At 70.1% G+C, this 109,909-nt stretch carries 119 protein-coding genes, 2 tRNA genes and 2 pseudogenes (2 of these 123 cut by a window edge); 51 read left to right on the plus strand and 72 right to left on the minus strand.

Annotated features, from left to right (window positions below; genetic code table 11):
* Positions 1–1,735, minus strand: the 5' portion of a protein-coding gene (gene helR / locus Mco01_RS26365) for an RNA polymerase recycling motor ATPase HelR (protein ID WP_204059556.1). Its footprint begins 413 nt before the window's first position; 1,735 of the gene's 2,148 nt are visible here — the first part of the coding sequence; the start codon lies at positions 1,733–1,735; its stop codon lies beyond the left edge, outside the window.
* Between the two features lie 486 nt (positions 1,736–2,221).
* Here helR and Mco01_RS26370 point away from each other — a divergent pair, with 486 nt between their 5' ends.
* Positions 2,222–2,710, plus strand: a complete 489-nt coding sequence (locus Mco01_RS26370) for a hypothetical protein (RefSeq protein WP_204059557.1) — start codon at positions 2,222–2,224, stop codon at positions 2,708–2,710.
* A 97-nt stretch (positions 2,711–2,807) separates the two neighbouring features.
* On the opposite strand, the gene Mco01_RS26375 is transcribed toward Mco01_RS26370, so the two are convergent.
* Positions 2,808–3,473, minus strand: coding sequence for a class I SAM-dependent DNA methyltransferase (locus Mco01_RS26375; RefSeq protein WP_204059558.1), 666 nt, complete (start codon positions 3,471–3,473; stop codon positions 2,808–2,810).
* Between the two features lie 176 nt (positions 3,474–3,649).
* Between Mco01_RS26375 and Mco01_RS26380 the strand changes: the two genes are divergently transcribed.
* The 4 genes from Mco01_RS26380 to Mco01_RS26395 all read left to right on the plus strand — a co-directional run bounded on the left by Mco01_RS26380 (position 3,650) and on the right by Mco01_RS26395 (position 9,498).
* Positions 3,650–6,931 (plus strand): ATP-binding protein, encoded by a 3,282-nt coding sequence (locus Mco01_RS26380; RefSeq protein WP_204059559.1) that lies wholly within the window; start codon positions 3,650–3,652, stop codon positions 6,929–6,931.
* 45 nt (positions 6,932–6,976) lie between these two features.
* Positions 6,977–7,621, plus strand: a complete 645-nt coding sequence (locus Mco01_RS26385; protein WP_204059560.1) for a hemerythrin domain-containing protein — start codon at positions 6,977–6,979, stop codon at positions 7,619–7,621.
* On the plus strand, positions 7,621–8,622 hold the full coding sequence (locus Mco01_RS26390; protein ID WP_204059561.1) for a pyridoxamine 5'-phosphate oxidase family protein: 1,002 nt from the start codon (positions 7,621–7,623) through the stop codon (positions 8,620–8,622). Before Mco01_RS26385 ends, Mco01_RS26390 begins: the two co-directional genes overlap by 1 nt.
* Positions 8,623–8,802: 180 nt before the next feature.
* Entirely contained in the window at positions 8,803–9,498 is a 696-nt protein-coding gene (locus Mco01_RS26395; protein WP_204059562.1) for a 4a-hydroxytetrahydrobiopterin dehydratase, read from the plus strand.
* Between the two features lie 136 nt (positions 9,499–9,634).
* On the opposite strand, the gene Mco01_RS26400 is transcribed toward Mco01_RS26395, so the two are convergent.
* Entirely contained in the window at positions 9,635–9,910 is a 276-nt protein-coding gene (locus Mco01_RS26400) for a hypothetical protein (RefSeq protein ID WP_204059563.1), read from the minus strand.
* A 304-nt stretch (positions 9,911–10,214) separates the two neighbouring features.
* On the opposite strand from Mco01_RS26400, the gene Mco01_RS26405 reads away from it, so the two are divergent.
* Positions 10,215–10,664: a hypothetical protein gene (locus tag Mco01_RS26405; RefSeq protein WP_204059564.1), complete on the plus strand. Its 450-nt coding sequence runs from the start codon at positions 10,215–10,217 to the stop codon at positions 10,662–10,664.
* Positions 10,665–10,779: 115 nt separating this feature from the next.
* Here Mco01_RS26405 and Mco01_RS26410 read toward each other — a convergent pair whose 3' ends face one another.
* Positions 10,780–11,028 carry a hypothetical protein gene (locus Mco01_RS26410; protein ID WP_204059565.1) on the minus strand — a complete coding sequence of 83 codons (249 nt, stop codon included), beginning with the start codon at positions 11,026–11,028 and terminating at the stop codon, positions 10,780–10,782.
* Between the two features lie 837 nt (positions 11,029–11,865).
* Between Mco01_RS26410 and Mco01_RS26415 the strand changes: the two genes are divergently transcribed.
* The gene (locus Mco01_RS26415; protein ID WP_204059566.1) at positions 11,866–12,138 is read left to right on the plus strand and encodes an alpha/beta hydrolase; all 273 of its coding nucleotides are present in this window, start codon (positions 11,866–11,868) and stop codon (positions 12,136–12,138) included.
* 30 nt (positions 12,139–12,168) lie between these two features.
* Here the strand turns inward: Mco01_RS26415 and Mco01_RS26420 are convergent, their stop codons facing one another.
* The 4 genes from Mco01_RS26420 to Mco01_RS26435 all read right to left on the minus strand — a co-directional run bounded on the left by Mco01_RS26420 (position 12,169) and on the right by Mco01_RS26435 (position 15,492).
* Positions 12,169–13,446 carry a serine hydrolase domain-containing protein gene (locus tag Mco01_RS26420; RefSeq protein WP_204059567.1) on the minus strand — a complete coding sequence of 426 codons (1,278 nt, stop codon included), beginning with the start codon at positions 13,444–13,446 and terminating at the stop codon, positions 12,169–12,171.
* A gap of 579 nt (positions 13,447–14,025) precedes the next feature.
* Entirely contained in the window at positions 14,026–14,337 is a 312-nt protein-coding gene (locus tag Mco01_RS26425) for a hypothetical protein (RefSeq protein WP_204059568.1), read from the minus strand.
* A 491-nt stretch (positions 14,338–14,828) separates the two neighbouring features.
* On the minus strand, positions 14,829–14,948 hold the full coding sequence (locus Mco01_RS40260; RefSeq protein ID WP_204059569.1) for a DUF2283 domain-containing protein: 120 nt from the start codon (positions 14,946–14,948) through the stop codon (positions 14,829–14,831).
* Positions 14,949–15,126: 178 nt separating this feature from the next.
* On the minus strand, positions 15,127–15,492 hold the full coding sequence (locus Mco01_RS26435; protein ID WP_204059570.1) for a winged helix-turn-helix transcriptional regulator: 366 nt from the start codon (positions 15,490–15,492) through the stop codon (positions 15,127–15,129).
* Between the two features lie 93 nt (positions 15,493–15,585).
* Between Mco01_RS26435 and Mco01_RS26440 the strand changes: the two genes are divergently transcribed.
* Both Mco01_RS26440 and Mco01_RS26445 read left to right on the plus strand, forming a co-directional pair.
* Positions 15,586–16,251 (plus strand): NADPH-dependent F420 reductase, encoded by a 666-nt coding sequence (locus tag Mco01_RS26440; protein WP_204059571.1) that lies wholly within the window; start codon positions 15,586–15,588, stop codon positions 16,249–16,251.
* 204 nt (positions 16,252–16,455) lie between these two features.
* Positions 16,456–16,719 carry a hypothetical protein gene (locus tag Mco01_RS26445; protein WP_204059572.1) on the plus strand — a complete coding sequence of 88 codons (264 nt, stop codon included), beginning with the start codon at positions 16,456–16,458 and terminating at the stop codon, positions 16,717–16,719.
* Between the two features lie 59 nt (positions 16,720–16,778).
* On the opposite strand, the gene Mco01_RS26450 is transcribed toward Mco01_RS26445, so the two are convergent.
* From Mco01_RS26450 to Mco01_RS26465, 4 genes are all read right to left on the minus strand, one after another.
* Positions 16,779–16,851, minus strand: a tRNA-Thr gene (locus tag Mco01_RS26450).
* A 49-nt stretch (positions 16,852–16,900) separates the two neighbouring features.
* Positions 16,901–17,854, minus strand: coding sequence for a 23S rRNA (guanosine(2251)-2'-O)-methyltransferase RlmB (rlmB, locus tag Mco01_RS26455; RefSeq protein WP_036328684.1), 954 nt, complete (start codon positions 17,852–17,854; stop codon positions 16,901–16,903).
* A gap of 22 nt (positions 17,855–17,876) precedes the next feature.
* Positions 17,877–19,271, minus strand: a complete 1,395-nt coding sequence (gene cysS / locus Mco01_RS26460) for a cysteine--tRNA ligase (RefSeq protein WP_204059573.1) — start codon at positions 19,269–19,271, stop codon at positions 17,877–17,879.
* 129 nt (positions 19,272–19,400) lie between these two features.
* The gene (locus Mco01_RS26465; protein ID WP_036328686.1) at positions 19,401–19,781 is read right to left on the minus strand and encodes a PPOX class F420-dependent oxidoreductase; all 381 of its coding nucleotides are present in this window, start codon (positions 19,779–19,781) and stop codon (positions 19,401–19,403) included.
* A 216-nt stretch (positions 19,782–19,997) separates the two neighbouring features.
* Here Mco01_RS26465 and Mco01_RS26470 point away from each other — a divergent pair, with 216 nt between their 5' ends.
* Positions 19,998–21,569: a DUF2637 domain-containing protein gene (locus tag Mco01_RS26470; protein WP_204059574.1), complete on the plus strand. Its 1,572-nt coding sequence runs from the start codon at positions 19,998–20,000 to the stop codon at positions 21,567–21,569.
* 120 nt (positions 21,570–21,689) lie between these two features.
* On the opposite strand, the gene Mco01_RS26475 is transcribed toward Mco01_RS26470, so the two are convergent.
* The 3 genes from Mco01_RS26475 to Mco01_RS26485 form a co-directional block, all read right to left on the minus strand.
* Positions 21,690–21,959 carry a GlsB/YeaQ/YmgE family stress response membrane protein gene (locus tag Mco01_RS26475; protein ID WP_204059575.1) on the minus strand — a complete coding sequence of 90 codons (270 nt, stop codon included), beginning with the start codon at positions 21,957–21,959 and terminating at the stop codon, positions 21,690–21,692.
* A 203-nt stretch (positions 21,960–22,162) separates the two neighbouring features.
* Entirely contained in the window at positions 22,163–22,672 is a 510-nt protein-coding gene (gene ispF / locus Mco01_RS26480; protein ID WP_204059576.1) for a 2-C-methyl-D-erythritol 2,4-cyclodiphosphate synthase, read from the minus strand.
* Between the two features lie 2 nt (positions 22,673–22,674).
* On the minus strand, positions 22,675–23,157 hold the full coding sequence (locus Mco01_RS26485) for a CarD family transcriptional regulator (RefSeq protein ID WP_030510364.1): 483 nt from the start codon (positions 23,155–23,157) through the stop codon (positions 22,675–22,677).
* Positions 23,158–23,414: 257 nt separating this feature from the next.
* On the opposite strand from Mco01_RS26485, the gene Mco01_RS26490 reads away from it, so the two are divergent.
* Positions 23,415–24,041, plus strand: a complete 627-nt coding sequence (locus tag Mco01_RS26490) for a copper chaperone PCu(A)C domain-containing protein (RefSeq protein WP_239103930.1) — start codon at positions 23,415–23,417, stop codon at positions 24,039–24,041.
* Positions 24,042–24,117: 76 nt separating this feature from the next.
* Here Mco01_RS26490 and Mco01_RS26495 read toward each other — a convergent pair whose 3' ends face one another.
* Both Mco01_RS26495 and Mco01_RS26500 read right to left on the minus strand, forming a co-directional pair.
* Positions 24,118–24,807: a response regulator gene (locus Mco01_RS26495; RefSeq protein ID WP_036328695.1), complete on the minus strand. Its 690-nt coding sequence runs from the start codon at positions 24,805–24,807 to the stop codon at positions 24,118–24,120.
* Positions 24,804–25,946 carry a sensor histidine kinase gene (locus Mco01_RS26500; protein ID WP_036328699.1) on the minus strand — a complete coding sequence of 381 codons (1,143 nt, stop codon included), beginning with the start codon at positions 25,944–25,946 and terminating at the stop codon, positions 24,804–24,806. Before Mco01_RS26500 ends, Mco01_RS26495 begins: the two co-directional genes overlap by 4 nt.
* Positions 25,947–26,101: 155 nt before the next feature.
* On the opposite strand from Mco01_RS26500, the gene phoU reads away from it, so the two are divergent.
* Positions 26,102–26,761: a phosphate signaling complex protein PhoU gene (gene phoU / locus Mco01_RS26505; protein WP_204059577.1), complete on the plus strand. Its 660-nt coding sequence runs from the start codon at positions 26,102–26,104 to the stop codon at positions 26,759–26,761.
* Positions 26,762–26,942: 181 nt separating this feature from the next.
* On the opposite strand, the gene Mco01_RS26510 is transcribed toward phoU, so the two are convergent.
* From Mco01_RS26510 to mshA, 3 genes are read right to left on the minus strand one after another with little or no spacing between them, the layout of a single operon-like run.
* The gene (locus Mco01_RS26510; RefSeq protein WP_204059578.1) at positions 26,943–27,686 is read right to left on the minus strand and encodes a phosphoglyceromutase; all 744 of its coding nucleotides are present in this window, start codon (positions 27,684–27,686) and stop codon (positions 26,943–26,945) included.
* 48 nt (positions 27,687–27,734) lie between these two features.
* Complete coding sequence (locus Mco01_RS26515; protein ID WP_204059579.1) at positions 27,735–28,223, minus strand: type III secretion system chaperone family protein; 489 nt, start codon at positions 28,221–28,223, stop codon at positions 27,735–27,737.
* A 10-nt stretch (positions 28,224–28,233) separates the two neighbouring features.
* Positions 28,234–29,517 (minus strand): D-inositol-3-phosphate glycosyltransferase, encoded by a 1,284-nt coding sequence (gene mshA, locus Mco01_RS26520; protein WP_239103931.1) that lies wholly within the window; start codon positions 29,515–29,517, stop codon positions 28,234–28,236.
* Positions 29,518–29,641: 124 nt separating this feature from the next.
* Here mshA and Mco01_RS26525 point away from each other — a divergent pair, with 124 nt between their 5' ends.
* The 3 genes from Mco01_RS26525 to Mco01_RS26535 are packed head-to-tail and all read left to right on the plus strand — an operon-like array spanning position 29,642 to position 31,905.
* Positions 29,642–30,397, plus strand: coding sequence for an SDR family NAD(P)-dependent oxidoreductase (locus tag Mco01_RS26525; RefSeq protein WP_239103932.1), 756 nt, complete (start codon positions 29,642–29,644; stop codon positions 30,395–30,397).
* Positions 30,398–30,401: 4 nt separating this feature from the next.
* Entirely contained in the window at positions 30,402–31,331 is a 930-nt protein-coding gene (locus tag Mco01_RS26530) for a class I SAM-dependent methyltransferase (protein ID WP_239103933.1), read from the plus strand.
* Positions 31,332–31,362: 31 nt separating this feature from the next.
* Complete coding sequence (locus Mco01_RS26535) at positions 31,363–31,905, plus strand: GNAT family N-acetyltransferase (RefSeq protein WP_204059582.1); 543 nt, start codon at positions 31,363–31,365, stop codon at positions 31,903–31,905.
* Positions 31,906–31,930: 25 nt separating this feature from the next.
* Here Mco01_RS26535 and Mco01_RS26540 read toward each other — a convergent pair whose 3' ends face one another.
* Entirely contained in the window at positions 31,931–32,446 is a 516-nt protein-coding gene (locus Mco01_RS26540; protein ID WP_204059583.1) for an O-acetyl-ADP-ribose deacetylase, read from the minus strand.
* 51 nt (positions 32,447–32,497) lie between these two features.
* Between Mco01_RS26540 and Mco01_RS26545 the strand changes: the two genes are divergently transcribed.
* From Mco01_RS26545 to Mco01_RS26565, 5 genes are all read left to right on the plus strand, one after another.
* Positions 32,498–32,854: a BlaI/MecI/CopY family transcriptional regulator gene (locus tag Mco01_RS26545; protein WP_084369973.1), complete on the plus strand. Its 357-nt coding sequence runs from the start codon at positions 32,498–32,500 to the stop codon at positions 32,852–32,854.
* Positions 32,851–33,765 (plus strand): M56 family metallopeptidase, encoded by a 915-nt coding sequence (locus Mco01_RS26550; RefSeq protein ID WP_204059584.1) that lies wholly within the window; start codon positions 32,851–32,853, stop codon positions 33,763–33,765. Before Mco01_RS26545 ends, Mco01_RS26550 begins: the two co-directional genes overlap by 4 nt.
* A gap of 69 nt (positions 33,766–33,834) precedes the next feature.
* Entirely contained in the window at positions 33,835–34,269 is a 435-nt protein-coding gene (locus Mco01_RS26555; RefSeq protein ID WP_204059585.1) for a helix-turn-helix domain-containing protein, read from the plus strand.
* Positions 34,270–34,271: 2 nt separating this feature from the next.
* Positions 34,272–34,643, plus strand: a complete 372-nt coding sequence (locus Mco01_RS26560) for a hypothetical protein (protein WP_204059586.1) — start codon at positions 34,272–34,274, stop codon at positions 34,641–34,643.
* 283 nt (positions 34,644–34,926) lie between these two features.
* A complete protein-coding gene (locus Mco01_RS26565; protein ID WP_232326628.1) occupies positions 34,927–35,256 on the plus strand; it encodes a DUF2516 family protein in 330 nt (109 codons plus the stop codon).
* A 15-nt stretch (positions 35,257–35,271) separates the two neighbouring features.
* Here Mco01_RS26565 and Mco01_RS26570 read toward each other — a convergent pair whose 3' ends face one another.
* Positions 35,272–36,246: a magnesium transporter CorA family protein gene (locus Mco01_RS26570; RefSeq protein WP_204059587.1), complete on the minus strand. Its 975-nt coding sequence runs from the start codon at positions 36,244–36,246 to the stop codon at positions 35,272–35,274.
* A 60-nt stretch (positions 36,247–36,306) separates the two neighbouring features.
* Between Mco01_RS26570 and Mco01_RS26575 the strand changes: the two genes are divergently transcribed.
* Positions 36,307–37,911, plus strand: coding sequence for a DUF2207 domain-containing protein (locus Mco01_RS26575; RefSeq protein ID WP_204059588.1), 1,605 nt, complete (start codon positions 36,307–36,309; stop codon positions 37,909–37,911).
* Between the two features lie 30 nt (positions 37,912–37,941).
* Here Mco01_RS26575 and Mco01_RS26580 read toward each other — a convergent pair whose 3' ends face one another.
* Positions 37,942–38,883, minus strand: a complete 942-nt coding sequence (locus Mco01_RS26580; protein ID WP_204059589.1) for an asparaginase — start codon at positions 38,881–38,883, stop codon at positions 37,942–37,944.
* 45 nt (positions 38,884–38,928) lie between these two features.
* Between Mco01_RS26580 and dtd the strand changes: the two genes are divergently transcribed.
* The gene (gene dtd / locus Mco01_RS26585; RefSeq protein ID WP_036328730.1) at positions 38,929–39,354 is read left to right on the plus strand and encodes a D-aminoacyl-tRNA deacylase; all 426 of its coding nucleotides are present in this window, start codon (positions 38,929–38,931) and stop codon (positions 39,352–39,354) included.
* 170 nt (positions 39,355–39,524) lie between these two features.
* Here the strand turns inward: dtd and ygfZ are convergent, their stop codons facing one another.
* The 6 genes from ygfZ to Mco01_RS26615 all read right to left on the minus strand — a co-directional run bounded on the left by ygfZ (position 39,525) and on the right by Mco01_RS26615 (position 44,514).
* On the minus strand, positions 39,525–40,595 hold the full coding sequence (gene ygfZ, locus Mco01_RS26590) for a CAF17-like 4Fe-4S cluster assembly/insertion protein YgfZ (protein ID WP_204059590.1): 1,071 nt from the start codon (positions 40,593–40,595) through the stop codon (positions 39,525–39,527).
* 63 nt (positions 40,596–40,658) lie between these two features.
* Entirely contained in the window at positions 40,659–42,224 is a 1,566-nt protein-coding gene (locus Mco01_RS26595) for a fused response regulator/phosphatase (RefSeq protein WP_204059591.1), read from the minus strand.
* Entirely contained in the window at positions 42,217–42,501 is a 285-nt protein-coding gene (locus tag Mco01_RS26600; RefSeq protein ID WP_204059592.1) for a hypothetical protein, read from the minus strand. The genes Mco01_RS26595 and Mco01_RS26600 overlap by 8 nt, the downstream gene beginning before the upstream one ends.
* Positions 42,498–43,064, minus strand: coding sequence for a SpoIIE family protein phosphatase (locus tag Mco01_RS26605; RefSeq protein ID WP_204059593.1), 567 nt, complete (start codon positions 43,062–43,064; stop codon positions 42,498–42,500). Before Mco01_RS26605 ends, Mco01_RS26600 begins: the two co-directional genes overlap by 4 nt.
* Positions 43,065–43,241: 177 nt before the next feature.
* Positions 43,242–43,652 (minus strand): Fur family transcriptional regulator, encoded by a 411-nt coding sequence (locus Mco01_RS26610; RefSeq protein ID WP_204059594.1) that lies wholly within the window; start codon positions 43,650–43,652, stop codon positions 43,242–43,244.
* Positions 43,653–44,019: 367 nt separating this feature from the next.
* Positions 44,020–44,514 (minus strand): heme-binding beta-barrel domain-containing protein, encoded by a 495-nt coding sequence (locus tag Mco01_RS26615; RefSeq protein WP_204059595.1) that lies wholly within the window; start codon positions 44,512–44,514, stop codon positions 44,020–44,022.
* 137 nt (positions 44,515–44,651) lie between these two features.
* On the opposite strand from Mco01_RS26615, the gene Mco01_RS26620 reads away from it, so the two are divergent.
* Positions 44,652–45,014: a DsrE family protein gene (locus Mco01_RS26620; protein WP_204059596.1), complete on the plus strand. Its 363-nt coding sequence runs from the start codon at positions 44,652–44,654 to the stop codon at positions 45,012–45,014.
* Between the two features lie 45 nt (positions 45,015–45,059).
* Here Mco01_RS26620 and Mco01_RS26625 read toward each other — a convergent pair whose 3' ends face one another.
* From Mco01_RS26625 to Mco01_RS26640, 4 genes are all read right to left on the minus strand, one after another.
* Positions 45,060–45,767, minus strand: a complete 708-nt coding sequence (locus tag Mco01_RS26625) for a type 1 glutamine amidotransferase (RefSeq protein ID WP_036328744.1) — start codon at positions 45,765–45,767, stop codon at positions 45,060–45,062.
* The gene (locus Mco01_RS26630; RefSeq protein WP_204059597.1) at positions 45,757–47,031 is read right to left on the minus strand and encodes a DUF1727 domain-containing protein; all 1,275 of its coding nucleotides are present in this window, start codon (positions 47,029–47,031) and stop codon (positions 45,757–45,759) included. The genes Mco01_RS26625 and Mco01_RS26630 overlap by 11 nt, the downstream gene beginning before the upstream one ends.
* 61 nt (positions 47,032–47,092) lie before the next feature.
* Entirely contained in the window at positions 47,093–50,188 is a 3,096-nt protein-coding gene (locus tag Mco01_RS26635; protein WP_204059598.1) for an ATP-binding protein, read from the minus strand.
* A gap of 95 nt (positions 50,189–50,283) precedes the next feature.
* Entirely contained in the window at positions 50,284–52,218 is a 1,935-nt protein-coding gene (locus Mco01_RS26640) for a hypothetical protein (RefSeq protein ID WP_204059599.1), read from the minus strand.
* 145 nt (positions 52,219–52,363) lie between these two features.
* Between Mco01_RS26640 and Mco01_RS26645 the strand changes: the two genes are divergently transcribed.
* The 3 genes from Mco01_RS26645 to Mco01_RS26655 are packed head-to-tail and all read left to right on the plus strand — an operon-like array spanning position 52,364 to position 54,665.
* The gene (locus tag Mco01_RS26645) at positions 52,364–53,020 is read left to right on the plus strand and encodes a hypothetical protein (protein WP_204059600.1); all 657 of its coding nucleotides are present in this window, start codon (positions 52,364–52,366) and stop codon (positions 53,018–53,020) included.
* The gene (locus tag Mco01_RS26650; RefSeq protein WP_204059601.1) at positions 53,020–53,691 is read left to right on the plus strand and encodes a DUF4352 domain-containing protein; all 672 of its coding nucleotides are present in this window, start codon (positions 53,020–53,022) and stop codon (positions 53,689–53,691) included. The genes Mco01_RS26645 and Mco01_RS26650 overlap by 1 nt, the downstream gene beginning before the upstream one ends.
* Positions 53,691–54,665: a hypothetical protein gene (locus Mco01_RS26655; protein WP_204059602.1), complete on the plus strand. Its 975-nt coding sequence runs from the start codon at positions 53,691–53,693 to the stop codon at positions 54,663–54,665. The genes Mco01_RS26650 and Mco01_RS26655 overlap by 1 nt, the downstream gene beginning before the upstream one ends.
* A 7-nt stretch (positions 54,666–54,672) precedes the next feature.
* On the opposite strand, the gene Mco01_RS26660 is transcribed toward Mco01_RS26655, so the two are convergent.
* The 11 genes from Mco01_RS26660 to Mco01_RS26710 form a co-directional block, all read right to left on the minus strand.
* On the minus strand, positions 54,673–55,950 hold the full coding sequence (locus Mco01_RS26660; RefSeq protein ID WP_204059603.1) for a hypothetical protein: 1,278 nt from the start codon (positions 55,948–55,950) through the stop codon (positions 54,673–54,675).
* Positions 55,951–56,010: 60 nt separating this feature from the next.
* Entirely contained in the window at positions 56,011–56,421 is a 411-nt protein-coding gene (locus Mco01_RS26665; protein WP_204059604.1) for a type II toxin-antitoxin system VapC family toxin, read from the minus strand.
* Between the two features lie 10 nt (positions 56,422–56,431).
* Positions 56,432–56,659, minus strand: a complete 228-nt coding sequence (locus Mco01_RS26670; protein ID WP_204059605.1) for an AbrB/MazE/SpoVT family DNA-binding domain-containing protein — start codon at positions 56,657–56,659, stop codon at positions 56,432–56,434.
* A 162-nt stretch (positions 56,660–56,821) separates the two neighbouring features.
* Complete coding sequence (locus Mco01_RS26675) at positions 56,822–57,124, minus strand: DUF1416 domain-containing protein (RefSeq protein ID WP_204059606.1); 303 nt, start codon at positions 57,122–57,124, stop codon at positions 56,822–56,824.
* Entirely contained in the window at positions 57,124–57,963 is an 840-nt protein-coding gene (locus tag Mco01_RS26680) for a sulfurtransferase (protein ID WP_204059607.1), read from the minus strand. Before Mco01_RS26680 ends, Mco01_RS26675 begins: the two co-directional genes overlap by 1 nt.
* Complete coding sequence (locus Mco01_RS26685) at positions 57,960–58,373, minus strand: DUF4395 domain-containing protein (protein WP_425560013.1); 414 nt, start codon at positions 58,371–58,373, stop codon at positions 57,960–57,962. The genes Mco01_RS26680 and Mco01_RS26685 overlap by 4 nt, the downstream gene beginning before the upstream one ends.
* A 168-nt stretch (positions 58,374–58,541) precedes the next feature.
* On the minus strand, positions 58,542–59,006 hold the full coding sequence (locus tag Mco01_RS26690; protein WP_204059676.1) for a TlpA family protein disulfide reductase: 465 nt from the start codon (positions 59,004–59,006) through the stop codon (positions 58,542–58,544).
* Positions 59,007–59,073: 67 nt separating this feature from the next.
* Positions 59,074–59,844: an anti-sigma factor gene (locus Mco01_RS26695; RefSeq protein WP_204059608.1), complete on the minus strand. Its 771-nt coding sequence runs from the start codon at positions 59,842–59,844 to the stop codon at positions 59,074–59,076.
* A complete protein-coding gene (locus tag Mco01_RS26700; RefSeq protein ID WP_036328773.1) occupies positions 59,841–60,353 on the minus strand; it encodes a sigma-70 family RNA polymerase sigma factor in 513 nt (170 codons plus the stop codon). Before Mco01_RS26700 ends, Mco01_RS26695 begins: the two co-directional genes overlap by 4 nt.
* A gap of 46 nt (positions 60,354–60,399) precedes the next feature.
* Entirely contained in the window at positions 60,400–61,080 is a 681-nt protein-coding gene (locus Mco01_RS26705) for an LmeA family phospholipid-binding protein (RefSeq protein WP_204059609.1), read from the minus strand.
* A gap of 43 nt (positions 61,081–61,123) precedes the next feature.
* Entirely contained in the window at positions 61,124–61,372 is a 249-nt protein-coding gene (locus Mco01_RS26710) for a MoaD/ThiS family protein (RefSeq protein ID WP_036328777.1), read from the minus strand.
* A 243-nt stretch (positions 61,373–61,615) separates the two neighbouring features.
* Here Mco01_RS26710 and Mco01_RS26715 point away from each other — a divergent pair, with 243 nt between their 5' ends.
* A complete protein-coding gene (locus Mco01_RS26715; RefSeq protein WP_204059610.1) occupies positions 61,616–62,326 on the plus strand; it encodes a winged helix-turn-helix transcriptional regulator in 711 nt (236 codons plus the stop codon).
* A gap of 62 nt (positions 62,327–62,388) precedes the next feature.
* Here the strand turns inward: Mco01_RS26715 and Mco01_RS26720 are convergent, their stop codons facing one another.
* Entirely contained in the window at positions 62,389–64,101 is a 1,713-nt protein-coding gene (locus Mco01_RS26720; protein WP_204059611.1) for a bifunctional metallophosphatase/5'-nucleotidase, read from the minus strand.
* 131 nt (positions 64,102–64,232) lie between these two features.
* Here Mco01_RS26720 and mshD point away from each other — a divergent pair, with 131 nt between their 5' ends.
* The gene (mshD, locus tag Mco01_RS26725) at positions 64,233–65,138 is read left to right on the plus strand and encodes a mycothiol synthase (RefSeq protein WP_204059612.1); all 906 of its coding nucleotides are present in this window, start codon (positions 64,233–64,235) and stop codon (positions 65,136–65,138) included.
* Positions 65,139–65,221: 83 nt separating this feature from the next.
* Here the strand turns inward: mshD and Mco01_RS26730 are convergent, their stop codons facing one another.
* From Mco01_RS26730 to dcd, 5 genes are all read right to left on the minus strand, one after another.
* Complete coding sequence (locus Mco01_RS26730) at positions 65,222–65,542, minus strand: hypothetical protein (protein ID WP_204059613.1); 321 nt, start codon at positions 65,540–65,542, stop codon at positions 65,222–65,224.
* Between the two features lie 13 nt (positions 65,543–65,555).
* A complete protein-coding gene (locus Mco01_RS26735) occupies positions 65,556–66,560 on the minus strand; it encodes an SPFH domain-containing protein (RefSeq protein ID WP_204059614.1) in 1,005 nt (334 codons plus the stop codon).
* Positions 66,561–66,747: 187 nt separating this feature from the next.
* Positions 66,748–67,746 (minus strand): inorganic phosphate transporter, encoded by a 999-nt coding sequence (locus tag Mco01_RS26740; protein ID WP_204059615.1) that lies wholly within the window; start codon positions 67,744–67,746, stop codon positions 66,748–66,750.
* Complete coding sequence (locus Mco01_RS26745) at positions 67,747–68,364, minus strand: DUF47 domain-containing protein (RefSeq protein ID WP_036328787.1); 618 nt, start codon at positions 68,362–68,364, stop codon at positions 67,747–67,749. It lies immediately after the preceding gene.
* Between the two features lie 140 nt (positions 68,365–68,504).
* Entirely contained in the window at positions 68,505–69,080 is a 576-nt protein-coding gene (gene dcd, locus Mco01_RS26750) for a dCTP deaminase (protein WP_036328790.1), read from the minus strand.
* Positions 69,081–69,208: 128 nt separating this feature from the next.
* Between dcd and Mco01_RS26755 the strand changes: the two genes are divergently transcribed.
* The 8 genes and pseudogenes from Mco01_RS26755 to Mco01_RS26790 all read left to right on the plus strand — a co-directional run bounded on the left by Mco01_RS26755 (position 69,209) and on the right by Mco01_RS26790 (position 75,678).
* Positions 69,209–69,282 (plus strand) — tRNA-Gly (locus tag Mco01_RS26755).
* Between the two features lie 238 nt (positions 69,283–69,520).
* Positions 69,521–70,173 (plus strand): annotated as a pseudogene (locus Mco01_RS40520) (NsdA family TPR-like regulatory protein); the annotation flags it as partial.
* 32 nt (positions 70,174–70,205) lie between these two features.
* Positions 70,206–70,898, plus strand: coding sequence for a RibD family protein (locus Mco01_RS26765; protein WP_204059617.1), 693 nt, complete (start codon positions 70,206–70,208; stop codon positions 70,896–70,898).
* The gene (locus Mco01_RS26770) at positions 70,895–71,359 is read left to right on the plus strand and encodes a deaminase (protein ID WP_204059618.1); all 465 of its coding nucleotides are present in this window, start codon (positions 70,895–70,897) and stop codon (positions 71,357–71,359) included. The genes Mco01_RS26765 and Mco01_RS26770 overlap by 4 nt, the downstream gene beginning before the upstream one ends.
* 33 nt (positions 71,360–71,392) lie before the next feature.
* Positions 71,393–71,923, plus strand: a complete 531-nt coding sequence (locus tag Mco01_RS26775; protein WP_204059619.1) for a hypothetical protein — start codon at positions 71,393–71,395, stop codon at positions 71,921–71,923.
* A gap of 18 nt (positions 71,924–71,941) precedes the next feature.
* Complete coding sequence (locus Mco01_RS26780; RefSeq protein WP_204059620.1) at positions 71,942–72,631, plus strand: hypothetical protein; 690 nt, start codon at positions 71,942–71,944, stop codon at positions 72,629–72,631.
* 160 nt (positions 72,632–72,791) lie between these two features.
* Entirely contained in the window at positions 72,792–74,030 is a 1,239-nt protein-coding gene (locus tag Mco01_RS26785) for an IS256 family transposase (protein WP_204059621.1), read from the plus strand.
* Between the two features lie 832 nt (positions 74,031–74,862).
* The gene (locus Mco01_RS26790; protein ID WP_204059622.1) at positions 74,863–75,678 is read left to right on the plus strand and encodes a helix-turn-helix transcriptional regulator; all 816 of its coding nucleotides are present in this window, start codon (positions 74,863–74,865) and stop codon (positions 75,676–75,678) included.
* 471 nt (positions 75,679–76,149) lie between these two features.
* Here the strand turns inward: Mco01_RS26790 and Mco01_RS26795 are convergent, their stop codons facing one another.
* Positions 76,150–76,293, minus strand: coding sequence for a site-specific integrase (locus tag Mco01_RS26795; protein WP_239103934.1), 144 nt, complete (start codon positions 76,291–76,293; stop codon positions 76,150–76,152).
* A gap of 220 nt (positions 76,294–76,513) precedes the next feature.
* Entirely contained in the window at positions 76,514–77,080 is a 567-nt protein-coding gene (locus tag Mco01_RS26800) for a TetR/AcrR family transcriptional regulator (protein WP_204059624.1), read from the minus strand.
* A gap of 196 nt (positions 77,081–77,276) precedes the next feature.
* Here Mco01_RS26800 and Mco01_RS26805 point away from each other — a divergent pair, with 196 nt between their 5' ends.
* Positions 77,277–78,704: an MFS transporter gene (locus Mco01_RS26805; protein WP_204059625.1), complete on the plus strand. Its 1,428-nt coding sequence runs from the start codon at positions 77,277–77,279 to the stop codon at positions 78,702–78,704.
* Between the two features lie 535 nt (positions 78,705–79,239).
* Positions 79,240–80,031: an SAM-dependent methyltransferase gene (locus tag Mco01_RS26810; RefSeq protein WP_204059626.1), complete on the plus strand. Its 792-nt coding sequence runs from the start codon at positions 79,240–79,242 to the stop codon at positions 80,029–80,031.
* A gap of 322 nt (positions 80,032–80,353) precedes the next feature.
* Here Mco01_RS26810 and Mco01_RS26815 read toward each other — a convergent pair whose 3' ends face one another.
* The 4 genes from Mco01_RS26815 to Mco01_RS26830 all read right to left on the minus strand — a co-directional run bounded on the left by Mco01_RS26815 (position 80,354) and on the right by Mco01_RS26830 (position 85,097).
* Complete coding sequence (locus tag Mco01_RS26815) at positions 80,354–80,944, minus strand: hypothetical protein (protein WP_204059627.1); 591 nt, start codon at positions 80,942–80,944, stop codon at positions 80,354–80,356.
* A 172-nt stretch (positions 80,945–81,116) separates the two neighbouring features.
* Positions 81,117–84,053 carry a helix-turn-helix transcriptional regulator gene (locus Mco01_RS26820; RefSeq protein WP_307825663.1) on the minus strand — a complete coding sequence of 979 codons (2,937 nt, stop codon included), beginning with the start codon at positions 84,051–84,053 and terminating at the stop codon, positions 81,117–81,119.
* 142 nt (positions 84,054–84,195) lie between these two features.
* Positions 84,196–84,777 carry a hypothetical protein gene (locus Mco01_RS26825; protein WP_204059629.1) on the minus strand — a complete coding sequence of 194 codons (582 nt, stop codon included), beginning with the start codon at positions 84,775–84,777 and terminating at the stop codon, positions 84,196–84,198.
* Positions 84,759–85,097, minus strand: coding sequence for a PadR family transcriptional regulator (locus Mco01_RS26830; protein ID WP_204059630.1), 339 nt, complete (start codon positions 85,095–85,097; stop codon positions 84,759–84,761). Before Mco01_RS26830 ends, Mco01_RS26825 begins: the two co-directional genes overlap by 19 nt.
* 87 nt (positions 85,098–85,184) lie before the next feature.
* Between Mco01_RS26830 and Mco01_RS26835 the strand changes: the two genes are divergently transcribed.
* The gene (locus Mco01_RS26835; RefSeq protein ID WP_204059631.1) at positions 85,185–85,691 is read left to right on the plus strand and encodes a hypothetical protein; all 507 of its coding nucleotides are present in this window, start codon (positions 85,185–85,187) and stop codon (positions 85,689–85,691) included.
* Between the two features lie 223 nt (positions 85,692–85,914).
* On the opposite strand, the gene Mco01_RS26840 is transcribed toward Mco01_RS26835, so the two are convergent.
* A complete protein-coding gene (locus Mco01_RS26840; protein ID WP_204059632.1) occupies positions 85,915–86,853 on the minus strand; it encodes a GlxA family transcriptional regulator in 939 nt (312 codons plus the stop codon).
* A gap of 294 nt (positions 86,854–87,147) precedes the next feature.
* On the opposite strand from Mco01_RS26840, the gene Mco01_RS26845 reads away from it, so the two are divergent.
* Positions 87,148–87,576 carry a DUF6010 family protein gene (locus Mco01_RS26845; protein ID WP_204059633.1) on the plus strand — a complete coding sequence of 143 codons (429 nt, stop codon included), beginning with the start codon at positions 87,148–87,150 and terminating at the stop codon, positions 87,574–87,576.
* 90 nt (positions 87,577–87,666) lie between these two features.
* Here the strand turns inward: Mco01_RS26845 and Mco01_RS26850 are convergent, their stop codons facing one another.
* Complete coding sequence (locus Mco01_RS26850) at positions 87,667–88,671, minus strand: hypothetical protein (protein ID WP_239103935.1); 1,005 nt, start codon at positions 88,669–88,671, stop codon at positions 87,667–87,669.
* Positions 88,672–88,791: 120 nt separating this feature from the next.
* On the minus strand, positions 88,792–90,195 hold the full coding sequence (locus Mco01_RS26855; protein ID WP_239103936.1) for an MFS transporter: 1,404 nt from the start codon (positions 90,193–90,195) through the stop codon (positions 88,792–88,794).
* A 51-nt stretch (positions 90,196–90,246) separates the two neighbouring features.
* On the opposite strand from Mco01_RS26855, the gene Mco01_RS26860 reads away from it, so the two are divergent.
* Positions 90,247–90,699: a cupin domain-containing protein gene (locus Mco01_RS26860; RefSeq protein WP_239103937.1), complete on the plus strand. Its 453-nt coding sequence runs from the start codon at positions 90,247–90,249 to the stop codon at positions 90,697–90,699.
* Between the two features lie 146 nt (positions 90,700–90,845).
* Here Mco01_RS26860 and Mco01_RS26865 read toward each other — a convergent pair whose 3' ends face one another.
* The 6 genes from Mco01_RS26865 to Mco01_RS26890 all read right to left on the minus strand — a co-directional run bounded on the left by Mco01_RS26865 (position 90,846) and on the right by Mco01_RS26890 (position 96,012).
* Positions 90,846–91,331, minus strand: coding sequence for a hypothetical protein (locus tag Mco01_RS26865; protein ID WP_204059635.1), 486 nt, complete (start codon positions 91,329–91,331; stop codon positions 90,846–90,848).
* A gap of 337 nt (positions 91,332–91,668) precedes the next feature.
* Positions 91,669–91,854 carry a hypothetical protein gene (locus Mco01_RS26870; RefSeq protein ID WP_204059636.1) on the minus strand — a complete coding sequence of 62 codons (186 nt, stop codon included), beginning with the start codon at positions 91,852–91,854 and terminating at the stop codon, positions 91,669–91,671.
* A 448-nt stretch (positions 91,855–92,302) separates the two neighbouring features.
* Positions 92,303–93,214: a ferritin family protein gene (locus Mco01_RS26875; protein WP_204059637.1), complete on the minus strand. Its 912-nt coding sequence runs from the start codon at positions 93,212–93,214 to the stop codon at positions 92,303–92,305.
* A gap of 245 nt (positions 93,215–93,459) precedes the next feature.
* Positions 93,460–95,064, minus strand: coding sequence for an SMI1/KNR4 family protein (locus Mco01_RS26880; RefSeq protein ID WP_204059638.1), 1,605 nt, complete (start codon positions 95,062–95,064; stop codon positions 93,460–93,462).
* Between the two features lie 88 nt (positions 95,065–95,152).
* Complete coding sequence (locus Mco01_RS26885; protein ID WP_204059639.1) at positions 95,153–95,563, minus strand: VOC family protein; 411 nt, start codon at positions 95,561–95,563, stop codon at positions 95,153–95,155.
* Between the two features lie 161 nt (positions 95,564–95,724).
* On the minus strand, positions 95,725–96,012 hold the full coding sequence (locus Mco01_RS26890) for an antibiotic biosynthesis monooxygenase family protein (RefSeq protein WP_204059640.1): 288 nt from the start codon (positions 96,010–96,012) through the stop codon (positions 95,725–95,727).
* A gap of 88 nt (positions 96,013–96,100) precedes the next feature.
* Here Mco01_RS26890 and Mco01_RS26895 point away from each other — a divergent pair, with 88 nt between their 5' ends.
* From Mco01_RS26895 to Mco01_RS26920, 6 genes are all read left to right on the plus strand, one after another.
* Positions 96,101–96,712 (plus strand): DUF998 domain-containing protein, encoded by a 612-nt coding sequence (locus Mco01_RS26895; protein WP_204059641.1) that lies wholly within the window; start codon positions 96,101–96,103, stop codon positions 96,710–96,712.
* A gap of 147 nt (positions 96,713–96,859) precedes the next feature.
* Positions 96,860–97,393 carry a YlcI/YnfO family protein gene (locus Mco01_RS26900; RefSeq protein ID WP_204059642.1) on the plus strand — a complete coding sequence of 178 codons (534 nt, stop codon included), beginning with the start codon at positions 96,860–96,862 and terminating at the stop codon, positions 97,391–97,393.
* Positions 97,394–97,468: 75 nt separating this feature from the next.
* Positions 97,469–98,314 carry a DUF4097 family beta strand repeat-containing protein gene (locus Mco01_RS26905; RefSeq protein ID WP_204059643.1) on the plus strand — a complete coding sequence of 282 codons (846 nt, stop codon included), beginning with the start codon at positions 97,469–97,471 and terminating at the stop codon, positions 98,312–98,314.
* Between the two features lie 30 nt (positions 98,315–98,344).
* Positions 98,345–99,307: an ATP-binding cassette domain-containing protein gene (locus Mco01_RS26910; protein WP_204059644.1), complete on the plus strand. Its 963-nt coding sequence runs from the start codon at positions 98,345–98,347 to the stop codon at positions 99,305–99,307.
* Positions 99,304–100,143 (plus strand): ABC transporter permease, encoded by an 840-nt coding sequence (locus Mco01_RS26915; protein WP_204059645.1) that lies wholly within the window; start codon positions 99,304–99,306, stop codon positions 100,141–100,143. The genes Mco01_RS26910 and Mco01_RS26915 overlap by 4 nt, the downstream gene beginning before the upstream one ends.
* A gap of 130 nt (positions 100,144–100,273) precedes the next feature.
* Positions 100,274–103,384, plus strand: a complete 3,111-nt coding sequence (locus tag Mco01_RS26920) for an ATP-binding protein (RefSeq protein ID WP_204059646.1) — start codon at positions 100,274–100,276, stop codon at positions 103,382–103,384.
* A gap of 6 nt (positions 103,385–103,390) precedes the next feature.
* Here the strand turns inward: Mco01_RS26920 and Mco01_RS26925 are convergent, their stop codons facing one another.
* The 5 genes and pseudogenes from Mco01_RS26925 to Mco01_RS26935 all read right to left on the minus strand — a co-directional run bounded on the left by Mco01_RS26925 (position 103,391) and on the right by Mco01_RS26935 (position 106,337).
* A complete protein-coding gene (locus Mco01_RS26925; protein ID WP_204059647.1) occupies positions 103,391–104,239 on the minus strand; it encodes an ABC transporter permease in 849 nt (282 codons plus the stop codon).
* The gene (locus Mco01_RS26930) at positions 104,236–105,204 is read right to left on the minus strand and encodes an ATP-binding cassette domain-containing protein (protein ID WP_204059648.1); all 969 of its coding nucleotides are present in this window, start codon (positions 105,202–105,204) and stop codon (positions 104,236–104,238) included. Before Mco01_RS26930 ends, Mco01_RS26925 begins: the two co-directional genes overlap by 4 nt.
* 139 nt (positions 105,205–105,343) lie before the next feature.
* Positions 105,344–105,469 carry a hypothetical protein gene (locus Mco01_RS39885; protein WP_275410579.1) on the minus strand — a complete coding sequence of 42 codons (126 nt, stop codon included), beginning with the start codon at positions 105,467–105,469 and terminating at the stop codon, positions 105,344–105,346.
* 23 nt (positions 105,470–105,492) lie between these two features.
* Positions 105,493–105,756: pseudogene (locus Mco01_RS40265) on the minus strand (HXXEE domain-containing protein); the annotation flags it as partial.
* On the minus strand, positions 105,735–106,337 hold the full coding sequence (locus Mco01_RS26935) for a class I SAM-dependent methyltransferase (RefSeq protein ID WP_204059649.1): 603 nt from the start codon (positions 106,335–106,337) through the stop codon (positions 105,735–105,737). The gene Mco01_RS26935 and the pseudogene Mco01_RS40265, both read right to left, overlap by 22 nt.
* Before the next feature lie 152 nt (positions 106,338–106,489).
* Here Mco01_RS26935 and Mco01_RS26940 point away from each other — a divergent pair, with 152 nt between their 5' ends.
* The 3 genes from Mco01_RS26940 (at position 106,490) to Mco01_RS26950 (ending at position 108,094) form a co-directional block, all read left to right on the plus strand.
* Positions 106,490–106,924, plus strand: coding sequence for an SRPBCC domain-containing protein (locus Mco01_RS26940; protein WP_204059650.1), 435 nt, complete (start codon positions 106,490–106,492; stop codon positions 106,922–106,924).
* A 9-nt stretch (positions 106,925–106,933) separates the two neighbouring features.
* Positions 106,934–107,284 carry an ArsR/SmtB family transcription factor gene (locus Mco01_RS26945; RefSeq protein WP_239103938.1) on the plus strand — a complete coding sequence of 117 codons (351 nt, stop codon included), beginning with the start codon at positions 106,934–106,936 and terminating at the stop codon, positions 107,282–107,284.
* 192 nt (positions 107,285–107,476) lie between these two features.
* The gene (locus Mco01_RS26950; RefSeq protein WP_204059651.1) at positions 107,477–108,094 is read left to right on the plus strand and encodes a TetR/AcrR family transcriptional regulator; all 618 of its coding nucleotides are present in this window, start codon (positions 107,477–107,479) and stop codon (positions 108,092–108,094) included.
* 45 nt (positions 108,095–108,139) lie between these two features.
* On the opposite strand, the gene Mco01_RS26955 is transcribed toward Mco01_RS26950, so the two are convergent.
* Positions 108,140–108,523 carry a VOC family protein gene (locus Mco01_RS26955; protein WP_239103939.1) on the minus strand — a complete coding sequence of 128 codons (384 nt, stop codon included), beginning with the start codon at positions 108,521–108,523 and terminating at the stop codon, positions 108,140–108,142.
* 32 nt (positions 108,524–108,555) lie between these two features.
* Positions 108,556–109,620, minus strand: a complete 1,065-nt coding sequence (locus tag Mco01_RS26960) for a glycoside hydrolase family 113 protein (RefSeq protein WP_204059652.1) — start codon at positions 109,618–109,620, stop codon at positions 108,556–108,558.
* Positions 109,621–109,745: 125 nt separating this feature from the next.
* On the opposite strand from Mco01_RS26960, the gene Mco01_RS26965 reads away from it, so the two are divergent.
* Positions 109,746–109,909 carry the 5' end (the start) of an aminoglycoside phosphotransferase family protein gene (locus tag Mco01_RS26965; protein WP_239103942.1) on the plus strand. The gene runs 736 nt beyond the window's last position, so 164 of the gene's 900 nt are visible here — the first part of the coding sequence; its start codon is at positions 109,746–109,748; its stop codon lies off the right edge, out of view.

A 109,909-nucleotide genomic window follows, 5' to 3' on the forward strand; every position in this document is an offset into this window, starting at 1 on the left:
CGATCCGTTCGAGCCGTTCCCGCCACGACTCGGTGAACCCGTGCCTGGCCTGGGCGCGATCCCCCACGATGGTGAAGCTCCGGGACGGGCAGCGGAGCAGCAGCATCTGCCACTCGGCGTCGGTCAGCTCCTGGGCCTCGTCCACGACGATGTGCGCGAACGGGCCGGCGAGCCGGTCCGGTTCGGCGGCGGGCAGCCCGGCCTCGTCGACCAGGGTGTCCTGCAGGTCCTGTCCGCGCAGCATCGACATCACGAGCATCTCGGAGTCGTCGGCCTCGATCAGGTCGTCGACCACCCGCGCCATGCCCTCGCGCTGGGCGGCGACGGCGGCGTCATGGCGGCGCCTGCGCCGTGACGCCTCCGGGTCGCCGAGCCGCTGCCGCGCCGCGTCCAGCAGCGGCAGGTCCGACACCGTCCAGGCGTGGGCGTCCCCGCGTTGCAGCCTCCGTACGTCGTCGGGAGCGAGCCAGGGGGCGCACAGGCGCAGATAGGCCGGCACCGTCCACAGGTCTCCGACGAGGTCGGTCGCCTCGATCACGGGCCACGCCCGGTTGAACGCCGTGAGCAGTTCCCTGTCCTGCAGCAGCGACCTGCGGACGAGATGAGCCGGGGCGTCGCCGTCGTGCTTGTCCACCAGGATCGTGAGGAGCTCCTCCAAGATCCGGTCGCGTGCCTCGTTGTGCGGGGTGCCCGGTTCCGGCCCTTCGAACGCCTCGGCCCAGTCGTCCGGGCTCAGCCATATGTCGGACCAGTGGGTCGTGACCGTCATCCCCTTCGTGGGCGGGTTCTCGTAGAACCTGACGGCCGGCTCGATCGCCTTGACCATGTCCGCGGACGACTTCAGGCGGGCCACGTCCGGGTCGGTCTCGACCGCCGCCGCCGCTCCCTCGGCGACCAGGTCCCGCAGGGTGCAGGTCTGCACGCCCTCCTCTCCGAGGCTGGGCAGGACGTCGGCGACGTACGCCAGGTAGGGCTGGTGCGGACCGACGAACAGCACGCCGCCCCGGCGGTGACCGAGGCGAGGGTCGGAGTAGAGAAGGTAGGCGGCGCGGTGCAGGGCGACGACGGTCTTCCCCGTGCCCGGACCGCCGTCGACGACGAGGGCGCCGCGGGATCCCGCGCGGATGATGGCGTCCTGGTCCGCCTGGATGGTCCCGAGCACGTCCCGCATCCGGGCCGACCGGCCCGCGCCCAGGCTGGCGATGAAGGCGGACTGGTCGTCGAGCGCGGCGTGCCCGTCGAAGCCGTCCGAGGTGAACACCTCGTCCCAGTAGTCGCTGATCCGGCCGCGGGTCCAGCGATACCTGCGGCGGCTCGCCAGGCCCATCGGGTTGCCGTGGGTGGCTCCGAAGAACGGCTCGGCCGCCGGGGAACGCCAGTCGAGCAGCAGCCGGCGACCCGCGCGGTCGGTGAGGCCGAGTCGTCCGACGTACACAGGCTCGGGGTCGTCCGCGCCGACCATGTGCCCGAGGCACAGGTCCAGGCCGAAGCGGCGCAGCACGCGCAGACGAGCGGTCAGCCGGTGGATCTCCAGGTCGCGGTCCAACGCCTGCCGCCCCCCGCGGCCCGACGCCATGCGCTCGGCGTCGAGGCGCTCGGAAAGATCGGCGATCGACTGCTCGAGGCTCTCCGCGATGGCCGCGAACTGCTGCTCGTCGCGGGCGATCAGCGCCGGGACCGCCTTGCGGGACAGGCGCTCGGGAAGGTCGAACGCGCTGGTGGTCAGCGGGTTCACGTCATCAGCTCCGATCTTGGGCCGCTTGTACGCGCGGCACGGCGTCCTGGCCTCGGGTGACGAGCGCGAGCACGTTCCGTTGCCGGTGCGGGTTCTCGAGTTCTGGGCCGGTGTGGTCACGCGGAGACGGGCGGTCTCCGCCGTCGGGCCGCGTCGAGCAGCAGCCCCGCGGCCGCCGTCGCCCCGTCGGCGCGGGACCCGTACGTCGACAGCACCACGTGCATGTCGCGCCCCCCATTTCCGCACGTTCCGGCCTCGGCCAGCGATTCTGCGGCATGACCGGGGTCTTGCCGCAAGCCCCCCGGTCCGCTATACGTTGAGAGTGGAGAGGAGCGGACACTCCCCTTTCCCCTCATCGCCCGCCGCGGAGCGCACGCGGCGAATCCCCCGTTCAGGGCTTGTCACCTTAAGGCTGCGTCCCCCTGGGCGGAATGGCCGCTCGCAGAGATCCCGCCCGACCTTGATCGACTTCAGTACTCTGCGACCATGAGAGTCGGCGCCCGGTCCGTAACGATCATCTTCGGCTTGGCCATGGCGGCCCTTGCGGTGAGCGGGCTCGGGTACACCGCGCTGAGGACGTCCACCGGTTCGGAATGCACATCCGCGGAGGAGGCCCTGATCCCGGTGCTGGCGGCTCAGACGATTCTCGCCGCCCGCCCGGACAGTGCCGTCGCACGTGACCGTTACTCCGGATGCTTCCAGGACGACCCGTTCCCCTACGCGGGAACTTTCTACGAGTTTCGCGGACACCGGGAGAGCTACGCGTCCTTCTATGAGGCGAAGGCCAAAGCCGACGGATGGCGGCCGGTTGTCGCCGATGAGCCTTCCGAGGACGTCTGTTACACGAAGAAGGTGGGTGACGCCACCGCCTTCTTGTCCGTAGGGGCGAACAGCGTCGACGCCGTCCAGGGATACAGCATCACCGTGTCCGCTTCTTACCAGGAGGTCCCGGAGGACGGCGGGCTCCTGTGCTGAGTGTGGAAGGCATCGGACCGCGCGGCATCAAACTCCGGTGGGCTCGTGGTGAAGCCCGCACCTGCCGGGCCCATGGGATGGGCCGGCAGGTGCATGCTCATTCCGTGCCGATCGTGTCTGTGGTGGGGCCGGAGCGCATCAGCAGGTGGCCGCGGCGGAATCGCTCACCCTCCAAGGGCTCGCGCAGCATTCGCCCCACCTCGACGAACTCCTCCTTGCGGGCCAGGTCGGCCAACTCGTCGATCGGCCACCGGTAGGCCGGCGTGACCTTGTGGTCGAACTGCGTCACCGGACCGCCCTCGGATTCGAAGAAGCCCAGCAGAAGGTGACCGCCCGGGGCCAGCACCCGGCGGAACTCGGCGAAGTACGGCGGCAGCTCCGATGGTGGGATGTGGATGAGGGAGTACCAGGAGAGCAGGCCGCCCAGCTCGCCGTCGGCCACGTCGAAGGCGCCCATCGAACCGACCTCGAAACGCAGGTCGGGATAGTCCTTGCGGGCGATGTCGATCAGTGCCGGAGACAGGTCGACGCCGAAGGCGTCCAGTCCGAGGTCACGCAGGTGTGCCGTCATGTACCCGGGACCGCAGCCGGCCTCGGCGACGGGCCGGCGTCCGGCCGCCCGTACGAGTTCGGCGAACGCGGCGACTATCGCGCGGTCCAGTGGCAGGCGGTCGAGCGAGTCCCGGACGAAGTCGGCGTAGATGTCGGCGACGGCGTCGTAGGCGTCCGCCGTCGCGGTCAGGTAGGGGGAGGATTCGGCCACGGCGGACGACTGTAGTTCATCGGCCGGCGGAAGTCGTCGGTCATCGACCGGTCCGCGCGGACAGCCGGGGTACGGCGACCGCAGGCGCCGAACGGCTCGCACGGTCCCCGCGGTGTGCGTGGCTCCCCGACATGTGACAACTGGACCGTTCGAAAGCGCCTCCCTACCATTGGCCCGTGCGGCTGAACGTCCTCGGGCCCATGGAACTCGTCGTGGCCGGGCGGGCAGTACCGGCCGGACCGCCGAAGCAGCGAGCCCTCCTGGCCCTCCTCGCCATGCACGCCGACCGCGTGCTCCCCGCGGACCTCCTGGCCGACCGGCTGTGGTCCGGCAACCCGCCGGCCAGCGCCCAGGGGAGCCTGCAGGTCTACGTCTCCAACCTGCGCCGCCGGCTGGAGCCCGACCGGCGGCCGGGCACCACCCCGGCCGTCCTGGTCAGCGCCGCCGACGGGTACGGCCTGATGACCGGCGGGCTCGACCTCGACACGAGGGACTTCGAGACGCTCGTGTCGGCCGGGTCCGGACATCTGGCCGAGGGACGGCACGAGGAGGCGGCGGCCGCCCTCGCCGAGGCTCTCGACCTGTGGCGCGGCGACCCGTACGCGGACGTGCGTTCCGAGGAGTGGGCGCAGCCGGAGATCGGCCGTCTGGTACAGGTGCGGCTGGACGCGGTGGAGGGGCTGGCCGCGGCCCTGCTGGAGCTGGGCCGCCACACGGACGTGGTCGCGCGGCTGGACCCGTTCGTCCGCGAACACCCCCTGCGGGAGCGTGCCTGGGAACTGCTGGTGCTGGCCCACTACCGGGCGGGGCGGCAGGCGGCGGCCCTCGAATGCCTGCGCAGGGTGCGGGAGGTGCTCGCGGGGGAACTGGGCATCGACCCCGGGCCGCGGCTGCGGGAGCTCGAAGGCGCGGTGCTGCGCCAGGACGCCACGCTGCTCCCAACGAAGCGGCCCGCCGCGCAGCGGACCCCGGTACGGACGACGGCGCGCAGGGCTCCCGAGTCCGCGGCGGACCAGCCGGTCTTCGTCGGCCGCGAGAGCGCGCTGGAGTTCCTGAACGAGGCGGCGAAGGCGTCGTCCGCCGCCGGGCAGGTCGTGCTGGTGGACGGCGAGCCGGGAGTCGGCAAGACAAGCCTGCTGAGGCGGTTCCGCGCGACCGCCGACGTGCCGGTGGGCTGGGGGTCGAGTCCCGACCACGAGACGGCGCCCGCCCTGTGGCCCTGGGAACGGATCCTGCGCGACCTCGCCGCCGCGGCCCCGGAGGCCGCCCTGCCCGACGAGGTGGGCACGTTCCTGTCGGGCGGCCTGGAGGTGATCCCGGCGTCCGACGCGCAGGGGGCGCGGCTGCGGTTCTTCGAGGCGGTCGGCGCGTTCCTGGCCGGGGTCGCCCCGGTGGTCGTCGTGCTGGAGGACATCCACGCGGCCGACGACGCGACGCTGCGGCTGCTGGTCCACGTGGCGTCCACCGCCCGGCCGGGCCTGCTGCTGGTGGCGACCTTCCGGCGGCACGAGGCGTCGGCGCTCACCGCCACGCTGTCGGCGCTGTCGCGGGTCGGCGCGCGCAGGCTCGGGCTCGACGGGCTCGCCACCGAGGAGGTACGCGCGCTCGTCCGGGAGTTGTCCGGCCGCGACCCTGGCAGCCGCAAGGCCGAGGAGCTGCGCGGGCGCACCGCCGGGAACCCGTTCTTCCTCGCGGAGCTGGCCCGGGCGGGCGAGGAGCTGCCGCAGGGCGTGCTGGACGTCGTGCTGCACCGGGTGGCGGGCCTGGGAGAGGAGGCGGCCCGCGTTCTGGAGCTCGCCGCCGTGATGGGCGACGAGTTCGAGGCGGGCGTCCTGGCCCAGGTCGCGGGCCGCACAGTCGGCGACCTGCTGCCGCCGCTCGACGCGGCCCTCGACGCGGGGCTGATCGGGGAGTCGACGCACCGGCTGGGCCTGTACCAGTTCGCGCACGCCCTGGTGACCGACGCGTTGCTGTCACGCCGGTCGCGGCTGTGGCGGGCGCGCGTGCACGAGCAGGTCGCCGGCGTCCTCACCCGCGTCCACGGGGACCGGGACGACCGTGCGGCGGTGATCGCGCGGCACTGGCTGGCGGCGGCGGACCTGGGCGCGGAGCCCGCCCGCATGGCGATGGACTACTCCGCCCGCGCAGCGCGGGCGGCCATGCGGCGGCACGCGCCCGACGACGCGGCCACCTCGTGGCAGGAGGCGCTGGCGGCGGCCGAGCCGGCCGGGGCAGGCGAGGCCGAGCGGTTCGAACTCGCCGTCGGGCTGGCGGAGAGCCGCTACGCCGCCGGGCGGTTCGACGAGGGCTACGAGGCGATCGAGCAGGCGCTCGCCATGGCCGGCGCCGACCTGGACAAGGCCGCCAGGGCCGCCGACATCGCGATGGGACACGGCGTCTGGGTGCCCTTCCGGCCCGGCCTTGACGTGGCCGCCCTGCGGGACTCGATGGACCGGGCCGTGCGAGAGCTGCCGCCGTCCACGCCGGCCTGGGCGACCGCACAGGCCGTACGGGCCGTCGTGCTCGCCCAGACCGGTCGCGAGGACGAGGTCGCCCCGGTCTCGTCGCAGGCCGTGGCGGCGGCCGAGCGCCTGGGCGACCCCGCCCTGCTGCGGCGCGTGCTCCACCTGCGGCTGCTCGCCATGCAGGGTCAGGACTTCATCGAGCAGCGCGCCGAGACCGCGCGGCGCCTGCTGGCCGAGCCTGACCTGTCGCCCCAGCTCACGGTCATCGCACAGCTCCACCTCGTCGCTCATCTCGTGGAGCACGGCAGGGTGCCGCAGGCCCGCGCGCTGCTGGCCGAGATCGACACGCTGCTGCGCGACCTGCACAATCCCGCGCTGGCCCGGCAGGCGGCGGTGGCGCACGTGGGGCTCGACCTGTTCCAGGGCGTGCCGGAACCGGCCCGCCACTTCGAGTCCGCCACGGCGACGCTGTCGTTCGCCGATCTCGCGTACTTCGAGGTGAGCATGCTCGCCGTACGGGCCGAGACGCTCATCCACGAGGACCGCCTCGGCGAGGAGGCGGCAGCGATCGAGGACCTGTTCCGGCGCACCGGCCTGGCGGGGGCCGCCTACATCCTGGCGTCCGCGCTGGCGAACCTGGGCGAGCACGAGCGCGCCCGGCGGCTCCTGCGTGAGACCCCTCTGCCGCCGCGCGACTACAACTGGGCCATGGCCACCATGTGCCGGCTGCACGCGGCGATCCAGCTCGGCGAACTGGACGTCGTGCGGGAGGTCTACGACGCGTTCCGTCCCTTCGCCGGGCTGGTGCACGTGAACGGCACGTGCACCACCGTCGACGGGGCGTACGACGGCCACTTGGGGGAGGCGCTGCTGGCGCTCGGGGACCGCGAGGGGGCACGGGCCCATCTACTGGAGGCGGTGCGCCTGCTGGAGCAGGCGGGCGCGGGCTACTGGCTGGCAAGGGCCCGCCAAGCTCTCGACAAGTGCGCGTAGAGGCGGGTCGCGCACGCTGTTTCCGAGACGTGAGGAAACAGACTGATGATCACACCCGAGCACCTGACCGGCTTCCTGATGATGCACGCCGGTTTCCGCGCCGAGTTCGGCCGCCTGGCCGAGGCGTGCGCGCACCCGCGTGACGACGCGCACGAGGAGCTCCTGGAGGAGCAGCTCGCACTCGTGCTGGACATGCTGCACGCCCACCACTCGCACGAGGACGCCACCCTGTGGCCGACGCTCGCCGGCCGCGCCCCGGAGGCGGCGGACGTGCTGGCCGAGCTGGAGTCCGAGCATTCCGTGCTCGACCCGCTCGTCGCGGCCGCCTCCGACCGCGGGGTGCCCCTGGCCGAGCGCGCGCCCACCCTGCGGCGGCTGCACGAGGTCGTCAACGAGCACCTCGACCACGAGGAGCGAGCCGCCGTGCCGCTCATGCTCCGCCATCTCACCCCCGACGACGTCGAGGCCGACAAGCGCAAGGCGCTGGACGACTTCGGCCGCCGCCGGATCCCCGTCGTCTTCGGCTGGCTCGCCTCGAGCGCGGACGCCGACCTGCTCGCGGCGTCGTACGCCGACCTGCCCGTCGTGGCCCGGCTCATGTTCCGCCTGTTCTGGTGGCCGGCCTACCGGCGGCGCTTCACCCGCCTGTACGGCGCCACCGCCCCCGCGAACACTCTCCTGGAGTCGTGATGACCGCATCCACATCGACCACGTGGCCGCGCGAGGTGACCGAGATCCTCGGCCGCGCCCTGGTCTGCGAGTACGCCTCGCTCACCCGCGACGGCCGGCCCGTCACCTGGCCCGTCACGCCGTACGTCGGCGCGGGCGGCACGCTCGACGTGAGCACCGGGCTCACCTACCCGGACAAGGCCGAGCGCGCCCGCCGCGACCCGCGCGTCGCGCTGCTCTACTCCGAGAGCACGGACCTGGATCGGGCGCCCGTCGTCCTCGTGCAGGGGCGGGCGACGGTACGCGACGCGGATCTGCAGGCCAACACCGACCGGTACGTCCGCGAGTCGCTCGCCAAGACCGGCGCCGGGTTCGCCGGGATGCCGTGGTTCCTGGTGAAGCGGCTGGGGTGGTATTTCGCCCGCATCTGGGTGGAGGTCACCCCTGAGAGGATCGTCTGGTGGCCCGAGGGCGACCTGTCCAGGACGCCCGAGGTCTGGACGTGCGCGGGGGACGTCGCCGTCCCCGCCTCCGATCCCGCCCCCGCCGGCCCCCGGCTGCCGAGCCGGTCGGCCCCTCCGGCAGACTGGCGGCCCTTCGCCGACCGCGCGGCACGCCTGGGCGAGCCCGTCGTCACCCTGGTCGCCGACGGCATGCCTCTGGCCGTGCGCACCCGCTCCGCCGTACGGACCGAGGCCGGATTCGACCTGCGACTGCCCGCGGGCGTCGAGGCGGCCGAGGGGCCGGTGTGCCTGACCTTCCACCGGCACGGCCCGGCCCTGGAGTGGCAGGAGAACGTGGTGCTCGTCGGCACCGCGGCCGGAGAGGGCGATCGGCTGAGCGTGCGGGTCGAGCGGGCCCTCAACGACTGGAGCCTCGCCGGGACCCGCCGCGAGCGGAACCGCTCGTTCCTCGGCCAGGGCAGAATGCTCAGGAAGCGCCTGAAGGCCGAGGCCGCCCGCCGCGGCCAGCCCGTCCCCCGCGTCCGCCGCCCCACGCCTCGCCAATCCGCCGGTGCATGACGGCCTGCGACGGGTGCGGGAAGCCTTCGGCGCGCAGCCCGACAGGTGGCGTCCGGTTTTCCGCACTATCGAGTCAGTGAAGTTGTCCGGTCTGGCGCAGGTGATCGGGATGTAGTAGGCGTCTTTGCCTCGCTCCGGGGTCGTAGGCGTGTAGATCAGGAGCGGGCGTATGCTCACCGGATGACCGATACTGAGTACAAGATTGAGCGCATCAGGCCACAGCAGTTTCACGAGATCGGCGGCCTGGAGGACTGGCGTGTGCTGGGCGAGGGGGCATGCGCCTACTTCCGTACCGGGTCGTTCACGGCCGGCGCTCAGTTCGTGCAGGCGATCAGCGAGTTGCCCGGTGTAGGGAGCGGTCATCCCGACGTCGACCTGCGCGATGAGGGCGTGACCGTACGGCTGATCACGATTGCAGATTTCTACGGGCTGAGCGAGCGGGATGCCGAGCTGGCCCGGCAGATCTCGGCTGTGGCCCGGACGCTGAACATCCCCGCTGATCCCTCGTCCGTACAGACTGTCCAGGTCACCATCGATGCTCTGGTCCTTTCCGACGTGGTGCCGTTCTGGCGTGCCCTGCTCGGCTATGAGGACCGTGCGAACAGCCCCGAAGACCTGATCGATCCCCACCGCCGCGGAGCACCGTTCTACTTCCAGCAAATGGACGCTCCGCGCCCGCAGCGCAACCGGGTCCACGTCGACGTCTGGGTGCCGTACGACCAGGCCCAGGCGCGGATAGCGGCGGCGATCGCCGCCGGTGGCCGCCTGGTCTCCGACGCTTACGCACCGTCGCACTGGGTGCTGGCTGACCCTGAGGGCAATGAAGCTTGTGTGGGCGCGGCAGGCTGGATTGAGGCCGATCCGCGCGGTCAGTAAGAGTCGTTCCCGACTCCTTGGTCCTCTCCACCCGTTTCCTGCAGGCCACGCTGAGCCTGCAGGACGGTTGAGGATCTTGTTTGCACCAGCTTCCCTGTAGTCCATGACGCCGGCGGCTGAGGACGTCGCCGGGTCCTCAGCGCCTGTTCAGTCCGCGCAGCACCGGGAGCCCGGTGCCGGAGTCGAGCACGAGGCGATCGCCCAGCGGCCGGGCGAGCGTGACGGTGGTCGTCGCCGTCGTGAGTATCGCTGGGCAAGGCTCGCCGGAGCCGACGCTTTCCTCGTCCACGTCGACGACCACCAGCCGGCCGGTCTCGTAGGCGCGCGCCCCGTGAACGGTGTCGCATGCGCCGACCCCGTAGCGGAGAAGCAACGCGGCCGGCCTACCGGCGACGAGGTCGAACGCCGTCACCTCTTCGGTGCCTCCCCGTGTCCGTTCGGGACGGACGGTGACGGCAGAGGGGTCGACCGCCACGTGGATTTACTTCTGCTCGACTCCCTTGACGGTGAACACCCAGGCGGGCACCTGGATCGTGCCGCGACTGGTCGGGCCGCGTGTCAGGATCGACCGTAGGCGGCCCAAGTCAGATCGCGTATGCGAACCCTGGGACGAGCGAGTAGACACTCTCGTCGTACCGCGTCCTCTATGCAACCATGCCCCCATGATCCAGTCGGAGACAAAGAGATCGCCGGCAAGTGGGAACCCCCTGAAACGGGTGCTGCTCGCGAGTGTGGTCGGTATCGTCCTCCCACTCGGCCTCCTGGCCTGGACGGTCCTGATGCGGGCGCTCTTCAGCGACTCCTCGATGTGCGGGGAGTACACGGGATGTCTCGGCTATCTCGTTGTCGCGTGGCAGATCGGGCGGTGGATCGCCGTCGTTCTCGCCTGGCCGCTGCTGTACCTGCTGCGAGTACGGCCGGCCTGGCCCGTCGCCGTCCTGGCCGCCTTCCTCCTGGTCGCGATCTGGCGACTCGCCGAGGCCCTGTCGGGGTTCGGTGACCTCTTCACTTCCATCCTGATCAGCGGCATTCTCATCCTGTCCAGCGGCGTGATCGCGTATCCCCTCACCGCACTGGTCACCTCACCAATCCTCCGCTGGCCGTGGCGCGCCCTGCATATCGCCCTGTCCGCCGGGCTTTACGTCGTGGCCATGCTCGCCAATTGACCATGGAAGCCCCTGCGTGCCTGCAAATCCCCACGCGGCACCACTCATCCCGTGAGCAAAGATGCCTGTGCGGCCGGCCGTTTGCTCGGATATCTCTCCGGTATCGCCGTCGCCATTACGAGCGGTCGCGAGATCGGTTCTCCTTGAGGTGGCGCCAGAAGATCTTGAAGTGATGCCACCAGATATAGGCGGCGGCGATTCCGCCGATTGCTCCGCTCGACAGGTCAACGAAGTCGTCGCCAGCAAGGAGATCGTGAAGGCAGACGGACAAGACAACGGGGCCACCGATGAGAATGAACCATCCCGTCCATGCGTCATCACAGCGGCCCTGCTTGTGCCCGGATTCGTCGGAGGGATCGGCCACTACAGCACGGTAGCTGGCGCTGATCGATCGCGCACTGCACCAGAGAGCGCTCATCGCCCCTGCCTGAACGTCCCTGAAACCGCATGCTGGGCGAGATTCCGCAACTCCGGCGCCTCGATCATGCTCCCCCAGGGCTGGGGATGGACCTCCTCGCGCGGCATGGGCCCACGGCTGCGGCCGAGGCAGGGTCATGTTGGTCGGCGAGGTACGTCGGAAGCCCCGCGATCGTCGCCACCCCGGCGATATCTGAAGAGCAGTCCACGGCCTTCAAAAAAGAGAAACATGCCAGCGACCATAGGGTTCAGCAATAGGCGCCGTACCCACCAGTCACAATGCTTGCAGTACGCCCGTTGCCTGGAGGCCCATCAATCAGCATCGTGACTTCGAATATCGCAGCACCGACACCAAAAAGAAACAAGGCCCAGTTCAGCCATGCGGGGCTCTGAAGCATGAGATCGTGATCCAACCATCTCTTACTTATCTGATGCCAACGCAGGCGCTTGGAACCGTCGTCTTATCCTCCATGGCATGACTTTCCCACGCCTTGACGCGAGTGTGAAGATCTTCGCTCCTGCATGTATTTCGCCGGTCCTGATCACCTCGTACGCCGCCGACCCACCGCGGAGCGGCAGCGGGCCGGGGACGGAGGGGCAAGACCGGCCTCGCGTCTACGTCAACCTGGTCGCGGGTCCTCGGTCATCGGATGCCATCGGTCACGGCCGGGCTTGAGCCGGATAAGACGCCACCGACCGGCCGTCGGTCGCCCAGGCCGAGCAGCTGGCCCGCGGCCTGGAGAAGCAGAGCCCGGTCTTCGCCTTTCCGGCCATCAGCGCGGGCATGTGCAGCGTCTGGCCGGTGGCCGGAGACGACCGCGCCGGGCACGTCGACGCCGGCGGCTCCAACCCCATCGTCGTGGTCGGCACGGCCAACGACCCGGCCACCCCGTACCAGTGGGCGCCGCGCCCCGCCGCCCAGCTGCGCACCGGGGTGCTGCTCACGCTGAACGGCGAGGGACACGGCGTGTACGGTCAGAACGCCCGCATCGACAACGCGGTCAACGGCTACCTCCTCGACGGGAAGGTGCCGCCCAGCCGCACGCGCTGCGGCTGATCGACGCGGCCGATCGATGCGGCGGCGGGGTCAGAGGCCGTAGGACGGGAACAGGTTCGTCGACGGCCAGGAGCCGGAGGGGACGCTGTCGGCCGCCTGGTGCATCAGGTTGTCGATCTCGGCGTCGTACCCCAGGCCCGAGGGGTCGTCGCGCTGGTCGAACAGCACAACCCAGCTCAGTTCGTCCCACCGCCGGACCATGAGCGTGGTGGTACCGGCGATCGACCCGCTGTGCCAGGTGCTGCGGCTGCCGTTGACGGGGCGGACCGACCAGCCCATGCCGTACCACGAGGGGTCGGTGTGGTTGTAGTTGGAGGGCGGGGCGAACATCGCGTCGAGGCTCGGCTGGGTGAGCAGGCCGGGAGCGTCGAAGATCGTGGTGAACTTCGCCATGTCGACGGCCGTGGAGAGCCATGCGCCGTGCGCGGCCATGTTCTCGAGGTTGAACGCCCCGTACGGCGCCGGCACCCAGGCCCCGGAGCCGTCCAGCACGGTCGTCCCGCCGTACTGCGAGTAGTAGGGAACCTCCGAGGACCGCCGCAGGCTCTGCGCCGTGCGGCCCTGCACCATCCGGGTGATCTTCATCGGGGAGAGCACGGACTGCTGGACATAGGTCGCGTACGGGAGACCGGTGACCTTCTCGATGACCTTGCCGAGCAGCAGGTAGCCGTAGTTGGAGTACCAGAAGGTCGACCCGGGGTCGAAGTCCAGCCTGCGCGTCGTCGAGACGTACTGCATGATGTTCGCCTGCGTCACGGGCAGCGGCACGCCAAGCGTGTCCCTGATGTCGAAGTCCGAGAACATCGGGTCGGGCAGGTAGTTGGGTGCGTCCTGAGTCCGAACTGCCCAGCCGCCCAGGTGCTGGAGCAGGTTGAGCACCGTGACGTTACCGAGCCGGGAGTCGAGGGCCGTGCTGAGCCCCAGCATCGGCGCCACCGTGGCCGACAGGCTGAGCCTGCCGTCCTGGACGAGCTTCATGATCGCGGTGGCGGTGACCGGCTTGCTGAGACTGGCCAGGCGGAACAGCGACGTCGGCTGGGCCTGGAACGTGTCCGTCGTCCAGTTGTATCCCCGCGCCAGCACCAGCTTGCCCTGCCGGAGCACGGCCAGCGATCCGTACGGGATGTTGCGCGCCTGCATGTAGCTCTTCAGCGTGTCGTCGAAGGGCTTCAGCGACGACGAACTCTGGCCGGTGACCGTCCAGACGCGATTCGCGGCGGCCGCCGGCCGTGTGGACAGTGCGGGCAGTGCGGCGACTCCCGCCGCGGCGCCAGCGAGCAGGCGTAGCGAGTCCCTGCGAGTCAGCATTACTCGATCCCCATCTCTGTTGGATGACTATGGATGACTACAAGAGTGAAGATCCCGCTTGGATGTGACATCCCGCGTTTTGATCGGGGGGACGGTGGCGCGGCCGGAATGCCGTGAGGCCGCCCAGAGCGCAGTCCAGCAGGCGGGCCTGCTCGCGGAGCCGCCCGGCGATCGTCACGCGCATCCGAGTGGGATTGTCGGCACGGCTGGCGATGTCCAGTAATGCGCCGACGCATCCTTCGTCACCTTGTCGCGCAGCTCAAGGTGATGTTGAAGAATGCTGCTCCAGATCTTCCTCGTTGCGCGAGTTCTTTCGGCAAGGTCCTCACCTCGCCCAAGGAGTAGACGGCGGGCCCCAGCGGTGATCGTCACGGCCTCAGCCCGCGCGGCCCTCCTCTGTCGGTGCGGCGGACCGGGGGGAACACCTGCGCGGTGAACTCGCGCACGCGATCGTCCGCCGTGTTCACCGCGGCCTATGTGAGCCGGAGTGTCCGGCCCCGCACCTCGAATGGGCGATGGCCGGACGCCAGCGGCGGCGACCTGAAAGGCACCCTCGATAAGCATCGAATCGAATTCATGCTAGTAGTAGATGTACAGCCAGTACAGGTACTGCTCGGTGTACGAAAAATAGGCATAGCGGCACTCGTACGGGAAACCCTCGCGCTCATATTGCTGGCCGGCATCCATACAGGCATATTTGGTGGAATAAAGTTTTCCAGTGAATTTCCATGTGCCCGCGGAGCCTTGAGCGGTCCGGACCTGACGGTTCTGGTGACTCGTCGTCTTCACCGCCGCGACCTCGGTACCGGACTGCGCGGAGCCGGGTGTGGTGGCGATGGACCGACGATCCTGAGCGTGGGCGGGAGCCGTCGTGATGGTCGTGGTGGTCATGATGGTGCCGGAGATGAGAAGCCGCCGCGACTGCGGCAGAGACCTTCTTCAACGTCCCCCCTAAGAGCAGTGAGGTAGCGCACGAGCCGATTGCCGTGCCGCAACTACGACGGTCGTGCGGGCACCGTTTGGACACGATCCCGATGTGACGTGCGTCATACCACGTCCTTCACACACGCGGGATGTCAGCGGCCCACTGGTAGTCCTCGGCGGTCATCAGGCCGAGCCGCCGCGCTCCCTGAGAGGCGGAGCCGGCTCCGGGGTTGAGGAACCGGCGGACAGCCGTTATCGAGGAGAACGATCATGGAGCAGACGGACAAATCCTGCCCTGGGCGCGCCTGCCCACGCTGAGCAAAACGGGCCCAAGAGCGGCCCGAGTCGAGCCACTCGTCACCGATCAAGGGCGCCGTGGGCGTCGCTACGCGATCGGCTACACCGACCATTGACCGCTTCCTCGCTGCCTGAGCCCGACCATTGTCAGAGGCGCTCCCCTACCTGGGAGCGCCTTCTTTGTTGCCCCGTTCGCCTGGCCGCGTGGCGAGGATCTCGATACCGATCACCCTGCCGGTCTCGTCCAGGTCCAGGTTCATCATCGGCCTGTCTACGGTCATCGTGTCAGCTACACCGCCGGCGGAATCGGGCCGTGCAGGTAAACGTAGGCTGCTCCGGCTTCGAGATCATAGGTCCACGTGCCCGGGTGCTCTTCCAAGGTCAATCGGCTTACGTGTTTGCAAGCAGACATCGGGAATCGGATTATCCCGTCATATCCTGTGAACTAGGTGTTTTTGGTCATGGCGTTGCTGGCGGCCCGACGAGGGCGTCTTGGTTGTCGCCGGCCCACTGTGCGAGTTGCGCCAGGGGTCCGTTCGCGAACGATTCGCCCAGCGCGGAGAGCTGGTAGACCGCACCTGCGCGCCCTGACGCTTGGTCGGCGCTGCTGCCTCGTACGACGAGTCCGCGTGCTTGCAGACGTTGTAGCGCCTGAGTCAGCACCTTGTCGCTGACTCCCGCGATGCGCACGAGCAGTTCCTTGCGTCGCGTTGGCCCCAGGCGCAGGGCCGAGAGCACGACTGGATCCCAAGCGTGGCTGATGAGTTCGGCCGCCGCGCGTACCTGGCAGTCGGAGACGAATGTCTGGCAGGACCCCTCGATCACGGAATTCAGTGTCGCATCGGTCGGCCTACCAAACGGTAGGAGCCTCGTTCGTAGCGTTTCCGAGGACACCCCTTCGAGACAGAGGAGATTGCTGTGAACGTGGGAATCTTGGGCACCGGAAACCTCGCCGTGACGCTTGGCCGAGCCTGGGCCGTGGCAGGTCACTCTCTGCTGGTGGCAGGGCGCAACCCGCTGCACGCCAGCGGGGCCGCCGACCAGATCGGCCCTGCAGCGGAGGCTGTCGACCCCTCAGACTTCCCGACTCGGGTCGACGTGCTCGTGATCGCGGTCGCTTGGGAAGGGCTGGAGGCGGCGCTGTCTCTCGTCGGCGGCCCCCGGGGGTCGCTGGCCGGCAAGACCGTGATCGACTGCACCAACCCGGTCGACTACACGACCGGCGAACTGAAGCCAGCGTCCGGCTCAGCAGCAGCCCTCGTGGCGCACACGGCTCCCGGTGCGCGCGTGGTGAAGGCGCTTCACCTGTTCGCAGGGGCCTCGTGGCCGTACGTGGGTCCGCAGGAGTCAGCGCCGGTTGTGGCGATCTGCGGTGACGAGCCACGTGCCCTCGATCGCGCTGCGGTACTAATCCAAGATCTTGGTGGACAGACCGCGGTGGTTGGTGGGCTCGGCAGCGCCCGGCAGCTGGAGGAGGCCGCCGGTTTCGTCATGAGGGTCGTCGCGGCGGGTTACAACCCGAGGCTCGCCGTTCCCGAGGTGGACCCGGCACTTCTTCGAGCAACGCAGACGACGACTGAGTGAGCCGGCAGACTACTGGAGAGGGTCGTGACCTCGACGTCACGGCCCTCTCGTTCACCCCCGAAAAACCACCGATGTTCACCGCAACTCCCTGCTGTCGCTCGAAGGTCGTCGACACCTCATCGAGCGATGCCAGACCCGACCGAGGTCGTAGATGACGTGCGATAAGGGGTGGCGTGCGTGCGGAAGGCGGCCCAAGCTGCCGGCGTGATTAGCGAGGTCAAGACTCCGAAGTCACGCCGGACACTGGCGCTGACCTCCGAACTGGTCGACGCGCTCAAAGCGCACCAGGCCAAGCACAACGCTGCACGGCTCAAGGCCGGTGACGCATGGCGAGAACACGACATCTACGGGCATCTCATGGAGGGCGACCGGCGGGCGGCGACGGAGGCCATTTCCGGCGCTCTGCTGGGGCAACGGAAGCGGGCGGCTCCCAGGGTGGCTCCCGACGATGCCGAAGAGACCGGATGAGCCGCGAAAGCACAAGGCCCCTGACAGCGAAACCGCTGGTCAGGGGCCTTACGTACGAGAGCCGCCTTGGGGAATCGAACCCCAGACCTTCTGTTTACAAGACAGATGCTCTGCCGATTGAGCTAAGGCGGCGTACCCGGAACGAGTTTAGTGGGCCGAGGGCCGTACCGTCACGGCGGAATCACCTACGGCGGCGCGCCACCTCGTACAGGGTGATGCCGGCGGCCACGCCCGCGTTGAGGGACTCGGCGGCGGCGTTCATGGGGATGCGGGCCACCTGGTCGCAGGCCTCGCGCACCAGGCGGGACAGGCCCTTGCCCTCGGAGCCGACGACCACGACCAGCGGCTCGGTCACGAGATCCACGTCGGCGATGTCCACGGAGGCGGTGCCGTCGAGGCCGACGACGAAGAGGCCGTCCTCCCGGTACGCCTGGAGGGTCTGGGTGAGGTTCGCGGCCCGGGCGACCGGGAGGGTGGCCAGCGTGCCGGCCGAGGTCTTCCACGCCCCGGCCGTGACGCCCGCCGAACGCCGGGACGGGACGAGGAGCCCGTGGGCGCCGAAGGCCGTGGCCGAACGCGCGATGGCGCCGAGGTTGCGGGGATCGGTGACGCCGTCCAGCGCGACGATCAGCGGCACCTCGGCGGCGTCGCGCGCGCGCTCGACCAGCTGGTCAGGGTGCGCGTACTCGTACGGCGGGATCTGCAGGCCGACGCCCTGGTGGACGCTGCTCTCGGTGAGCCTGTCGAGCCGGTCGCGGGAGACCTCCAGCAACGCGATGCCCCGGTCGGCCGCCAGCTTGATGGCCTCCCGGACACGGTCGTCGTTGTCGACCCGCTGGGCCACGTACATCGCGTTGGCCGGCACGCCGGCGCGCAGCGCCTCCAGCACCGGGTTGCGCCCGCCGATGACCTCCGGCGCGTCGTCCTTCCGCGTACGGGGGGCGGGACGGCCCTGACGCGGCCCCTGGACCGCCTCACGCTCGATGCGCTCGGCCCGGGCCTTGTCCTTGTACCAGTGCCGCATGTGCGCAGGCGGCGTCGCTCCCCGGCCCTCCAGGGAGCGCTTGACCTTGCCACCCGAGCCTCTGCTGGGCCCCTGCTTCTTCGACGGCTTCCCTGAAGCCCTACCCGCCATGGTCTCTAGCGTACGGCCACGCCTACCGTGCCAGCTCCCAGCGCGGGCCCTGCGGGGTGTCCTCGACCACCACGCCGGCCGCGGCGAGCTGGTCGCGAATCGCGTCGGCGGCCGCGTAGTCCTTGCGGGCGCGGGCGGCCTGCCGCTGCTCCAGGGCCACCGCGACCAGGGCGTCCACGACCTCCCTGAGGCCGGAGTCGCCGGTGACGCGCCACTGATCGGAACGCGGGTCGAGCCCGAGCACGTCGAGCATGTTCTGCGTCTCGGCCAGCAGCCGGGCCACCTGCTCCTTGTTGCCCTGGGCCAGCGCGACGTTGCCCTCGCGGACGACCTCGTGCACGACGGCCAGCGCCTGGGAGACGTTGACGTCGTCGTCCATGGCGTCCGTGAACGCCTGGGGCAGCGGGGCCGCGGCGTCCACGTCGTGGATCACCTCGGCGGCGCGGGTGACGAATCCCTCGATGCGCCGGTAGCCGGCGGCGGCCTCCTGCAGGGCGTCGTCGGAGTAGTCGATGATCGAGCGGTAGTGCGCGGCGACCAGGTAGTAGCGCAGCTCGACCGGGCGCACCTTGCGGAGCATGTCCGGGATCAGCAGCGAGTTGCCGAGCGACTTGCTCATCTTCTCGCCGCCCAGCGTCAGCAGGCCGTTGTGCAGCCAGTAGCGGGCGAACCCGTCCCCCGCGGCCTGCGACTGGGCGATCTCGTTCTCGTGGTGCGGGAAGATCAGGTCGACCCCGCCACCGTGGATGTCGAAGGTGCCGCCCAGGTACTTGGTCGCCATGGCCGAGCACTCCAGGTGCCAGCCGGGACGGCCCCGACCCCAGGGCGTGGGCCATGTGGGCTCGCCGGGCTTGGCGCCCTTCCACAGCGCGAAGTCGCGCGGGTCGCGCTTGAGCGAGTCGCCGTCGGTGTCGCCGGCCGCCCGCATGTTCTCGAGCCGCTGGTTCGACAGCTTGCCGTACCGGTCGGCGTAGGAGACGACGTCGAAGTAGACGTCGCCGCCCACGGCGTACGCGTGGCCCTTGTCGATGAGGCGGCGCATCAGCTCGACCATCTCGGGGACGTGGCCCATCGCGCGCGGCTCGACCGTCGGCGGCAGGCAGCCCAGTTGGTCGTACGCCCAGGTGAAGGCGCGCTGGTTGCGCTCGGCGACGACGAACCAGGGCACGCCCTCGGCGGCGGCGACCCGGATGATCTTGTCGTCGAGGTCCGTGACGTTGCGGCAGAACGTCACGTCGTAGCCCTGCCGCATCAGCCATCGGCGGAGGACGTCGAAGTTGACCCCGGACCGGATGTGGCCGATGTGCGGCGGAGCCTGAACGGTCGCACCACACAGGTACATCGAGACCCGGCCGGGCTCGACCGGTACGAATTCACGGACCGTACGCGTGCTGGTGTCGTAGAGGTGCAGGCTCACGACGCAAGGCTAACGCCTATCGGCACAGCACAGGCCTACTTGCGGCCCGGTGAACCGATCGGCGTGGCTTTGCTTCCTGGACCAACGGAACTTACGACCCAAAAGTCCCGCTATATGCCAGGAAAACAATTAGCGCAGATACACCTTCTCCGGGGTGATGCGGACGATGACCCGCTCGTTGTCGGGGTGCGGCTCGGTCCAGTCCTCGCCCCGGTACTTGATCGACAGCTCCTGGATGAGCTTGCCCTCCGGATCGTCGGTCAGCGACGCGGTGCCGCGGACCTCCACGTAGCGGTACGGGTCGGCCGGGTCGACGACCACGACCGAGACGCGGGGGTCGCGGAGGATGTTGAGGTGCTTGCGCCGGCCCTTGATGGTCGAGAACAGGATGTCGTCCCCGTCCGGGCGCACCCACACCACGGACGCCTGAGGTGCGCCGTCGGGGTTGACGCTCGCGATCGTGGCGAAGTTGGCGGCGTCGAAGAGATCGCGGACGGCGTCCGTCAGCATGGGTCCTCCTGTGTCAGGCTCGTGGCCGCAGATCATGCCATCCGTCTGCGCACGGCCGCACGGCCGGGTCCCCTCGGCGGCGCGACACACGAGTTCGGGCCACGATCAATCGACGGCCCGATTCTGTAGGCTCGAAACGCCATGGACGTGACTCCCCCCGGCGCGGCAGGCACGGCCTCCCGCCCGTCCCCATCTACGCCCCCCGGAATCCCGCTGGTGCTGCGCCGCCTGGCCATCGGCCTGGCCGGGCTCGCCCTCGCGGTGCTCGCCGGGGCCGCCTGCGCGCTGTCCTTCGACGACCTCCGCGCGCTGGCCATCACCGGGCGCGCCGAGCCGCGTCTGGCCTACCTCTACCCCACCGCGTTCGACGTCCTGCTGGTCGTCGCCCTGGTCAGCGTGCCGTTACTGCGCGGCGGCCGGTTCCTCGTCCGGCTGCAGGCGGGGTTCGTCCTGGTCCTGCTGCTGGTGGCCGCCGGGGCCGCGACCGTCGTCACCGCGTCGAACATCACCTTCGACCCCCAGCAATCCGCCGTCGCGGTGGCCCTCCTTCCGTGGGTCATGCTCGTCGTCGGGCTCTGGCTGCTGCTGATCCTGCTCAAGCACACCCGGGCGTCCCGCGCCGACCTGGACGGCGAGGCCGACGGCGACGACCTGGTCCCCTTCACCCGAGACCGGGAGCCCCGGGCCCGGGACGCCCACCGGCCCACCGCTGCGGAGAACCTCCCGGCGCCGGTCGTCCCGGTGCCGGAGGCCGTCGCGCCGCGCGACTACGTTCCCCCGCCGCCGGTGAGCCCGGTCGCCGAGACCGTCGCGCCGCCCGAGTACGCCCCGCCGCTGCCCGTCCACCCGGAGCCCGGCACGTCCCAGACCTCGGCCGGCGCCCCCACCGAGCCCCATCCCGCACGGCGGTCCGCCGCGGAGGCCGCTCCCCGCGCCTCCGGCGAACCCCCATACGAGATCGAGGAGGCGCTGGCGCTGGTGCCGGTCACCGCAGCGCCCGCCACCCCTCCGGTCGACGAGATCCCCGCGCCGCCGGAGGCCGACGAGAGCGCCGGGGAGCCGGTACGGCAGGCCGGGACCGCCGCGTCTGCGCGTCACCCTGAGGCGGAGCTTTCCGCGACGTCCTCCTCGGATCGGGAACCCGAGCCCGCAGGCGAGGCGACGCCACCGGACGCGGCCGTACCGGACGACGCGCCCGCCGGGGAGCCGCAGCCCGCCGCGCCGAAGCGGAACCGGCCGGTGCGCTGGGGCGACCTCGTACGCACACACGCCGGGGACGTGCTCGTCCACCCGAAGCCCACGCCGTCCGCCCCGCCCGAGCAGGCGGCCGAATCCCCGCCCGCGGAACAGGTCCTGGAAGAGACCGCGGATCAGGCCGCGGAGGAGACCGGAGAACAGGCCGCGGATCAGGGTGCGGGACAGGCCGGGGCCGGCGAACCCGGCCGTTCCGACGCGGCCGCGGCCCCCGAGACCGCGCCTCCCGCCGGCTTCGGCGCCGCCGACGACCCCCACGCCGCCGATGACGCCGCCGAGCAGGCCGGGAACGGTGGCTCTGCGGACGAGCCGGACGCCCTCGACGAGACGGACGTCGACACCCAGCCGCTGCGCCAGATCCGGGACGCCCCCGACCCGGCGCACGCCTGGGAGGTGGCCGATCCCGAGGAGCAGAACAGGACACGGCGCATGCCGTACGAGTCCGGGGAGGGCGAGGCCGACGGCGAGGAGGGGCAGGTGCCGCTCGCGCCTCCCTCGGGCCGCATGCGGAGCACCCCCCGCCCGCCCGCCTGAGCGTCCGGGAGAGCCCGCCCGAGCGTCGGAAAAAGGACGAAGGCCCGTCCGGGGAAACCGGACGGGCCTTCGTGGGCCTGTGACACGGGCGGCGGATGACCGCCGGTCCCGGTCGCCGTCTTACACTCGCGAACGTCCCCGGAGCCCGGCGACGAGGCCGACGCCGACGACGGCGAGGACAACCTGCATGACCAGCTCGATCCAGTCGATGCCCGGCGTCGTGTCCACACCCATGACCTGGGCGATGGCGGTCCCGATCAGCGCGGCGACGATGCCAACGACGATGGTCAGGATCCAGCCGATCGGCTGGCGGCCCGGCAGGAACAGACGTCCCAGAGCGCCGATGACCGCACCGATGACGATGGCGCCGAGAATGGACTCGATTGTCATATCGACCTCCCGTTGAGGGTGACCCTTTCACTCTCGAACAGGTGGCTACCCCACGGGACGGGAATATGCGTCCCACGAAAGAAAAAAGTGGGCGGCGGCTCGATTCCGCGCCTTGGTCCGAGTCGCCGCCCATGTGCTAATGAGACGCGCCTCGCCGCATTCTGGTTGGCATGTCCGGTTGGAACGGACCACAACGGGTTCGCTCAGCCGGAGAAGCCCGGCGAACCGGATGAACCGGATGGGCCGGCGAAGACGATGGCGGTGGCGACGGCGGCGACGCCCTCACCGCGGCCGGTGAGACCGAGCCCGTCGGTCGTGGTGGCGCTGACGCTCACGGGTGCGCCCGCGGCGGCCCCCAGGGCCTTCTCCGCCTCCGCGCGCCGGGGGGCGACCTTGGGACGGTTCCCGATGATCTGGACGGCCACGTTGCCGATCTCGAAGCCGGCGGCGCGCACCTGGCGCGCGGCCTCCTCGAGCAGGGTGGCTCCGGAGGCGCCGGCCCAGCGGGGGTCGGCCGTGCCGAACAGGGCGCCGACGTCTCCGAGCCCGGCGGCCGACAGCAGCGCGTCGCAGCAGGCGTGCGCGGCCGCGTCTCCGTCCGAGTGACCGGCGAGGCCGGTCTCCCCCGGCCAGTGCAGGCCGGCGAGGTGAAGCTCCCTATCGAACGCGAAAGGGTGGACATCGACCCCGACGCCCACCCTTGGCGATGTCATGTTCAGGAGTTCAGCACCTCGTCGAGCAAGGCCTCGGCCTTGTCCTCGTTCGTCTTCTCGGCGAGAGCGAGCTCGCTGACGAGAATCTGACGGGCCTTCGCCAGCATCCGCTTCTCACCGGCGGACAGGCCGCGCTCCTTGTCGCGCCGCCAGAGGTCGCGGACGACCTCGGCCACCTTGTTGACGTCGCCGGAAGCCAGCTTCTCAAGGTTGGCCTTGTAGCGGCGGGACCAGTTGGTGGGCTCCTCGGTGTGCGGCATGCGCAGCACGTCGAAGACGCGCTCCAGCCCCTCCTGGCCCACGACGTCGCGCACACCCACGAGCTCGGCGTTCTCCGCTGGCACCTGTACGGTCAGGTCGCCCTTGTCGACCTTCAGCACCAGGTAGGTCTTTTCCTCACCCTTGATGGTTCGGGTCGTGATGGCCTCGATACGAGCAGCCCCATGGTGGGGGTAGACGACAGTGTCGCCGACCTGGAAAGTCATGTGACGAGTACCCCTTCCGCTGTACTCCAGAGTACCACGCGGTATCCGCCTCCCGGAACAGTGAAAGGAACATAACTGCAGGTCAAAGCCTCGTTTTGGGGCTTGACAAGCCGTCGACTCTGTGAATCGGCATATCCGGCATACGGGATGACCTGCACTGCTGTGCCCGGCACGCCGGGAGTCGGCACCGGACCGGAGAGGGTCACGGATAAGGTGATTGCTGCCCATACACGTGCGTACCAAGGAGACCTCGAACCGTGACCAGCAGCAGCCGTCGCAGGGCGATCGCCGTTGCCGCGCTCCTCGCCGCCGCCATCCCTGCACTGGCCGCGTGCGGCGCGGGTTTCAGCGCCAACACCAACACACCGTACGCCCCCAACGAGGCCGGTGTCCTCATCCAGGACTCCGGCTCCGGCAAGAGCTACGGGAAGAACGGCGTCATGATCCCGCAGGCCTTCATCCTCGGACCGGAGTCGGGCGGCCAGATCGCCGCCGGCGGCTCGGCCGCCGTCTACATCACGATGCTGAACAGCACGGGCGCTCCCGACACGCTCACAGGCATCGTCGCCGACCAGCAGCTCGCGACGTCGGTGAAGGTCGCCTCCCCCGTCGAGCTGCAGCCCGGGACGCTCGCCAAGACGCCCGGCGTCACGCTCGACGGCATCAAGAAGCCGCTGCTCGGCGGCGAGAGCGTGAACCTGACGCTGCAGTTCAAGAACGCCGGCGACATCGCGCTCGCGGTGCCGGTGGTCGCGCGCAGCCGTGAGTTCGCGACGCTGTCGCCCGCCCCGTCGCCCACGCCGTCGGCTCCGAGCGCGAGCGACCTGTTCGCGTCGATGTCCCCCAGCACGACGCCGTCGGCCTCCGCGAGCGCCGCTCAGTAGCCCTCACAGGCCCGCAGACGCGAGAACCCCTGCCCGGACACGTACCGGGCAGGGGTTCTCGCGTACGGGAGGTCTGTCACTCCTCCACGGGGTCGAACTTGTAGCCGAGACCGCGGACGGTGAGGATGCAGCGGGGGTTGGACGGGTCGGACTCGACCTTGGCCCGCAGCCGCTTCACGTGGACGTCCAGGGTCTTGGTGTCGCCCACGTAGTCGGCGCCCCAGACCCGGTCGATGAGCTGGCCGCGGGTCAGCACCCGTCCCGCGTTGCGGAGCAGGACCTCCAGCAGCTCGAACTCCTTGAGCGGCAGCTGGACCTGCCGTCCGCGCACCGCCACGATGTGCCGGTCGACGTCCATCCGGACCGGCCCGGCGGCCAGCACGGCCGACTCCAGCTCCTCCACGTCGCCCTGCCGCCGCAGCACGGCGCGGATGCGGGCGACCAGCTCCCGGGAGGAGAACGGCTTGGTCACGTAGTCGTCGGCCCCGAGCTCCAGGCCCACGACCTTGTCGATCTCGCTGTCCTTGGCGGTCAGCATGATCACCGGCACCTTGGACCGCTGCCGGAGGGAACGGCAGACCTCCGTGCCCGGCAGGCCGGGCAGCATCAGATCGAGCAGGACGAGATCGGCGCCGTTGCGGTCGAACGTGTCCAGTGCCTCGGGGCCGGTGGTCGCCACGGCGACCTCGAACCCTTCCTTCCTGAGCATGTACGACAAGGCGTCGGAGAACGACTCCTCGTCCTCCACGACGAGTACCCGAGTCACTGAGCGGCCTCCAGGGGAATGGTTGTGCGTGGTACGGCGACCGCCTGACCCCCGAACGCGGGTAGGCGAAGGGTGAACGTCGAACCGGAGCCTTCCTTGCTCCATACCGTGACCTCGCCGCCGTGGGCGACGGCCACGTGCTTGACGATCGCGAGCCCGAGGCCCGTGCCCCCGGTGGCGCGCGACCGTGCCGCGTCCACCCGGAAGAACCTCTCGAAGATGCGCTCCTGGGCGCTCTCGGGGATGCCGATGCCCTGGTCGCTGACGCTGATCTCGACGGTCGCGCCGGCCGGCCGGGCGCTGACCACGACCCGCGTGTGCTCGGGGCTGTAGGCGACGGCGTTGTCGATGAGGTTGCGCAGCGCGGTGACGAGAAGCTCCTCGTCGCCCCAGATCTTCAGGCCTTCGGTGCCGCCGGCCACCAGGGTGATGTCCTTGGCGGACGCCTTGGTGTTGACCCGGTCGACGGCCTCGTGCATGGCCTCGTCGACCGGCACGGGCCCGGGGGCGGGGATCGGCTCGCCGCCCTGGATGCGCGACAGCGTGATCAGGTCCTGGACGAGATAGGTGAGCCGGGCCGCCTCGTGCTGCATCCGGCCCGCGAACCGCTTCACGGCCTCGGGGTCGTCGGCCGCGTCCTGGACGGTCTCGGCGAGCAGGCTCAGCGCCCCGACCGGCGTCTTGAGCTCGTGGCTCACGTTGGCGACGAAGTCGCGCCGCACGGCCTCGACCCGGCGGCGCTCGGTCTGGTCCTCGGCGAGGACGAGCACCTGCCCGTGGGATCCGAGCGGCGCCACCCGGACGGCGAAGGTCGTCGACTCCTGGCCGAACTTGCGGCCGGCGGTCTCGATCTCGCTCTCGCGGATCTCGCCGTCCCTGCGGACCTTCCTGGCCAGCGCGAGCAGTTCGGCGGCCATCAGCGACTCGCCCCGCACCAGCCCGAAGGCGCGGGCGGCGGAGCTGGCCCGCAGCACCCGGTCCTCCCGGTCGAGGACGACCGCGGACGAGGGCAGGACGGCGAGGACGGAGGCCACGCCCGGCGGGAGGCTGTCGTCGACGGGCTCGGGCTCCTGCCGTCTGCTGTCGCTCTGCCGCCGGATCGCGAGCATGACGAAGGAGCCCAGGACGAAGCCGCCCATGGCCGCGAGACTCGCCAGCAACTCGTTCACGCTAAAAATGCTAGGCGGCGTTTCCGGTCCCACCACCCCCGCCACCTGGCATGACCATGCTCTTTCCAAAAAAGTTCATACGATGGTCGGGATTCGTTCATGATTTCGCGCGTAGCGTGTCGGCCATGCGCGACGCTTATCACGAAGAGTTGGAAGCCCTCACCGAGCGGCTGGTGGAGATGACCCGCCTGGTCCGCTCGGCGATGTCGAGGGGCACCACGGCCCTGCTCGACGCGGACCTGCAGCTCGCGGAGAGCGTGATCTCCCAGGACGCCGAGGTCGACCGGATCTACGCCGAGCTTGAGTCCTCGATCTACGAGTTGATGGCGACGCAGCAGCCGGTGGCCGTCGACCTGCGTACGGTCATCACCGCGCTGCGGATGGCCGCGGACCTCGAGCGGATGGGCGACCTCGCCGAGCACATCGCGAAGATCGCCCGCATGCGGCACCCCGAGTCGGCGATCCCGGCCGAGCTGCGCGACACCATCGTCGAGATGGGCGCCATCGCCGAGAACCTGATCACCAAGACCGGCAGCTGCATCGCGTCGCGCGACACCGAGCTCGCCCGGGAGCTGGAGAAGGACGACGACGACATGGACCGCCTGCACCGGCGGCTGTTCCGCGTCCTGCTCTCCAAGGAGTGGAGCCACGGCATCGAGGCCGCCATCGACGTCACGCTGGCCGGCCGCTACTACGAGCGCTACGCCGACCACGCCGTACGCGTCGCCCGCGACGTGGTCTACCTGGTCACCGGCAACCGGCCCGAGGACGTCCCCGTGGTCTGACCGGCCGCACTGAAGGGGGCGCGAAAGCCCCGGTCCTCGGGGGGCCGGGGCTTTCTGCGTGAGCGGGCCGGGCCTCCCAGAGCCGGGGCTTTCCCCGTGAACGGGCCGGGTCTCCAGGGCAGGGCCCTCTACGTGAACGGCCCCGCCTCGGAGCGAGGCGGGGCCGTAAGGACGTGAGGTGTTACTTCTTGCCCTGGTTCGCGACGGCCTCGATGGCGGCCTCGGCGGCCTCGGGGTCGAGGTACTCGCCCTTGCCGATCGGACGGAAGTCGGCGTCGAGCTCGTAGCGCAGCGGGATGCCGGTGGGGATGTTCAGGCCGGCGATGTCCTGGTCGCCGATGCCCTCGAGGTGCTTGACCAGGGCGCGCAGCGAGTTGCCGTGGGCCACGACGAGCACGGTCCTGCCCGCCGCCAGGTCCGGCACGATCTGGTCGTACCAGTACGGCAGCATGCGCTCGACGACGTCCTTGAGGCACTCGGTGCGCGGGAGCAGCTCGGACGGGAGGAGCTCGTAGCGGCCGTCACCGAGCTGGGAGTACTCGTCGTCGTCCGCGATCGGCGGGGGCGGCACATCGTACGACCGGCGCCACAGCATGAACTGCTCGTCGCCGAACTCCGCGCGGGTCTGGGCCTTGTCCTTGCCCTGCAGGGCGCCGTAGTGGCGCTCGTTGAGCCGCCAGGAACGCTTCACCGGCAGCCACAGCAGGTCGGCCGCCTCGAGCGCGACGTTCGCCGTCTTGATCGCCCGGGTCAGCACGGAGGTGTGCACCACGTCCGGCCGGATGCCCGTCTCGAGGAGCAGCTGACCGCCCCTGCGGGCCTCCTCCTCGCCGGTCGGCGAGAGGGTGACGTCCACCCAGCCCGTGAACAGGCCCTTGACGTTCCATTCGCTCTCGCCATGCCTCAGCAGCACCAAAGTCGCCATGGCGTCAATCCTAACGGCGACCGGCTTGCGCCCACCGTTGACGAGCGGTTACGAGGACTCGACGATCCGGGCGAACGCCTGCAGGTTGGCCAGCGACTCGCCCCGCTTGACGCGCCAGTCCCACTCCCTCCGGATCGAGGAGGCGAAGCCGAGCTCCAGGGCGCGGTCGAACGACTCGTCCGAGTAGGTGAGCACGCAGCCGAGGACCCGGTCGATCTCCTCGGGGGTCACCGCGCTGAGCGGGATCCGGCCCACGAGGTGGACGTCGCCGATCTCGTCGACCGCGAAGTGCACGCCGTACATCGAGCCGTTCTTGTGCAGCAGCCACTTGTAGAACTCGGCGTGGTTCTCGTCCGGCTGCCGGCAGAAGAACGCCTCGACGTTCAGGGCCTGGTCGCCGACGATGAGCCAGGTCAGCGTGGCCAGCTTGTGCTGGCCGGGCAGCCGGACCAGGAACGCCCCCGGCTTGGGCCGCTCGTAGTCCAGCTCGGCGGACGTCAGCGCGGCCTCGACCACGCCCTCCAGGTCGGGTCTCATGGTTCCCACCCTACGAGTTGACGGCGATCGGGGTCCGGTGCAGCTGAGCCATGGCCCCGGCGTACACCTCGACGAGCCGGGAGGCGGTGGCCGACCAGCCGAAGGCGGCCGCGTGCTCCAGGGCGTGGGACGCCAGGGCGGCGAGCCGGCGGGGCTGGCCGACGAGCCCGAGCAGGGCGCGCGCCCAGTCGTCCGGGTCGTGCCCGTTCACCAGGACGCCGGAGACGCCGTCCCTGACCGCGGTGCGCAGGCCCCCGACCGAGGCCGCCACGACCGGCGTCCCGCACGCCTGCGACTCCAGGGCGACGAGCCCGAACGACTCGTTGTACGACGGCACCACCGTGACGTCCGCGGCCCGGTACCAGTCGGCCAGCACGTCCTGCGGGGCCGGCGGCGCGAGCCGTACGACGTCGGCGATGCCGAGCTCGGCGGCGAGCTCGGTCAGCAGCGAGGGACGGGCCAGGCCGTTGCCGCTGGGACCGCCCACGCAGGCGACGACGAGCCGCGAGCGCAGGTCGGGCCGTTCGACGAGCATCCGGGCGGCGGCCTTGAGCAGCACGTCCGGAGCCTTGAGCGGCTGGATGCGGCCCACGAACAGCAGCACGTGGGCGTCCTGGGGCAGCTTGAGGCGGTGCCGGGCCGCGCCCTTCGAGGCGGGCTGGAAGACGGTGAGGTTCACGCCGGGGTTGACGACGGCGACCCGCCCGGGGTCCGCCCCGTAGAGCTGGATCAGCTCGTCGGCCTCCGACGAGGTGTTGGCCACGAGCCGGTCGGCGATCTCCACGACCTGCTCCTCGCCGAGCACCCGCAGGCCCGGCTCGGGCTTGTCGCCCTCGGCCAGCAGCAGGTTCTTGACCTTGGCCATCGTGTGCATAGTGTGCACGAGCGGCACCCCCCACCGCTCCTTGGCCAGCCACCCGACCTGGCCGGAGAGCCAGTAGTGGGAGTGGATGACGTCGTAGCGCCCGGGGTCGTACATCGCCTCGGCGCGCAGCACGCCCGAGATGAAGCCGCACAGCTGGCCGGGGAGCTCGGCCCGGTCCAGCTCCTCGTACGGCCCGGCGGTCACGTGGCGGACCAGGACGCCGGGCGACAGTTCGGCCACCGGAGGCAGGTCCCGCGCCGTGCGCCGGGTGAAGATCTCGACCTCGATGCCGAGGGCCGCGAGCCGCTTGGCGACCTCGAGGATGTAGACGTTCATCCCTCCCGCGTCGCCGGTTCCCGGCTGGTCGAGCGGGGACGTGTGCACGCTGATGGTCGCGACGCGGTTGATCCTGCGCCGTTTGAGCGCCACCCGAACCACCTCCGAGAGGGTTATAACCAAAAGAATCATCACAAGATTCCCCGACCCCCGTGAGCGACGGCGAATCGGGGCTCCTGAGAGGATGTCGCCTGCCCAGGATCGGAAGGACGATGGCGTGACGACGACGAAGACCGCGGTGGTGACCGGTGCGAGCAGCGGCATCGGGGAGGCGACCGCCCGCCGGCTCGCCGGGGAGGGCTATCTGGTCGTGGCCGCGGCGCGGCGGCGCGACCGGCTCGACGCGCTGGCCGCCGAGGTCCCCGGCATTCGCCCGGCCACGCTTGACGTGACGTCCCAGGAGTCCGTGGACGCCCTGGCGGCCTCGCTGGACCGCTGCGACGTGCTGGTGAACAACGCGGGCGGCGCGATCGGGCTGGAGCCGGTGGCCGGCGGTCGGGTGGACGACTGGCAGCGCATGTACGACGTGAACGTGCTCGGCTCGCTCAGGATGACCAGGGCGCTGCTGCCGAAGCTCATCGACTCCGGCGACGGCGTGCTCGTGATGCTGACGTCGGTGGCCGGGCTCGTGTCGTACGAGGGCGGGGGCGGCTACTGCGCGGCCAAGCACGCCCAGACCTCGATGACCGAGACGCTGCGGCTGGAGCTGTGCGGCGAGCCCGTGCGCGTCGTCGAGATCGCACCCGGGATGGTGCAGACCGAGGAGTTCTCGCTCACGCGCTTCCGGGGGGACGCCGAGCGGGCGGCCAAGGTGTACGAGGGCGTGCCCGGCCCGCTGACGGCCGGCGACGTGGCCGACGTGATCGCGTTCGCCGTCACCCGGCCGCCGCACGTGAACATCGACCGCCTGGTGGTGCGGCCGCGCGCCCAGGCCGCGCAGCACAAGGTCCACCGCGTTCCCACGGGCGCCTGAGCGGGTGAGCCGCACGACCGCCGACCCCGGCGACCGGCGGAGCGGGCCAGGCTCCCGGGCCGTCCCGCCGGCCGGGGCCGCCAGGACGCCGGGCGTGCGGCGGGGCGGCCGGCCCATCGGGACCGTCACCCGCGGGACCACCGGGCACAACCGGCTGCGGCGGTCCGACCGGTGGATCGCGGCCGTGTACGGCCCGCTGCTGCGCTCGGCCGCTCCCCCGGTCGCGCACGCCGCCCGGGCCGGCGGTCATGTGGACGTGCCGCTGGTCGCCGACCTCGGGTACGGCGCCTCCCACATCACCACGTACGAGCTCTTCGGGCGGCTGCGCCGGGTGTCCCCCGCCGTCGAGGTCGTGGGCGTCGAGATCGACCCGGCCCGGGTGGCCGCCGCCAGGCCGTACGAGCGGGAGGGGCTCTCGTTCGTCCTCGGCGGCTTCGAGCTGCCCGTCCCCCGGCCTCCGCTGATCGTCCGGGCGTTCAACGTGCTGCGCCAGTACGGCGAGGACGAGGCCTGGGGGCACTGGGAGACGCTGCGCTCCTCGCTCGCCCCGCGCGGCGTCGTGGTCGAGGGCACCTGTTCCGAGATCGGGCACCGCGCCGTCTGGGCCGCGCTCGGGCGCGAGGGGCCGAGGACGCTGACGTTCGCGGCCCGATTCACCGGCATCGAGCGGCCCTCCGATCTGGCGGAGCGGCTGCCGAAGACGCTGATCCACCGCAACGTGCCGGGCCGCGCCGTGCACGCCTTCCTGTCCGACTGGGACCGCGCCTGGGCCGTCTGCGCCCCCTTCGGCGCGTACGGCACCCGGCAGCGGTGGATCAGGACGGCTGAGTTGCTCGCGCGCGACTGGCCGGTGACCACGGCGCCGCCCACCGGCGGGCCGTCCCGCTGGCGGCTCGGCGAGCTCACCCTGCCCTGGGACGCCGTCGCCCCCTGAGCGATCAGGACGGGTTGGTACCGTCGCCATCATGCGTTTCGTCCTCGACCCCCCGATGAACGACGACCTGTTCGAGGAGATCCTCGGCTGCTGGACCGAGGTGACCAACGCGGGCGGCGCCGTGGGGTTCGTCCCTCCCGTGGTCCCGGACGACATCCGGCCGACCGCGCTCAAGGCGCTGGCGCGGACGCGGAGCGGCCTGCCCGGCTCCGACGGCGACCCGGACGCGCCCGACAGCCTGCTGGTGGGGCTCGACGAGGACGGCGGGGTAGGGGCCCTGCTGATCCTGGCCGACAGCGAGTCGGGCCTGCGGGCCCACTGGCGCTGGGTGGTGCGCGTGATGGTGCACCCGAAGCACCAGGGCAGGGGCTATGGGATGGCGCTGCTGCGGGCCGCCGACGAGGCCGCCCGAGCCCAGGGCCTGGAGGCGCTCCAGCTCACCTGCCGGGGCGGCACGGGGGTCGACGCCTTCTACGCCCGGTCGGGCTACCGGGAGGTCGGCCGGGTGCCCCGTTCGATCCGCGTGGCCCCCGGGGACGACCGTGACGAGATCTACATGATCAAGTGGCTCTAGGCCCGCGGCAGACTTGGCCGAATGCTTATCCCAAGGCCCGCAGGGTGTCCTCGAACACCGCGTAGGCTGCGGAGGTGAACAGGACGAACCGTACTTCGGCGACCGCCGACCCGGCCTGCCGAACGGCGGTCAGGGCGATGCGCGCGGCGTCGTCGAGCGGCCACCGGTAGATCCCCGTGGAGACGGCGGGGAACGCCACGAGCCCCGCGCCCAGCGCGTCGGCGACCTTGAGCGACTCCCGATAGCAGGAGGCGAGCAGATGGGATCGGTCCTCGCTGCGCGAGTAAACCGGCCCGACGGTGTGGATCACCCACCGGGCGGGCAGCCGTCCCGCCGTCGTGGCCACGGCCTGCCCGGTCGGGAGCCCCTTGCCGTACCGCGAGGCGCGCAGCGCCCGGCACTCCTCCACGATCTCGGGCCCGCCGCGCCGGTGGATCGCGCCGTCCACGCCGCCGCCGCCCATGAGGGAGGAGTTGGCCGCGTTGACGACGGCGTCCACCCGCTGCTCGGTGATGTCGCCCTGCACCAGAACGATTTTCATGCGTCCCACCTCTCTACAGCACGTAGTACTACCCCGGGTAGGCTGAAAAGCGTGAAGGGACTAGGCGAGCTCGAACGCATCATCATGGACATCCTGTGGGCGCGGAACACCGCGCTGACCGCCCGCGAGGTCGGACGCCTGATCGAAGACCGCGATCTCGCGCCCACAACAGTGATGACCGTGCTCGACCGGCTGTCCCGCAAGGGGTTCCTCGAACGCACCAGGGATGGACGCGCCTGGCGCTACCAGCCCGCGGCGAGCCGCGACGCGTACGTCGCCGAGCTCATGCTCGAAGCCCTGGACCTGACCGGCGACCGCGACGCGGCGCTGACCCGCTTCGCCCGCGCCGTCTCCGGGACCGAGGCCGAGATCCTGCGAAAAGCCCTCACGGAGCTGGAGGAGCAGTGATTGCGGCGGCTGGCTTAGCGGCACTCGCCACGGTCTGCGCCGTGGCCGCCTGGCGGCTGACCCTGGCGCGCTGGACCTGGCGTGCTCCTCGTACGGCCATCCTGCTGTGGCAGTCCCTCGGGGTGACCTGGGGGCTCGCGTCCACGGGAGCCCTGCTGGCGTACGCGCTCGAGCCCTACCGGCAGGGCGTCGCGTACGGCCTGATCGACTTCCTGGCCAGGCTCGAGTACGGCGTGCGGGAGCCGGTCGACCTGCTGCGGCTGGGCGCCCTGGTCGCGGGGCTGGCGCTGCTGGCCGTCCTGGTGACGCTGCCGATGGCGGCGGGGGCGCAGACGCTGCGGGCCCGCCACCGCCACCGCGTGCTGCTGTCGCTCATCGCGCGCGACGAGCCGGCCGTGCCCGGCGTCCGCGTCGTCGACTTCCCGGCCGCGGCCGCCTACTGCCTGCCGGGCCTCAAGTCGCAGGTGGTCATCAGCGACGGCACGCTGAGCCTGCTGTCCAGCGCCGAGCTCGAGGCCGTCCTGGCCCATGAGTCCGCGCACGTGCGCGAGCGCCACGACCTGGTGCTGCTGCCGTTCGCCGCGCTGCGCAGGGCGCTGCCGTGGTCGAAGGTCGTCCGGGACGCGCAGGCGTCGGTCGAGCTGCTGATCGAGATGGCGGCCGACGACCGCGCCCGCCGGCAATGCTGCCCGCGGCGCCTCGCGACGGCGCTGCTGCGGTTCGGCACGGCGGCCGCGCTGCCGACCCCGCAGGGCGCGCTGGGCGCCTCCGCCGCGACCAACGTCATGGCGCGGGTGAACCGGCTCGTGGGGTCCGACCTGACCCTGCCGGCGCACCACCGGTTCCTCATCCTCGCCGGGTCCGTCGTGCTGGCCACCTCGGCCCCGCTCCTGTGGCTGATCCCCGGGTAGACACCCGGCCGCTAGCTTGAGTTAGCCACCCAGCTTGCAATTGCAAGCACGCCGAGGCAGACTAGGGGCATGGAACTGCCCAAGGTCGGCTCGCTCGGCGAGTACATCCGCCAGCAGCGGCAGCAGGCGAAGATCTCGTTGCGCCAGCTCGCCGCCCAGGCGGGGGTGTCCAACCCCTACCTGAGCCAGGTCGAGCGCGGGCTGCGCAAGCCGAGCGCGGAGATACTCAACCAGATCGCCAAGGGCCTGCACATCTCCGCGCAGGCGCTGTACGTCCAGGCGGGCCTGATCGAGGACCGCCAGCCGGACAGCGACGTGCTGACCGCGATCAGAGCCGATGTCACACTCACCGGGCGTCAGCGCCAGGTGCTCATCGATATCTACGAGTCGTTCCGCAGGGAGAACCGGGCCGACACCGCTCAGCCGACGCAACCGGCCGAGCATCTCGGGGACGACCCGGTCCTCCCGTACGACGGCGTGACACCGCAAACGAGGGAAGGATAGCAATGCCCATCACGACCGAGGTCAAGAGGATCACGGAGTCCAAGCCGTTCTACGCGCTGACGGGCGTCGGCGACTACGCCGTGGAGAAGGCCCGCGCCTACGCCTCCACTGTGCAGGTCAAGGCCGAGTCCGTCGCCAAGGAGCTGCCGGAGAAGGCCCGTGAGTACGCCGACGCCGCCGCCTCGCGGCTGAACAAGGTCTACGACGAGCTGGCCGTGCGCGGCCGCAAGGTCGTCAGCCGCGTGAGCGGCGAGGCCGCGCTGGAGCTCACCGAGGTCTCCGAGACCGCCGAGCCCGCCGTCGCCGCCCAGACCACGAGCCGGCGCACCACCGGCGCCCCGCGTGCCAAGACCACCACGTCGGCCCGGTCCTGAGACCGGCCTCGCCGTACGGCCCGCCCTCCCGTCCGGGAGGCGGGCCGTCGCCGTCTCCGCACCCCGGCGGAGGGCCGGCGGGGACGGATGGCGACGGGGACGGGCGGCGGCGGGACGGCTCGGCCGGCCGCGGCCCGGGCGGCTCGGCCGGAGGGCCGGCGGGGAGGAGCGCCACCGGGCGGCCGTCCACCGGAAGGTCTCGGTCGCGACACATGTCGGTTCCGCGCACTAGTCTGGGGACGTCAGCGATCGTGACCGCCTGGGAGAGTCCATGTTCGGGCCCGTGAACAGCGTCCTGAGTCTCGTCTTCTGGCTGCTCTCCATCGGCGCCTTCATCCTGTCGGTGTGGGCGCTCGTCCACGCGGTGCGCATCCCGTCCCGCGCCTTCCCCGCGGCGGGCAAGCAGACCAAGCAGCTGTGGCTGATCATCCTCGGCTTCGCCACCCTGTTCACGTTCGCGGCCGCGGTCAACTACGGCGGCATGGGCACGGGCCTGCCGAGCATCTTCACGATCGCGGCGGTCATCGCCGCCGGCATCTACCTGGCGGACGTGAAGCCCGCCGTGAACGAGTACCGCGGCGGCGGCAACCAGGGCCCCTACGGCCCCTGGTGACCCGCGCCGGGGTCGTCAGAGCCAGTCGCGGGCGCGGAACACGCGGTAGAGCGTGACCGAGGCGACCACGATGAGCACGCTGGAGATCCAGAACCCCATCGGGTGGCCGAATCCGGGGAACGGGATGTTCTGCCCGTAGAAGCCGGTGATCATAGTCGGCACGGCGATGATGGCCGCCCAGCTGGTCACCCGCTTCATGATCAGGTTCATCCGGTTGCTCTGCATGGTCAGGTGCGTCTCGCGGATGTTGCTCACCAGGTCGCGCAGCGAGTCGGTCCACTCGGTCGCCCGCAGCACCTGGTCGTACACGTCCTGGAAGTAGGGCGCCATCTCCTCGACGTCGCCGATCTTGCCGTTCCGCCGGATGAGCGTGTTGACGGCCTCGCGCATCGGCATCACGGTCCGGCGCAGCGTGACCAGGCTCTTGCGCAGCTCGAACGTGCGCCGCTGGTCCTCACGGCTCACCGGGCGGTCCCCGAAGACGCTCTCCTCCAGGTCCTCGACCTGTTCGTCCATGGCCTCGACGGCCTCGAAGTGGCTGTCCACCACGTAGTCGAGCAGGCCGTGGACCAGGAACGCGACGCCGTGCCGGGCCAGGCCCGGCTGCTCGTCCCAGCGCTTGACGACCTCCTCGATCGAGAAGTCCTCCGAGTTGCGCACGGTGACGAGGGCGTTGCCGGTGATGAAGGCGGCCGCGTGGTGGACGTCCAGCCGTCCCGACCCGGTCTCGAAGCGGGCGGAGTAGACGCTGAGGAACATGTGGCTCTCGTAGACGTCGAGCTTGGGCCGCTGCCGGCTCTGCAGCGCGTCCTCGACGGCCAGCCGGTGGAGCCCTAACTCCTCGCTGATCGAGAGCAGGTCCTCCTCGGTCGGGGAGCACATGTCGAACCACACCACGGCCGACGGCTCCTTGATGTGCTCGGACACATCGGCCACCGGGAAGCCTTCCGCCTCGAGCGTCCCGTTCCGGTACAGACGCGTGCGTCCCATGACGGGCAAGCCTATCGAGCGCGAGAACGGGATGAGAGGGGACCGATAAGGTGCTGGCTCATGGTGGATCTCGCTCGCAGGCTGGGACTGGCGGTCGTGCTCGCCGTCCTCGCGGCCTCCCCCGCGCACGCCGAGACCTCGGGGACCATTACCGCGGACGACGTGACCATGAACCTCCGCAAGGACGGGGTGCTGCACGTCAAGGAGGCGATCACGCTCAGCGGCGGGCCGGTCGCCCGCACGCTCCTCACCCGCACCCGGTTCGACGACGGGCACGACCGCGTCTACCGCGTCTCCAATGTCAAGGGCGCCACGCTCGACGGCGACACGCTGACGGTCAGGGGAAGCGGCACGGTCGAGTACGACGTCACCGGGGCCGTGACCCCCCTGGGCCCGGCGGAGGAGCTGCGGTGGTTCGCCGTCAGCGGCCCGGTCCGGCACGCGGTGGTGACGGTGACCGGACCCGGCGCCGTCCAGAACGTCTCGTGCTTCGCCGGGGAGCTCACCTCCGCCATGGCCTGCACGGCCGCGTCCATCGACGAGACGGGCTCGACCGCGACCTTCGAGCAGCAGGGCCTCGGGTCGGGGCAGTCGCTGACCGTCGTCGTCGGCTACCCGAAGGGCGCCACGGGCGCCACGCCCGTCCTGGAGCGCCGCTTCGAGCTGTCCACCGCGTTCACGCTCAACCCCGTGACCGGCGGCGCACTCGCCCTGCTGCTGCTCCTGCTGCTCGGCGGGGTGGGCCTGCTGTACTGGACCCGCGGCCGGGACGCCCGGATCGTGAACGCCGAGTCGGGCGTCGTCAGCGGGCACAGCAACGGCCACTTCACCCCGCCCGACGGGGTGCGGCCGGGCCAGATCGGCACGCTGTTCGACGAGCAGGCCGACGTGATCGACGTGACCGCGACCATCGTCGACCTCGCGGTGCGCGGCTACCTGCGGATCGACGAGCCCCCGCGGCAGGCGTACGACGTGCCCGACTGGCGGCTGGTCCGCCTGTCGCGGGCCCCGCTCGGGAGCCTCCTGCCGTACGAGCGGGCCCTGTACGAGGCGATCTTCGACGGGCGCGACACGGTGCTGCTGTCGGAGCTGCACGGGTCGTTCGCGGCCCACCTCTCCCAGGTGCGCGACGCGCTCTACCGGGACGTGGTGACCCAGGGGTGGTTCGCCCGGCGGCCGGACTCGGTCCGATCCCGCTGGACGACCGTCGGCGTCCTCGTCATCGGCCTCGGCGTCCTCGCGACCGTGCTGCTCGCCTGGTTCACGACGTACGGCCTGCTCGGGCTGGCCGTGGTCATCGCGGGCGCCGCCCTGGCGTACGGCGGGCAGTTCATGCCGGCCAAGACCGTGAAGGGGGCCGAGGCGCTGGCCCACACGCTCGGCTTCCGGCAGTACCTCGCGTCGGCCGACATCGCCGACGTGCCGGCCGCCCAGCGGCTGGAGCTGTTCTCCCGCTACCTCCCGTACGCGGTGATCTTCGACACGGTGGACCGGTGGGCGCGGGTGGTCGGCTCGTTCGACGGCGACGGCCGGCAGACCGACCACCTGCCCTGGTACCAGGGCCCAGCAGAGTGGGACCTGTCGCGGTTCGCCGACTCGATGCGCACGTTCACGGTGACGGCGTCGGGCGCGATCTCGACGGCCCGCCAGTTCCGCTCGCTCTAGAACCCCGCCTCTCGGTCGCCGGGGTCTCGGTCAGGCCGGGCGGACGCGGACCTCGCCGACCGGTTCGCCGCCGCCGAACAGCGGGGCGGTGGCGAGGCCGGCCAGCTCCGGGGCGTCGAAACCGGCCGCGCGCAGGGCGGCCACCGTCACCGGCACCCGGGCGCGGTCGCCGCCGTCAACGATCTTGACGGCGCCGGCCCGGCCGTCGGAGTGCGCGAAGGCGTCGAACGCCTCGGCGCCCGCCTTCACCATCAGTCCGGGGAGCGCCCGCATCAGGACGGCCTCGGCCCGGGTCGTCCCGCTCGTCCACTCGGGGAAGGCGCGCATCGCGTCGGCGATCCGCCGTTCCGGGCTGCCGGGAGGCGCGAGCGGGAAGCGGCGGAACGCGCGCACGATCCCCGCCATCGAGACGAAGAACAGCGGCGCCCCGCAGCCATCCACCCCGGTCGCGGCGACGCGCTCGCCGGTCAGGTCCTCGACCGTGGCCCGGATCGCCCGCTGCAGCGGGTGGGCGGGGTGCAGGTAGCCCTCCACCGGCCAGCCGTTCGCCACGCAGGTGGCCAGCATGGCGGAGTGCTTGCCCGAGCAGTTCATGTAGATCCGGCCGGGGGCGCCGCCCTCGCGGAGGACCTGGAGGCGGGCGTCGCGGTCGAGTGGAAGGTCCTCGGGGCAGCGCAGCGCGCTCTCGTCGAGCCCGGCCCCGGCGAGGATCTTCCGGGCGCCGTCGACGTGGAACGGCTCGCCGCTGTGGCTGGCACAGGCCAGGGCGAGCAGCTCGTCCTCCAGCCCGAGGCCGGCCCGGACCATGGCGAGTGCCTGGAGGGGCTTCATGGAGGAACGGGGAGACGCGAGACTTGCGGTGTCCCCGTGCACCATGACAGGGGAGCCGTCTTCGCCGACCACGTGCACCCGGGCACGATGAACGGACTCGACGAATCCGGAACGGACCACTTCGACGATCATTTCCGACATAACGGGCAGTCTACGAAGGCCGCGGACGTGGCAGAATTCGGGGCCATGCGAGCGGTGGTACAGCGGGTCAGCTCCGCGTCGGTTGTGGTCGAGGGTCAGGTCGTGGGCGCGATCGACGAGCCGGGCCTGCTCGTGCTCGTCGGGGTGACGCACACCGACGGACAGCCGGAGGCGGCCCGCCTCGCGGCCAAGCTCTGGGGCCTGCGCATCCTCCACGGCGAGAAGTCGTGCTCCGACGTGGACGCCCCGCTGCTCGTGATCAGCCAGTTCACCCTGTACGGCGACGCCCGCCGGGGCCGCAGGCCCACGTGGCAGGCGGCGGCGCCCGGCCCGGTGGCCGAGCCGCTCGTCGAGGCCGTGGTGGCCGAGTTGCGGGCGCTCGGGGCCCGGGTGGAGACCGGCGTCTTCGGCGCCGACATGAAGGTGTCCCTCACCAACGACGGCCCGATCACCCTCGTCCTCGACGTGTGACCCCCTGAGCCCGCGCACCCGCCAGGCGTAGCCGTCCCGCACCCGCGGAGCGCCCCCGGCTCTCCGCCGGGCGAAGCCGCCCCAACCGCCCCAACCGCGCCGGTCGCGGCCGGCCGGCGCGGACGCCGCCCGCTGAAGCGGCCGCCCAGCGGGGGCGGGCGGGCGGGCGGTCAGCGGACGCGGCGGCGGAGGGCGGGGTCGATCTTGACGTTGCGCCCGGCGTCCGGCGGCACGATGACCTCCTGGCTCGCGGCGACGCCGCCGGCGAGGAGGTCGATGTCGACCGGGACCGTGCGCTTGACGACGGCCAGCGCGATCGGGCCCAGCTCGTAGTGGCGGGCCGACGAGCCGACGAAGCCGATCTGGCCCGGCTCGGCCGCGCCCTCCACGGCCGCCTCCGGCTCGGCCTCGACCGGCGTGCCGACCCCGAGGGTCACCGGCGCGCCGTGCGGGGGCAGCACGTCGACGCTCCCGTCGAGGTGCAGGAAGACCAGGCGCCGGGGCGGGTGGCCGAGGTTGTGCACCCGGGCGACCGTCTCCTGCCCCCGGTAGCAGCCCTTGCTGAGGTGGACGGCCTCCCCGATCCACCCGATCTCGTGGGGGATCGTCTTGTGGTCGGTCTCGAACCCCAGTCGCGGCAGATGGGCCGCGATCCGCAGCGCCTCGTAGGCCCACAGACCGGCCGGGCGCAGGCCCAGCTCGGCGGGCAGGCCCGCCAGCCGTTCGCGCGGCACGAGCAGGTCGCCGCCCAGGGCGATCGTGCCGTCGGGGGGCGAGAGCCGTACGGACGGGCCGTCGGGGGACGAGCCGGGCGCGGCGACGGAGACGACGGCGTACGCGGAGGTGACGTCGGCCACCTCGACGCGCAGCATGAAGCGCATCTTCTCCAGGAACGCGACCAGCTCGGCGGCGGTGCCGGGCTCCACGTGCGCCCACACCGCCTCGCCGTCGTCCACGAGCGTGAGGTGGTGCTCCACCCGGCCCTGCAGGTCGAGCAGCAGCGTCTGTGCCGGCGTGCCCGGGGTCAGCGTGTCGAGCTTCTGGGAGCTCAGGTCGTTGAGCCATTTCAGCCGGTCGACGCCGGCGACGCGCACGACCTCGCGATTGCTCCGGTCGATCAGCGCCTGCCCGCTCACCAGCGCGCGCTGCTCGGCGTAGGGATCGCCGTAGTGGGCCGCGACCGTCTCGTCCGGCCTCTCGCCGGCGACCGCACCCGGGGTGTCAAGCAAAGGGCTCCGCATGCCCTCAAGGCTATTCGGTCCCCCACGGCTTCCGGCGTCGCGCCCACATGCCTGTGGACAACCCTAGAAGCGGTGCACGGCGACGAGGGCGACGTCGTCCTCCCGCGCCCCGAACCGGGCGATGAGCCGGTCGCAGAAGACCTCCATGTCGTCCCCCGCGTCCTCGGCGAGCTGGCGGGCGATCTCCAGGCTCTCGTCGAGCAGCGTGTCGCGGTCCTCGATCAGGCCGTCCGTGAACAGCAGCAGCGTTCCGCCCTCGGGGAGCGTCATCCGGTCGACGCGGTAGGTCTCGTCGGCGACGCCGAGCAGGAGGTTGCCGAACCGGTGGTAGGCCGCGCCCTTCCCGGCCAGCAACGGCGGGATGTGTCCCGCGTTGACCAGCTCGATCTCCCCCGTGGCCGGGTCGACGAGCAGCAGGCAGACGGTCGCGGTCATGCCGGGGTGGTAGCGCCGCAGCACGGCGTTGAGCAGGGCCATCGACCGGGCGAGGTCCACGCTGTCGATCAGCGACGCCCTCAGGGCGTGCCGCAGCTCGGCCATCACGGTCGCGGCGTACAGCGAGTGGCCCTGGACGTCGCCGAGCGCGACGAGCGCCCGATCGCCGAGTGGCAGGACCTCGTAGAAGTCGCCACCGACCTCGACGTTGTCCACAGCCGGCTGGTACCGCACACAGAACCCCAGGCCGGGGATCTCCGGGATGCGCGCCGGCAGCAGGCTGCGCTGCAGCGTCAGCGCGATGGTGTGCTCCTCGGTGTAGGCCCGCAGCGCGTCGACGGCCAGGGCGAGCTCCTGTCCGAGCAGCCTCAGGATGTTGCGGTCCTCGGCGTCCAGCGACGGGGCGCTCTCCACTCCGAGGTAGACGGGCGGCCTGCCGTGCTTGGTGCGGCACAGCACGCCGTACACCGTCGCCTCGGTGTCGCTGTCCGGGACGATCTCCAACCAGCCTGCCGTGTCCACGCCGAAGCTCTTCACCCCGGCGGAGTCGGCGAGCGACATGTCGCTGAGCCGCCGGAGCATGTCGGCGGACGCGGTCCGGGCCGCTGCCGTGTCTCCGGGCCGTGCGGAGTACCGGCGCGTCCTGCCGTCGGGCGGCAGCGCCAGCACGCCGGCGTACCGCCCCAGCAGCTCCGCCGTGCCCTCCACAGCCACGCACAGGAGCCTGTCGAACGACTCCGCCTCGTTGATCCGCAGGGTGATCTCGGCGAGCCTGGCCAGACGGTCGGCCATGCGCTCGGCCCGCAGCCGGGCCCGGTAGTAGCGCAGGGTCGCCTCGACCGTGGCGGTGAACTCGTCGGGCTTGACCGGCTCCGCCAGGTACGCGTCCGCGCCCCGGTCGTGGCCCTGCGCCCGGTCGGACGGGGCGACGGCGTTGCCCGACACCTGGATCACCGGGATCGACGCGGTGGCCGGGTTGCCCTTGATCCTCTCGCAGACCTCGTATCCGCCCAGGTCGGGCATCCGCACGTCGAGGACGACGAGGTCGGGCCGCAGGTCCTCGATCCGGTCGAGCGCCTCCTGCCCGCCGGACGCCTCGACGACCCGGTGGCCGGCCCGGCGCAGCCAGCTCGACAGGATGTACCGCTTGGTGGGCGTGTCGTCCACCACCAGCACCGTCGCCGGCTCAGGCATCGGCCCCTCCCACGCCGCCGTCGCGATCCGCGGGGGCGCCGCCCATTCCGGCGGCGACGGCGTCGCAGACCGCCTCCAGCAGATGATCCCTGCGCAGGCCCTGTTTGGACAGCACGGACAGGACCTCCCCGCCGATCTCGCTCAGGGCGGCCGCCATCCGGATCTGGCCCTGCGGCTCCAGGCCCACCAGATCGGCGATCTCCCGTCCGAGCCGCCGTAATGCGAAGACGTCCTGATCGACGCGGACCTCGGCGCCGGTGAGCTCCTCGACCGTCATGCCCGCCGCCTCAGGGCCACCACGCAGGCGTCGTCCCTGCGGCCACCGGCGTCGCGCAGGAGGGTCGGGGCGACGACGGCCGGCGAGCGGGCGAACAGGCCGGGGAGCGACCCGGGGTCCCAGCGGTCGCCGATGCCGTCGGAGTGCAGGATCACCGTCGCGTGCGGCGGGAGCGCGTACTCGTACCGCTGCGTCCGCCTGCCCTGGTGCCCGGCGATGCCGGGCAGCGAGACCATCCCCTGCCGCCCCTCGGCGTGCGCGATCCATCCCGACACGTTGCCCAGGCCGGCGAACGACACGCGCTCCCGCTCGATCCTCGCCACCGCGACCGCGCCTCCTCTCATGTGGGAGAGCCCTCGGTGGACCCGTTCCAGGACGGCCTCCGGCGCCAGGCCGGGCCCCTCCTGGAAGATCCGTACGGCCTCCCGGGAGGCCTGCGCGGCGGCGTCGCCGTGACCGAGCCCGTCGCAGACGAGGACGGTTACGGCGTCGGGGGTGTCCACGAAGGCGAACGCATCGCCGCAGACCACCTCATCGCCGATCGGCCGGCGCACGCCGCTCATCCGCGGGGACGGTCACATGCACTCCCGCTTATGGGATCAGGGAAACCTTTCCGCCACGCTACAGGGCGACCGGCCCGGCCGGACATAGCGCGCAGGCGCGCCGAGAGCCCCACCATGTGCGCGTCCGGCCGCGCGCAGGTGTAGTACGCGCGGCCCGAGCGGGCGGAGCCGACAGGGTCAGCGGCAATTCCGGCATACCCCGAAGACCGTGAGGTGACGGACGTCGGTGGCGAATCCGAGCTCGGTGTCGAGGGTCGAGACGAGCCCCTGGACCAGCTCCGGCGACACCTCGGTCACCCCTCCGCAGCCGCGGCAGACGAGGTGCACGTGGTCGGCCCGGGAGGCGAGGTGGTAGGTCGGCGCGCCGTGGCCGAGATGGGTGTGCGTGACCAGGCCGAGCTCCTCCAGGAGCTCCAGCGTCCGGTAGACCGTCGAGATGTTGACGCCGCGGGCCGTCTCCTGGACCCGGCAGCAGATGTCCTCCGGCGTCGCGTGCCCGAGCTCGGTGACCGCCTCCAGCACGAGCTGGCGCTGGGGCGTGATCCGGTAGCCGCGGGACCGCAGCTCCTCGTGCCATGTCTCGGCCATGAGCAAGAGTTTATGAGCCGGACGGCCCACCGTGCCCGGGCCGCCGGGACCCGGCCGTATTCCCGCGTACGCCCCCGGCAAAAACGTTTGCCCCCGCGGCGATCGCTCGCATAGCGTGGAGCCACGCAGAAGGGAGGTGGTCCAAACAATGGTTAGTCATTATTGGGCTAGCGAGGTGGCTGTCCGCTAGGACTCGTCCATCTGGACCTTCCGTCTGGATGTCGAACGACGTCCCGGCGAATCCTCGACAGACACCGGAACCCCGGGCGGCCGGCGGGCGGAGGCGTAACGTCTTCCCCCATGGTCCAGCCGGCCCGTCTCACCTGAGGCGGAGCACGCCCGGGGTTTTTTCATGCCCTTTCGTCGATCACTCGGGGACGAACTCGCCGGCCTTCCTCAGCTCCGCCGAGGCGTGCGACTGGAGCGGCTGGCCCACGGCGGCCATGTCGTAGGCGTACATCAGGTTGCCGTTGACCAGGCCGTACAGGCGGTGGCCCGCGTTGTACTCCTTGGCCGTGGACGTGCGGGCGACCACGTCGGTGTGCAGCTCGATCTTGTGGAAGACGACCTCGCCGACGTAGATCTCCACGATGCCCGTCGGATGCGCCAGGACCACCTCGAGGTGCCGCTCCGGCTGGATCCGCCAGTAGCCCGACTCCGTGGCCAGCGGCCGCACCTTGGTCCCCTCGGCGTCGAGCAGCCAGGTCCGGCTCTGGTAGGTGAGGAACGGCTTGCCGTTGTGCCCGAACACCACCTCCTGGCCGAAGTTCGCGCTCTCCATGGTGGGATAGCCGATCACGCCGGCCCCCTCCCAGCGGCCCAGGAGGAAGGCGATCGGCTCGAGGTCGGGATGTACGTCCATGACGACGAGCTTAGAGGCCGCCCGGCCCCGGTTCTTCCCGCCTCCGTCGAGGCGTCCCGAGGGTGAATGGCCCGTCTTATCCCACTTGTACGGCATGCGACGCCACGGGCGGATCAGCGGCGCACTAGGCTGCCACCATGGCACGATCACTTGTGATCAAGGTGACGGCCGGCGCCGACGCGCCGGAGCGGTGCAACCAGGCGTTCACCGTCGCGGCGGCCGCCCTGGCCAGCGGAGTACCGGTCTCGCTGTGGCTGACGGGCGAGTCCGCGTGGTTCTCGCTGCCCGGCCGCGCCAAGGAGTTCGCACTTGCCGAGGCCCCTCCGCTGGAGGACCTCCTCCAGGCCGTGCTCGCCGGCGGCCGGGTGACGCTCTGCACGCAGTGCGCGGCCCGTCGGGGGATCACCGTCGACGACGTGATCGACGGCGTCCGCATCGCCGGCGCCTCGACGTTCGTCGAGGAGATCCTCGGCGACGACGTCCAGGCGCTCGTCTACTGACCGCCGCGCCCCCGACTCATGGCCGGGGGCGGGGCGGCGGCGGGGTCAGCGCGGCAGGACGGCGGCCAGGCGTTCGTCGCGGAGCCGCTGGTACCAGCTGTCGTCGATCTGCGGCAGCGGCCCGACGACCCAGCTCAGCAGCAGGTCGGCGAGCGCGGGGTTGCGGGCGAGCGCCGGCCCGTGCAGGTAGGTACCGATGACCCGCCCGGCGTAGCAGCCCTCCGTGCCGTCGCCGTTGCCGGTCCCGACGAGCGTGCGCGACAGCGGCCGGACGCCCGGGCCGAGCCGCGTCACGCCCATGTGGTTCTCGAAGCCCGTCAGCATCGGCAGGCCGAGCGCGGGGTCGACCTCGGCGGCCAGCTCGCCCACCGAGCGCCGCTCGCCGCGGCCCGAGCTGATGTCGAGCAGCTCGATGCCGGGCACCGGCTGGCCCTCCTCGCCGCCGAACACCGAGCCCATGATCTGGTAGCCGGCGCAGACCGCCAGCAGCGCCGCGCCGCGGTCGATGGCCTGGTGCAGCCCGCCGTCCTTGCGCAGCCGCTCGGCGCCGAGGATCTGCGGGCGGTCCTCGCCGCCGCCGATCAGGTAGACGTGCCCGTCCCGCGGCACGGGGTCGGAGGAGCGCACGTGGACGGTCCGGGTGGCGATGCCCCGGGCCCTGGCCCGCTGTTCGAGCACCAGGGCGTTGCCCTGGTCGCCGTACGTGCTCAGCAGGTCCGGGTAGATCCAGACGATGGCCAGCTCAGACTGCACGGTTGAACTCCGCTCGGATCTGCTGGAACGCGGTGTAGTTGGCGATGACGTCGATCCGGCCGGGCGGCAGCGCCGTCACGGCGTGGTCGAACGACTCGCAGAGCTGGAACGGCACGTCGGCCACGGCCAGCCGCAGGGCCAGGTCGAGGCGGCGCTCGCCGGTCACGTAGACCGGGCGGCCGCGCAGGATGCGGTAGTCGACGTCCCACAGCCAGGAGGTGTCGCGGCCGTCCGGGCCCTGGGCGTTCACCGACAGGATGATCGGCAGCGTGGGGTCGGCGACGTCGAACGCCTCCAGCCAGCCCGCCGGGTTCTTCGACAGGAGCAGCCGCAGCGAGCGGCCGTCGCGCTCCACGGTGGTGTACCGACCGGCCACCGAGGTGACGGTGCGCAGCCGGCTCAGGGACCTGCCCGGCTCGACGCCGATCGCCTCGGCCGTGGCCATCGCCATGGCCGCGTTGGCCCGGTTGGCCTGGCCGGGAAGCTGGAGGTCGAGCCGCCAGCGCGTGCCGCGCGGGTCGATCACGTCCTCGCCGTCGAGCACCCAGTTGGGCTCGGGACGGTGGAACGTGCACTCGCGGCAGGCCCAGCTGGAGTCGGCCGACGGGGGCGCCCCGGTGCCCTGCCCCAGGCTCGCGGACCCGGCGCGGTCGAGCGGGCCGCCGCACTCGGGGCAGCACCAGGAGTCCTCGCGCCAGCGCTGCCCGGCGGCGACCCAGGTGACCCGGGCGGCCGTCGACGCGCCCCACGTCACGAGGGGGTCGTCGCAGTTGGCGATGACGTGGGCGGGCTTGCCGTCGAGCGCCCGCCGCCACTTCTGCGCGAGCAGCCAGATCTCGGCCGCCCGGTCCATCTGGTCGCGGCTCAGGTTCATCAGGCAGACGAGGCCGGCGTTGGTCGTGTCGAGGACCTCGGGCAGGTACTTCTCGTCGACCTCCAGCACCCCGAACGGCGCGTCCTTGGCCGAGGACAGCGCCGAGACGTGCCCGGCCGGCATGTTCGCGCCGAAGGCGTTGGTCGCCACGCCGCCGAGCTCCTGGAGAGCCGATGCGATCAGGCGGGTCGTCGTGGTCTTGCCGTTCGTGGCGCTGACCAGGACGAGCGTGCGGTCGGCCGCGAGCTTGCGCAGCAGGTCGGGCTCCAGCATCAGCCCGACCCTGCCGCCGATGACCGAACCGTCGCCGCGCCCGGTGGCCCTGGACAGCGTCGCGGCCGTGCGGCCCAGGGCACTGGCGAGCTGGGCCCGCAACGGAAGCTGACTCATGCCCGCGATCCTAGGTCATGTCCCCCGGATCTCCCGCCTCCCATGGTCGCCGGGCGGCGGCTCAGCCGCCCAACGACTCGGGGAACGACAGCTCGGCCGGGGTGTCGCCGTCGAACGGCAGCACGAACCGCCGAGGCCACGAGAGCACGGTCTCCAGCCAGCCCGCGCCCATCGTCTGCGCCACGTACTTGACCCGCTCGCGCGGCTCCACGCCGATCGCCACGGTCGTGACGTCGCGCTGGATGCCCTCGTGCTCGTCGTCGCCGAGGATGACCCGCCAGGCCAGCGCCCGGTTCCGGTCGACCTCCATCGACAGCGGGTGGTGGCGCAGGGCCTTGGCGCGGTGGCCGAGGAGCTCGGTGCGCACGCCGACCGCCACGCCCCCATCGCCCCCGGACGCGGGAGACGACCCGTTCAGCCCCTGATGCGGGTACGGCCGGCCGGCGGGATCGGTGCCGAACAGCGGATACTCCATCGCCGGAGCGGGGCTGCGCAGGTTGGGCGCCGGGTGGCCGTACGGGAACAGCCGGTCCACCTCGTGCAGCCACCGGACCTGCGGGATGACCCACGCCGGGCCGGGGCGCTCCCCCGCCCGCATCGGCGGCTCGCCGTCGCCCGGGCCGAGCAGCCCCGCCGCGACCTCGGCGGCCTTCTCCGTCAGCAGCGCCGGGTCGAACCACGTCCGCAGCGACCAGGCGCGGCGGGAGACGGCCCGCTCGGCGAGCGTGGCCAGCAGGCACTCGCGGCGCTTGACGGGCAGCTCGCCCCAGATGTCGGCCAGCACGCGGGGCACGCCGGGCAGCGCCCGGTTGGTCACGAACGACAGCACGACCGTGTCCGTCCAGATCCGCAGCCACGCCCACTCGGGGGCGACGGCCAGCAGGTCGGCCTCGCGCAGCTCCACCAGCGTGCACGCCTTGCCCGTGCGGCACTCGCGCCCGCAGGCGGCCGAGCGGCGCCCGCAGATCGGGGGGACGGGGCTCAGCATGGGCCGCTCCCGGTCCTCCCCCAGCGGCACCTGGACGCGCAGCGGCCGGTCCATGCCGTCGGCGAAGACCGCCGCGAAGCCGGGCTGCAGGGACACGACCTGCCGCGACTGGTCCTCGCTGAGGTTCATCGCGGCGCCCACGAGGCCCCGGTCGTCCTCGGCCGGCAGGCGATGGACCACCTTCAGCGCCGTGTTCTTCACCACGTCGGAGACGAGCTTGGTGGGGATCTGCTCGGCCACGACGATCCCCTCGCCGTACGCCCTGATCTCGGCGAGCATACCGGCGAGCAGCTCGACGGCGTGGGTGGAGGCCCGCTGCGAGCCGCGGTCGCGCAGCAGCCGGTGGGCCTCCTCGATCACGATGACGTGGCGCAGCCCGCCGGCCCCGTCCTCGACGCGCGGCTCCTGGCGGGCGCGCATGCGCAGGTGCTCGACGATGCGGATGATCAACGTGCCCATGAGGAACGCCTTGTCCTCGTCGTTGGCCACGTCCTCGATCGCGAGCACGACGTTGCGCTGCAGCAGCCCGCCGATGTCGGCGGGATGGCCGCCCTCGAAAAACCGGCCGGCGCTGCCGACCCGCAGGCTGCGCAGGCGCAGGCTGATGAAGCCCTCGACGTCGGCCTGCACCTCGTTGCCGTACCCGATCTCCTGGATGACCTCCAGGGCGTGCTGCTGGAGCTGCTCCAGGGTCGGCACGGCCGGCTGGACGGCGGCCCCCGGGATGCCGCCGCCGGTGACCACATCCCAGCCGTTGGCCTCGTACACCCGCTGGAGGGCGAGCGACATGATCTGCGGGAACGGCTCCTCCGCGTCGAAGGCCGCCATGAACAGCGCGCGGACCATGTCGATGTGCGCCTGCACCGGATAGCCGGGCTCGGGCGCGAGCGGGTTCACGCTGATCGGCACGTTGTCGGGCGCGGACGGGTTGATCACGGTCAGCGGGGCCAGGTGCTCCACCCGGCCGGCCATGGCGGCGTACTCCGACTTGGCCGGCTCGATCGCCAGCCAGGGGATCCCGGCCTTGGTGAGCTGCTCCAGCAGGTGCCGTACGGTCTGCGACTTGCCCGAGCCGGTGGCGCCGGTGACGAAGGCGTGCCGGTTCAGCGTCGCGAGCGGCACCCGGAACGTTCCCACCGCCCGGTCCTGCCCGTCGACGATGTGCCCGAGGTCGATGAGCTCGGCCGTGGCGTCGGTCTCGGCCTCGCTCGTCACGTCGAAGAAGCCGGCGTCGAGCACCCGCACCCCGGGCACCTCCCGGCGGGGCAGCCCGGCCAGCGCGGCGAGCGCCCCGGCCGTGGCAGCGAACGGCGCCGCCGCCCCGTCGGCCGAGTCCTGGAGGTTGACCGCGAGCGCCTCGTCGAAGCCGTAGACCGACTCGCCGCTGTCCGGGCCGGACAGGACGGGCAGCGACATCGCGCTGCGCAGCCGGTACGGGTGGTGGCTCATCTCGACCGAGCCGACCAGCACGGGCGCGATCTGCCGCAGCTCGTCGGGGCCCGCGGCGCCCGCGAGCACCCGGACGTTCCACAGCCCGGCCTCGCGGAACGCGTCGAGCTCCTGCATCCGCCGCTCGGCCCGCTCGGCGTCGAACCGCGACCGCTCGGAGGCGTCGCCGTACTGCCGCAGCACGTTGAGCTGGGTGCGCAGGTGGGCCACCTCCGCGTCGAGCAGGTCGGTCGGCTCGGCCACCACCACCCAGCCGAACGGCCGGGACATGAGCGTGACCAGCGTCGACTCGAACAGCGTCGGCCGCTTCGGCTCGTCGGGCTCGGGCTCCCGCCTGCCGTACAGGGGCGGGGCCTGGCGGCCGGGGCACGGCGTCCAGACGAGGTCGGCGAGGTCGGCGAGCCACTCGTCGCCGATCTCCACGCCCCGCGCGCCGCCGGGGAACAGCAGCGGCTGGGGCCCGGTGACCGGCGTCTCCGCGGCCGCCGCCGCGCGCCGCGGCGGACGGGGCGGTGTGAGCGGCCCGGCGTTGGTGATCAGCTCGAGGGGCGCCCCCGAGCCGCGCGACAGCCACCCGATGACGAACGGCCGGTTGCGCTGCGCCGCGGACAGGACCGCGGGAAGAACCGTGACGAAGTCCCACTCCGCAGACGAACTACGCGATGGGGCCGTGATCGCCTGGATCCGGTACCACGGCCCGCTCAGGGGGAACGGATGCATGAGACCCCTCAGTTGACGTCGAACAGGGAGAGAATCCTTCAACGATCAGCCGCGCACATCCCTGTTGACGATGCCCTTACCGCGCGCGGACGGTGTCATGGCCGCTTGCGCCAGTCGAGCCGGGGAGGCGGCGGCCCCAGGTTGGGGGGCGGCCCCGGCTCTGACGGCCCGTCCTCCTCCTGCCGGGGCGGGTCCGGTTCGTGGACGGCGAGCGCGGCCCGTCGCACCTCCTCGAACTCTCCCAGGGTCGTCTTCGGGAACGTGAGGATCGCGGGGTTGGCGTCCGCGAGGCGGACCTGGCGGCCCTCGGCCGTGGCGTGCGTGACGATGACCGAGGTCGTCGGGAGCTGCTGGAGCTGGTGCGGCTCGACGAGGAACTCGCGCGAGCGCTGCAGCACGCCCTCGGCCACCGCGGGGACGCTGCGCCCCCACTCGGTCGACTCGGTGATGCCCTCCCTCAGGTCGCCCTCGCCCTTCTCCTCGTGCCCGGTCCGGCCGGCCCCGACGGTGGAGGTGTAGAAGCCGCTCTGGCCGGGCGCGGCGGAGCTGAACGTCTCGGTGAGCTGGGCCAGCTCCAGCCGGTGCTCGGTGCCCACGTGCTCGCTGGCCACCCGGGCGTCCTCGGCGTTGCCCAGCCGCATGAACGCGACGGCCGCGTGCCCCCGGCCCAGCCGCTCCCGGACGGTCGGGGTGAGGCTGCGGTAGGTCAGGACGAGCCCGGTGCGGGAGGTCTCGCAGGCGTCCATCAACCGGTCGAGCACGTCCCCGCGCAGCTTGTCGGCCCCCGCGACGATGATCGTGTGGTACCAGGGCCGCTCGCTCGCGGGCGACTGCCGCAGGATGTGCGTGAGCGCCGTGGCGACGTACGTCCCGAGCACCCGGTTGCCGAAGACCCCCGCCTGGCGGTCCATGCTCACCACCCGCAGCCGCGCGGGCGGCAGCCGTACGGCCTCGGTCCCGAGCGTCTCCAGCTTGCGCAGCTGCGACTCCAGAGCCCAGGCGCGTTCGATGACGACGCGGTCGGCCACGCCGCGGCCGAACAGCGTGCCGATCCGTTCGAGCTGGGAGGCGGTCAGCAGGCCGAACCGCATGTCGTCCCGCGGGTCGCCCACCTGCGCGAGGGCCCGGAGGGCGGCGGTGACCTGGCTGATCGTGGCGTTCTCTCCCAGGACCTCCAGGACCCGCTCCAGGATCGCGTTGTCGAACCCGATGTCCCTGCTGGTCTCCTCGCTCACGCTCACGACGTGGGCCAGCACGTCGGCGAACGCCTCGGGCTTGAGCGTCGCGCCCAGGTCGAGCCGCGGCAGGTCCACGGGGAGCACCCACACCAGCGGGTCGTCGCCGCCCCTCCTCGCGAGCTCGATGAGGTCCTTGGCGATGGCGCCCTCGGACAGGTCGAGGACGGTGAGGTGGCCGCCGCTGTACAGCCGGGTGGCGCCGATGAGCGTGATCAGGGCCGACCAGCCGGGGAGGGTCCCGCCGGCCACGTCGACCCGGTCGATCTCGTCGGGGACGGCCACGGCGTACCAGGTCAGCTGCTTGTCGAACCTGCTCTTCTTCTCCGCCCAGTCGCGGTACTTGGCGGCGTGCTCCTCCTGGGCCGTGACGATCTCCCGCTGGCGGCGCTCCTGCTCGCGCCGCGCCTTCTCCCGCCGTTCGCGGATCCGCTCGTTGACGGTCCGGTCGCCCTGCCGGATGGCGTAGCTGCAGATCACCGCCACGCCGCCGGCCGCGACGAGGCCGAGCAGCACGAACGACCAGGCCAGCAGCTCGGTGACCCCCAGGGCCAGCAGCCCGGCGGCGACGACGACCATGAAGGTGCGGAAGATCCGTACCGGCCGATTCAGGAGGTCCTTCTGCATGCGCTCCCGCCGCGCCCACCCGTCGTCGACCGGCTGTGGCGCGGCGACGTCCTCGCGGGCGGGACGCTTGGGCGGCGGCCCGGGGTCCGGGTACAGCAGAGCGTACTGCCAGCCCAGGTAGATCCGATCCGCCTGAAGCTGGGCATGCTCGGGGTGCGGGTCGCCCACAGGCCCTCCATGTCCGCCTCGGTCACAGCGTAGGAGCTGGAAGCCCTGTCAGGGCGTGCTTCTCGCCATTCGGACCTATTTCACCCCGAGAGGTGGGACGAATGCGGCGGATGGTTTAGATGTGGTCGTACTACCATCGCTTGCCATGACGTCATCCCCCCATGGCGCCCGCCGCCGACGCCCGGTCCTCGTCCCGGTCGCCTCCGCGCTGGCCGCCGCGGGCATCGGCGTCACCGCGCTCCTCGGCGGCCTGAAGGACGCCCCCGACAAGCCCCCGCCCAAGGTCGGCCCCGGCGACGTGATCGACCAGGGCGAGTTCCGCACCCAGTTCATCAAGGCGATCGACACCACCGAGAAGGGCGACTTCGGCGACACCAAGCGCTACCTGGAGCTGGTCCTCAAGGTCACCAACATGGGCGACGCCACCACCCATGTCGGCACGCTCCCGAAGCCGGGCGACAAGTTCTCGACGATCACCGGCTTCGCCGGCTCCCTGCTGCGCACCCGGCCCGAGATCAAGACGAAGTACGGCCCCGAGGCCTCGGTGCTGAGCTACGGGATCAAGAGCCAGCAACTCCACCCCGGCATCACGACCACCGTCGTGGTGAAGTACGAGCTGGAACCCACGGCCACCGCCCCCGAGGAGATCGGCGTCGATCTCGGCGGCTACTCCTACGACCCGGTCGGCCTGCGCGACCAGACCCACTATTGGCAGCTCGTGGGCGAGGAGGACGACAAGGGCGTCTTCACCCCCACGGTGGCCGCCCAGATCACCCTCCCTGTACGACGGGAGAGCGAGTGATGGCCGTGACCCACGCCGGGATCCGGACCGAGGACCGGGCCGAGCAGGCGCCCCGGGCCCGCAGGGGCGTGACCCGCCGCCTCGTCGCGGGCATGGCCGGCCTTGCGCTCGCGGCGGCCGCGGTCTACGCGCAGACCTTCACCCTGCCGTACGAGCAGCGCGGCTCCGCACTTACCTACCAGGGCCGGATCGGGGGGATCGTCGAGACCTCGCGCTTCTCGGTGAAGGTCACCTCGGTGACGTCCGCCCGCGCCGTGGACACGACGGACCTGGGCGGCAAGGCGGTCAAGGTCGGCACGAGCAACCTCTTCCTCCTGGTCGACGTGTCGGCCACCACGCCGCGCGAGCCGATGCAGCTGAGCGAGCTCACCCCGCCGGTGCTGCTGACGGCCGACGGCCGGCGCTACAAGCCGACGGACAAGGTGGACAAGACGCTGACGCTGTTCAACAAGTGGATCCAGCCGGGCTTCTGGTCCGCGGGCCTGCTCGTCTTCGAGGTGCCGAAGGACGCGATACCGGGGGCCCGGCTGGTGTTCGTGCCGCCCGACAGCCTCATGGTCTCGGACAGCTTCGCACCCGAGGCGCAGATCGACCTCGGCCTCTCCGGCGCCACCGCGACCCGGCTGGTGTCGCAGCCGGAGGACTTCCACTCCCTGACGGGCAAGAGCTGATGACCGAGACGCCCCTGGGCGGGACCCCGCCCCATGACCACCCCGGCCCCGGGCACCAGCCCGGCTCCCCCCGGCCCGGCTCCCCCCGGCCCGGCTGGAACGAGGCGAACGGGCCCGATCCGCGGGACTGGTTCGCGCCCCCGCCCAGCCAGCCCTCCGACATCACCTACAGCGGGCCGCTGCCGCGCCCGGCGCCCCTCCCCGTCCCCATCCCCGGCAGGCTCACTCCGCCGGCCAAGGACCGGCGGGTCTGGCCGCCGCCTGAGCCCGAGCCGGAGGGCGAGGACGGCTCGACCCAGCCGTTCCCCGCCATCAGGGGCACCAGGCCGTTGCCGCCGTCGGCCATCCGGTCGGGCCCGGCGCAGTCCGAGCCGCGGCCGCCCGTCCCGCCGCCCTCCGCCGCGCCCCGGCGCCGCCGGCGGGCGGTGCTCGTCGGCGCGGGAGCGGTCGTCTCCGCGGCCCTCGCCGTCGGGCTTCCCGCCTGGTTCGCCTACGGCGTCTACGAGTACGGCCGGCCGGCCGACGTGGTCCACCTCGTGAAGCCCGGGCAGCCGGGCGTGTGGCAGCACGTCTCGTGGCAGGTGTCGCTCCAGCGCATCCCGGACCCGAGCGGCCGGTCGGCGACCCCCGACCGCCAGTGGGTGAAGGTGATCGCCACGAGGACCGCCCTGGACGCCGAGGGCGCCATCCGCCACGGCGCTCCCGAGGTCTCGCTGACCGACGCGGCGGGACGCACCTGGCGGACCGAGGAGCTCAGCAACGACACCCCGCCCGACGTGAAGGACAACCGGGTCGGCACGCCGTACCGGATGGAACGGGTGGGCGTGGTCCCGCCCGCGGTGGCCGACCAGGTCGAGGTCCTGCTGAGGCCGAGCGTCTACCGTGACGTCCCGGGGCAGTCGGCGGACGACTTCATGAAGGCCGCCTTCTCCTCCACCGAGAAGGAGGACCAGGTGCTGCGGTTCCTGCGCTGACCCCTCATCAGCGGCCCCGTCGGGCTTTGGTGGCGGCCAGGTCGAAGGTGGCGGCGACCAGGCACATCGTGATCACGGTGACGACCAGGTCCGCGACGAAGTCGACCGGCACGTCGGTGACGAACCACAGATACGGTTTGTCGCTCGCCGTCAGGTAGCGGCCGGCCCGGCCCAGGTAGTCGCCCCCGACGTGCAGGCCGACGTAGCACAGCGCGAACAGCCCGAACAGCGGGGCGCCGCCGCGCACGGTGAGCCGCAGGGAGTTCAGCAGCGGGACCCATCGGTCCGTCCATCCGGCGCTCAGCTTCGTCAGCGCGCGCCGCGTCAGGGCGTGGCTGCGCTCGATCTGGTCGGCCGCCCGCTCCAGACGGGTTCCCCTGATCGTGGTCCGGGTGTCGTCGGCGTACGCGCCGTAGACGAGGATGCCGACCGTCAGCCAGGCGAGGGGCACCGCCAGCGCGTCGATGACGTACGGCCAGACGTCGCTCCAGAACGCGTTCCAGCCGGGGATCGCCTCCCCCGCCCTCGCCGTCAAGTCGTGCCAGCCCGCGACGGCGGCCCGGGAGCCGATCCAGTCGGAGCGGGCGCCGACGACGGCGGCTACGGCGTTGAGCCCGTAGAAGCCGAAGGCGAGCTCCCCGAACGTCGCCATGATCCCGGAGAACCGGCCGCTGCCGGCCTCATGGCGTCTCCCGAAGAACGTCTTGACCAGGTACGCGACGAACATGGTGACGAGGGAGACGCGGGCGTCGAGGTTGATGAGCCCGCCCATCACCCCGCTGTCGATGCCCTGGCCCGCGTCGACCCAGATCTTGTCCGGCTGCCGGAAGAGGTCGAGGTCCATGAAGTCGCGGACGTCCTGTTGGACGAAGCCCCACGTCATGTAGATGCCGGAGAACACCAGCGCGGTCCGGTTGAGCGCGCCGAGCACGCTCTCCTTCGCCTCGTCCGTCTCCCGGCGGGCCCGCGTCTCCATGAGGGCGTCGCGGATCACGTACAGCATGAGGACCGTCGTGGCGAGCGACGTCATCACCACGAGGGTGAACAGGAACACCACGACGACCAGCCGCGCCTGATACCAGGAGCCGTGCGAGAGCGTCGCCGCCAGGAGGAGGAGCCCCCAGCGCACGACTCGTCCCAGGGAGAAGCACAGGATCAGCGGCAGGGCGCACCGGGCGGCGATGCGCAGGGCGTGCAGCGGCAGCGCGTACGGCGATTGCGACCAGGAGGCCCTGCGGGGTGCGGCGTCCTGGCGGGGGGCGGCGAGCGCGGACGTTCCGGACACCTGCCGCATGCTATCGGTTCGGTTCGTCCCTCAGTACGGCATCGGTCCGGCGAGACGGGCTCAGGGCGCGACGAGTTCCACGGTGGGGAAGTACGTCCGGTACCGGGACTCGTCCCGCGTCAGCAGCCGGTACCTCCGCACGGCCGCGTGGGCGCCGATGAAGAAGTCGGGAAGCGGGGACCTCCTCCCGCCTCCACGCCGCCGGTAGGCGAGAAAGGCCTTACCGGCCAGGAACGCGGCGTCGAACGGAATGTCCTCCCGATGGAAGTCCTCAGCTGGGAGCGCCTCCTCGAACTCCTCGACACTGGAGAAGCCGATCGACACCTCGGCGTACACGATCGGGTTGACGACGATGTGCCCCTCGTCCAACGCCGTGGCGAGGGCCTCGGCGGACCAGTCCGCCCACTTCGGGTCGTTCGTCGCGATGTCGAGAAGGACGCAGGAATCTACCAGCGTCGCCCTCTCGGGCACCACGCGAGGGCTACTGGTCACGGAGGAGCCCCATGATCTCGTCGGTCGTCATCCTCGTCGTCGCCGTTCCCCGCAGCCGTTGTGCCGCCCGGCCCCCGCGCGTCGCACTGGATTCACGCCGGACGATCTGCAACGTGTTCCCGACCTCGACCACGTCCACCTCGTCACCGGGATGCAGCCCGTACTTCTCGCGGATCTCCGCGGGGATGGTGACCTGCCCCTTGCTGTTGAGCCGCATCGGATCCACTCCTGTCACGTATTACCGCTACCACGTAATACCAGCTCGTCCCCCTGCGAGTGAAGAAGGAAGTGGGAGCGCCAAGGTAGGGATGGCGAGGACCGTACAACGCGAAGGGCCGGCGCGTTCGGGTGAACGCACCGGCCCTTCGGCGTGAATCGATCAGACGGCGACCGCGAGCTGGGCGACCTCGCCGAGCTTCGCCTCGACGGCGACGTCCTTGGTGACCCCGCCGCCGGCGATGATGCGGACCGTCCACTGGCCCGGGGCCGCGAAAAACCGGAAGATGCCCTCGTCGGAGACGACGACCTCCCCCGTGAACTCGCCGGAGTGGTCGAGCAGGCGGGCGTACGCCGTGCCGGCGCCCGACACGACGCCCTGGATCACGGCCTGGGTCGACAGGTCGATGCCCGCCGGCAGGGCCACGGTCTGCTCAGGTGCGGCGCAACCTTGGATCGTCGTCATCAGCGGGCCTCCCCCAGCTCGATCGGCACGCCCACGAGCGAGCCGTACTCGGTCCACGAACCGTCGTAGTTCTTCACGTTCGCCTGGTCGAGCAGCTCGTGCAGCACGAACCAGGTGTGCGCGGACCGCTCGCCGATGCGGCAGTACGCGATGGTGTCCTTGGCGAAGTCGACGCCGGCGCCGGAGTAGAGGTCCTTGAGCTCGTCGTCCGAGCGGAACGTCCCGTCGTCGTTGGCCGCCTTGGACCAGGGGATGTTGCGGGCGGTCGGCACGTGGCCGGCGCGCTGCGCCTGCTCCTGCGGCAGGTGGGCCGGGGCGAGCAGCTTGCCGGTGAACTCGTCGGGTGAGCGGACGTCCACCAGGTTCTGCTTGCCGATCGCGGCCACCACGTCGTCGCGGAAGGCGCGGATCGAGGTGTCGGGCTCCTGGGCCGTGTACTGCGTGGCGGGGCGCTCGACCGCGTCCTCGACCAGCTCGCGGGAGTCGAGCTCCCACTTCTTGCGGCCGCCGTCGAGCAGCTTCACGTTGTCGTGGCCGTAGAGCTTGAAGTACCAGTAGGCGTAGGCGGCGAACCAGTTGTTGTTGCCACCGTAGAGGACGACGGTGTCGTCGTTGGCGATGCCGCGGGACGAGAGCAGCGCCTCGAACCCGGCCTTGTCGACGAAGTCGCGGCGGACGGGGTCCTGCAGGTCGGTCTTCCAGTCGATCTTGACGGCACCCCGGATGTGGCCCTTGTCGTAGGCGCTCGTGTCCTCGTCGACCTCGACGAGCACGACACCCGGCGTGTCGAGGTTGGCCTCGACCCAGTCGGCGTCCACCAGAACGGCGGAGCGGCTCATTGGATTCTCCCAGGTTGTAGACGGCGGATGATCAGGTACATTTCGCAGCCCAGGCAGAAGCCGAAGGCGGCATTGAGGAAGGCGGCCAGCAGTGCCGCTGCTGTCGCACCCAGAGCCAACGGCGTGATCCCTGCCGCGAATCCGATCAGCCCCGCGATCGCGAACACCAGACCCACGACCTGCGCGAAACGCGGCGGCGCCGCGTCCTCCAACTCCCCCGGGGGGCCCAGCCTCGGGCGCACCAGCCTGCGGTAGACAAGGCCGTACGGTGAGGTGTCGAGAGCCCCTAGCGCGAAAACGAGCCCCTGGAGGGCGAGCAGCCAGGGGCTGCGCGTCACCAGGACGGCCGCGAGGACCAGAGTCGTTATGGCCGCGCCGAAACGGGGGCCGCGAGGGTCGATCTGCATCATCGGATGCTCCTGAAGGATTCTCGGAAAGCGGCACGAGCCGCAGGAATCACCCTCAGGCCATGCGACAGAGCGAGGTGGCGACGCGGCAGAAATCCACCGCGCGCCGCTTCGTGAGCAGCTCTGTCGTGGGAGTCATGACCACGACAGTACCCGTCGTCTCGACATCTGTCACACGTTGTCCGCTTGATGAGACGGGCCGTGAGACGGCCCGTCGACCGCCGCGCCGAGGGCCGCGATCACGTCCGCCTTCCGCGGCTGACCGGAAGCCCTCTTCACGACATTCCCCGAGCCGTCGAGAACGAGGACGGTCGGGGTGCGCAGAACGTCGAAACGCCGGACGAGATCGAGCCGCGACTCGGCGTCGATCTCGACGTGGCGCACGCCCGGCACCATCCCGGCCACCTCGCCGAGAACCCGCCGGGTGGCCCGGCAGGGCTGGCAGAACGCCGTCGAGAACTGGACCAGCGTCGCCCGCTCGCCGAGCTCGGCCCCGAGGTCGGCGCCCGTCACGGCCGCGCGTGGATCCGCCGTCCCGTTCCCCACCGTGCGCACCCTTCCGTCGCGTCGCCGCATGATCAGCCCGATGAGCACGCCCGCGGCGAGCGTGGCGGCGAGAACGGCGATTCCTGTCATCACGGTCAAGAACCCCGTCCGGGACGCGTTTCATTCCCCTCGGGATCACTCCCGGATCTCTCCGTGATCACACCCGGACGGTGACGAGCGTCCGGCCGTCCGGGGTGCCGAGCACGAACCTGCTGATCTCGGTGGCCTGCAGGGCGGTGGACCCCTCGAAGGTCGTCGTCCGTTCCGTGCCGTACGTCGCGGGGCCGACCGACCAGCTCGCGACGGGCGTCACGGCGCCGCCCCGGTCGACGGCCCGCAGCGTGCACACGGTCCCCTCCGGGACCCCGTAGACCTCCGCCGCGACCCGTGTGCCGCCCGCCTCGGGCGTCAGCCGGATCTCCAGGCGCATGTCGCCGTTCCGGCCGACGAGCACCGGTCCCTGCTGCAGCAGCTTGGCCTTCGGCGCGACCGCGGAGGAGTCCGCCGGTGCGTCCATGATCCTGCTGTCCGCCGCCGGCGCGGGCGTGGCCGACGGGACCGACGACGCCACCGAGCCCGAGGCGGTCACGGCCTCCCGGTCCCCCTGCGCCGCCGCGAGCCATGCCGTACCGCCGAGGGCCGCGACCACGACGGACGCGGCCAGCGAGAGCAGGACGCGAGACCGGCGGTTGCGCCGCGCCGAAGCGGCGAGCAGGCGGTCGAGCACGGCGTGCGGCGGCGCGGAGGCGTGCGCGATCTCGTCGGCCGACACCCGCGACAGCAGCGGGGGCAGCCCGGACAGCTCCGCCAGCTCGGCCTGGCAGGCCGGGCACCCGTCGAGATGCGCCTCGACCTCGGCGGCCTCGTCGGCGTCGAGGGCGCCCAGCACGTAGACGCCCAGCGAGATGCGGACCTCGTCGCAGGTCATGGCGCAAGCCCCCGTTCCTCGAGGGCGAGCTTGAGCGCGCGGAGCGCGTAGTAGGTGCGCGACTTGACCGTCCCCGGCGGAATGCCGAGGGCCTCCGACGCCTCCTTCACCGATCTCCCCCGGTAGTACGTCTCCACCAGCACGTCGCGGTGCTCGGGCCGCAGCGAGGCCAGCGCCTCCGCGACCCCCCACGACTCGAGGGCCTTGTCGAGCTCGTCGTCGGCGGGCAGGACGGAGAGGGCCTCGTCACCCGTCTCCTGCGGCCGCGCCATGCGCGCCCGGTGCTGGTCGACGACGAGGTTGCGGGCGACGGTGAACAGCCAGGCGCGGACCGGTCGCCCCTCCAGCACCGAGGGGTGCCGCCAGGCCCGGAGCAGCGTCTCCTGCACCACGTCCTCCGCCCTGCCCGGATCGCCGGTCAGCCGCAGCACGTAGCCGTACAACGGCCCTCCGTGGTCCTCGAAAAGTGCGCGAATGAGTTCCTCGTCGGTCGTTCCGGCTGGACTCACGCCCTCATAACGGACGGAGGGCCCGTCCGGTTCAGCGTCGCGCTCGTCATCGGAGCGGGACATCGGTGGCGGTGCCCTCGACCTCGAGGCCCTGCGGCGTCGTCTTGACCTTGGTGATCTTCAGGTTGAGCGGCAGGTTCTTCACGGGGACGGCGAACGAGATGAAGCGCTCGGGGTTCGGCACGGGGATGGCGCCCGCGAGCTTGACGTTCACCGGCGTCAGCCGCACCTCGCCCTGGGCGACGTCGATCTTCATGTCGGCCGTCACCGGGACCTGGCGCCCGAGGACGGTGATGTTCCCGGCCACGGTGAGCGTGTCACCGCCGTTCCCCGAGACCTTGATGCCGCGCGGGGCGCGGGCCGAGAGCGTCTCCCGGGAGATCACGACGGTGCCGGTGACGCGGTCGGCCGTGATCCTGGCGGTCGACGCGTTCTGCAGCAGGTCCGTGAGGGGCGCGTTCACGCCGTTCAGTGTCGCGTCCACGCTCGACAGCTTGACCCCCTCCCGCGTCAGCCCGCCGATGCCGACGGCGATCTCCTGGTAGTGCCCCGAGACCGCCTGCGTGAGGAACGGGAAGCCCTTGACCTGCACCGACGGCGGGGTGTCCAGATCGTACTTCGCCTCGACCTGGCGGGCGATCTCCCGCTGGACGCCGACCACGGCCACCCGGTCGACGACCACGAGGAGGACGGCCAGGACGATCAGCGACACGACCAACTTGCGCATCCGACCCCTCCGGGGAGCATCGCTCTGCGATCAGCGTAGCCGCTCATCCCCCTGCAAAGGGCGGCAAAACCTCGACCACGGCGCCCTCGGGGAGGTCTATCGAGGCCGGATCCCGCGTGCCGGCGGGCGCGCCGTTTACGAGGAAGGACGAGCGGCGCAGGACGCGCTCCACCCGGGGATCGGCCGAGATCGCGGCGAGCAGGTCGGCGAGCGTGGCCGCCTCGAACGTCTGCTCGGCGACCCCGGCGGCCTCCTTGGCGGCGGCCCAGTAGCGGACCGTTCCCGTGGCCATGGCCTCTCGGCTCCTTTCCGTCACGTCCGTGACAGCCCTGCGTCACCGTCACGTTACGCGGATTAACCGCGTGACGTGTTGTTCACACGGGGGACGCACATTGGACGCAAACATCCTGTGGGCTACCCTACGAATTACTGGACCTGGGCGATGTGGCCCCCGGGTCCTTACGTGTTTGTACGGCTGTCGCGGTTTCCAGTGCTGCAAACAGCGCACGAGCCGACGAGGTGCAAGGAGGCGCACGTGAGCAATCTGCTCCTGCTGACCAACGCCCTGGAGCCCTCAGCGGAGGTGCTGCCGGCGCTCGGGCTCCTCCTCCACTCGGTGCGCGTGGCGCCCGCGGAGGCCTCCGCGCTGATAGACGCGGCTCCCGCCGACGCCATCCTGGTCGACGCCCGCCGCGAGCTCGTGCAGGCCAAGAGCCTGTGCCGGCTCCTGCGGACCACCGGCGTGACCTGCCCGCTCGTCGCCATCGTCACCGAGGGCGGCCTGGCGGCGATGACGGCCGAGTGGGGCATCGACGACGTGGTCCTGGACACCGCCGGCCCCGCCGAGGTCGAGGCCCGGCTGCGCATGGCGTCGGGACGGCTGTCGCTGGCGGCGGCCGAGGAGGTCCCGGACGAGATCCGCAGCGGCGACCTGTCCATCGACGAGGCGACGTACACGGCCCGGCTGCGCGGCCGCGCGCTCGACCTCACGTTCAAGGAGTTCGAGCTGCTCAAGTACCTCGCGCAGCACCCCGGCCGGGTCTTCACCCGCGCCCAGCTGCTGCAGGAGGTCTGGGGGTACGACTACTTCGGCGGCACCCGGACCGTCGACGTCCATGTGCGGCGGCTGCGGGCCAAGCTCGGCGCCGAGTACGAGGCGCTGATCGGCACCGTGCGCAACGTCGGCTACCGCTTCGTCCCCGACCGCGGCGAGCAGCAGAACGAGGCCGAGCCCGCCCGGCGCTGACCGGCCACGGAGAAGGCCCGCACCCCTGACGGGGGCGGGCCTTCCGGCGTGCGCTGCGGGGACTACTTGACGAACGTGATCCGGTTCGCGACCGGCGGGGCGATCGGCGAGTGCGCACCCAGGTAGGCGACGAACGCGTCGATGTCCAGCGGGCCGCTCCACAGGTTGGTGCCCTGGGTGAAGACCGTGAAGCCGTCACCGCCGCCAACCAGGAAGTTGTTGGCCGCGACGCGGATCTGCTGGGCGTCGGTCACCGCGGTGCCGTTGATCTTGACGTCGGAGACCCGGGAGCCGATCGGCTTGGTCAGGTCGGCCGTGTAGGTCAGCGACGCCGACGGCAGCAGGACCTTGGTGCTCGAGGCCGTCCACTGCTGCTCCAGCAGGGCCTTGAGCTGGGCCCCGGTGAGCGTGACCACCTGCATGAGGTTGTTGAACGGCTGGACCGTGAAGGCCTCGCCGTACGTCACGACGCCGTCGCCCTCGGATCCGCTCTGCGCGTAGGTCAGGTCGGCCCGTACGCCGCCGGGGTTCATCAGCGCGATCTCGGCGCTCCCGCCGGTCTTGGTCGCCTCCAGCTGGGCGTCGGCGATCAGGTCGCCCAGCGGGGACTCCGCGACGCCGCTCGAGTCCCGGCCGATGTTGGCCGTGATCGTGCCGATCGGCTTGTTGGCGACCGTCGAGACCCGGTCCTTCCAGGTCTGGACGTAGGCCGCGGTCTCCGGGTCCGGCGTGACGGTGCGGGTCACGACGTGGTTGTCTGCGACCACGCTGGAGCGGATCACGTCGTGGGTCTTCCTGTCGACCTGGAAGTCGATCTGCGTGATCACGCGGCCGAACGACGAGCCCTGCGTGTAGTAGCGGTCCTGCCCGGCCGGGTCCTTGATCTTGCAGATGTACGCCTGGTGCGAGTGGCCGCTGATGACCAGGTCGATCTGCGGGTCGAGGTTCGCGGCGATGCGCGAGCCGGCGCCCGGGACGACCGGGCAGGCGTCGGGGCTCTGGCCGGGGGTGATGTTGTCGCCCTCGTGCACCAGCACGACCTGGGCCTTCACGCCCTCCTTGGCCAGCAGCTTCGACACCTTGTTGGCCGCGGCGACCTCCTCGGTGAACTGGAGGCCCTTGATGCCGGCGGCGGTGACGATGCTCGGGGTCGTCTGGGTCACCAGGCCGATGAAGCCGACCTTCACGCCGTTGATCTTCTTGATGTAGAAGGGCGGCAGGGCGTACTTGCCACTGCCCTCCTCCAGGACGTTCGCGCCGAGGAAGTCGAAGCTCGTGCCCTTCCAGGGGCCGGCCGGGGAGCAGCCGTCGACCGGGTGGCAGCCGCCGTTCATGATGCGCCGCAGTTCGGTGATGCCCTCGTCGAACTCGTGGTTGCCCACGGCCGAGGTCTTCAGGCCGAGCTTGTCGAGCAGGGCGACGGTGGGCTCGTCGTGGTAGGCGGCCGAGAGCAGCGGGGAGGCGCCGATGAGGTCGCCGGCCGCCACGAGAAGCGTGTTCTTGTCGGAGAGCTGCTTGAGGTGCGTCGCCAGGTAGGCGGCGCCGCCGGCGTCGACCGTCTGGCCCGTCTCATCGACGATGCGGCCGCCGGAGCCCGTGGGGGGCTCCAGGTTGCCGTGCAGGTCGTTGATGGTGAGCAGCCGTACGGGGACCGACGTGGCGGGCTTTTGCGGCTTCGCGGCGGGCGCCGCGCTTGCCGTGCCCACGCTGAAGGCGGCGATGCCGAGGGCGGCGACGCCCGCGACAGCCAGCCGCGTGAGGGATGCTGGGGTCATGGTCCCCGACAGTAAAGCCGCGGTCTAAGGACCATATGGCGCGAAGGTAACAATTCGAGGGGAACGTAAATGGCGGGTATTGCCGAAGCCCGCTGTCCACCAACCGTCCCGAGTCACCTAATGTGCGGTACATGAACGCGCGCGTGGAGATCCGCAGCCGCCTGGGTGAGGAAGATGTGGCGGCCGTGCTCGCCCTCGTCGAGGCGGCGGCCGAGGCCGATGGGGTCCGGCCGCTCAACGAGCAGGCGATGCTCCGACTGCGCTACGGCGGCGACCCGGAGGCGCGGTTCGCGCTGCTGTACGACGGCGGCGACCTGGCCGGGTTCGCCCACCTCGACCCGGCGGACGCGGTCGAGGGCCCGAGCGGCGAACTGGTGGTCCATCCCGCACACCGGCGCAGGGGCCTCGGCACCCGCCTGCTGCGGGCCGTCCTGGAGGAGAGCGGCGGGCGACTACGGCTGTGGGCGCACGGCGACCATCCCGGCGCGCTCCGGCTGGCCGGGAAGCTGGGACTCGCCCGCGCCCGGGCCCTGTGGCGGATGCGCCGCCCGCTGTCGGCGCCCCTGCCCGCCGTCTCGCTGCCCGAGGGCGTACGGCTGCGCACGTTCGAGCCGGGCCGCGACGAGGAGGCGTGGCTGGAACTGAACGCCCAGGCCTTCGCCGCCCACCCCGAGCAGGGCTCCTGGACGACGGACGACCTCAAGCGGCGTGAGCAGGAGCCGTGGTTCGACCCTGCGGGGTTCTTCCTGGCGGAGCGGGACGGCCGGCTCGCCGGCTTCCACTGGACGAAGGTCCACGCGGACGGGGGCGGCGACGGCCGGGAGCCGATCGGGGAGGTCTACGTGGTGGGGGTGGCGCCCGGCGAGCGGGGCGGCGGCCTCGGCCGCGCCCTCACGCTCGCCGGGCTCGCGCACCTGCGCTCGCTCGGGCTGGGCCAGGTCATGCTCTACGTGGACGAGGAGAACGCGGCGGCCATCCGCCTGTACGAGGCGCTCGGGTTCACGCGGTGGGACACCGACGTGATGTACCGCAGGTAGTCATGGGCTCGCGACCCGCAGCGACGCCCGCGACGGCTCCAGCGACGGCGGTCACGTGAGCCACCCGCCGGCGTTCTCCGCGATTACCCCGACTCCAGCTCAAGGGTGCTGACCCGGGAGCGCGCCTCGGCCACCGCCTCGCGGTAGCGCTCATCCCAGTTCGGGTCGTCGTCCGGGATCGCCCTGACCGTCTGCTTGGTCAGCTCCACTGGACCGCGGCGCCCCCGCGCGACCTTCCGTACGACGACCAGGGTCCAGCCGTCCTGCATGACCGTGTCCACCTCCCAGCGGGGAGCGGTCTCGCCCGGCGGAGCGGCGCCGCGCGCTCCGCGCAGGAGGGTCACGAGCAGGTACACCAGCACGGCGACCACGATCAGAGTCGCCGGCAGGGCGAACAGTCGCATCGGCTCCGGCTTCCTACTTGGTGGGGAGGGCGACGCCTCCGGTGTTGCCCGGCGCGTAGACGGTTATGCCCTGCGGCAGCGCCTTCAGCTTCTCGATCTCGGCGCACGTCGGGCACTTGTTGTAGCCGTCCTGGCGGGCCTTGTTGGCCTCCGCCTCCGCCCGGGCCTGGGCGACCTTGGCCTGCGCCTCGGTGACCTTCGCGAACGCCGCCTGCGCCTGGTCGACCGCGGCCTGCACCTGGGTGGGCAGCGTGACCCGCGAAAGGTTGAAGTGGATGTTCGTGAGGAAGTCGGCGCCGAGTGTCGACTTGAGGTCTTCGGCCAGGCTGGTGTTCACCGCGTTCTGGATCTTGGCGATGTTGGCGTTGTTGCCCTGCTGCTGCAGCCCGGTCTGCTGAGCGGTGCCGTTCTGCACCAGAGCGCAGGAGGAGACCAGCTCGGCGCAGCGGAAGCTGTTGATCTGGGTGCGCAGGTCGTTCTCGATGACAGGACGGATGATCTGGTCGAGGAAGGCCGACCAGCCCTCGTCGCCTTCCCAGGGGTAGAAGGTCCCGGCGCCCAGACTGCGGAACTTGCGGGTGCCGAACTTGTCGTCGAACGACTTGAGGGTGGCGTGGTCGAGATTCAGGCCGAAGTAGAGGGTGCCCTCGATGCCCATGTTGACGCCGTCGCCGCTGGGCACCGTCACCACGTCGACACCCGACCGTTCGCCGCGGTTCGCGTCGGAGGTGATCGTGTAGAACCGCTGCTGCGCCGGGTAGCGATGAATCTGCGACCACCAGCCGATCCAGGTCACGCTGGAGCCCGGGTCGATCACCTGCCGGACGCGGTTGTCGTCAAGGGGGCCGCCGTCGCGGACCACCGCCACCTCGCCGCCGCTGGTCCGTTCGAATCCGTTCAGTGCCCCCATGACGGTGGGGACCGCGGCGACGATGAGCGCGATCAGCACCAGAATGCCGATCGTGCGGAACGAGCGCGGGCCTGCGGCCGTCGTGCCGGGGGTGGTTCGGGTGGGCATCTCTGTGCTCCTGATGGCGGGTCCCCGCCTACCCGGCGGGGGGCGGAATGCTGGGGGATTCGCGATTCCCGGCAGGAGAACGTAACAGCCGTACCCTCTGGTTCCCTCGCCGGTGGCCGCCCGCGGCCGGACGTGACGATCCGGCCGCGGTTCCCCCACCCGCCCCCATCAGGGGGTCGCCGGTGGGCTACCCGAGAACCAGGTTGAGGAGGAAGTAGGCCGCGGCGGCGACGAGCGCCGCGGCGGGGATCGTGAGGACCCAGGCCGTCACGATGTTGCCGGCGATGCCCCAGCGGACGGCCGACAGGCGCCGGGTCGCGCCCACGCCCATGATGGCGCTGGTGATCGTGTGGGTCGTCGAGATGGGGGCCCCGAACCCGATCGCGGCCGTGTACAGGACCGACGCCGCGGCCGCCTCCGCCGCGAAGCCGTGGGGCGGGTCGAGGTGGATGATGCGCCGGCCGAGCGTCCGCATGATCCGCCAGCCTCCGGCGTACGTGCCGAGGGAGATGGCCAGCGCCGAGGCCGTGATGACCCACTCGGGAATGCCGGCGTCGGGAGAGGCGTAACCGCCGACCACGAGGGCGAGGAAGATCACACCCATGGTCTTCTGGGCGTCCTGCAGGCCGTGGCCGAGCGCCATGGCGGCGGCCGAGACCGTCTGGGCGTACCGGAATCCCTTGCTCGCCCTGTGCGGGTTCGACCGGCGGAAGAGCCACAGTATGATGATCATGATGATCGCGCCCAGCAGGAAGCCGATCACGGGCGACAGCACCATCGGGACGACGACCTTCTCGATCACCCCACTCCAGTGGACGTGCGCGCTGGCCGCGAGGGCCGAGCCGACCAGGCCGCCGATCAGCGCGTGGCTGCTCGACGACGGCAGGCCGAAGTACCAGGTGATGAGGTTCCACACGATCGCGCCGACCAGCGCGCCGCCCACGATGATCATCCCGTGCCGCCCGTCCGGGGCGTCGATGATCCCCTTGCCCACGGTCTGGGCGACCGAGGTGCCGAGGTGGGCGCCGATGAAGTTCATGACGGCCGCCATGAGCAGCGCGACCCTCGGGGTGAGGGCCCGCGTCGAGACCGAGGTCGCGATGGCGTTCGCCGCGTCGTGGAAGCCGTTAGTGTAGTCGAACACCAGCGCGATGACGATCACGCCGATGACCAGCGTCAGCTCCACTTAGCTTTCCTTGACCGCGATCGTCTCGACCGTGTTCGCGACGTGCTCGAACGCGTCGGCCGCAAGCTCCAGCTGCTCGATGACCTCGCGCATCTTCATCACGGTCAGCGCGTCGTACTCCCCGCTGAACAGCTTGGCGAGCAGGCGCCGGTAGATCTGGTCGGCCTGGTTCTCCAGGCGGTTGATCTCGATCCAGTACTCGTTCAGGTGCTGCATCGAGCGCAGGCGCGGCATCGCGTCGGCCGTCAGCTCGGCGGCCCGCTCGAGCACCTCCACCTGGCGCACGACCTCCTTGGGCAGGTGGTCGATCTGGTAGAGCACGATGAGGTCGGCGGCGGCCTCCATGAAGTCCATCACGTCGTCGAGGTTCGAGGCGAGGCGGTAGATGTCCTCGCGGTCGAAGGGCGTGATGAAGCTCTCGTTGAGGCGATTCATGATCGCGTGAGTGCGCTCGTCACCCGCGTGTTCGCAGGCGCGCATCTTCTCGGCCAGAGCATCCCGGTCCGAACCGTCGCTGATGATCTCGACCAGCAGACGTGATGCGGTGACGAGGTTGTTCGCCGAGTCGGCGAACAAGTCGTAGTAGCTGTCCTCACGGGGCGTGAGACGCAGGCGCACGTCGTCTCTCCAGATGTGCGGGGATGGTCCGCAGAGAAGAGTACGGGTTACCAGTGGAAATGCGAAGTTCACACCTCACACGCCCGCTTGTAACCTTCTCTTCCCCTTCTCGTTGCCCAGATCGTCTGGACTGACACTTTTCAGATCTTGGTGCGGTGGAAGTTCAGGAACGACCGGCTCGGCGTCGGCCCCCGCTGCCCCTGGTAGCGGGACCCGTACTTCTCCGAGCCGTACGGGAACTCGGCCGGGGAGCTCAGCCGGAACATGCACAGCTGGCCGATCTTCATGCCCGGCCACAGTTTGATCGGCAGCGTGGCGACATTGGACAGTTCCAGGGTGACATGCCCCTCGAAGCCCGGGTCGATGAACCCCGCCGTGGAGTGCGTGAGCAGGCCCAGCCTCCCCAGGCTCGACTTGCCCTCCAGCCGCGAGGCGATGTCGTCCGGCAGGCTGATCACCTCGTACGTGCTCGCCAGCACGAACTCCCCCGGGTGCAGGATGAACGGCTCGTCCCCGTCCGGCTCCACCTGGCGCGTCAGGTCGGGCTGCTCCATCGCCGGGTCGATGTGCGGGTAACGGTGGTTCTCGAAGACCCGGAAGTAGCGGTCCAGCCGGACGTCGACGCTGGACGGCTGGATCATCACCGGATCGTACGGGTCGAGCTTCACCCGGCCCGACTCGATCTCGGCGCGGAGGTCGCGATCGGAAAGCAGCACGGGTGCAAGGCTAACCGCCCCCGACCGGCGCATGTCCGGGCGGAGTGGGAGGAGGTTGCGCCGGGGACTGCAGGAGTGCGGTGAGAATCCGCTACAGTAGGGACGCGACGAGCTTCCGGGCGCGTCACGCGGGTGTAGTTCAATGGCAGAACATCAGCTTCCCAAGCTGACAGCGCGGGTTCGATTCCCGTCACCCGCTCCACACGCCAAGGCCCAGGTCAGGGACACGATGCCCACCCGGGCCTTGATTGTTTCCAGGGCCTTATCGATCTCCCGTGCCCGCTACGTGCCCGATCCCTCTGGATCTTCCTTGGTCAGGGCTTCCTCAGCGAGCTTCCCCAGGGCGTCGGCGATGGCCCGGTCGCGCTCCATAGCGGTGTTACGCCGAGTTCTGTGGGTGGCTCTATCACGACGCCGGCGACTTCCGTTCCGCGCAGTACTGGATGGACCGCGCGCTCGAATGGTCCTACGCCACTGGCCATCCCGAAACCACGACATACGTCCTGGCAAGAAAGAGCCAGCTTGCCGGGGACATGCGGGATGCAATGCAGGCTGTCGATCTCGCCGAAGTAGCCCTCACACAAGCACGGCCCAACAGCCGCCTTGGCGCGATCGCCGCGACCTATGCCGCCTACGGACATGCGCTTTCCGGTGATGCCACGGCATCACAGCGCACCTTCGACGAGGCGCACGAGAAGCTCACCCACCTCGACGAGGACCCGACATCCCCTTGGGTCGCATGGATGGACCGTCCTACATCGAGGTGCACCGAGCCCGGGGTCTCGCCGCTCTCGGCGACCACGAGGCAGCAGCCACAGGCTTCCGCACCGCGATCACCGCACTTCCGCCCGGATACCACCGAGACCGAGGTGTGTACCTGGCGCGTGAGTCGACTGCCTACGCTGGAGCGAGCGAGCCCGAGCAGGCCGCGACGGTCGGCGCGGAGGCCCTCAGCATCGCGGCGGCCACCGGCTCAGCACGGATCATGACCGAGCTGACGCGCCTGGACACGCAACTTGAGCGCTGGCAGAAGGTGCCGGCAGTGGCCGAGTTCCGCCAGACCTTCGACAGCCTCGTTGCACACCAGGCTTAGACTCGCCCAGGCCGGTACGAGAGAATCACGCTATGCCGCGCCCCTACGTGCTCTTGGGCTGCGCCATGTCCGTCGATGGCTACATCGACGACACCACCCCCGAACGGCTCTTGCTCTCCAACGCCGCCGACTTCGACCGGGTAGACGAAGTTCGAGCCAACACCGACGCGATCCTCATCGGCGCAACCACCATGCGCCGTGACAACCCGCGCCTACTGGTCAACTCGGAGGAACGACGCGCCCAGCGAGTCGCACGAGGGCTTCCGGCCTACCCCCTCAAGGTGACGATCACTGCTAGCGGTGACCTCAGCCGAGACCTCAAGTTCTGGCATCACGGCGGGGAAAAGGTCGTCTACTGCCCCGACACAGTGACGACCAAGGTCCGCGAAACGCTCAACGGTCTCGCGGACGTGGTAAGCACCGGCCCCACGGTTGACCATGGCGCCATGCTCGACGACCTCGGAGGACGAGGTATCCGGCATCTCATGGTCGAGGGTGGCGGGACGATCCACACTCAGTTCCTCACCCAGGGCCTGGCCGACGAGATACACCTAGCCATCGCGCCCATCTTCGTCGGAGACTCGGCAGCTCCAAGGTTCGTCAACGCTGGACAGTTCCCCGGAGGCTCCGCTCATAGGATGAAGGTTGCCGAGGTCCGCTCCATCGGCGACATCGTTCTGATCCGGTACCTGCCGAAGGAAACATCCGGGGACTCCACCTCATGAGCGTCATCACTCCGACCGATCGTCAGTGGCTCATGACTGCCATCGAGCTAGCTCGGAAGTGCCCGCCATCGACAACGGCGTTTTCCGTAGGGGCCGTAATCGTGGACGCCGAGGGTAACGAGATCTCTCGCGGATACTCCCGCGAAACAGACCCTCGCGTACACGCTGAAGAGGCAGCTCTCGCCAAGCTCGGGACGATCGACAAAACCCGCCTCAAGGGTTCGACGATCTACAGCACCTTGGAGCCCTGCTCGGAACGACGATCGCGACCGCGCACATGCACCCAGCTCATCATCGAAGCCGGGATTCCCCGCGTGGTCATCGCTTGGCGTGAGCCCAGCCTGTTTGTTGCTGACTGTCAGGGTGTGGAACTCCTCGCAAACCACGGTATTGAAGTGCTCGAAGTGCCGGATCTTGCCGCTTTGGCCAGCGCAGTGGGCATGCCCACCGGTCACACATGAACTACAGATTCTCGCTGTCACTAAGGTGCAGGCGTGACGGACGCAGAGAAGACGAGACGACCAGTCGGGAAGCCAAACGAGTTGCGCGACGTCTATGAGTTCCTGGAGGAGGTACGGCTCCGGCCGGGCATGTGGGCCCGCGGCAGTTCCCTACAGCATCTGGACTCCATGCTGATCGGCTACAGAGTCGCTTCGGAAATCCACGGTATTGGTGAGCCGTTCGACTTCTTCAACGGTGGCCCGTTCGCCGAGTGGCTCTGGAAACGGCTGGGCATGTCATATGGCAGCACGTTGGGCTGGGCTGTTGAGATCGAGCGAGCGGCGGAGAAGTCCGGTACGCCGCCAATGGAGATGTTCTTCGCCCTCCTCGATGAATTAATTCCGCGCCGAACACAGTTGACCCCGAGCCTCTGTGTCGGACCCCAGTTGATGCTTGACGCTTCGGCTCCGCCTGAAGCCTTACATGATCATGACATGGCTACCGATTCAAACTCTGCGGGGACTGGCCATCGTGTCGCTCGTGGGCACTTTCGCTCAGGCCATGAAGAGCGCGTCGACATGTAGATCGCTACGCTGCTGTGTGTGAGCTACGACCTGTACTTCTGGCCGTCCGGGGCGACGAAGAACCCTCGCCGGCTGGCTGATCGGCTCGCGGACGAGAAGGCTGACGGTCTTGAGCCGGATGAACGGGTCCTGGCTTTCCGTGCCGAACTGCTACGCCGCTGGCCGGACCTCGCCGACAAGATCACTCCTTGGCATCACGATCTGGGTTGGCGGCAGCCATGGGGACGCACTGACCTCGCCGATCGGTTCGTCGAGGTGACCCTGTCTTACGGTTGGGCAGGCACACGCGCGCTCCCTGTACTGGCCGGCGCTTATGGGCTCGACACCTACGATCCGCAGTCGAAACAGCTGGTTCCGCCCAGGTCGCAGCCACACGATGCCGTAGGGCCGTACGGGGACGGTCCTGACGAAGTGTCACGAGTCGACGGATGGGTGGCCGAAGAACATGTCGTGCAGCTGCTTCGGCAGATCAGCGTCTACATCGGCTATAGGTATGACGATCTCGACGAGGCGGCACTGACCGGCGCGCTGGATGACACCAACGACGAGGATGTTGACGGCTGGTTCGAGTATCCGCTGGCAGGCACGCCGGCGCTTGTAATCCGCCTGGCACAGTCACCGGGTAGCGGGGTGGTCAGCGTCCGCGCCGAAGGCGCAATGGATCTGGTCTTGGCCACACGAATTGAAACGCTGCTGGACCTGCTGTAGCGACTCGCCGAGCAGCAAGACGTGCGCATCCGGATGATCTGGGTGGCGTCCCCTCGCGTGGTGTAACTCCAGGCTGCTGAAGCAACTCCCGGACATGGGATGAGCCATCGTGTGACGGTCAGCGAGTTCCCGCCAAGGTTCTCGCGAAGGACACCACACGATGGCTCTGGACCAGTCTGCCCTGCTCGACCTGCTGGAGTCTTTGAAAGCCGCCGACGCCGACGACGTCATCCGCCACGCGCTGCAAGCCGTCCTGCAAGCACTCATCGAGGCGGAGGCGACCGCCCTCATCGGCGCCGCCCCACACCAGCGCACCGAGACCCGCACCACCCAGCGCAACGGCTACCGCGACCGGCTGCCGACCACCGCCGCCGGCGACCTGGAGCTGAAGATCCCCAAGCTGCGGTCCGGGTCGTTCTTCCCCTGCCTGCTGGAACGCCGCCGCCGTATCGACCAGGCCCTGTTCGCCGTGGTCATGGAGGCCTACCTGCACGGGGTGTCCACCCGCAGCATGGATGACCTGGTCAAAGCCCTCGGCGCCGAGTCCGGGATCTCCAAAAGCGAGGTCTCGCGCATCTGCGCCGACCTCGACGGCGAAGTCGCAGCGTTCAGGGACCGGCCGCTGGGCCACACCACGTTCCCCTACGTCTTCCTCGACGCCACCTACTGCAAGGCGCGCGTGAACCACCGGGTCGTCTCCCAGGCCGTCGTCATCGCCACCGGCGTCTCCGCCGACGGCCGCCGGGAGATCCTCGGCTTCGCCGTCGGCGACAGCGAAGACGGCGCGTTCTGGACCGCGTTCCTGCGCTCGCTGAAGGCCCGCGGCCTTCACGGGGTGCAGCTGGCCATCTCCGACGCCCACGCCGGCCTGGTGGCTGCGTTGCGGGCGGTCTTCCTCGGCGCCTCCTGGCAGAGGTGTCGCGTTCACTTCATGCGCAACGTTTTGGCCCGCGTTCCGAAGGGCTCGGCGGAGATGGTCGCCGCCGCGATCCGGACCATCTTCGCTCAGCCCACCGCGCAAACGGTCCGCGCGCAGCTGACCACCATCGCCACCATGCTCGGCCGCCAATTCCCGCCCGTCGAACAGATGCTCCTCGACGCCGCCGACGACATCACCGCCTTCGCCGACTTCCCCCAGCAGCACTGGAAGAAGATCTGGTCGACCAACCCGCTGGAACGGCTCAACCGGGAGATCAAGCGACGATCGGACGTCGTGGGCGTCTTTCCCAACCCGACCGCCCTGACCCGCCTGGCCGGCGCCGTCCTGGCCGAACACCACGACGAATGGCAAGTCAGCGACCGTCGCTACCTGTCAGAGGGCTCCATGGCCCACCTCGCCGCCCCGCCCGCAGACGATCTGGCCGAACCCCTGGCGCACACCGCCCTTGCCGCGTCATAGTCACACCAACCCATAACTCGCCGACCCCACATGATCAGCAGTGAGTTACACCACTCAGCGGGACATCACCCGGATCTGCCGCGAGTAGCACACCCGGCACGACTCCCGGTTGACTACGTCAACAATCAACGAGCTGCGGTGTCAAGCATCAACCGAAGCAGGACAGCCCCTAAAGCCCTTGTCTAGTCCCATGAGATGCCTGACGTTTCTGTCCCAGGACATGAGCGACAGGTGATCTAGGAAACATGGTCGACCTTGCGGGGTCGGTGGGCTTTGTGGTTCCGGATCGGGATCAGCCGCCAGGTACCGGCGGACACATGCCGGACTCCGGCGGGCGCTCTCACAGCTTCGAGGGAAGAACGGCCCTGCCGACTTCGGCCGTAGCTGGCTGAGCTGGAAGGGTGCAAGGTCCCCCCGCCCCCGCTGCCCGAGTATTCGCGGCACCCGGAACCTGTCAACCCGCGCTGTGCAGGTAGGACAACCTGCGCGCGCGGAAGGTCACCGGGAACATGGACACGCGAAGCACCAGTTGACAGAACCCGGGCGGCAGTCGCGAATGTCTGGCAGCTATCGGGGCGGGGGGAGTCCGGCCGGACTTTCCGTCGCCGGCCCACTGCCTCTCCGCGGGTGGGGGCATGAGGGGCTCGTCTGGCATCACCCGGACGGCCGCATGGCCAAGATCGAGGCCCGCGACTTCCCGAGCGAGGCATAGCCGGTGACGCCAGCAGTTGGCGGTGAAATTTCACTCACGAGATGAACCACTCCCGTAAGTTGCTGACCATAGATGACCGCTTTGCCATACCTTGCCATAGAACTTCTTACTGTGTCTGGCGTGGAGAACCTCTTAGGCGACTTCCTCCGTGCCCGACGGCAGGCGACAACCGTCGAACGGGCGGGGCTACTGCGAGGCACGGGCAACCGCCGCACGCCAGGGTTGCGCCGCGACGAGGTCGCAATGCTTGCAGGAGTCAGCGTCGACTACTACATACGACTGGAGCAGGGAAGGGAACGCAGCCCCTCCGATGCTGTGCTAAACGCCCTGGTCGGGGTCTTCGGCCTTGACCACGAGGCCGCAGAACATCTGTATGAGCTTGCCCGTTCTGCGCGAGGAAGTTTCAGACGTACGCATGTGGCTGACCGCGTCTGCCCGTCCGTTCTCCGCCTCGTGAACAACTGGGAGCGTGCCCTGGCGTTTGTGGTAAACCGCCGGTTAGATGTGCTCGCGAAAAACGCCGCGGCCGCAGCCTTTCATGAGGGTTTGTCTGATAGTGACAACCTGCTTCGGCTGACCTTCCTCAACCCGGCGTCACGAGAAGTCTTCCTCGACTGGGAACGCGAGGCACGGTTCATGGTCGCCCATATGCGCGCCGCAGTCGGTGCAGACCTCGACGACCCATCGGTTCTCGCCCTGGTGGAGGAGCTATCGCTCGCAAGCGAAGCCTTTCACCACATATGGGGAAATTATAACATACGGATCAAAGCGCCTGATATGGGGCGCTACCACCATCATCGCGTCGGCGATCTGACTCTCTGGCTTGCGACGTTCGCCATCGACGGTGCCACCGGCCAGCGACTCTTTGTCGCACATGCCGAGCCCGGCACCCCATCCGACGACGCCCTGGCCAGGTTGTCTGCCAGCCGGCGCTGAGTAGGACCCAACTCAGCTAGCACACTCCAGTAACCCGGGCCGCTGGCGCAGCTGGTGAAACCAGACGCGAACAGCTCCTTCGTCCAAGGTCGCGTACCAGATGCGTGCCAGATTGAACGGCGATCCGCGGGGACTCACGGGAAGTCACGGGGACTCGACCAGCGCTGAACTGCACCCTCTGTTTCCCAGCTCAGAGAGGGTAGATCACTGGCCGATTCCAAGCTGACAGCGCGGGTTCGATTCCCGTCACCCGCTCTACGAACGAAGGCCCAGGTCAGGGAACACATCCCCACCCGGGCCTTGATTGTTTCCGAGGCGCTTTGATCTTCGCATGCCATTAGCGTGCCATTGACCCTTGGTCAGCTCACCGAAGCCAGCAACCCGGCCGGCACCCTCATCGTCATCGCCTCGTATGACCTGCGGGTCGATGGCATTGGTGATCGTCTTGTCCGCACCGCGTACAGCGCGCTGCTAGATCATGGCCGCTCGGACGTTGTCGTGACCCATCCGGGCCATGAGGTCCTTGATCCCCACGCCCGACTCGGCGGCGAGCATGTTGCCGGTGTGACGCAGATCATGGAAGTGAAGTCCGGGGAGTCCTATCTCCTTGACCACATCCACCCAGCGCGTACGGGTGTTGAAGCCAAAGCGGCCACAGCGAGGACGGCCACGCCTACGACCCGCACCTGGACGTCGACTTCACCCCGATCCGCGGCGACGGCCCGCTGGCCGACGGATTCAGCCAGGCCGTCTGAGCTGGCCGGGCGCGTGTCGGCGAGCACCTCACGGAGTCCTGGCGCCGCGTCCTAGGACTGATCGCGGGAACGGGTTGAGGTCACAGCAATCGGTCGACCAGCCCGTCAATGTAGTCCGGGGTGAGCGGGACCATGCCGAACAAGACGCGGATATACATCGGGGCCAGGATGTGGTCCAGCACGTCGAACGCGTCGGGTGCGTGCTCGCCACGGTCGCGCGCGCGATCGAGCATGGACTGCAGTTGCCGCATGCGTTCGGCGCGGAGGTCGGCACCAGCCTGCAGGCCCTGCTGACCGCTGCTCGACAGGGCGACGGCCAGGCGCACCACCGCCAGACCGTCGGGTCCGGTGATCTCGCGGGCCACTTGGGCCGCGTAAGTGCGCAGGTCGCCGACCAGGCTCCCGGTGTCAGGCATCGGCGACTGCGCATCGAGGCGGGCGAGCGCCACGTCGGTGAGCAGGGTTTCCAGGCCGCCCCACCGGCGGTAGATGCTGCTGTCGGCTACGCCTGCGCGGGCTGCGACCTCGCCGACGGTGAAGTTGCCGTAGCCGCGCTCACTGATCAGGTCGGTTACGGCCTGGTGCACCTGCGCGCCGACACGGGCGCTGCGCCCACCGGGCCGCCGGGCTCGCTGTCGCTCGTTCATGCCCCCACCTTAACGCAGTCGCGACTTGCGTTTGCGAGGCGATCCTCTCTATAGTCACCTAACGCAGTCGCTGACTGCTTTAGTGCGCTCATGCGTATCGCCACCCGCGTCGACCGTGGCCGGACGCGACTAACAATTGAGAGGAATCCCCATGGCTGTATCGCCTGCGGTTGTAGGCAGTCGATCAAACCGGGCCGTGCTGCTCACGGTGACCTGCTTGGGCCAATTCATGGTCCTGCTGGACAACACGATTGTTGGAGCGGCGCTGCCGGATATGCAGCACCGGTTGCACACTCAGTTGACCGGTCTGCAATGGATTGTCGATGCGTACGTACTTCTGGTCGCCATGCTGCTGTTGTCTGGTGGTGTCTTCGCCGACCGGTTCGGCCGCAAGCGGGTGTACCTGACCGGCGTAGCGGTGTTCACCATCGCGTCGGTGCTGTGCAGCCTCGCGCCTTCGGTCGGCTGGCTGGTCGCCGGCCGGGTGCTGCAGGGCATCGGGGCCGCGGCGTTGAGCCCTGCCTCGCTGGCCCTGGTGGCCGCCGCCTATCCCGTGCCGCAAGAACGAATCAAGGCGATCGGGCTGTGGACCGGTATCAGCGGAATCGGTCTGGCCGTAGGCCCCGTGGCGGGCGGCATGCTGACCGATACCTTCGGCTGGCCCGCCATCTTCCTGGTCAATCTGCCCATCGGTGTGGTCCTTCTGCTGGTCGGTCTGCGCAGCCTTGAGGAGGCCCGCAATCCGAACGCCCCCGCGATCGATGTCCCGGGAACGGCATTGTCCGTTCTTGGGGTGGGGGCGATGACCTACGGGCTGATCGAGGGTGGCGCCCGCGGTTGGACGTCGCCGGTGATCCTGGGCAGTTTCACCACCGCGGTGATCCTTCTGGCCGCCTTCGTCGCCGTCGAAGCGCGTCGTTCCGCTCCGATGTTGCCGCTGCGGCTGTTCCGGCAGCGGCTGTTCACCGTGTCCAACACCGCCATGGTCGTGGTGGGGTTCGCGCTCATGGGTTCGTCTTTCTTCTTCTCCCAGTTCTTCGTGTACGTTCAGGGCAGCTCGATCCTGCGCGCCGGCCTGCAGACCCTGCCCGTCTCTCTCGCCATGGTGATCGTCAGTCCGTACGCGGGCCGGCTCGCCGCCCGGTACGGCTTCCGAATCGTCGCCACGATCGGCCTGGCCTTGGCCGGCCTGGGACTGCTGACGCTCGGCATGGTGCACGCCGACACCGGCTACGGGAACGTGTGGTGGCGGCTGGGAGTCGTCGGCATCGGCTTCGCCCTGACGATGTCCCCACTGACGGGAGCCGCCATCCAAGCGGTCAGCCCGCAGGAAGGCGGCCTCGCATCGGGCATCAGCAGCACCACCCGGCAGATCGGCGCGGTGCTCGGCGTAGCGGTACTCGGAGCCATCGTCCGCACCCGGGAATCCGGCGGCGCCTCCTTCGAGACCGGTCTCAACAGCGCCTTCCTCGCTGCCGGCGCCGTCACGTTGGCCACCGCCGTGTTCACCGGCCTGTGGCTGGCCAGGTCCAAGCCCGCGAAAGGCTTCGCGGTCCCGCGACGTTCCACCGATCCGGATGCGGTCACCACCTCGAACGAGGCACTCGCGAACAGCCCGAACTAGATCAAGATCATCCCATGGCCGTTTCCGCCGAATCCGGGCGATCCGACCACCGTTCACCCGTTGCCCGCACACGAGCGCGTGGTGTTTGGTTCCATGTGAAGAGATCATCGGGAACAGGACGATCCAACGCCCCGAGGAAGGCGGCGGTCAGTCATAATGTGGTCGGCCATGGCCGCAATTACAGTGCCGACATGGATGACGTACCACCCTCCGCAGATGAGCCCTCGACCTGCCCCGCATGCAGTGCTGGACCTGAGCAGTCCAGCGACCCCGAGCGCATGTGGACAAGCATCTGCTACTGCGGCCATCCCCGCTACTACGACTACAAGCACCGCAATGGCACCTGTCCATGCCTGACCGTCCATTGACGGAGCGCCTGTACCCGGGCAGTAGGCTCCGAGATGATCGGATCATGCGCCGGCCTGTTCGATCTTCGCGGGCCATTGGACCGGCCATGGATCACCGCGTGGGGACCAGTCCGATTGAGGCTTAATGCAGGTGCATGGGGTATCCCGCGTGGTTACGCTTGCCGCTCGTGACTGATCAGGCGACAAACGAGACGACCGGCGACCAGATGCCCCCGACGAATCGGAGCAGGCTGACCTTCCACGGGCCGTTGAGTGAGGAGCGGGCCGCGGGGTTCCTCGCGCGCCTGGTGGCGACGGAACCGAAGAGTGTGCTGGACATCGGCTGCGGCTGGGGCGAGTTGAGCCTCCGATTGCTCGCCGCCGCGCCTGACGCCACAGGCATCGGCATCGACCTGCTCGTCCAGGACCTGGAGCGGGGCCGGGCCCTTGCAGCCAGTCGCGGTCTGGCCGACCGGATGGAGTACCTGGAGGAGTCCGCCACCGGTACCCAGCGCGGTCCCGCCGACGTGGTGTTGTGCGTGGGCTCCGGGCAGGCGCTCAGCGACGCCCCGGCACCCGACCAGTTCGGTGAGGCGCTGAAGGAACTGCACAGGCTGGTCAACCCCGGCGGCCGTGTGCTGTACGGCGAGGGCTTCTGGGAGCGCCGGCCGCAGCCGGAGGAACTGGCCAGGATGTGGCCGGGTGCCAAGCCCGATGACCACCTTCCGCTGGACGGCATGGTCGAGGCGGCGGTCAGCGCCGGGTTCCGGGTGGAGTGGCTGGAAGTCGCCTCCCAGGAAGAGTGGGACCAGTTCGAGGCGGGCTATCTCGCCGACATCGAGGTATGGCTGGCCGCCAACGCCGATCATCCCAAGGCCGCGGAACTGCGCGCCGACGCCGACCGGCAGCGCGCCTCGTACCTGACCGGCTACCGCGGGATCCTCGGGATGGTCTATCTGACGCTGGTCCCGGTGGCGTAACGGGCACGCCCGGCCGGCCGGTTACGCGACCAGCGGGGAGCCACGGGGACTCACGGTCACGGGCCAGGACCACGGCCGAGCCGCCCTCGTCGTCATCAGCCCTGCCGATGTGCTTGTCGATCGCATCTGTGATCGATTTGTCCGCACTCCTGCTGATACCTAACCCGCGCCACAACAGCTCAAGCACCTTGACCTGGCCGTTCTGGGAATCACCCGAATGAACGACCGAGAACTGAGCCGAACCAATCTGAACGATCGGCCGGCCGACCAGGCGGCCGGACGACTCCGAACAAACCCGGGAGATCGTTTGGGCACCTACGGGTTAGAAGGTTCGTACAGGGGTCAGCAGCCACCGGGCGAAACAGTTCTCTTCGTCCAACAGGGTGTACCAGCGCACCTTGAACCCGAACGTGGTGTACGTCGTCGTTATCAGAAGGCCCGGATCGTCCTCGTTCGATGGTCGTCCGTACTCCAATGGCCCTGGTCCCGGCCGGGCAGGTACCAGTGATGCCGCGTACGGCCCGGCGCCGTCGCACGCGGCGCTGAACAAGGCGAGCTCGCCGCTGCTCACAATGAGGGGATCGCCGACTTCATCGTCGGTGTCCGGGTAGTGAAGAGCCTCGTTCACCACACGCGGATAGTCGGGACCGGATGCCTGCACGACGGCGATGCCGCCGTCCTCGGCCTGGAAGACCTCCATCCAACTGTCATCGCGGACGACTCCATCTGCGCCGACGAGGACTGCCCGGCCGCTTCCCACCGCGATGCTGGTGACCTCCTGACCGATCTCCACGATGTCGTCGTATTGGTCGTCGCTGAACCCACGCCACGCCCCGCGCAATGAAGCATCGACAGCGAGAAAGGGATCGCCGTTCGTCCAAAGTCGGCCGACATGCACCCACGCTTCTCGCATTGATCCATTGTCAGGATTGCCTCCAGGACGTGCCGCTGCGGCAGTCGTGCGGGACAGGTCCTGCACCGCCGAGAAGCAGGGTGTCCTTCCGCGGCTCAAGGCCCCTGTTCACATGTCGTCGAACGCGTAACAGTTCATGCCGAGCCGTCGGCAGACGGCCTGGGAGGCCTGGTCAGCCACCCTTGATGAGCTCGGGGCATTCTTCGGCGACGATGCGGGCCAACTCCGTACGGGAGGCGATGTTGAGTTTGTTGAACATCCGGCGAAGGTGGGTGGACACCGTGTGCGGCGACAGGAACATCCGCTGGGCGATCTGGCGGTTGGTCATGCCCTTGATGATCAGGCTGGCGACGGCGCGTTCTGTGTCGGTGAGGCTGTCCCAGCCGAAGGCCGGCCGCTGGGATTGGCCCCAGTGGCGGCGCCGCACACCAAGCGCCCGCAGCCGGGCTCGCACCCGGGCCACGTCCCAGAGCGCACCGATGCGTTCGTAGCCGTCGAGCGCCTCATCCAGGCTGTCGATGGCCTTCGCGGTGGCATCGGGGCCGGACGTGGTGGCCAGCAGGACGCCGAGGTCTTCGGCGACCAAGGCGCGTGCCCACGGTTCGGGTTGATCAGCGGCGGCGGCCAGCGCGTCGGGGTCCTGGTAGAAAAGGCCGCGGGCGTGGGCGAACGTGACGGCGAAGACGGGAAAGTCCGGGTTGTTCCGGGCCAGGTACTCGGCCGTGTCAAGGATGGCCCGCGCATACGGACGGTTCGCCGCGGCCAGCGCCAGCCGGGTCATCCAGGCGGCCGTGAGAGGCGTCGTGAGAAGTGTCCAGCGCCGCTTCTCCTCGTCGGTGTAGATGGCGTCGAGTATGTCGACCGCGCGCCCGGGATCACCCTGGGCTTCGGCCACCGCCGCCATCACCCACTTCTCCCACACGGATCCGTACAACATTTCGGGCGCGGCCTGGATGGACTGGAAGCGTTCGATGTGCCGGACCGCCGCGTCGATGTCGCCCTGCCGCAGGGCGATGACAGCGAGTATGGACAGCCCGACGCGGATGAACCCGTGGGTGCCCAGTTCTTCGGCGGTCATGCTCCCGGCCTGGGCCTCGGCGGCGGCGTCGTCAAGTCGGCCGGTGCCCAGATGCAGAACGGAGCGGAACAGCGCGGGTTGTGCGGCGAGCACGGTCAGTCCGAGGTCGTTGATCTCCTCCTCGGCGGCCCGGATGGCGATGTCGGCCGCGTCGAACTCGCGCATGGCCCTGTAGTAGAGGCTCAGTATCAAGCGCGTATACGGGCGCTGGATGGCTTCGGCGGTGCCGCGGTCGGTGATGCGCAGGGCCTCGCAAAGGTGAGTGAACGAGTCGGCGATCCGCCCATCGACCATGGCGAACTGAGCGAGCAGCAGGAGTGCTCCGACGACCGCGGCATCGGCGTGCCGCTCGCGATCGGCCAGAACGGCTTCCGCCTGCCGCCGTCCTTTCCGGAAGTCGTTCAGACAGGTAAGCCCCCAGAACATCGTCCATTCGGCGATGCCGCGAAGGTCATCGGGCAGGTCTTTGCGGGCGAGCAGGTTTTCGGCCTCGGTTATCGCATCCGCCGGTCGGCCGCTCAACAGCAGGATGTGCGCCAGCGCGCAGCGCAGGCGAGGGGCGTGGCGGGGTGGGGCCCTGCCGAGTGCGGAACGGGCGAGATCGGCCGCCTCGGACAGCCGTCCGATGACCGTCAGGGCGTCGACCGCTGTGGCGGCGCGACCGAACCAGTCAGGGTCGGCGGAGTCGCTGAGTTCGAGCGCCCGTAGGGCGAGGTCGACGGCGGTCTGCGGTGAGGACCGCAGCACCTCGCTCGCCGCTTGGTCCAGTCCGAGCAGTGCGGACGTGTCACCGCGACTGGCACTGTGAATGAGGTGCGCGGCGGCAGGAACAGCCGACCCGCCACGTTTGAGCAGCATCTTCCCTGCGTCGTGGTGCAGGGCCCGGCGTACGGAGTCGGGGATAGTCCCGATCACCGCCTGCCACAGCAGATCGTGCCGGAAGGACAGTTCACCTCCGGCAGGTTCGATGATGCCCGCCGACATCGCCTCCTCCAGCATCGGCAACAGACCATTGGTCGGTTCGCCGAGCATTTCGGCCAGGTCCTTCACCGAGAACGAGCGGCCGAGGATTCCGGCGCACTGAAGCAGGTACCTGGTGCGTGCGGACAGCCCGTCCAGGCGTTCCTGCATGATCGCCTGAGTGTGCGGCGGGGACGCCGCCATCCGCGCGTGACCGTCGGCGATCTGGAAGACGCCCTCTTTTTGGAACTTCTCAAGGAGGTCGACGAGCAGGAAGGGATTGCCGTCGACTATGCCGGCCAGGGCCAGCACGTCCGGCTCGGGCTTGGCCCCGAGGACGTCGGTGATGACGTCGGCCACAGCTCGCCGGTCCAGCGCCCCGAGCGTGATCCGGATCGCGCCATCACGTTCCAGCAGGTCGAACAGACGGTTGAGGCGGGGGCAGTCGCCGCTGCCGGTCGTACGGGTCAGCATCCAGACGAGTGGATAGGAGGCGAGATCTCTGGTCATCGACCGCAGCGCCAGCAGAGTTATCGGATCAGCCCAGTGCAGGTCGTCCAACGCGAGGAGCATCGGTTGCCGAGCCACCCGCTGCTCCAACTGTCCCTGCAGGTGTTCCACCAGCAGCAGTCGTTGATCGGCCTGACCGCAGACGTTCATGTGCGCGGCCGCGGGAAGCGCCCGAGCCGATTCCCCGAGTGCCGACGTGAGCGGGGCGAGTGGTATCAGCTGGGTCAGTTCGTCCGCCGTGCCCTGAGCGACTCCTAACCCCGCCCTCGCCGCCGCGGTGGTGGTGATGTCGAGCATGCGGCTCTTCCCGACGCCCGACCGGCCCTCGACCAGTAAGACCGCGCCCCGGCCTACCGTGGCCGCCTGCAGCACTCCGACGACAAGCGTCCACTCCCGGGCCCGACCACGCCAACCAGGCCATGATGATCGACAGAAATCGGACCTCTCATCAGTTTCACGATCAGCATTGGCCGAATGCCCCATAAATCCATAAATCACCCAGGTGTCGGCCATGTCAAGTGCGGACTGGAGGGGCCTGCGGTGTCCCCGTCTTCGTGACATTCCCTTTGCGGGCAGGCCGTCGCCCGCCCGCGAACGCAAGGCCTCTACCTGGATTTATCCTCTCTTGTTCTCTCCACCAGTTGGCATCCTCATAGGAGCCGATATCTGATCCAAAGGATGCCGAACGCCGGCATCTGGACCGTCAGGGATGTGCGACCAGTTCGGGTATGGCCTGCGCCGCCAGCATGATCCTCGCGGAGCTGCCGATCAGGGCCACGAGCAGCAGCGGGGAGGGCGGCGGCAGAAGGGTGAGGACCGTGCCCAGTATCACCGTGTCCAGGACGGCGACGGTTCCTGTAGCGCCGAGGGCGGCCAGCCGTACCGTGGCGTAGCGCCGCCGCTCCCGAACGGCGAGCACCAGCATGAGCACAGCCGACCCCAGCAGGAATCCGAAGGTCAGGCGTGACGGCACGGGGATCGTCGAGGCCCAGGCGTCGCCGGTGAGGAGAACCGCTCCCCAGCTCAGCCCGACGATCGGCCCGGCTATGAGCAGCCGGAACGCCGCCTGCCGGCCAGGAGAGGCGCGGACGAAGGCGGCTGTGACGGTGTCGGCGTCACCGAAGTCCGCGATCGCGGCCCGGGCCGCCGCATCCGGATCGCCGAGGCGCTCCATCTGGTCGTCGTACGACGCGAGGAGACCGTCGGCGAGTTCGTCGACCATGGGGGCGGGGAGCCGTTCGGCGAGCGCCTGCAGGTGGCGTTCGATCAGTTCGTGACCGGCCATGGTCCACCACCCAGCGCTGCGGACATCACGGCGGCGAATTCCTGCCAGTGGTCGCGCGCTCCCGCCAGCGAGCGCCGCCCCTTCTCGGTCAGCTCGTAGGTGCGCCGTCTGCGACCACCCACCACCGACCAGCTTCCCTTGATCAGGCCCGCCTGCTCCAGCCGGTGAAGTGCCGGGTAGACGGTGCCGGTGGGCAGGTCGATTTTGCCGTCCGTGGCGTCACGCAGGGCTTCCTTCACGGCGTAGCCGTGCTGCGGTCCGTCCTCCAAAGCGGCGAGGAGGAGGCCGTCGAGGTGTCCTTTGAGTGCTTCCGCCCTCATAGGTAGTAACGCTACATCTACTCTTTCCATCGGCCAAGGCCCGGAGTAGGGTCGCTATAGGTAGCAATCCTACATATAGGAGATGCGATGGACGTCATCGACATCGCGGGCACTCCCATCCCCGACGCCGGGCCGGTCTTCCTCACCGCGCTCGCGGTCCACGTCACCGCGGGGATCACGTGTGTGATCTGCGGCGCGTTGGCCGCGTTGACGGGAAAGGGAGGCCCACCACACAGGCGATTCGGACGCGTCTACCTGTGGGGACTGGTCGTGGTCTACGTCACGCTGACCGTCATGTCGGTGATCCGCTGGCGAGAAAACGCCCACCTGTTCGTGATCGGCACCCTGGCGATCGTCACTGCGCTGACGGGGTACGCCAATCGGCAGCGGCGGCCCGAGGTCCACATCCTCGGAATGGGCACGTCCTATGTGCTGCTCCTGACCGGCTTCTACGTCGACAACGGCCCGCATCTACCGCTGTGGGACAGGCTTCCGGCCATCGCCTACTGGCTGCTGCCGGCTCTGATCGGCTTCCCCCTGATGGCACGCGCCGTCGCCCGCCGACGCCAGCCGAGCGCGTCAGCCCGAACGTGAGCGCCGACAACAGGTGGTGCTGACCCAGCAGGGATGGGTCACGCCGATGACCCTGTCCCGTTCAGCGTGCGAAAGCTCGGCGCCAACCGGCCCGTCTACTGGCCGCCAACCCCAGACGCAGACGCCTCCGGCGGAGGCGCTCCGACTTCCGGGTGATCACCAAAACTGCTCGTTGTGACGGGTCCGGAGATGGCTGAGGTGGGCGCCCGCGGCCGGCGAGGCTCTAACTGAAGCTGCTCCGATAGGCGTGGGGGCTGACGCCGACGACGCGTTTGAATCGGTCGCGGAAGGCGGTGAGCGAGCCGAAGCCCGCCTGGGCCGCGATGCGTTCCATCGAATGGTGCGTGGTCTCCAACAGGTGCTGGGCCTGACGGACACGGGCCCGGTGGAGCCACTGCAATGGTGTGGTGCCGGTTTGCTCGCGGAAGCGCCGTATCAGGGTGCGGGTGCTCATGCCGGCGTGAACGGCGATGTCCGCGAGGGTGAGATCCCGGGCGAGATTGTCCTCGATCCAGAGCAGGAGGGGCTCGATGGCCGAGCCGCGAGGGGTGGGCGGGTACTGCTGCACGATGAACTGGGCCTGGCCGCCCTCGCGTTCCAATGGCATGACGGACAGTCGTGCGGCGTCGGCGGCGACGGCGGAGCCGTAGTCCCGGCGGATCATGTGCAGGCACAGGTCCAGTCCCGCCGCGGCACCGGCCGAGGTGAGGATCTGCCCGTTGTCGACGTAGAGCACGTCCGGGTCGACGTCGAGGTCGGGGTAGGCGGCGGCGAGCTGAGCGGCGGCGCGCCAGTGGGTGGTGACGCGCAGCCCGCCCAGCAGTCCGGCGGCGGCGAGGATGAAGGTGCCGGAGCAGATGGAGGCGATCCGGGTGCCGTCGGCGGCGGCCCTGGAGAGCGCGTCACGGACGGCCGTTGGCAGAGGCTTGGCGGGGTCGGCGGTGCCGGGCACGATGACCGTGTCCGCGTCCGCGAGTGCGTCCAGTCTCCACGGGGCGCGCAGGGTGAAGAGGCCGGCGTCCACATCAGGTCGCTCAGAGCAGACCCGCACCCGGTAACCGGGGCGGCCGTCGGGCAGCCGGGTGCGGGTGAACACTTCGATCGGGGTGGACAGGTCGAAGGGGATCACCTGATCCAGCACGAGGACAACGACGGTATGCATGGCGACAACATATGCCTGCACCGGATTCTCGCCAACGGCTCCTCGCTGCTCTTCGTCGGCTTACTGGGCGCGAGTAGGGGTTGGCGATATTCCGTTGGACATTGTCATTCCTGCTACTAGGTGCCGGGAGACCCCGCTGGTTAGCCTCGACCGCGTCCCGATGCCTCTCAACGAAACGGACACCTTCGTGATCGACCGACTCGATGCCATGACCGCCTTTGAGCTCCCCTACGCGGACGACACCGCGAACACCTTCGCCGCGCCAGGCCGCCGTCGGCAGGAGGGACCCCGACGATGAACGTCGTCGTGCCGATCATGATCGGCGTCGGGTACGTGTGCCTGATGTCCCTGATCCGCGAACCGTACCGGCGCAGGTTCAACGCGATCATGGTGGCCGGAGCCGGTGCCGCCTACCTCAGCGGCGGCGGTTTCGGCCCGTGGGAGTTCGCCTTCACGGCTGTCATGACCTACTGCGCCTACCGCGGCCTGGAGTCGTGGACATTCGTCGGCATCGGGTGGCTGCTGCACACCGGCTGGGATCTGTTGCACCACCTGCACGGCAACCCGATCATCCCGTTCGCGGACGGCTCCTCCCTCGGATGCGCGATCTGCGATCCCGTGATCGCCCTGTGGTGCTTCTCGGGCGGCCCCTCGGTCACCGGCCTGCTCCGCGTGCGTCTCGGCCGGTCCCGCGTCGAACAGCCCACGACACCGCCGCCCTGATTGTTGAGGCAGCGGCGCGGCGCCGCCGCCATACTCACGGGCGTATCAAATCCATCGTCTGCCTCTGGTGTGATACTCCGGCAGACGCGATCAGGTCGCGGCCAGCGGTACCCCGATCTGGATGTCGAAGTACGCCACCAGGTCGTCTCCCTTGGCAACACCCCGGCGCGCGTCGATGATCATAACCGTTCCGGCCACGATGCCGGCGAAGCCGGTGCCGGATCGCCGGGACTGTTCGATGCGCTCCGTGACCGGACGGCGGACCGCCTCGGCGAGAAAGGTGAGGCCGTGCGGGAACTCCTCGCTGAGCGGGTGTCGTTGCCGCCCCGACTCGATCCGGCTGCCGATGCCGAACTGGGCCGAGACGATCTGGTCACCACGGAGGGCGACCCGGAAGTAGCCGTTCGACTGGGGGCGGTCGCAGCTCTGCTGGGGTGGGTAGAAGCAGTCGTAACCACCGGCCAGAAGATCGTCGACAGCGGAGCTCATCGCGGTCGCGTAGTGCTCGGAGCCGAACGGCCAGCGCCGCACGGACGTGTCCCGGGCGGTGACCACGAGTCCGTTGTGCCCGTCGTAGCTGTAGTCCGCGTGTGCGTCCCGCCACGCCGTGCGCGGGATGTCGTCACCTCGCCGCGTCGTACGCGTCTCGAGATCGCGATCGAAGTCGCCGACCTCCTGCCGTACGCGATCACCGGCGCCGGGCCAGATCGCGCTCAGCGCCGGCGCCGCGGCCGCGGCAACCTGATCGTCCTCCTGGTTCGCCCGACTGGGCGGGAACCACCCCCAGGCGAGCCGGTCGTCGTGGTCGAGCAGGAACTGCGCCACCTGCGGGGAGACCGTGTCCGTCTCGTCGCGACGACCGATCCGGCACCACAGGGCACGACCGTCCGCATTGGCGCGGACCTGCGCGCAGAACCAACCGGCCTCCCTCAACGGCCGAGCGAGAGCCCCTGCCACACCGTCGGTCGGGGCCGGTTCGGCCTGTGAGTTCTCACCCGCCGCGTCATGGTCGTACACGCCGGTGGGCGGCAGCGACGGCGGCCCGTCCGACCCGGTGCAGCCCGTCAGCGCGAGCGGGCCGAGGCACGTGATCATTAAGGCCATGACAAGCGCTCGACGGACCGGCCGACGTCGGCAGGCGGACGCGGAGAAGGGACGGGACACGGGGATCATCGAAGCCGCTGCCCTCCATGTCGGCAACTTCGGCCGGATGGATCATGCCGCCCCACCGGGGATGGTCGACGGACGGGCGGCCCGCGCGACGACGAGGAGGAACAGTCCGCAGCCCGCGACCAGGAGCCACCCGGGACGGGACGCACTCGCCAGGTCTGCTGGGCCGACCCCGGCGACGAGGCCACCCGCTAGGGCGATGCCGATGGCGGACCCGACCTGACGTGCGGTGGAGGTGATCGCTCCCGCGACGCCGGCACGGGCCTGGGGCAGGCCGCTCACCGCGGTGTTGGTGATCGGGGCGTTGGCGAAGCCGAATCCGATGCCGATGAGCAGGTAGGCCAGCAGGAGGTGCGGTGTACTCGTGCCAGGACGCAGGTCGACCAGGCTGAGTCCACCGACCGTGATGAACGCGCCCGCGAGCAGGAGCGGTCGTCGAGCCCCGAAGCGGCCTACCAGGTTGCCCGACAGCGGTGCGCACACCGTCGCCCCGAGCGCCATCGGCAGGGTCGCGATCCCCGTGGTGAGCGCGGTCCATCCCTGCGTGCGCTGCAGATAGAGGGTGTTGAGCAGCAGGCCGAGGCTCAGAGCGGCGAACAGGGCCACCGCGCCGAGGACCGCGGTGGTGAAGGCCGACCGCCGGAACAGCGCGAGGTCCATCAACGGTTCGGGGCGGCGCCGTTCGACCGCGACGAAACCCACGGCGGCCGCGACGACGATCAGGTACCCGGCCCAGGCGAGGGGCGTGGCCCAGCCGATGTGTGGGCCTTCGATGAGGACGGCCACCGAGACGCACACGACGACGGTGAGGAGGATCTGGCCGGGCGCGTCGAGCCGCCGAACCCGTGGCGCGCGGGACTCCGGCACGAACACCGCGCTCAGGACCAGTGCGGCGACGATGACCGGGGCGTTGATCCAGAACAGCGACCTCCAGCCGAACGCCGCGATGAGCCAGCCGCCGGTGACCGGTCCGGCAGCCATGCTCAGCCCGAAGACCGAGCCCCAGATCCCGATCGCCTGCGCCCGCTCCCGCGGATCGGGCATCGCGTTCACCACGATCGCCAGAGCCACGGGACTGAGCATCGAGGCCCCGATTCCCTGAACGGCTCGGGCCGTGACGAGCACGCCCGGCGACGGGGCCAGCGCGCACGCCAGGGACGCGGCCCCGAACACGACCAGCCCGCACCGGAGCACACGACGCCGTCCGAAGCGATCCGCCAGCGCACCCGAGGAGATGAGCAGACTGGCCATGACCACCGTGTAGGCGTCCACGACCCATTCCAGGCCGCGGGTGTCCACACCCAGCCCAAGCCCGATGGCGGGCAGACCCACGTTGACGATCGTGGTGTCCAGCCCGACCAGGAACATGCTCAGCGCGCAGATCGCCAGCACCGCCCACCGCCGGCGCGTACTCGACGTGGGGTGAACAGCAAGGAATGTCGTGGTCACGGGCTCATCTCCAGGTCTCCGAACGTTTCCGCGAAGCCATGCTCGGATCCTGTGGCCGTCGTGACCCAGCAAATTTGCGAAAGCTGCAAAATGGAGGGCAGGGAAGCCGAACTCGCGGAGATCCTCGACGGCATGGTGGCCGCGCCGGCCACCGGTGACCCGCGGGTCCACCTGAAGCCCCACCGCCGGCACCGCGGCAGCGTCGTCGTCCCCCTGACCCAGTACCCAGGCCGGGTCCAGGTCTTCAAACAGGTCCTCGCGCCCCGGCAGCCGAAGCTCGTCACCCATCCCGGCTACGAATGGCTCTACGTCCTCGCCGGCACACTCCGCCTCATCATCGGCGAACGCGACTTCACACTCCGCCCCGGCGAAGTGGCGGAGTTCGACACAGGCGAACGGCACTGGTTCGGCCCTGCCGACACGAACACCGTCGAGATCCTCCATCTGTTCGGACCGCACGGGGACCAGGCCGTCAATCGCACCGAGCCCTCGACGCCGACGTGACCCGGCACTTTTCCCGAGGGCCGTTCAGGTCGGCGCGGGTTTCGATTCCCGTCACCGCCTTTAATGACCGAAGCCCAGGTCAACCGACTTATTCGGGACCTGGGCTTTGGTCAACTGTTCGATCTCCGCCTGCCGGCGGCGCCGGCTCAGTTGAAGGGGTTGTCGTAGGTGCCGCTGCTCTTGGTGCGCGTCATGTACTGATATCCGTGGCTGAACCAGCCGGCGGTCACGTCGAAGCGGAGGTTGTAGACGGAACCGCCGAACGAAGCCTCGGCACTGTACAGGGCCACCTGCTGGCATCCGCTGGCCGACGTGGAACCGGTCCACACCGGATAGTTCGTGGTGGAGCCGTTGACGTTGATGAGGAAGGACGGCTGGGGGTACGCGCCGCTCTGCCAGCACAGGCTCAGCGAGTAGCGGTACTTCGTGTTGGAGTCATCGAACGCGACGGTCCCTTCGAGGCGGGCCAGCTGCATCCCGGAGCCGTCGTTGGCGATCACCTGCACGTAGACCTGCTGATCCGGGCCGTACGCGGCATGGGCGGGGCTCACGGGCAGGAAGGTGACGGCCAGCGCCGTGACGGCGAGCGCGATCGACGTCGTCAGGCGACGTCCCCACGAGTGTTCGGTCAACTCACACTCCAGCAATCCAGGGGGTACGGGAACGCCCGGAGGTTATATATGGGATCTCGAATGGGTCCAGCACGGCGAAATCGGGGCGCAGTCCCACGAGCATCTCGGGTATCAGAGGTAACGCCGTTCGTGTGGTGACCAGGGAATAGTAGGGAGCCGTGGTTCGCGAAAGCCCGGATGGACCGCTGAAAGTTTCACCGTCATTAATCGCGACCGTTCGCGATAAACCACTGGCACCCCGACTGAACTATCACTGGACCGTGTCCCAAACGACCAGTAACAATCAACATATTTCAGCCCCCGCGCGTTTTCGCGTGATCGTCGAAACATCGATGACTCATGATTTCGGACGTTCGGCGAACACCGCAGCCGGGATACGCCGGCCGAAAACCCCATCCAAGCCATGAAGCTTGCCGAGAGTCGTTTTGCCGTCAGCAGGCGCGGCCGGTGCGAACATCGCGAGAACAGAAGCGAGCACCACAGCTGGGGGAAAGATGCTGCTCCGACGACTGATCCTGATCATTGGCGTGACCGTGGTGTCCGCATCACCAGCCGTCGCGGCCGAGGCCTGGGCGGACGGGTTGTCGGCGCTTCCATCGGCACGGGCTGTCGTGCCCGCCCCGCCGGCCGGCCAGGCGCCCGGTACGTGTGGTCCCGGATCGCCGTGCGCGGCGGTCGACTGTGGTCCGGGCCGTGTCTGCGTGCCCTCTCCCAAACAGTGCTTCACCACGCCGTGCCCGCAGTACGACTGCGTGCCCGCGTCCTCGGTCCCCCGCTCGGATCACCGGCCTCCCTACCCCGGCTCACACCCGGGCCAGTGGCGGCCCCGCCGTCCGGAGCAGCGACCGGCCTACCCGCAGCACTGGCAGACGGCGGACCACTCAGAGAGCTCGCCTGTCAGCACTCCGGCCGACTCGGCGGCGAACGCCGGACGGGTGATCGACCTCCAGCCGTGAACCCGCCACGACCGTTCAGCCCGACATGGGGCACTGCGTGCCGAGCTTGGACGCTTCTTCGGAGAAGGCCTTCGCGTGCCTCAGCTCGTCTTTCGCGGTGTCGTTGAGCAGTCTCGCCGCCTCGGTGTCGCCGGCCGCCGAGGCCTGGCGGGCGTAATCGGGGTACATCCGCGTACCCTCGTGCGTCTCCCCCTTGATCGTCGCGCACAGGTTGGTCCCGGTGTCGCGCACGGCGCCGGCCATGGTGGCGTGCTCGGCGAAGTGCTCGGTGCGCTCGACGGCGGCCGTTCGGTGGAACAGCTCGGCGAGCCTGGGTTGCCCGGTCTCCCCTGCCCTGTCGCCGTACAGGGTGTACTTGGCGTAGGCGAAGGCCTCGCCCTTCATCGCCGCCCGCAGGTTCTCAAGGGTCCGGGATGAGGAGACCCTGGGCGGCCCGGCCTGTATCTCCACCGGCTTGGCCTGCACGTCGGTCGGGACGGTCGCCCGGGACGACCGCTCGGTGACGGCGTTTCGCGCCTGGACGAAGTTCGAACGGTGCCTGGCCTCGTCCTGGCCGACTTCGGAGAAGAGCCTGGCCGCCTCCTGGTCGCCGTCCGCCTTGGCCTGCTCGGCGAACCTCTTGTACATCGTCGTCGCCTCGTACGACTCGCCCCCGATGCTGTCGCGGAGGTTCGCCGCGTTGTCGCCGACCAGGCCGATCAGCTTCGCCTGCTCGGTGAAGTGTTCACGCAGTTCCGTATGGGCGGTGCGCCGGTACAGCGCCGCCACATCGGGCAGGTTCTCCCTGTCCGCCTGCCTGGCATAGGCGCGGTAGGTCACGTGCGCCAACGCCTCGCCCTGCATGGCGTTCGTGATGTTGGTACGCGTCGACGGATCGAGATCGTCCCCATGGGGAACGGACGCCGCCCTCGCGTTCCCGGCCCCCACCGCGAGAAGGGTGACCGTGCCGACAGTCGTGAGACAGGCTCTCCAGCAGATGAGACGTCGGGTTCCCATGACGACCCCCAGGGTGTGCGGTGCGGAGCGGTTGCTCGCCCGGCCGCCGAACGATGAATCCCCTGGCCCCGGTACCCCAACGCGGCCGGCCAACCTCCCGAAGCACCCTGGGTTGGGCAAAAGAGCGACGACTCCCCCGGCTCCGGGACGAGTCCCGGGGACGAGGCCCGGGGGCGTCAACCGCGGGTGCTCTCCCACTGCAGTTCGCCCTTGACGACTTTCGGCCGCCAGCCGCGGATCGGCCTGCCCGTCTCCAGGGACCTCGTGGTCGCCTTCAGCAGGGCCAGGTAGGTGGGCCACACCACGTCGCCCTCCAGGGTGAGGCCCTCCTCGTTGAAGAACTCGCCCGTCTTCCCCGTACGCGTGTCGATGAAGAGGTTCCCGCCGTCATGGGCGTCGGCGAAGGGGATGAGACGGCCGTGCCACCAGTACCCGAGCTGGTCTCCGCCGATGTCGCAGAGCATCTTCCATTCCGTACGGATGTCCTTGGCGGACATCAGCTCGTAGAAGGGGGCGGGACCGAACCCCCACGAGCCGCCGCCGTCGTGCCGCAACAGTGAGGCGCGCAGGTCATCCGGGAACCGCAGGCCCATCACCGCCTCCGACCTGGCGATGTCCAGGGGGCGGGCCGGTGGCCGCAGCAGCTTGTATGTGGCGGGCGCCCTCCGGGCCAGCCACCGTTCGAGGCGCCGCCAGACCGCGTTCACCTCGGCGCTGACGCCCGGGCCGGGCATGTGCACCCGGGGCGTACGGCGGGGCGGCAGGCATCCGCCGGCCCGCAGTTCCTCGGTCGTCGGCTTCTCCGGGGTCGGCTCCACCGTCGGCGTGGGGGTGGGGGACGGCCGGGGGCCGCCGGCGCAGCCCGGCCGCAGAGGGGCGGGCTCCTCCGCCCAGCGCAACTCGCAGCCCGCGGTGACGACCGGGTACCAGTCCCGCAGCGCCTCACCCCGCTCCAGCGCGCCGGCCAGCGCCTCCAGCATCGCGACGTGCGACGGCCAGCCCATCGGGCCGTCGTACGTCAGCTTCTCCTGCCACGCGGCCTCGCCCACCCGGCCCGTCCGCGGCTCGACGAACAGTTCCCGTCCGCTGCTATCGCTGCCGACGGCGAGGAGGCTGCCGTGCCACACCCCGTTCTCGGGGTCGGCCGCGTCCCGATCGCCGGACTCCACCAGGTCCTCGCAGTTGGACCAATTGATGTAGTCGATGTCGGACACGCTCAGCAGGCCGTACGAGGGCGGGAGCTGGAATCCCGCCCCCAGATTGCCGTCGGCGCCGTCATGCCGCAGATAGGAGACGTACAGGTCGTCCGGCAGCCGGCGGCCGTGGTTGGCCTCCCAGCCGGCGGGGATCCGCGGATCGGCGCCGAACTTGAGCTTGCGGAGCGTGGCCGAGGCGTGCGCGCCCAGCCAGCGTTCGACGCGGTCCCACGCCTGGTTCACTCGCGCGGCGATCGCCGGGTCGGGCGTGCGCGGAGTGTACGTGGGCTCCACATCGATGACGTCGGGGGCGAACGACGGTGGGGGCTCGTCCGTGACCTGGTCGTCCTCGAATTGGATCGGCGGGCAGCCGATGGCCTTCGCCTCCTGGGGCGTGAGCGCCTCCGCCTTGATCCGAGCCTCGAGCTCCGGGTCGTCACAGGACAACGACACGGTGTCGCCGGAGGACATGGAGGAGCACATCACTGAGTGCTCGATGAGGTCAGGCTCGCCGGCGAGCCCCGCCACCAGGAGTACGGCCACAAGCGCCGGCCGTACGACACGTGCCCGCCGCGGTCCGATCACCCGCGCACCTTATCGATCTTACGTATCGTCGTGGCGGCAAATCGGCGTATAAGCGCATCTACCAGCGCAGGCACGCGCCTGTCGCTCATCAGCCCGTGGCGTCGGCTCGCACGTGGTCGGCGGGCTGGAGCCGGGCGCGCAGGAGGCAGAACTCGTTGCCTTCCGGGTCGGACAGGACGTGCCAGCTCTCGGCGCCGGTCTGGCCGATGTCGACGGGCCTGGCGCCGAGAGCGAGCAGCCGCTCCAGCTCGGCGTCCTGGTCGCGGTCGGTGGGGTTGACGTCGATGTGCAGCCGGAGCTTCCCGGCCCGCGGGTCGCTGCTGGGGCTGAGGACGAGGGTGGGCTGCAGGCCGCCGAATCCGGCGTCGGGCGGGCCGATCTCGATGCTTCCGTCGTCCTCGCGGCCGAGCTCGACGTAACCGAGGACCTCGCTCCAGAACGCGGCGAGCCGCTCGGGGTCGGCGACGTCGATGACCAGCTCACTGATGCGGCATGCCATGCCCGTCAGTGTATGGAGACCACCCGACAGTCGATCATCGCCCACCCGCGGCCACTTCGCGCTCCACACCCAAAGGCCCAGGTCGGGAAGCACATCCCGACCCGGGCCACACGGTAGCTCCTAACGCCGGGCTCCTGGACCGTCCCGCCGTACAGGGCGGGTCATCGCGATGTCCCCTCCTCCATGGAGACGACTTCGTCGATCAGGGCGAAGAAGGCCTGGATACCGGGCAGATTGCCGCCCTTGGCGCGGGAGGCCGCGAAATCGGCCGGCGAGCGCCACTCCACGATGTCCAGCCATTCGCCGTCGGACAGCTGGACCAGCGTGGCGCCCAGGAATCCGTCCCGGTCGGCCTGAAAGTCCGCGATCATCCCGGCACGGGCGGCAACGAGGTCGGTCGCACGCTCAGGAGAGACGCGGAACCTGGTGAGTTCTACTGTCGTCGTCACACCATGACGATATGCGGACGAGCAGGTCAGATGTACAGTCCTGTCAATTTAGGTTGACACGCTATAGGCGTCAACCTAGATTGACATCATGACTGATCGACTGCTGCTCGTCTGCGGGCTGGTCGCCGGCCCCCTCTTCACCGTCGCGTACCTCGTCGAGGGCGCCACCCGTGCCCACTACAAGGTGCTGCGCCATCCGGTCAGCTCGCTCGCGCTCGGCGACCACGGATGGACCCAGACCGTCAACTTCTTCGTCGGGGGCCTGCTGTCCCTGGCCTTCGCCGTGGGCCTCTGGCGTGCCGGACCCTCACATTGGGGCGCGCTGCTGGTCGGCGCGTGGGCGATCGCCCTGCTGTGCGCGGGGATCTTCCGTACGGATCCGGTGAGCGGCTTTCCTCCCGGGACTCCCGACCTGCCCCAGCACAGCACGCGACAGGGAGTCCTCCACGACCTGTTGTCGCTGGCCGGCTTCGTGGCCCTGGCCGCGGCCTGCTTCGTGTTCGCCTGGTCGGGCACTCCCGGATGGGCGATCTACTCGATCGCGAGCGGTGTCCTGTTCGCGGGGACGATGGTGCTGGCGAGCGCCGCCTTCGCCCAGAGGGAAGGCCTGGTCGATCGGGGCGGGCTGATCCAGCGCGTCTCGGTCACCATCGGCTGGGCCTGGCTGGCGATGCTCGCCGTACGCACCCTGCACGGCTGATCCGCGGCCCCGCCCGCACGGGTCACGTACAGCCGCCCACCCGCGACCTGCGCTCTTTCGTCCGGCACACCAAGTGGTGCCACATATGACACCCAAGCTGAGCCATGATGGCTTGTCTGTGTGCCATCAATGTGCCATATTGGCACCATGGACTTGACCTCGTATGTGAGCAACCTCGGCCGCGAGTTCGCCACGCTTGCCGAAGCCGGCGGTGAGGAGGCGCGCGCACTGGTCGAGCGCCTGACCGGGTCGCTGGAGTCGGCGATCCGGATGACGCTGCTGGAGACGCTGTCGGCCGCCGCCGACGAGATCACCCGAGACCTGGCTCCGGGTTCGGTGGAGCTGCGCCTGCGCGGACGCGATCCGAACTTCGTCGTGACCTCGCCACCCGCCGAGCCGCTCGAGCTCGCGGCGCAGGACGCCGCGGCGACGACCGGCGGCGCGCCGGACGGCGATCTGCCGATCGCCGAGGACGGGCCCGCCGCGCGGATCAACGTACGCCTGCCCGAGCAGCTCAAGGCCGCGATCGAGGAGGCCGCGGCCAAGGAGGGGCGCTCGGTCAACGCGTGGCTGGTCCGGGCGGCCGCCGCCGCGTTGCAGCGGTCCGATCGCGATCAGCGTCCAGAGTCCCGCGGCGGCGGGAAACGGGCCAGGCAGAGCTTCACCGGCTGGGTGCGCTAGCGCCGCACGCTCTCTCCTCTCCCCCTGTCCCCGACCTGCGGGGACGGCTCACCTACCCCTGATGCGGAGACAACCATGCCCAATTACGAGACGCCTGGACCCATTTCCGTCACGCTCGAACTCGGCGCCGGCGACGTCCGGATCACCGCGAGCGACCGGGCCGACACCGTCGTCGAGGTCCGCCCGAGCGACGAGGCCGACGAATCCGACGTGAAGGCCGCTCAGCAGGTCCGTGTCGACTACGCCGACGGCGTGCTCCGGGTCACCGGCCCGAAGGCGCGCGTCTTCGACTTCTCCCACAAGACCAGGTCGGTCGCCGTGACCGTCGAACTGCCCAGCGGTTCCCAGGTGTCCGCCGAGATGCAGGTGGGCGACCTCCGCTGCGCCGGCCGGCTCGGGGAGTGCAGGCTCAAGACCTCCGCGGGGAACTTCCGGCTCGAACGGACCGGCCCGCTGCGACTGGACACGTCGGCCGGTCACGTCACCGCCGACGGCATCGCGGGCGACGCCGAGATCTCCACCGGCTCCGGCAAGGTCCAGATCGGCGAGGTCGAGGGCGCCGCGGTGGTCAAGAACTCAAATGGCGACATCACGATCGACGCGGTCACCGGCGACGTCCGGGTGCGCGCGGCCAACGGCGACATCCACGTCGAGCGGGCCGGCGCCGGGGTCGACGCGAAGACGGCCAACGGCAGCATCCGCCTCGGCGAGGTGGTCCGCGGCTCGGTCGTGCTCGGGACCGCCATGGGCGACCTGGAGGTCGGCATCGCCCAGGGCACCGCCGCCTGGCTGGAGGTGAACACCGCCTTCGGGCACGTGCGCAACCTGCTGGAGAGTGCCGCCCGGCCCGAGGAGGCCGACGAGACCGTCGAGGTGCACGGCCGCACCTCCTACGGCGACATCACCATCCGCCGTTCCTGATCCGCTTCCGGTCCTGGAGAAAGGGAAACCATGACGTTCAACCAATCCCGGCCGGCGATCAGCGCGACAGGGCTGCGGAAATCGTTCGGCGACCAGGTCGTGCTCGACGGGCTCGACCTGGACGTGCGACGGGGAACGGTCTTCTCCCTGCTCGGCGCGAACGGCGCCGGGAAGACCACCACGGTCAAGATCCTCTCCACGTTGATCCGTGCCGACGCCGGTGACGTCCACGTCGCCGGGCACGACCTCGCGCGCGAACCAGACGCGGTGCGCGCCGCGATCGGCGTCACCGGTCAGTTCTCCGCGGTGGACAACCTGCTCACCGGCGAGGAGAACCTGCTGCTGATGGCGGCCCTGCACCACCTGGGCCGGGAAGAGGGCCGGCGGCGCGCCGCCCAGTTGCTCGACCGGTTCGACCTGACCGAGGCGGGCAGGAAGCCGGCGTCGACGTACTCGGGGGGCATGCGGCGGCGGCTCGACCTGGCGATGACCCTGGTCGGCAGCCCGCAAGTGATCTTCCTCGACGAGCCGACCACCGGGCTGGACCCGCGCAGCCGCCGGAACATGTGGCAGATCATCCGGGACCTGGTGGCGGGTGGCGTCACCGTCTTCCTGACCACGCAGTACCTGGAGGAGGCCGACGAGCTGGCCGACCGGATCGCGGTCCTCGACCACGGCCGGGTGGTAGCCGAGGGAACCGCGGAGGAGCTGAAGCGCCGCATCCCCGGTGGGCACGTTCGCCTGCGGTTCGCCGATTCGCAGGGACTCGACGCGGCCATGCGGGTGCTGGGGGGCCAGGCCTCCAGGGAGAGCGACGCGCTCGCCCTGCGGGTGCCGAGCGACGGCAGCCTGCGCGCGCTGAAGACCCTGATCGGCCGGCTCGACGACCGGGCCGTCGAGGTCGACGAACTGTCCGTGCACACCCCCGATCTCGACGACGTCTTCCTCGCCCTCACCGGCGCCCCCACCAATGAGAAGGTGACACCACGATGAGCGCTGACGCCCTCGCCGTCCCGGCTCCGGCAGACCTCCGTTTCCACCCGCTGCGCGACTCGGTGACGATGCTGCGCCGCAACCTCAGGCGCATGCTGCGGTACCCCTCGATGACCGTGATGCTCGTCGGGATGCCCGTCGTCTTCCTGCTGCTGTTCGTCTACGTGTTCGGCGGCACGTTGGGCGCCGGGCTCGGCGGGCCGGTGCACGGCGGCGCGGTCGCCGGGCGCGCCGCGTACGCCAACTACGTGGCGCCGGCGATCATCCTGATGACCGTGACGGCCACGGTCCAGGGGACCGCGATCTCGATCGCCATGGACATGACCGAAGGCATCGTCGCCCGGTTCCGCACCATGCACATCGCCCGAGTCTCGGTGCTGACCGGGCACGTCCTGGGCAGCCTGATCCAGGCGATGTTCAGCCTGGCGATCGTTACCGGCGTGGCGTTGCTGGTCGGGTTCCGGCCCACGGCCGGTCTGGGCGGGTGGCTGGCCACGGCCGGTTTCCTGATGGTGGTGACCTTCGCGCTCGTCTGGTTGTCCGTCGCGCTCGGCCAGGTGAGCAGGAGCGTCGAGACCGCGAGCAACCTGCCCATGCCGCTTGTGCTGCTGCCCTTCCTCGGCAGCGGGTTCGTCCCCACCGACTCCATGCCGGCCGGTCTGCGCTGGTTCGCCGAGTATCAGCCGTTCACCCCGATCATCGAAACCCTGCGCGGCCTGCTGATGGACAAGCCCATCGGGAACAACGGGTGGATCGCGCTCGCCTGGTGCGCCGTCATCGCGCTCGGCGGGTACGTCTGGTCGAAGCGGCTGTTCAACCGCGAGTCCTCCCAGTGAAAAAGGTCGTGACGGTTGGGGCTCCGTCCTCCCGAGCCGAGGGCGGGGCCACCGACGGGCCGCACACCGGGCGCCGTGCGGGTCACGGCACAGAACGGGTGGGCGCCTCGGCGAAGCCTAGACTTGCGCCATGCCGATCCACCTGACCCTGCTCGACGGTGTGCGGTGGCAGGGGCAGCCGGTGGTCGGAGAGAGGGCTCAGGCGCTGCTCGCGGCCCTCACGCTCGCGTCCCGGACCGTGAACGCGGACCGGCTCGTCGCGGAGGTGTGGGCGGACAGCGAACCGGCCAACCCGGCGAAGGCGCTGCAGGTCCTGGTGTCCAGGACCAGATCGGTCGTGGGGCCGGAGGCGCTGGTCACGGAGGGGGGCGGCTACCGGCTCGAGGTTCCGCCCGACCATGTCGACGCCGGTCGACTGCACGGGTTGGCGAGCCGGGCGCGGGCGCTGCTCGCCGAGAATCCGGCCGCTGCGGCCGCGGCGGCGCAGGAGGCGCTCACGCTGGGCGCCGGAGCGCTGCCGCCCGAGGGCGACGGCCCGCTGGCGGAGGTGCGGCGCCGCGCCGAACGCGACCTGGCGTCCGCGCGCGTCGTGCTCGCCCGGGCCCGGAGCCGGAGCGGCGACCACGACCCCGCCCTGCCCGAGCTCGAGGAGGCCGCGCGCGTCCGCCCCGAGGACGAGGGCCTGCTCGCCGACCTCCTGCACAGCGAGGCGGCGGTGCGCGGAACCGGGGCCGCGCTCGACCGCTTCGAGCGCTACCGGTCGGGCCTGCGCGACCGGATCGGCGCCGATGTCGGCCCTGAGCTGCGGCGGGTCCACCGTGAGCTGCTGGCGCTCGACAGCCCTGTACGCGCCGGTGTGCGCTTCGACACCACCCTGCTGCTCGGCCGCGACGACGATCTCCGACTGGTACGGGCGCTGCTGTCCACCTCCCGGGTGGTCTCGATCCTCGGCCCGGGCGGCCTCGGCAAGACCCGGCTCGCCCACGCCGTCGCCCGGGAGGCCCCGCAGCCGGTGGTGCACTTCGTCGAACTGGTCGGCGTGACCGCGCCCGAGGACCTGGTCGGCGAGGTCGGGTCGGCGCTCGGCGTCCGCAACTCGGTGACCGGACGCCGCACGCTCACCCCGCAGCAGCGCGCCGACGTCCGTGCCCGTATCGCCCAGCAGCTCGATCTGGCCCCGACCCTGCTGGTGCTCGACAACTGCGAGCACCTGGTGGAGGCGGTCGCCGACCTGGTCGCCTATCTGACCGCGACCACACGGGAGCTGCGGGTCCTCACCACGACCCGCTCGCCACTGGCGATCGCCGCCGAACGCGTCTATCCGCTGCCCCAGCTGGGGACCGGTGACGCCGTCGAGCTGTTCCGCGACCGCGCGACCGCGGCCCGGCCCGGTGTGCACCTCGACGAGGACGACGTGCGCGCCGTCGTGGCCCGCCTGGACGGCCTGCCGCTCGCGATCGAACTGGCCGCCGCGAAGGTGCGGGTGATGTCGCCGGTCGAGATCGCCCGGCGGCTTGAGGACAGGTTCTCGCTGCTGCGCGGCGGCGACCGGAGCGCGCCCTCCCGCCACCAGACGCTGCTGGCGGTGATCGACTGGTCCTGGAACCTCCTCGGCGAGCGGGAGCGCCGGGCCCTCCGTCTCCTCTCGGCCTTCCCCGACGGCTTCGCCCTCGACGCGGCGGAGGACGTGCTCGGCGACGACGCTCTCGGCGACGTCGAGGAGCTCGTGGAGCAGTCCCTGCTCACCGTCGTGGAGACAGCCGGCGCGGTCCGTTACCGCATGCTCGAGACGGTGCGCGAGTTCGGCCGGATGCGGCTGGACTCGGCCGGCGAGACCGCCGAGGCGCGGGCCGCCGTACGGGCATGGGCGGTCGGTTACGCCCAGCGGCAGGGCGCCCGGCTGTACTCGCCCGAGCAGGTGGACGCGATGGACCGGCTGCGTCCTGAGGAGACGAATCTCGCCGACATTCTGCGTGAGGCCCTCACCGACCCCGACCCGGACGCGGTCGTGGTGCTGTTCTCCGCGCTGGGCGGCTACTGGACGATCTGCGGAGACCACCCGCGCGCCATCGTCCTCGCCCCGGCCGTCGCCGCCGTCCTGGACGGCTGGGTACCGCCGCCCCGGCTCCTCGACCGTGCCCGGCTGGCCGTGAGCATCGCGCTGTTCAACACCGTCATGGTCTCCTGGGACGAGTCGGGGACTCTGGCGCGGCTGCTGTCCGAACTGGGCGCCGACTCGGCGACGCCGGCCGTCCGGGCGCTGGTGACCGCCCTGCTCACCACGGTGTCGGACACCGAGCGCGGCCTGGACAAGCTGGCCGACGATCCCGACCCGCTGGTCCGCCGGATCGCGCTGCACTGGCTGAGCCACGGCCGGGAGAACGCCGGCGACCCGGTCGGCGCGATCGAAGCGGCGCAAGCCGCCCTCGAACTCGTCGGCGACGACGGCGGCCCCTGGCACCGGGCGGTGCTGCACGCCCAGCTGTCCGGCCTTCACGCCCACCTCGGTGACTCCGCGTCGGCCACCAGGCACGCCACCGAGGCGCTCCCGGCGCTCGAACGCCTCGGGGCGGTGGACGACGCCATCCAGATCCGCGGCACCCTCGCCATGGCGGCGCTGGCCGACGGCCGCCGCGACGAGGCCGCACGGCTGATCGACGAGCTGGAGGCGCTCGCCTCCCAGGGCACCTACGGGGAGGTCCTGTCGCTCGCCGCCGGCAGAGCCCAGCTGGCCCTCGCCGACGGCGACATCGCCGAGGGACTGCGGCGGCACCGCGAGACCGCGGAGGCGCTTCGGAACCTCCGCATCCCGGGCGGGCCGGAAGGCCCGACAGCGTGGGCCATCCTGGGCGAGATCGTCGCGCTTTCGGCGTTCGCGCAGTACGGCGAGGGCGACGACGGCGCGGAGTTCTTCGAGGCGGTGCGGACCAAAGTCGTGACCGTGTTCGACCGGGGCCGCACGCCGAAGGACTTCCCGGTGATGGGGATGGTGCTCGCCGCGCTGAGCACCTGGGGGCTGCGAAAGGGGGCGATGCCCGCCGAGGACGCGGTCCGGCTCCTCGTGCTCGCCGAGCGGTTCGCCTACAACCGATTCATTCCCACGATGCAGTGGTCGGTGCTGTCCGCGGACGCCGAACGCATCGCCCCCGGCGTCATGTCCAGGATCGAGGCCGAATACGGCGAACGACGCGGCCCCGACCTGCTGGCCGAGGCCCGTACCGTCCTGGAGCGCGTGGTCTGAAGCCGCCTACATCTTGCGCGAGTACGAGCGGACCGCCAGTGGAGCGAAGATCACGACGACGGCCGCGCAGCCGATGACCGCCCAGCCGACCTCCGCCGTCACGGCCCCGTGGTTGAGCAGGTCCCGCACCGCGGAGACGACGTGCGACACCGGGTTGACCTTCACGAACGCCTCCAGCCAACCGGGCAGCGTCTCGGCGGGGACGAAGGCGTTGGACAGGAAGGTGAGCGGGAACATGATCATCATCGAGATGCCCTGGACGCTCTGCGCCGAACGCGCCATCGTGCCCAGCCAGGTGAAGATCCACGCCAGCGACCAGCCGGCGACCACGGTCAGCGCGACGCCGGCGATGCTGCCGAACACGCCACCGCCGGGGCGGTAACCGATCAGCAGGCCGGTGAGGAGCGTCAGCACCGACGCGATGCCGTACCGGATCAGGTCGGCGATCATCGGGCCGGCCAGCGGAGCGATCCGGGCGATCGGCAGGGACTTGAAGCGGTCGAAGACCCCCTTGTCCATGTCCTCACGCAGCTGCACGCCTGTCGCCATGCAAACGGTGAGGGCCGTCTGGGCGAGGATGCCGGGGATCAGTACGGGCAGGTAGTTCGACACGCTGCCGGAGATCGCGCCGCCGAAGATGAACGCGAACATCGCCGTGAACAGCAGGGGCTGGATGAGGACGTCGAAGAACTGCTCGGGCTTGCGGCGCATCTTCTTCAGGGCGCGCCACGCCATGGCCAGGATCTGGACCCAGGTGTCCTGAATCAGGCTGTGGGACGTGGTGCGGGCGACCGCGGCGGACGGGTCGATCCGCTGGGGATTGAGGGTGGTCGGGGTCAGAGTCTTCGTGGTCATCGGGCGTTCTCCATCTGCGGTTCGTCGGCGCCGTGGCCGGTCAGCGCCAGGAAGACCTCGTCCAGCGTCGGCTTGGCGACGCTCACCGAGGAGATGCCGAGGCCTGCTTCCCGCAGGCCGATCAGGACGTCCGCGGCCCGGTCGGGGTCGGGGAGGGGGATGTTCAGGCGTCCCGATTCCGGGCTCAGGACCGGGTCCTCACCCAGCAGCCGGCGGACGACGTTCGCCGCCAGAGCGGTGTCGGCGCCGTCCGCGAGGCCGAGTTGCAGGGTCGCGTCGCCGACCTGGGTCTTCAGGGCGTCGGGGGTGTCCTCGGCGACCTTCCGGCCTCGGTCGATCACGGCCACGCGGTCGGCGAGCTGGTCGGCCTCGTCCAGGTACTGGGTCGTGAGGAGGATCGTGGAGCCGTCGGTGACCAGCTCACGGATGGTGTCCCACATCTGACCCCGGGTCCTCGGGTCGAGGCCGGTGGTGGGCTCGTCCAGGAAGATCAGAGGCGGGCGGGTGATCAGGCTGGACGCCAGGTCCAGACGGCGGCGCATGCCGCCGCTGAACTGGGACAGGGGACGGTCGGCCGCCTCCTGGAGGTCGAAGCGTTCGAGCAGGTCGGCGGCGATGATTTTGGCCCGGCTGCTCGCCAGGCCCTGCAGGCGGGCGAACAGCCAGAGGTTCTCCCTGGCGGTCAGGTCCTCGTCCACCGAGGCGTACTGGCCGGTGACGCCCACCAACTGCCGGATGCGGTGGGGCTCCCGCCGGACGTCGACGCCGAAGATCTCCGCACGGCCGCCGTCGATGGGGAGCAGGGTGGCGAGCATCCGGAGCATGGTGGTCTTCCCCGCTCCGTTGGGGCCGAGGACCCCGAAGATCTCGCCCTGCCGTACATGGAGGTCGATGCCGTCCACGGCCCGGAAGTCTCCGAACTTCTTGACCAGACTGTCGGCCCGGACGGCACTGAGGTCCGCCATGACGCGTCTCCTCTCTCCGCCGGGTACCTCCCGGCGTACAAGGAGAGCGTCCGCGTCGTCGGCTTCACCGCGGCTTCACGCTGGTTTCACCGCTGACCTGGCGGTTTCACCGCACCCGTGCCGTGATGTCTTCGGAGGCTCAGCGGTGGCGCGCGGCTCGGCGTGCCAGCAGCCTGATCCCGCGGGCGGCGCCGTGCACGCCCAGGATGGCCACGGGGAACAGCGCGGCGTTGGACACCAGCTCACGCGTTCCGGTCTCGCCCACCAGATCCTCTCGGCCCAGACGGCGCCCATCAGGGCGATGGCCGCGGCGACGTGGGTCCCGTCCATCTCCAGCGCCGACCACACCCGGTCGGACACCCGCGGGTGGCGCTCCTTCAGCCGCCGTACCTGCCGCCTGCTGTAGGACGACATGGTGACCAGTTCTTCCAGGTCGTGCGCGATGAAGGCGGCCGGCAGCCCCCAGGTGACCGCGTTCGAACCCGCCGACCGCCTGCGTGATGAGTCACGATCGATCCCGTACGCGGGGCTCAGCCCTGCGGTTTCCGCCAGATGAGGCTGTACCGCAGCAGGAGGTGACGGCGGAACCGGGAGCCCGGCAGGAGTTCGGCGGCGAGCGCCCGCATCTGCGGGTACGTGACCGGCGGCGGCCACACGATGGGGGACGGATGCTCCCAGTGGCCCTTCACGACGCGATGGAGAGTGCCGACGACGACGCCGGCCAGGTCACGCGGCAGGTCGGCTGGCATGGTGCTGCGGGCCAGGCCGACGACGGCCAGGACGCCTCCGGGACGCAGCAGGTCGCGCATGCGGGCCAGCCCGGCGGCGGCGTCCATGTGGTGCAGGGCGGCCACCGACGCGATGACGTCGAACGAGCCGGGTCCGAAGGGGTGGGTGAGGAAATCACCGAGGACGTAGTCGACGTCGTCCGGATGTTTACGGGCTTGGTCGATGCTGGGCGCGTCGAGGTCGATGCCGGCGACGTACGGCACGGCTCGCCGGAGTTCGCGGGCGAGCATGCCCTCACCGCAGCCGACGTCGAGGGCGCGCCGAGCGCCTGCGGGGACCGCGCCCAGGATGCGGGAGTGGTAATGGATGTTGTGATTCCACCGCGTGCCGCTCTTCACCGTCATCTGATCATCCTGCCCCGCAGCGGACGCCGACCGGTCCCGTTCGGGAGTAGCAGCGCGATCGAGACAAATGCAACCTGAGGGTTGCATCATTGGGGACAGTTGTGCAACTCTGGAGTTGCACAACAGCTGGAACGGAAGACGGAGGAGTACCGATGATCGACAACCGCATCGAGCGCGAGATCCTGATCGCGGCAGCGCCCGAAAAGGTCTGGCCACTGGTGGCGGAGCCCGGGTTCTGGGCGACCGACGACGAGGCCACGCACGGCACGGTGGCCACCCAAGGCGAGTCCCTGGTGGCCCGGCACTCGGAGCACGGCGACTTCCCGGTGCGCGTGGAGAAGGTCGATCCGCCGACCTACGTGGCATACCGGTGGGTCAGCGCGTTCCCCGGTGAGGAACTGCGCGAGGAGAACTCGACCCTCGTGGAGTTCACCCTGACGCCCGAGGGCGACGGCACCCGGCTGCGCGTCGTGGAGAGCGGGTTCGCGGCCCTGCCGACGTCCGACGAGAACCGCAGCAATGTGATCAAGGACCACACCGCGGGCTGGGACCACTGCCTCGCCGCGCTCGCCGCCCGCGCTCAGTAATCTACGGTGATGGACCGACGTGCCATGGGCGCCGATGTCGTCGACGGCGTCCTCGCCGCCCTGGCCGATCCGACCCGCCGTCACCTGTTGGACCTGCTCTCCGAACACGGTCAGGCCACCGCCACGACGCTCGCCGTCGGGCTGCCGGTCTCACGCCAGGCCGTGGTCAAGCACCTCGCCGTCCTCGACGCGGCCGGGCTGGTCGACAGCACGAAGGTCGGACGCGAGGTCCGCTACTCGGTGCGCTCCGCGGCGCTGGACGCGACGGCCCGCTGGATGGCAGCACTGGCCGCCGAGTGGGATCGGCGCCTGGCCAGGATCAAGCGCATCGCGGAGGCGGCCGAGCGGGACTCGCGGTGACCCTCCAGCAGCGCGCCGGCGCACTCCTGCGGTGACCCGCCCAGCGTCCTGCGCCGGCGCACGCTGATGCAGAGGCCAGGGGGCAGGGAGCGCTGCTCAATGCCGCAATCCTCCCTAATGTTTCGCTATCCAGCGGAATAGGAACGGAACATCACGGGCGTTTGCGGCAGCGGCGCGACTACCGTGATGGCCATGGGAGGGGTTGGCGAAGGCGGGCCCGAGTCGGACACGGCGCGGCAACGCGTCATCGAGAAGGCCACCCACCTCTTCGCGTCCCTCGGGTACGACGGCACCCCGGTCCAGATGATCGCCGACGCCGCCGGGCTCGACATCGACACCGTCACCGACCTCGTCGGCGGCAAACGCGAGCTCTACCTGACGGTGATGCGCCGCCACTACCTCGCGACGCAGGCGATGTTCAACACGGCGTTCACCGAGTTCACGCCCGACCGGGCGGGCGTCCTCCTGGTGGTGGACCGGTTTCTCGACTTCTACACCGACCACCCCGAGGTCCCCGAGCTGTGGATACACCGATGGCTGTCCGACGCCGCCGACATCACCGGACTCGAGGGGCTCTACCTCAAGCCGCTTCGAGACTCGGTGAAGCAGGCGTTCCGCAGAGCGGCCGGACCCGGCGCGGACGTCGACATGACCCTGGAGACGATCATTTGGTGTGTCCGCGGGTTCGTGGTAGGCGGCATGGTCAGCGCGAGCGGCGAGGTTCACGGGCCCGCCAACGTCGAATACCTGCGGCGGTTCCGAACGTACCTGCACCAGTTGGTAACCCGGTCGCTCGCGCTGAACGAGTGACCAGGCGCTGCACGCGAGGCGAATCGAGACGTCCGCGACGCCGCCCTAGCCCTCGTCCAGGCAGAGGCAGAAGGGGTGCCCGGCCGGGTCGAGGAGCACGCGCACGTTCTCCTGAGGTTGGTCCGCGGCCAGCGAGGCGCCCAGTGCCGTCGCGTCGGCGACGGCGGAGTCGAGATCGCCGACCTGGAAGTCGAAGTGCATCATCGGGCGCTGCCGCCCGTCGACCGGCGGCCAGACGGGGGCCTCGTAGTCATCGGCCTGCTGGAACACCAGATAGATACTCCCCTGGGGAGCGGCGAGGACCACCGTTCCCTGCTCTTCGTGGCCGATCGGCCAGTCGAGCAACTCCGAGTAGAACCGGGCCAGGGCACCGGGGTCCGGCGCTTCGATGGCGGCACCCCACCACATGGCGGCCGAGCGAGATCGCATGCTCGTAGCCTGGCGCAGCGGTCCGGCCACGTCTACCGGGCGGCGTCGGCGTGACCCGTGTCCAGGGGGCGGGCGGCCCGCGCACGCCCGTACTCGGCGAGGGCATGGAAGGCGGCCTTGGGCTCCCACGGCAACCCCGGGTACGCCGTTCCCGTGCGGCCCTGTCCGAGGACCTTCACGACGCCGTAGCCGGCCACGTCGAAGTCACGTTCCGGGTCGGATGAGGTCGGCAGGTCACGGCGGGCGAAGGTGTAGACGAAGGCCGCGTCGACCCCCTCCTCGTCGTAGATCTCAAGGAGTCTCCGCAGGTAACCGGCCTGTTCGTCTTCGTCCCGCACCACCGTCTCGGTGAGGCGGACCGGGCGTGCGCGCTCGTCGAAGTCGACGATCTGGTCGCCGCGGGACGCGCGGTCGCCCGCGCCGGCGTAGGGGGCGCATCCGAACTCGGTGACCGCGAACGTCTTTCCCTGCGTGGCCTGCGCGCGCACCCCTGCGCGGAAGCCCGGCCCGGTGGTCGCGTCGTAGTAGCCGGCGTCGGTGGCGATCACGTCGAACGGGGTCCAGTCCACGCCCTCCATCGGCAGTGAGGCGTAACCGACCGGGCCCCCGAACCGCCGCCGCACCTCGGTGACGGCCCGGGCGAGGAAGGCGTTGACGCGCGCCCGCGCCTCGCCGAGCGTGACGGCCCTGCGCTCGGGGTCGGCCAACTCGCGAAGCCGCTCCACGTGCGTGTCCCCGGGGATGAAGCCGCCGGTGAACAGGCTGATCTCGGAGCCGGTGAGGAACACCACGGAGGCGCCCTCCTGACGGAGCCGTTCGGCACGCTCGGCCGCGCCGGCGAGCAGAGCCAAAAGCTCGTCGGACGTGAGCCCATTCGTGAACGGGGAGTACCAGACCTCCAGCCCGGCCGCCGCGGCGTGACGAGCCGCGATCTCCAGGCGGTCGGGGTCGGCCCCGGTGATGCGGACCGCGTCGCAGCGCAGGTCCTCGCGGATGATCCGCATCTCGCGCCGTACGACGCCGGGGTCGAACGGCTCGTGGGTGGTCGTCCCGCAGGTGGAGAAGCCGACGTCGTAGGTGATGCCGAACACGCGCATGAGGTCTCCCCCGTGACAGGTACCTTAGAGTACGAACAGTACCCTAATAGGGTACGCATAGTACCTTTGACCTGAAAATCCGTTGCCCGGGCGTAGCGCGACGCGCGAGGCTGCCCGGCGTGACGATGCACGCGGGCCAGCTGACGGTGTCACCGGAGACGGTGCGCGCACTGGTGGACGAGCAGTTCCCCGAGTGGCGGGGCCTGCCCGTCACGGGCCTCGCCTCCTGGGGGACGGTGAACGCCATCTTCCGCGTCGGCGACCGCCTCACAGCGCGGTTCCCGCTTCA

The organism is Microbispora corallina (assembly GCF_016863035.1).
Lineage (GTDB): Bacteria > Actinomycetota > Actinomycetes > Streptosporangiales > Streptosporangiaceae > Microbispora > Microbispora corallina.

Bases quoted from the DNA above. Each gene is read 5' to 3' on its own strand.
- Mco01_RS26370 (WP_204059557.1), top strand. From the start codon at position 2,222: ATGAGAGTCGGCGCCCGGTCCGTAACGATCATCTTCGGCTTGGCCATG.
- Mco01_RS26385 (WP_204059560.1), top strand. From the start codon at position 6,977: ATGATCACACCCGAGCACCTGACCGGCTTCCTGATGATGCACGCCGGT.
- Mco01_RS26390 (WP_204059561.1), top strand. From the start codon at position 7,621: ATGACCGCATCCACATCGACCACGTGGCCGCGCGAGGTGACCGAGATC.
- Mco01_RS26395 (WP_204059562.1), top strand. From the start codon at position 8,803: ATGACCGATACTGAGTACAAGATTGAGCGCATCAGGCCACAGCAGTTT.
- Mco01_RS26415 (WP_204059566.1), top strand. From the start codon at position 11,866: ATGTGCAGCGTCTGGCCGGTGGCCGGAGACGACCGCGCCGGGCACGTC.
- Mco01_RS26420 (WP_204059567.1), bottom strand. From the start codon at position 13,446: ATGCTGACTCGCAGGGACTCGCTACGCCTGCTCGCTGGCGCCGCGGCG.
- Mco01_RS26425 (WP_204059568.1), bottom strand. From the start codon at position 14,337: ATGACCACCACGACCATCACGACGGCTCCCGCCCACGCTCAGGATCGT.
- Mco01_RS40260 (WP_204059569.1), bottom strand. From the start codon at position 14,948: ATGACCGTAGACAGGCCGATGATGAACCTGGACCTGGACGAGACCGGC.
- rlmB (WP_036328684.1), bottom strand. From the start codon at position 17,854: ATGGCGGGTAGGGCTTCAGGGAAGCCGTCGAAGAAGCAGGGGCCCAGC.
- Mco01_RS26465 (WP_036328686.1), bottom strand. From the start codon at position 19,781: ATGCTGACGGACGCCGTCCGCGATCTCTTCGACGCCGCCAACTTCGCC.
- Mco01_RS26475 (WP_204059575.1), bottom strand. From the start codon at position 21,959: ATGACAATCGAGTCCATTCTCGGCGCCATCGTCATCGGTGCGGTCATC.
- ispF (WP_204059576.1), bottom strand. From the start codon at position 22,672: ATGACATCGCCAAGGGTGGGCGTCGGGGTCGATGTCCACCCTTTCGCG.
- Mco01_RS26485 (WP_030510364.1), bottom strand. From the start codon at position 23,157: ATGACTTTCCAGGTCGGCGACACTGTCGTCTACCCCCACCATGGGGCT.
- Mco01_RS26500 (WP_036328699.1), bottom strand. From the start codon at position 25,946: ATGGGCGGCTTCGTCCTGGGCTCCTTCGTCATGCTCGCGATCCGGCGG.
- phoU (WP_204059577.1), top strand. From the start codon at position 26,102: ATGCGCGACGCTTATCACGAAGAGTTGGAAGCCCTCACCGAGCGGCTG.
- Mco01_RS26510 (WP_204059578.1), bottom strand. From the start codon at position 27,686: ATGGCGACTTTGGTGCTGCTGAGGCATGGCGAGAGCGAATGGAACGTC.
- Mco01_RS26515 (WP_204059579.1), bottom strand. From the start codon at position 28,223: ATGAGACCCGACCTGGAGGGCGTGGTCGAGGCCGCGCTGACGTCCGCC.
- Mco01_RS26535 (WP_204059582.1), top strand. From the start codon at position 31,363: ATGCGTTTCGTCCTCGACCCCCCGATGAACGACGACCTGTTCGAGGAG.
- Mco01_RS26540 (WP_204059583.1), bottom strand. From the start codon at position 32,446: ATGAAAATCGTTCTGGTGCAGGGCGACATCACCGAGCAGCGGGTGGAC.
- Mco01_RS26555 (WP_204059585.1), top strand. From the start codon at position 33,835: ATGGAACTGCCCAAGGTCGGCTCGCTCGGCGAGTACATCCGCCAGCAG.
- Mco01_RS26560 (WP_204059586.1), top strand. From the start codon at position 34,272: ATGCCCATCACGACCGAGGTCAAGAGGATCACGGAGTCCAAGCCGTTC.
- Mco01_RS26570 (WP_204059587.1), bottom strand. From the start codon at position 36,246: ATGGGACGCACGCGTCTGTACCGGAACGGGACGCTCGAGGCGGAAGGC.
- Mco01_RS26575 (WP_204059588.1), top strand. From the start codon at position 36,307: ATGGTGGATCTCGCTCGCAGGCTGGGACTGGCGGTCGTGCTCGCCGTC.
- Mco01_RS26580 (WP_204059589.1), bottom strand. From the start codon at position 38,883: ATGTCGGAAATGATCGTCGAAGTGGTCCGTTCCGGATTCGTCGAGTCC.
- dtd (WP_036328730.1), top strand. From the start codon at position 38,929: ATGCGAGCGGTGGTACAGCGGGTCAGCTCCGCGTCGGTTGTGGTCGAG.
- ygfZ (WP_204059590.1), bottom strand. From the start codon at position 40,595: ATGCGGAGCCCTTTGCTTGACACCCCGGGTGCGGTCGCCGGCGAGAGG.
- Mco01_RS26595 (WP_204059591.1), bottom strand. From the start codon at position 42,224: ATGCCTGAGCCGGCGACGGTGCTGGTGGTGGACGACACGCCCACCAAG.
- Mco01_RS26600 (WP_204059592.1), bottom strand. From the start codon at position 42,501: ATGACGGTCGAGGAGCTCACCGGCGCCGAGGTCCGCGTCGATCAGGAC.
- Mco01_RS26605 (WP_204059593.1), bottom strand. From the start codon at position 43,064: ATGAGCGGCGTGCGCCGGCCGATCGGCGATGAGGTGGTCTGCGGCGAT.
- Mco01_RS26610 (WP_204059594.1), bottom strand. From the start codon at position 43,652: ATGGCCGAGACATGGCACGAGGAGCTGCGGTCCCGCGGCTACCGGATC.
- Mco01_RS26615 (WP_204059595.1), bottom strand. From the start codon at position 44,514: ATGGACGTACATCCCGACCTCGAGCCGATCGCCTTCCTCCTGGGCCGC.
- Mco01_RS26620 (WP_204059596.1), top strand. From the start codon at position 44,652: ATGGCACGATCACTTGTGATCAAGGTGACGGCCGGCGCCGACGCGCCG.
- Mco01_RS26630 (WP_204059597.1), bottom strand. From the start codon at position 47,031: ATGAGTCAGCTTCCGTTGCGGGCCCAGCTCGCCAGTGCCCTGGGCCGC.
- Mco01_RS26635 (WP_204059598.1), bottom strand. From the start codon at position 50,188: ATGCATCCGTTCCCCCTGAGCGGGCCGTGGTACCGGATCCAGGCGATC.
- Mco01_RS26645 (WP_204059600.1), top strand. From the start codon at position 52,364: ATGACGTCATCCCCCCATGGCGCCCGCCGCCGACGCCCGGTCCTCGTC.
- Mco01_RS26650 (WP_204059601.1), top strand. From the start codon at position 53,020: ATGGCCGTGACCCACGCCGGGATCCGGACCGAGGACCGGGCCGAGCAG.
- Mco01_RS26655 (WP_204059602.1), top strand. From the start codon at position 53,691: ATGACCGAGACGCCCCTGGGCGGGACCCCGCCCCATGACCACCCCGGC.
- Mco01_RS26670 (WP_204059605.1), bottom strand. From the start codon at position 56,659: ATGCGGCTCAACAGCAAGGGGCAGGTCACCATCCCCGCGGAGATCCGC.
- Mco01_RS26675 (WP_204059606.1), bottom strand. From the start codon at position 57,124: ATGACGACGATCCAAGGTTGCGCCGCACCTGAGCAGACCGTGGCCCTG.
- Mco01_RS26680 (WP_204059607.1), bottom strand. From the start codon at position 57,963: ATGAGCCGCTCCGCCGTTCTGGTGGACGCCGACTGGGTCGAGGCCAAC.
- Mco01_RS26685 (WP_425560013.1), bottom strand. From the start codon at position 58,373: ATGATGCAGATCGACCCTCGCGGCCCCCGTTTCGGCGCGGCCATAACG.
- Mco01_RS26690 (WP_204059676.1), bottom strand. From the start codon at position 59,006: ATGACAGGAATCGCCGTTCTCGCCGCCACGCTCGCCGCGGGCGTGCTC.
- Mco01_RS26695 (WP_204059608.1), bottom strand. From the start codon at position 59,844: ATGACCTGCGACGAGGTCCGCATCTCGCTGGGCGTCTACGTGCTGGGC.
- Mco01_RS26705 (WP_204059609.1), bottom strand. From the start codon at position 61,080: ATGCGCAAGTTGGTCGTGTCGCTGATCGTCCTGGCCGTCCTCCTCGTG.
- Mco01_RS26710 (WP_036328777.1), bottom strand. From the start codon at position 61,372: ATGGCCACGGGAACGGTCCGCTACTGGGCCGCCGCCAAGGAGGCCGCC.
- Mco01_RS26720 (WP_204059611.1), bottom strand. From the start codon at position 64,101: ATGACCCCAGCATCCCTCACGCGGCTGGCTGTCGCGGGCGTCGCCGCC.
- mshD (WP_204059612.1), top strand. From the start codon at position 64,233: ATGAACGCGCGCGTGGAGATCCGCAGCCGCCTGGGTGAGGAAGATGTG.
- Mco01_RS26730 (WP_204059613.1), bottom strand. From the start codon at position 65,542: ATGCGACTGTTCGCCCTGCCGGCGACTCTGATCGTGGTCGCCGTGCTG.
- Mco01_RS26735 (WP_204059614.1), bottom strand. From the start codon at position 66,560: ATGCCCACCCGAACCACCCCCGGCACGACGGCCGCAGGCCCGCGCTCG.
- Mco01_RS26765 (WP_204059617.1), top strand. From the start codon at position 70,206: ATGCCGCGCCCCTACGTGCTCTTGGGCTGCGCCATGTCCGTCGATGGC.
- Mco01_RS26770 (WP_204059618.1), top strand. From the start codon at position 70,895: ATGAGCGTCATCACTCCGACCGATCGTCAGTGGCTCATGACTGCCATC.
- Mco01_RS26785 (WP_204059621.1), top strand. From the start codon at position 72,792: ATGGCTCTGGACCAGTCTGCCCTGCTCGACCTGCTGGAGTCTTTGAAA.
- Mco01_RS26800 (WP_204059624.1), bottom strand. From the start codon at position 77,080: ATGAACGAGCGACAGCGAGCCCGGCGGCCCGGTGGGCGCAGCGCCCGT.
- Mco01_RS26815 (WP_204059627.1), bottom strand. From the start codon at position 80,944: ATGCGAGAAGCGTGGGTGCATGTCGGCCGACTTTGGACGAACGGCGAT.
- Mco01_RS26820 (WP_307825663.1), bottom strand. From the start codon at position 84,053: ATGTCACGAAGACGGGGACACCGCAGGCCCCTCCAGTCCGCACTTGAC.
- Mco01_RS26825 (WP_204059629.1), bottom strand. From the start codon at position 84,777: ATGGCCGGTCACGAACTGATCGAACGCCACCTGCAGGCGCTCGCCGAA.
- Mco01_RS26830 (WP_204059630.1), bottom strand. From the start codon at position 85,097: ATGAGGGCGGAAGCACTCAAAGGACACCTCGACGGCCTCCTCCTCGCC.
- Mco01_RS26835 (WP_204059631.1), top strand. From the start codon at position 85,185: ATGGACGTCATCGACATCGCGGGCACTCCCATCCCCGACGCCGGGCCG.
- Mco01_RS26840 (WP_204059632.1), bottom strand. From the start codon at position 86,853: ATGCATACCGTCGTTGTCCTCGTGCTGGATCAGGTGATCCCCTTCGAC.
- Mco01_RS26845 (WP_204059633.1), top strand. From the start codon at position 87,148: ATGAACGTCGTCGTGCCGATCATGATCGGCGTCGGGTACGTGTGCCTG.
- Mco01_RS26850 (WP_239103935.1), bottom strand. From the start codon at position 88,671: ATGATCACGTGCCTCGGCCCGCTCGCGCTGACGGGCTGCACCGGGTCG.
- Mco01_RS26870 (WP_204059636.1), bottom strand. From the start codon at position 91,854: ATGATCAGGATCAGTCGTCGGAGCAGCATCTTTCCCCCAGCTGTGGTG.
- Mco01_RS26885 (WP_204059639.1), bottom strand. From the start codon at position 95,563: ATGGCATGCCGCATCAGTGAGCTGGTCATCGACGTCGCCGACCCCGAG.
- Mco01_RS26895 (WP_204059641.1), top strand. From the start codon at position 96,101: ATGACTGATCGACTGCTGCTCGTCTGCGGGCTGGTCGCCGGCCCCCTC.
- Mco01_RS26900 (WP_204059642.1), top strand. From the start codon at position 96,860: ATGGACTTGACCTCGTATGTGAGCAACCTCGGCCGCGAGTTCGCCACG.
- Mco01_RS26905 (WP_204059643.1), top strand. From the start codon at position 97,469: ATGCCCAATTACGAGACGCCTGGACCCATTTCCGTCACGCTCGAACTC.
- Mco01_RS26910 (WP_204059644.1), top strand. From the start codon at position 98,345: ATGACGTTCAACCAATCCCGGCCGGCGATCAGCGCGACAGGGCTGCGG.
- Mco01_RS26915 (WP_204059645.1), top strand. From the start codon at position 99,304: ATGAGCGCTGACGCCCTCGCCGTCCCGGCTCCGGCAGACCTCCGTTTC.
- Mco01_RS26920 (WP_204059646.1), top strand. From the start codon at position 100,274: ATGCCGATCCACCTGACCCTGCTCGACGGTGTGCGGTGGCAGGGGCAG.
- Mco01_RS26925 (WP_204059647.1), bottom strand. From the start codon at position 104,239: ATGACCACGAAGACTCTGACCCCGACCACCCTCAATCCCCAGCGGATC.
- Mco01_RS26930 (WP_204059648.1), bottom strand. From the start codon at position 105,204: ATGGCGGACCTCAGTGCCGTCCGGGCCGACAGTCTGGTCAAGAAGTTC.
- Mco01_RS26935 (WP_204059649.1), bottom strand. From the start codon at position 106,337: ATGACGGTGAAGAGCGGCACGCGGTGGAATCACAACATCCATTACCAC.
- Mco01_RS26940 (WP_204059650.1), top strand. From the start codon at position 106,490: ATGATCGACAACCGCATCGAGCGCGAGATCCTGATCGCGGCAGCGCCC.
- Mco01_RS26945 (WP_239103938.1), top strand. From the start codon at position 106,934: ATGGACCGACGTGCCATGGGCGCCGATGTCGTCGACGGCGTCCTCGCC.
- Mco01_RS26950 (WP_204059651.1), top strand. From the start codon at position 107,477: ATGGGAGGGGTTGGCGAAGGCGGGCCCGAGTCGGACACGGCGCGGCAA.
- Mco01_RS26955 (WP_239103939.1), bottom strand. From the start codon at position 108,523: ATGCGATCTCGCTCGGCCGCCATGTGGTGGGGTGCCGCCATCGAAGCG.
- Mco01_RS26960 (WP_204059652.1), bottom strand. From the start codon at position 109,620: ATGCGCGTGTTCGGCATCACCTACGACGTCGGCTTCTCCACCTGCGGG.